The organism is Paenibacillus sp. MER 99-2 (assembly GCF_023714095.1).
Classification (GTDB): domain Bacteria; phylum Bacillota; class Bacilli; order Paenibacillales; family Paenibacillaceae; genus Paenibacillus.
This window is the reverse complement of sequence record NZ_JAMAUZ010000001.1, coordinates 2,076,174-2,191,516: the sequence shown is the minus strand read 5'-3', so window position 1 is coordinate 2,191,516 and position 115,343 is coordinate 2,076,174. Positions and strand designations below refer to the sequence as shown.

The window sequence follows — 115,343 nt, the reverse complement described above, 5'->3', positions numbered from 1 at the left end:
AGATGGTCAGCCGCAGCCAGCTGGACAAGTTGGAGATATCGCGGTGCATAAAGATATGCCAGCATTGTTCCGTGAGTATTATCAGGATGCTGGACGCAAGGAAGCTAGCCAACGGGGCGATTATTTTGTAACAGGAGATCGCGCACGTAAGGATGAGGAAGGCTACTTCTGGTTTGAAGGTCGGAGTGACGATATTATTATCAGTTCAGGGTATACGATCGGGCCATTTGAAGTCGAAGAAGCCCTTATGAAGCATGGCAGCGTGAAGGAATGTGCGGTGGTGGCAAGCCCAGATGAGATCCGAGGACATGTGGTGAAAGCCTTTGTCGTTCTTCGAGATGAAGCACTGGCTTCACCGGAACTGGTACGTGAATTGCAAAATCATGTCAAAGAGTGGACGGCACCTTACAAATATCCACGTAAAATTGAATTTGTTACCGATCTGCCAAAAACAAGCTCAGGTAAGATTCGCCGGATTGAACTGCGTGAACAGGAAAAACGAAACGTATAATGGTGATCTATAACTATAAAATTTTGAAACAGGAGTGAAAATATTCATGAGCGCATTTGAACAATCTTTTGAAAAGTCGTTAGAGCAATACGCCGAGTTGGTCGTTAAAGTCGGTGTGAATATTCAGAAGGGGCAAGATCTATTGGTGACTGCACCAATCGAGACATTAGAGTTCACCCGCTTGATCGTACAGAAGGCATATGCGGCCGGTGCGAAGTATGTACAAGTAGACTTTGATGACGACAATATTACACGCAGCCGTTTCGAGCACGGTTCGGATGATAGTTTTGACTACTACCCTGCTTGGAAGGGCGACATGATGGAACGCTTCGCCGAAGCAGGTGGAGCGACATTGACGATCAAGGTACCTGATCCAGAGCTGTATAAAGGGATTAATTCAGACAACGTTTCCCGTGCGACAAAGGCTGCTGCGGAGGCACGTAAAGGGTATTCCAAATACACGCGTAACCATGAAATTAGCTGGTGTCTGATCAAAGCGCCAACGAAGGCGTGGGCAAACAAAGTATTTGCGGACATACCAGAAGAAGATCGCATTAACGTGATGTGGGAAACGATCTTCAAAATGAACCGTGTTGACATCGGCGATGCTGTGCAGAACTGGAGAGAGCACCTGGATACACTCAATACCATGAGCGATTTGTTGAACAAGAAAAATTACAAAAGTCTGCACTACCGGGCACCAGGAACCGACTTGAAGATTGAGCTTGTTGACAATCATATCTGGGGCGGTGGCGGCAGCGAAAATAAACAAGGGGTCTACACCGTGGCAAATATGCCGACTGAAGAAGTGTTCACGATGCCTAAGCGCAGTGGTGTGAACGGTTATGTTAGCAGTACCATGCCGCTGAATCTGAACGGACAGCTTGTTGACCAAATGCGAATTACGTTTAAGGATGGACAGGTCGTTGCTTATACTGCAGCATCTGGCGAAGAGCATCTGAAGAACCTGTTTGCTACAGACGAAGGTGCACGTTATCTTGGTGAAGTAGCGCTGGTGCCGCATGATTCTCCAATCTCGAATCTGAATCGCATCTTCTACAACACGGGTATTGACGAAAATGCGTCCTGTCATTTGGCTGTCGGAAGTGCATACCCATTCAACATGAAGAATGGCACATCGATGTCCAATGAAGAATTACTTCAGCATGAGTGCAATGTGAGTCTGACACATGTTGACTTCATGATCGGCTCGGCAGAGCTCGATATTGATGGTGAATTGCAGGACGGAACGATTGAACCGGTATTCCGCAAAGGTAACTGGGCATTCTAATTGGTTCATGAACTAATTACATGATCGTACGAGAGTACTGATAAAAGATTATAATATAAGAGCTTTTGTATAAGAATATTGCTATAAGGTATTAATATAAGCGTATGATATGAAGGGAGAAGTGACTTCGGTAAGCGAAGTCACTTTTCTATTTCTATTCACTTGTGAGCTTAACGAAAAAGCAATTTAATAGAGTTACCGTCCTGCTGACATACAAACGTCTAGACCAACTTTACAGGCACACAAATTTCGCAGAAATGATTTTTCAGAAGTTGGTAGCGGTATCGTTCCATAACCGGTTTGGTATGATCGAGCGTGTGATGATTTTGTTGCAAATAAGGGATGATCTCATTCCATGCTTGCTGCATATCTTCTGCCGTGTGTCTGACCTTACAAATCAGGTATTCTCCGCCAGACAGTTCACTCATTTCGACAGCATCAGAATGCACAGGCTCAAGTTCAGTCATCACAATAGCTGCATCGTATCTACACTGTTGTGGGGGTGTGCTGGCTGGGTCATCCTGCGGAATGCCGAGTAAAATAGCTGATTCGGTAAGTAGCTCCTGATCATTCGCCCATTGCTTTAACCTATCCATAGCCTCTACATTGGCTGCCCCGTAAGGGCCGACCTGACGGACATAAGCGATGCGATACGATTGCAGCGTTTCGAAATACATTTCCATTGGATAGCATCCTCTCTATATTGATTTCTGTTACATGCTGGATGTTAACATGTTATAAAAAAAATTACATAACTATTTTTGGATAAATGAAGAGGATGCTCTGAAATGGAAAAATGGATTTTAAGACTTCTCACGCATTGCTTCCTTTCAAAGGACATCATAGAATAGGGAAGATATGTTATTCAGGATTGATAGGATTATAGTTGAGGGGAGAATCCAGTTATGGATATTACCAAGGCGTTCACGGATGAACCGTTTAGACAGTACATATTGGAGCATTTTTGTGATCAGCGTGATTTTATACAAGAAAGTGATGTTTCAGAAGTGAGAACGTTGAACGTGTCCCAAATTGGTGCAAGTAACCTTCACGGAATTGAATACTTTGTTGAACTTCAAGAGCTGGACTGTGCGTACAATCAACTGATTAGTCTGGATCTAAGTCGTAACCACAAGCTGAATAGGTTGGATTGCAGAGAGAATCAGCTTCTCGAACTGGATCTCCATGCCAACACAGAGCTGGAAATGCTCAATGTTAGTTTCAATCGACTTCGAAAACTGGATCTATCTCATAATCACAGACTTGTCGCTATAGAGTGTCATTGGAATATGTTATCGAATTTAGACTTAAAGGCTCTACAACAGTTGAAAGAGCTTGGCTGTGGCTATAACGCTCTCTTTTCTCTTGAACTTGCGCACAATAAACAACTAGAGCGGGTAGATTGTGCACATAATTATATGTTGGAGCTTGATCTAACCACATGTCCTAATCTGGTAGAGCTCCGCTGTAACCATAATCATATCAAGAAACTGAATCTTCGTTCGAATCTGTTATTAGAGAGCGTTCGGTGCTTTAATAACCACATTGATGAGCTGGATATCAGCCAGAATGAACGTTTGGTTGAACTGTATTGTTCTGATAATAAATTAAAGCAGTTGGATTATCGTCATAATCCGAAGCTAGAGAGACTCCAATATGCAGATAATCTAATCGTGGAAAAGAATCATGAAATCCATGGTATGGGTGTATTTCAATATGACGCTTCAATGACCAACTATCGCATGCCAGTGCTTATTCAGGAGAATGAGCTTGTGGTTACGGTACAAGTTTCAACCCAAGCTGAGATGGAAGACTTATCGACGTATATCGAAGAGGCCTGGAGACAGTGGGATCTGCTCTGTGCCCGTGCACTGGAGATGATTGCTGAGGCGCATCCTGATGAAGATGTGAATGAATTAGTTTTGGCTGATGCTGAATTCCAGCCTGATCGTTATTTCCGTTTAGGTTATGATGCGGGAGATACACCAGCTGGGCAATTATATATCTATGTCGAGTTTAATGGTGACCTGGAGGTTGCCAACGATCTAGTCTATGAAACGTATTGAGGACATCCATGATTAAAATGGATAGATTCATGGATGAAAATAGAACACGATATGATCTATCTGTATTCAAAAAGGCTATTCCCAGATACGCGTGGTCTGGTGAATAGCCTTTTATTCGAATATCTCAGATGAAATCGGATTAAAGTGCGGTGGTCAATCTGATGTTATTCGGCACTCATTTTGTTGAAGCTAACATATTCATGAATTGGTTTACGATACCCACGAGGGCGCTGCTTCGCTTCGGATTTTTTGCCCATGGTGATCAGCATCGCAGGTACATAATGTGCAGGAATATCCAAGCTACGTTGTAACTCTTCAGCATCAAAGCCGATCATAGGGCAGGTATCCCAGCCACGATCCTGTGCGATCAGCATCAATTGCATGGCAGACAGGCTGGCATTACGAATCGCATCCTCACGTTGGAAGAACTTGCCGCGTGTTTCATAAAATTCAATGACGCTCTGCGATTCCTGTTCATATTGGAACGGGGTGAGAGCCCCAAGATTCAACAGACCTTCGTTGATTGTCCGGATATGGTGGTGTGCGTTGACATCGCCTAAGACGACAATAACAGCTGAGGCTGTTTTTACTTTATATTGCTGTGAAGCTTCGTATACTTTCTCTTTCTGTGCTGCATCCGTAATCACCAGATAATGCGTATGTTGTAGATTGAAGGCAGAGGGTGCGAATTTATTCAGTGCGAACATTTCCTGCAACTCAGCTTCTGAAATCTCAATTCCTTCTTCAAAAATAACTGCCGATCTACGCTCTTTAACTAATCTCTCCAGCTCACTCATGGTAGCTTACCTCGCTTATGTATGATTTATAAACTGACTATAACACACTTAGTTACTTTATGTAAGTATTATTTTCTGAATAAGACAAGATGGGTTTGCCATAATGTAAAATAAAACAGTCTGAGGTGATTCATGAAAACCTTTATTACACGTCTAAAAACCATGAATGCTCATCCTGAATTTCGGGTGTATGTCATTGAATCCTCTGCCATAAAACGCTTTTTCGTCTTGGAAATTATTTTGGGAACCCTCGTATATAATCTCGCACTGTACTTATCTCACAATGCATTATTAGCCGGAGTCGGTTCCTGGGCTGGAACAGAAGGTGTGAAACGATTACCCGTAGTATTCAAAAGAATAGCTTTTGCATGACTTGCTGGAATGACAACGTAAGGGATAATGGAAGAGTACGTGATTAGGTGTATGTATGAATAATGAAATAGGGGGGGAGCAAGAAGAGCTATCAATACCTCTTCTTGCTCCAATCATAGCTGATCTATATGAGATAAGTGTCCTGCCACCATCATCCTTTGGTCCTTTAGATAATATGAATGAATGTGTCCGGTGTTGCTAATCTTATTTGGCACGCTCTAAATATTGTTCAAGCGTCAGTTTTTGGCTTGTAATTTCACCTGCAATATATACGCCGACATAGCGTACATGCCATGGCTCATACGAATAACCTGTTAATTTCTCCTGATCTTTGCCATAACGAATGATGAATCCGTATTTGTGCGCGTTAGCTTTTAGCCACTTACCTTCCTTGGTATTGCCAAAGCTTTGTTGTAGATCGTAACCAGCAGAGGCACTGGATATATCCATGGCAAGTCCGGTCTGATGCTCACTCTGACCTGGTCGAGCACTTGTTTTATTTGCCACCGCTTCACCTTTAATACTCGCATTGCGGTCAAAGATAGACTTTTGCGTTGCATAGGAACGATAACCAGACACAGCTTTGATATCAATGCCGTCTTTTTTTGCCGCAGCAAATAATTTCTCGATCGCCGTCGCGGCAACTTTACGCATTTGCTTCTTCGGGCTGGAACCGGAGAAGCTAAAAGGAATATTAGGCACAACTAGATCTTGAGGTGTATAAGTTGAGGGTAGATTTCTCTTCTTGTTAACAAGCACAACCGTGCTGGAGACATTCGTTACAGTTGCTACATTTTTAATAGTTTTGATCGTACGTCCTGGTGCATTATCATGCAAGAATTGTGTGAAGCTTGAGCTTGCAGCCGATGCTACTGGAGTAAGTGTATGATTTAATGGGAGCGTAGTGAATGCAGAGCCGGCTACCACAGAGCCAACTAGTATAGTAGAAATAATGGATTTACGAGACAATGATTTCATGATGTGTGTTCCTCCTCGGTTATATCAATCTATATACCGAGTATACTAGAGGATTATATCCATAGGTTCTCCAATTGTTTCCGAGTTGTAAACAAAGTTGATTCATCTTCTATTTGAATTGATGGTAGAGATGCAAAAAGAGATAGAGCTACAATAAAAGGATAAATAAATATAAAAAGACGTTGCAATAACTGCAACGTCTTAGATGTACCAATTCACATTATCGTTTGATGGAATATGTTTATTTCAATGAACAAGCGGCGTCGGATGCACTGGAACTGCCAGCGGCTACAGCACGAATATCTCTCACACGCACGTTGCTACTAAGTACACCAGCGTCACTGCTTAATGTGAATGAAGCATAATTCTGCTCTGTGTCCAGTTTCATCTGCTGTTCAAGGTTCAATTGCTGTTTCGGATCAACATAGAATGGAACCAGGTTGGTCTCAATCTGTTCATCTAGTGCAGCAGGTTCATCGATAAGCAAAATGACAATGATTCCATTACAGCCGCATCCTTCGGTATCATAGAATACTTTGAAATATCCGGGTTGATCATTCAAGCTCTCTGTTAGCCGAGCAGCAGCAAGATCTGTAATTTGAATATGCATATCGTTACACTCCTTTATAGGTTGACCGAAGTCATGAATGTAAATGGTTGAAACTTACTTCTTCTTTCATTATACCACTTTCACAACGAATCAACGCATTTTTTTGATCATTAGAGTGAAACTGAGGGTATTAAGTATGAGTACTCTTGCTTGTTAGAGGTGCCGCAAGCTTGCTTGCCGAAGTATGAAGCATGGGGATATTAAGCATAGAAAGGATGAGAATGATGACATCAGATTTTCTTAAGCGTCAAGCAGGGACATGGACAACTGAACCGGTAGCTACTCGGATGGATGGTGAACGACTTATTGTAGAAGCGAAGGAAGGCAGTGACTTTTGGGAGAAAACTTTTTATGGATTCGTTCATCAAAGTGGACATGCCTTACTTGAAGCTTGGGAGGGCAACGAGGCGATTGAGGTTTCATTTGATTTGAGCTCATTTACGGAGTTGTATGATCAAGCAGGGCTGATGCTCTGGCATGGTTCGAATCAATGGATCAAGGCAGGTGTCGAAGTAAATGACGGCGTGGCACATGTGGGAGCGGTCGTCACAGATGGCTACTCGGATTGGTCGCTATCACCCGTACCCGAATGGGGTGGACGGATCGTTACCATACGCGCATCGTATCATAACGAAGCTGTTGTAATTCGTGCCCGCACGGATGAACATGCATGGCGGACGATTCGTGTTGCAAGGTTTGCATACACTGAGAACAAGCAAGCAGGGCCATTTTTATGCTCGCCGAAGCGTGCGGGATTCGAGGTTGCGTTTACGAAGTGGAGATCAACAGCACCTGATGAAGATTTGCATACCGACCCGCCTATTCTAGATTGAATGTATGAAATTTGGATAAACGCAAAAAAAGACGGTGCTGAATAGCCCCGTCTTTGTGTTTATATTGTGTTTGCATCATGTGAATTTTGATCGTTGCTTATTTTAAAAAATAAGGCATCAGAATGGTGCACAGATCTGCACTACTTTTAATTCGAATCTTTAGCTTCAGAATTGGAGTCCGCGTTATCCTCACTGTTGTCCTCTGCTTCGTTCAACTCACGCATGCGCTCTTCATAATCATCAAGGAACCATAGTGGATCCATGTTGTCTTCCTCGCCGTTATAATTAATCAGCACCTCGTCGCCTGCTTGAATGTCCGTATACGCATAAAAATCAAATGTGTGATTTTCAAAGTTGATCTCGTAAGTTGCATTTGGCTCGTAGGAGTGGTTAATCAAGCTCCCATATCCAAGCAGGATCGCTGTATGATTAGCCCCGTATTCAAATACGTAATCTTCAAGAATTGTTTTCTCAATATGCTCATGATCTTCGTTAGGATAAGGGACAACTGGTGCTTGGTGGAACAACTGTCCTTTAGGAATATTAACGGTAGCAAAAACCCCGCGGTTGAATTCACCATCACCTAATTTGGATTGTTTTACTTCAATCATTATGTTCACCTAATGCTCTGCCTAGAGCTCCGTTCTTATTAATAGTTTGAGAGGTTGTTAAAAAAGTCCGCTTTTGATTACGAAGGATGCGCGAGTAGCATCTCAGCGTCGAATATGGGATTCAGCCGAAATGTCCGTTGCTCACGTAGTTTTGCCTACGCTCCGCTACTCCATTTCTATCTTCATCCCATCTGCTTGGTACTGAAAACCGCTCTTTTTGAACACGCACTTTAAGGTCAAATTTTACCCTATCTCATCTTTAATGGCAAATGTTAACCGGTGTACGTCATGTTTAGATAAATTCATAAGAGAAAACTTGGCCAATAGAAATATCTAACTTAAAATTTTAAAAGTTGACGTTGAGTTGTACAGGATAGAACGCTTATAATATACAAGAATAAGTCTATATAGAAAAGGTGTCATGAATGAGTATATTAAATGTGGAAAAATTAAGTCACGGTTTCGGTGACCGTGCTATCTTTACTGACGTATCTTTCCGCCTCCTGAAAGGCGAACACATTGGATTAATTGGAGCCAATGGTGAAGGTAAATCAACCTTCATGAACATTATTACAGGTAAACTCCAGCCAGACGAGGGCAAGGTGGAATGGTCCAAGCGGATGCGTGTAGGTTATTTGGATCAGCATGCCGTATTAAGCAAAGGACAATCCATTCGTGATGTACTTCGCGGTGCGTTCCAGTATCTGTTTGATATGGAGCAGGAAATGAACGACATGTATGGCAAAATGGGAGATGTGACTCCAGAAGAGCTTGAGCAACTGCTTGAGGATGTTGGCACGATCCAAGATACGTTGACGAACCAGGATTTTTACATGATCGATGCTAAAGTGGATGAGACAGCACGTGGTCTTGGTCTTACAGACATTGGCTTGGACAAAGACGTTAACGATCTAAGTGGTGGACAACGTACGAAGGTATTGCTTGCTAAGCTGCTGCTTGAGAAACCTGACATTTTGCTCCTGGACGAGCCGACGAACTATTTGGATGAGCAACATATCGAATGGTTGAAACGTTACTTGCAGGAATATGAGAATGCCTTCATTCTGATCTCGCATGATATTCCATTCCTGAATAGCGTAATTAACTTGATCTATCATATGGAAAATCAAGATCTGACTCGTTATGTCGGAGACTATGATCATTTCCAAGAAGTGTATGAGATGAAAAAGCAACAACTGGAGTCGGCTTATAAGCGCCAACAACAGGAAATTGCTGACCTCAAAGACTTCGTTGCTCGCAACAAGGCAAGTGTGGCAACGCGGAATATGGCGATGTCCAGACAGAAGAAGCTTGATAAAATGGATGTTATTGAGCTGGCGAAGGAGAAGCCGAAGCCACAGTTTAACTTCCGTGATGCAAGAACTTCTGGCAAGCTTATTTTCGAAACAAAAGGGCTTGTGATTGGTTATAATGAACCATTGTCCAGACCGCTTGATTTGCGTATGGAACGTGGTCAGAAGATTGCGCTTGTCGGCGCAAACGGAATTGGTAAAACGACGCTGATGCGTAGCATTTTGGGAGAGATTCAAGCTCTGGAAGGTACTGTGCAGCGCGGAGAACATCTGGAGATTGGATACTTCCAGCAAGAAATGAAGGATGCGAATTACAACACTTGTATCGAAGAGATCTGGCAGGAGTTCCCTTCTTATACCCAGTTTGAAGTACGTGCTGCTCTAGCGAAATGCGGACTAACAACGAAGCATATCGAGAGTAAAGTTGCCGTACTTAGTGGTGGGGAAAAGGCGAAAGTCCGTTTGTGCAAGCTGATCAACAATGAAACCAACCTGCTTGTACTCGATGAGCCGACGAACCATCTGGACGTTGATGCGAAGGATGAACTGAAACGTGCACTCAAAGCATACAAAGGCAGCATTTTGCTGATCTCTCACGAACCTGAATTTTACCGTGACGTTGTTACCGAAACGTGGAACTGCGAATCATGGACAACGAAGGTATTCTAGAAATTGAAGTAGAAAAGCTGTCTTAAGAAAATTTAAACGTTCAACTCACATTAGAGTTGATGAACTAGGTAAACCATCATTGGAAAAGGATCATTCCATGCCAATGATGGTTTATTTTTTATAAAAAAACAATATTTAATATGGTAGAGTTAGTTTCTCAAATCCTGCATTTCACTGCGTGAATCATGAAAAACTTCTACCTAGTTGATAGGCTTGTTCCAGCAAGCCGTCGATGTGTTGCCTGGATTCTGAGAGCGTTTCATAAAGGAAGACTACATCGGAATGTTGAATTCCTGCATAGCCAGCAATACCGTTGTTGAGATAATTCGTAATCATCTCGCTGTATCCATATTTTTCGAAAACGGCCTCTGTACCTCCAGCCAAACCAATCCACAGTGTCTTTTTGGAATTAACTTTGTGGAGCAGTCCCATGTTCCATATTTTATCCAAGTAAGCCTTGAGCATCGAAGGCACACTATACCACCAAATAGGGAAGATCAGTACAATGGCATCGGCATCAAGAATTCGATCCATTTCCTTACGAATAGCAGGAGCATAATGCTTGTTGGGATTCTGCCAATCCTTTTCATCTTCCGCGGTATACAGCGGGTCAAATCCATCATGATACAAGTCTAGAATATCGACTTCATGGTGATTCTCTTTTATACCAACGATAAATTGGTTCATAACAGCAAATGTTAGAGAATCCTGTCTAGGATGAGTAACAACTAATTTAATTTTCATGATTAATTCCTTCCTTTAACCTCATTTTGGTGATCCGTGATGACAGATGTTATTATAAGTTGCATGATGTGCTACTGAGAAGTACGCACCTTAAGGTACTGTAGAAACCTTCAAGTACTTCGGTTACTTTGGGTAACCTAGAAATAGAACTTTAAATAGAGGAGGATTAAGGTGGAAGAAGTAACCAAGAAATATGAGAGCGGTGTACAAGCTTTGTTAGAACTAGTAGGCGGAAAGTGGAGAATTCTCATTTTGCATCAATTGATATCCGGTCGGAAACGAACAAGTGAGCTGCGGAGAGCGATTCCCGCTATTACCCAGAAAGTGCTTACCCAACAACTCCGTGAGCTTGAAAAGCATGGAATTATAAACCGTATCGTCTATTACGAGATTCCTCCGAAAGTAGAGTATGAGATCAGTGAGTACGGATTAACCTTGCAGAACATTATTGATCAGATTTGTATGTGGGGAGAGAGCCATCTAGACAAAATGTATGGTGACAAAAACAAAGTGCTGGAAAATCGTTTTAGTGATTACACTCCAACGTCGATTACAACTTGATAAAATGATGCTTAAACCATCCTCCATTAGAGAGGGTGGTTTTGTTGTTTTTTGTCCTTTATTAGAGAAACTGATAAATGGTATAAAATCATTGAAATTGACCCTCACCATTGGGTGTGATAGGTTCAATGTAGTAGAAATTTATTAATATGATCATTTTAGTAGGAATTAAAATCGAAGCAATGCGTGAGGTGGACAATGGTGGAACTACAAGTGACTAACAGCCCATTTAATCAGGAACAGGTGGAATTGCTCAATCGCCTTCTTCCGACTCTGACCGATGGACAACGGGCTTGGCTGAGCGGATATATAGCTGCACAACAAGGAAGTGTGGCAGGGGCGTCAGGTTCGATTGCAACTCAGACTGCTCAGACGGCAACCCTTGCGACTGAAAATACACCTGTTGCATCAAAAGAAGTAACGGTGCTCTTTGGCTCTCAAACGGGGAATTCCAGTGGACTATCCAAGAAACTGGCTAAGAAACTCGAAGAACAGGGGCTACAAGTTACTTTATCCTCAATGGGAGATTTCAAACCGAACGGACTGAAGAAAATTGAGAATCTCCTGATCATAGTAAGTACTCATGGTGAAGGTGAACCACCTGATAATGCGATCCCATTGCATGAATTCCTGAACAGCAAACGAGCACCTAAGCTTGAAAGCTTGCGTTACTCGGTTCTGGCTTTGGGAGATACATCGTATGAGTTTTTCTGCCAAACAGGCAAAGATTTCGATAAACGTTTGCAAGAGCTAGGCGGTACACCACTCGTTCCACGTGTTGATTGTGATGTTGATTTTGACGAACAGGCTGCGGAGTGGATGAATGATGTATTAGCTTCATTAAGTGCTACAGCAACGTCAGCTGGATCAGTGACGAGCGAAGCGATCGTTGCCGCAGTTAGCGGCGGTGAATCGGAATTTAGCCGGACGAATCCTTTCCAAGCAGAAGTGCTGGAAAATCTGAATTTGAATGGTAGAGGATCAGATCGTGAAACGCGCCATATAGAGTTATCACTTGAAGGTTCTAACCTGAATTATGAGCCCGGCGACAGCCTAGGCGTATTTCCAGAGAACCACCCTCGCCTTGTTGACGAATTAATTGCTGCGATGGAATGGAATGCGGATGAACGTGTTACTGTGAACAAAGCAGGGGATCAGGTAGCGGTACGTGAAGCATTATTGCGTTATTTTGAGATTACTGCTGTAACTAAACCCGTAGCTGAGCAATTAGCTAAATTGAAACCTGAGAGCGGTCTGTCAGCACTGCTTGCAGATGATTCGGAATTCCGCAAAGTGATGAATAGCTGTGACCTGCTCGATATCGTTCAGGATTATAAGCTGCAAGGCATTTCGGCTGGGCAGTTTGTAGCGGTATTGCGGAAGATTCCAGCGCGACTGTATTCAATTGCTAGTAGTTCCAAGTCATTCCCAGATGAAGTACACCTTACAGTGCGTACCGTTCGTTATGAAGCACGGGGAAGAGAGCGCTATGGTGTATGTTCCGTACATTTGGCTGAGCGCATTGAAGCCAGCGACACGCTGCCAATATATATTCAGCACAACCCTAACTTTAAACTGCCTGAGAATCCTGACACCCCAATTATTATGGTGGGTCCTGGTACGGGGGTGGCTCCATTCCGATCATTCCTCGGGGAACGGGAAGAGACTGGAGCAGAGGGTAAATCATGGTTGTTCTACGGTGATCAGCATTTCTCTACAGACTTCCTCTACCAGACGGAGTGGCAACGCTGGCTTAAAGACGGTGTTCTCACAAAGATGGATGTAGCCTTCTCCCGTGATACGGAGCAGAAAGTATATGTACAACACCGCATGTTGGAACACAGCAAAGAGCTGTATCAATGGTTGCAAGAAGGTGCGAGTGTATATGTTTGTGGAGATGAGAAAAAGATGGCTCATGACGTTCACAGTGCACTTGCAACTATTCTGGAGCAAGAAGGCGGTCTGACTCCTGAGCAAGCAGCAGAATATCTGACAAGATTGCAACAGGATAAACGTTATCAGCGGGATGTGTATTAATTCATCTATTGCCACAAGGGCACCCGTAGAAACGAGAGGAGAAAGCAGCATGGTTTATAATAATTTACTTAACCCACAGCGCACGAATAGTGATGTGGAAGATATAAAGATCAAAAGTGATTACTTGCGCGGAAGTCTTACCGAAACGCTTGCAGATCGCATTACCGGTGCGATTCCTGAGGACGATAACCGTTTGATGAAACATCACGGTAGTTATATGCAGGATGATCGTGACCTACGTAATGAGCGTAATAAGTCTAAGCTTGAGCCAGCTTACCAGTTCATGCTGCGTGTCCGTGCTGCAGGCGGAATCGTAACACCTGAACAATGGCTTATGATGGATCGTGTCGCGCACAAATATGCAAATAACACGATTCGTTTGACCACACGTCAATCCTTCCAACTGCATGGTGTATTGAAATGGGATCTCAAAAATACGATTCGTGAAGTAAATGACTCCTTGCTGAGCACACTCGCTGCATGTGGAGACGTGAACCGGAACGTGATGTGCAATCCGAATCCGAATCAATCGGAAGTTCATGCAGAAGTATACGAATGGGCATGTCAGGTCAGTAATCATCTTGACCCTCGTACCCGTGCGTATCACGAGTTGTGGTTGGATGGAGAGAAAATCATTGATTCCCAGGAGAGCGATGAAGAAGTAGAGCCGATCTATGGCAAAGTATATTTGCCACGTAAATTCAAGATCGGTATCGCCGTTCCACCATCTAATGATGTAGATGTATTCTCACAGGATCTTGGTTTTATCGCGATTGTGGAAAATGGAAAACTTCAGGGTTTCAACGTCTCTGTCGGCGGTGGCATGGGCATGTCCCATGGTGACTCCAAAACGTATCCGCAGGTATCCAAAGTGATTGGCTTCTGTACACCAGAACAGATGATTGATGTCGCTGAGAAAACAGTGACAATTCAGCGAGATTATGGAGATCGTGCCGTGCGTAAACATGCGCGATTCAAATATACGCTGGATGACCGCGGAGTAGAGTGGTTCGTTGAGGAATTGAGCAGTCGCCTGGGCTGGAAGCTGGACGCAGCTCGTCCATTCCACTTTGATCATAATGGCGATCGTTATGGTTGGGTGAAAGGCAACAACGGCAGATGGCACTTTACGTTATTCATTCAGAATGGCCGGGTAAAAGATATCGATGGATATCCTCTCATGACGGGTCTTCGCGAGATTGCTAAGATTCATACAGGGGATTTCCGTCTGACCGCTAATCAGAACCTGATTATCGGTAATATCAGCAGCCAGAAGAAGAAAAAGATCGAAGCATTGATTCAAGAATACCATCTGACTGACGGGGCACACTATTCAGCGCTACGGAGAAGTTCGATGGCTTGTGTAGCCTTGCCAACGTGTGGTCTTGCCATGGCTGAATCCGAACGTTATCTTCCATCCTTGATTGATAAGCTGGAGCCGGTATTGGATGAAGCTGGTTTACGAGACGAAGAGATCGTTGTACGTATGACAGGTTGCCCGAATGGCTGTGCAAGACCAATGCTTGCAGAGATTTCATTTATCGGTAAAGCGCCTGGTAAATACAACATGTATCTCGGTGGCAGCTTCACTGGGCATCGCTTGAATAAATTGTACAAAGAAAACATCGGCGAAACCGAAATTCTGGAGACGTTGACTCCAATGATTAATCAATATGCGACACAGCGTAATGAAGGCGAGCATTTCGGTGACTTTGTCATTCGTGCAGGTTATGTTACTGAAGTGCTGGATGGCCGACAATTTCATGCTTAACTGTATCTGCAATATTGCATGATAGATCCGAGCATTTTCTTGTGATTTCAAACGAAAGAAGCATTCCTAAGCGGAGTGCTTCTTGCTGTATTTAACCAAATATATACAAATTGAACTGAACATTTACACGAGAACGGAGAGGACAGAAATAACAAGGAGAAGCGGAGCGTTCGCCTTTATCCCCGGATTTTTCCTTTGAAAAAGGGAATCAAAAAAATCTGGGGATAACAGCGATCGGAAGGTTATTCTGTCATCGGAGTGGCAGGTGTGAACATTCTTTAGTTCAACATATATAGATAAATTAGCAAGGTTATACTCACGCTATAAAGCGTTGCATCAGAGGGTAAACTGTGGCGAAACTTTAAACTCAGATCAATAACAGTCGCTATTTTTCCCATTATTTCGTGGGTATTAACTTGTTGAACCACGCTCAACAAGATATAATGACAAAGTAGAAAGCAGATTACATGTTGAAAGTGAGCGGAAACGATATGGGTCGTAAGTGGAATAATATTAAGGAAAAAAAAGCTTCAAAAGATGCAAACACGAGCCGGGTCTACGCCAAATTCGGTGTTGAGATCTATGTAGCTGCCAAAAAAGGCGAACCAGATCCGGAAGCAAACCGTGCACTGAAAGTCGTGCTGGAACGTGCGAAAACGTATAATGTACCCAAAGCCATCATTGACCGTGCGATGGAAAAAGCAAAAGGCAGCGGGGATGAAAACTATGAAGAACTGCGTTACGAAGGTTTCGGTCCGAACGGTGCGATGGTCATCGTAGATGCACTGACTAACAACGTGAATCGTACAGCGCCAGAAGTGCGCTCTGCGTTTAACAAAAACGGCGGAAACATGGGTGTCAGCGGTTCCGTGGCATACATGTTTGATCCAACGGCTGTAATCGGTGTTGAAGGTAAGAACTCCGAGGAAGTGCTGGAGATCTTGCTTGAAGCTGACGTAGATGTTCGTGACATCGTGGACGAAGAAGATGCGGTGATCGTCTATGCAGAGCCGGATCAATTCCATGCGGTACAAGAAGCATTCAAAGCTGCGGGTGTAACTGAATTCACTGTAGCTGAGCTGACGATGCTGGCGCAAAACCACATTGAACTTCCAGAGGATGCACAAGTGCAATTCGAGAAGTTGATCGATGCATTGGAAGACTTGGAAGATGTTCAGCAAGTGTACCATAACGTGGAGTTTGCAGAGTAAGCGGCAGATTTAAGTATAGTTGTATATTCAAAAGGACGAGTCATTGATATCAATGACCCGTCCTTTTTCTATCTACCTATGTCTCTATAGTAATGTTATAAGTGTAAGTCTATCAATTTTCAAGAAGCACCTACACTTGGCGCGACTTGATGAAGTGAAGATTGGCGACTTTAATCAATGACTTTGTCTGCTAGGCGCTGAAGCACGTGAGGACTTCGCTTGACCGCCAAACTTAAACAGAACAATTCCGCCTACAATAACGAGCACGCCGATTAACTGGTTCCAGGAGAATGGGATCTGCTCTAGCCCAAACCATCCCATGGCATCAAATAGAAGAGCGAAGCTTAACTGTGAAGTAAGCACAATTGAAATGGCATACGTTGGGCCTAGAAGCTTCATGCCTTGCACAAGGCAAAATACCACACCAACGCCAATCGCTCCGCTGAGCCAATACCAGGGCTGCATATGCTGGAGGCTAAATGTATTTTTGCCCTCCACTAGGATAGAGATTAGAAATGAAGCCAAAAAGCCGGTAAACAGTACCAGCGTCGTTGTAGACCACGAGCCAGTACGTTCATTGACTTTACTATTAAAGATCGTCTGTAAACTGACAAGTGCACCTGCTAGCAGAGCAAGCAAAATACCTGTAATGATCATGGGTTGTAATGCTCCTTATTCGTAAATGTTGTGACCCGCCACTTCCCGTAGACCTGCCCGATCCTTGACGAGGATAAAGCCTTGGTTTCGCTCAATGAGACCATCCACACACAGCTTTTGAATGACACGATTCAAATGCCTATAACTTGTGCCGATCAGATTCGCGATATCCGTCAAATTGAATGCATCCAACTCTTCATGAAATACGGTACCATCCTCCTCGGTGGAGATGGAGAGCAGGTAACTAGCTAACCGAACTTCGACTGGATACATCAGATTAAAGTTGGAGAAGTTGGAGTCAATATAAAACTTGTGCGAGATAATCTTTAGTAGAAATTTTAGCATGGGCGCGTATTCGCCAGCATACTCAGCCAGGTAGCGATAATGAATGCGTAGCATAACTACAGGTGAGACGGCTTGCACCGTGTTAACGATGTTGCTCTCCCGAACATATTCGATATCACCGACGACTTCCAAGGGTGTTTTGAAGCAGAGCACTAATGTTTTATCTTGTGCCGATGTCGTGAAGATTTTGATCTTGCCTTCCACCAGCACATATAAATATTCGGATGCCTCTCCCTCGCGACAGATCAGCTCACATTTCTCAAAATGGCATAACGTCATATGGTCACGTAGAGGCTCATAAAACACCGTCTCCAGTTGGTACTGTCTAAGATAATGAAGCAATTGTTCGTTATTATGGATTTCTTCCATTACGTATGCACCCCATCTGACGTTAATCTAGACAACTATAGCTTCATAATAATGACCCCAGTGATCATAAGTGCAATGCCCAGGAATTGGGGTAGTTTCATCTTTTGCTTCACCACACCAAACCATCCATTACTATCCACTAGAAACGTTAACGTCAATTGTGCAATCAACAAGGCAGATATGGTGAATGTCACACCCATTTGCTGAATCGCTGACACCTCACTGAATATAATGACAGCACCGAATGCTCCGCCTGCGAGATATAACGGCTTCACTTGCTTGAGTCCCTGTATGTTGGCATCACGTACAACGATCAAAATAAGCGCAGCCAGAATGAATCCGGTGAGCTGGGTAATGGTAGCGGCTTGCCATGTGCCAATGTCTGTACTAATGCGTGTATTTGCTACCCCTTGTAGCGTAATACATGCACCGCCTAATATTGCAAAAATAATTCCTCTCATGGTGGTACTCTCCTTATCCTGCGATGTTGCAACAGTTCCAGTTCAATGTAGACTGTCGATAAACTTCCGAATTCTATTAAATGACATAATAGCTTGGTAAGCCAAGGACAAATGTCCTGAGATTCAAAGTTACAGCATTTAGAGTACACGAAGAGCAAACAAAAAGCCACTCACGAGGAGGGCTTAAGTAATATTTTAGTTAATGGAAGATGAAATAAAATGCATATAACAACTTGTTATAACACCTTGAATATAGGTTGATCTCCTACAAAATGAATAGGTACAGTGGGGAACACTGTAGATAATCTGTCTGCGAGAAGTTTCATACCAGAGGCTTCGCTCTCCGCATGTCCCATCATAATAAGAGCCTTATCCTTCCCTTGCTGTACCGCATCTCGCACATATTCTGGGGTCTCCCATTCGAAGCCTTCGCCTGCAATGATAAGATCAAGCTGCTCATTCTGAAATAGCGGGATGGTCAGTGGAGCATTACCGCGAAAACCAACAAGGACTGCTGCGCGCCTACAATCCATCGTTGGACTGCCAACTACGCGGACGTATTCAAGACCTAAGGTTCTCTTCATATGGTGAGCAATATCCTGTACGGTTGTGTCGGGGGGAAAAGAAAGAATGTCAGCTTCTGGTCTGTGATGCTCCACATAGGCTGACCATCCCAAAGCTTGAATCAAGCCTTCCGTAATGCCGTCAGGTTGGTATCTATGAATGGCATCATGACAGCGATAAATCGCAATATTTGCTTCCTGAATCAAGCTTTTCTTAGCTTCGTACACTGGGTCATCTATCAACCAATCCGTGTGGCTGTGATGGTTATAGAAGGGAGGTTCATGGGCGATAATCAGATTAGCATTCAATCGAACGGCGTGTTCAATGACATGATGTGTTGGCATAAAGGTTACAAAAATGCCTTGAACAGCTTGATTCGGCGCACCAATCAGCAATTGATCTACTGTATTTTCCGGTAACGTTATGTCTGTCGTGAGATGTTGGATTACATTCTGAATGGTTAACTTCATATGTATAATTCCTCCAGTGACAGGTGATATGAATAGTGTACCATGCGGTGGTAGACTGGACTACTTTCAATTCAGGAGATAGGGAGATATTGTATTCTTTTCACAATAGATGAGCACCCATAGTTCAGACTAGGTAGGTTTGTTTCAATGTGGATACCCTTGATTAATGAATGAGTCTAAGGTATTTTTTGTATTTTGGTCACAAAGCTTACGTCTGAATTCAGATTACGCTTATGTTAACAACCGTAGATCGAATGTCAGCAAACATACCGTGGATTCTTGTAGTTTTCTCACTCAAGAAAAAGTATACTAGCATAGTATCTTTGTCGGATAAAATGGAATATCTAATCCTATCTAAACTGATATTACATGCAATAAGTCCTGTTTTTTGGATGAAGAGAACTTATAGAAAAGGATGATGATTTTCATGACAACAAGCAATCTTATGGAACGTCTCAAAACAGAGACCGCTCATTATCATAGACAAATTGAACTTAACGATTATGCTAAAGCAATTATGAATCAAACGATAAGCTTGGGAGAATATAAGCAATATCTGGAGAAATTCTATGGATTTATCAAACCCATCGAAGAACAGGCAGTTAATATGCCTTTTTGGAATAACACAGGTCTTGATATCGAAGTCAGAGGTAAAACGGTGCTTCTGGAGAACGATTTGCGGAATTTAGGTTCGAGCGAAGAGGAGATCCGCAATCTGCCCTTGTGTGAGCAATTGCCAGACATTTCTTCTCCGGCTCAATTATTCGGCTATTTCTATGTGATTGAAGGTTCTACGAACGGTGGTCAGATTATGACCAAGCGATTGTCGCAGTTTTTGCCGATTGAAGCGGATCGGGGTCTTGCATATTTTAACGCGTATGGTGATGATACCAGAACGAGATGGAAAGAGTTCATGGAGCTTCTGCTTCAATCTGCTTCCAAGACGGAAGAGCATGACGAGATGGTACACACAGCTTCTGAGACATTCCGTTTGTTGGATCAATGGATTAATACAGCTGACTAAGCGACAGTTATAAAGTTATCATGTCAGAACAAGCGCAGGGGAGAGGATCTGTGATTCATGACCGAATCGAATTCGAGCAAAGACAACAAACAGTTAAACCGTACGTTGCTGAACCAGGGTACGTATACGAATGATCCTATAGATTTGAATAATTGTGATAAAGAGCCGATTCATATTCCGGGTTTTATCCAGCCGCATGGCGTGCTCTTGGCCGTGAACACTAGTAATATGCCCACCATTGTCCAATGCAGTCAGAATACAGAAGAGTATCTTGGTCTGGCAACAGATGAGATTTTGGGTCTTCCACTTGAATCATTGGTGGGTAAGGACAGTCTACAAAATGTGATGAGCTGCACTTTCAATGCGGCGGTGACATCCGATCTACAGTATATGGATCTGACGGTTGATGTATCTGGCGAGCTACGAACTTTTTCGACTGTAATACATGAGAGTGAAGGTTTATTAATTCTGGAGATGGAACCCTCGAACCCTGACGAGAAGGCTGCTATAGAGACCAATGATTATTTGTGGATTTCACGTTTTTTTGGACGGATTAAGAGCACGAGCAATCGCACCCAGGCTAGTCAGATTGCAGCAGAGCAAGTGAAGGAAATGCTGGGATATGATCGGGTTATGATCTACGAATTCGATGAAAAATGGAACGGAAAAGTTATCGCTGAGGCGCGTGAAGAACATCTCGAACCTTTCCTGGGACATCACTATCCTGCGTCGGATATCCCTAAACAAGCCAGGGAGCTGTATCTGCGGAATTGGCTGCGTACCATTGTAGACGTGAATTATCAACCGGTAGAGATTGTACCGTTGCTTCAACCTTTGACAGGTAAACCTCTGAACTTAAGCTTATCCGTGCTTCGCAGTGTATCCCCCCTACACATTGAGTATTTGCAAAATATGGGTGTGGGCGCAACGGTGACGATCTCTCTCATCAATGACAATAAATTATGGGGCTTGATTACATGTCATCATTATTCACCAAGGTATGTGCCGCATCGCATTCGTAACTTGTGTAATTTCCTGGGGTCTTTTTTCTCCAGCGAATTGTTTCAACGTCATCAACTGGACGAGTATCAGGCTGAGATTCAGTCACGTGAGCAAGCCGCACGAATCTCGAATATCTTTATAGGCAATACAAGCCCAGCAAGAGTGGTGGAGGAATTACAGGGTGAGCAACAAACTTTGCTAAATCTTATGGGAGCTTCGGGTGCGGCCGTTTGTTATCAGGACAAGCTACTGCTCTATGGGGATACGCCAACTTGGGAGCAAGTGAGAGGACTCGCAGCATGGCTGGCAGGCGAATCTGAGGATTACAGTTATCATACGTCCCAGCTTAGTTTGGAATATGAACCAGCTAAGGCATATAAGGAAAAAGCATCCGGGATTGTATATGTTGCTATATCACCAGGACAGCATCATTACATCATCTGGTTCCGGCCAGAAGTCGTGCAGTTGGTGGATTGGGCAGGAGATCCGGCTAAAGCGGTAATCAAAACGGATGATGGCATTCGATTGTCTCCACGCAAATCGTTTGAGAAATGGAGGGAAGTTGTGAAATCCACCTCCTATCCTTGGACAGCCAAGGAACTTAACGTGCTGCCATTGCTCAAAACGATTGTGCGCCGTCAAACCGAGAACCAGTTGGTACAAGCTGAGGAGCAGGCGTTGCAGAATGCACGTATTTTACGTCAGAATGAACAGCGATATTTGCAGCTGATGGATTTCTCACCAGTTGCTTTTCTCACCTTAACAGATGGGAAAATAATTTACTCTAACAGTCGTGCAGCCGAACTGCTTGGGTTTGAAGCGACCAAAAATCTTATTGGCATGGACTTTAAGAAGCTGGTACCGGAGAAGGCGCAAGGAACGCTGCAGAAAAGTATTGATGAGCTAAAGCTCAACAGCACGCAGTTGTTTACGAACCAATCGTATTTCATCACAGCCTCAGGAACGTCGCTGCTGCTGGAGATCACCCTTGCTTCGGTTACGCATGGGGGTAAGCCATCATTAATGGTGCTCCTTAACAGCGGTGCTTCGCATCACGATCAGGATCATTATAATCAAACAACGCATCAGCTACAGAATGTCTTAAATACGGATCCATTAACGGACATGCCCGTTCAAGCAATCTTTAAATCACAGCTGCAAAACGACTGGGATGAATGCCTACGGGACAATTGTAGCCTCGGATTGCTGTTCATTGATATAGATGATTTTCGTTCATACAATGCGACGTATGGCTTACAAGGCGGGGATCTGTGTCTGCAATGGATCGGTGAAGTGCTCACCGTTGTATGTGAGCAATATGATGCCTTAATTTCTCGCTTACAAGGGGGAACCTTCATGCTGAAACTGAAGGGAACCACTTCTGAGCGTTCTGCAGAACTTGCAGAAGAGATTAGACAACATGTGCTCGCACTGCAAATCCAGCGTGATTTATCAGATCCGAATGAAGTCGTGACCGTTAGTGTTGGCGGAGCAGTATTCGTGCCTCAAGAGCAGTTAACGATATCGGATCTGATCGAGAAGGCTGGTCAAGCGCTTCTGCAAGCCAAGAGTGAAGGCAAGAACCGTGTTGTGGTCGTTTAAAATCGAATGAGATATGGCGTTTGAACTAGCAACAGTTCAAACGCCATTTTTTTGTTCACCACTGGAATAGGACAAGTGTTATAATGAGCGGTATGGATACACTTGTTCGTATTCTCTACTAGAGGATGGGGTGAAGTATGAAACAATGGAAGACAATTCCAGACAATTAGAATTTACCGAGATTGATCTAAGTGAGGATGCTAGCACAACTGAAGTTCCTATACCTGAACGATCAACTTTGACTCGCGCTCCCTTTGATAAACAAGTTACGAACGGAGGCGTTTTGTCATCGGAGCGAAGGTTCGCCCAGGAAGCACGACAATATATCGAATTGCAGGGAGAAGAGGCACCATTTGTGCCTTTTATGAGTTATTGGCCAACGTATGGTGTGATGAGCGAGTCACAACAAAAGTGGTATTTCTACTGGCGATCTGAAGTACGTGCCGAAAGATATATGGATACGGACTTGTCATATCTTTTTGTACACATCTACGAGTTAATTAATGGTATTGGATGGCATGAGCCTGAGTGGGGATATGAGCAACTAAAACGACTATGGGTTAATTATCGGGAACGATTCTCGCAACTTGATGTGTACATGCAGGATTGGCTTGTCGACTATGGGCTTGTGCATCAAGTGCAGATGTCCTTAACTGAGATCATGAATATCACTAAGGGTTATCTTCCAATGGAGATATCGGATATGGAACTGCATCGGTTGCTGACGAGTGACGTGTCGAAATTGTCGTTGAAATTGCTCAGCAGATACTATGAATATGACATCACTCTCAGTAAATTTTATAGAGATCAAGGTCAACTTGCATTGGAACGGTATATACCACAAGTGATGGTTCTAATGGAATCCTATCTGCAACGAACGCGTGGGGTAGGATTGATCGATCATTTGCAGTTGACGAAGGAGAAGAGCATCAAACGTGCGTTATTTCGAAAAGCTGTTTATGATGATACATTGCATGGAAAAGCGGCGATTGACCTTACCTTTGTCCCTATTGGCGAAAGTGCTTCTTTCTGTTCATTCGTTACAAGGATTTTCCGCTGTACTGAAAATAAACTACGGGAATTACTTGGTTTCAGAGGCAGACTGCGTGGCAAGACCCTCGATACTGAATTTGCTCAAGTCATAGAGCGATATCTAGATAAGGTATTTGCTGCTGAGCAGGAAGAGCTCAAAGAAAAGCCGATGGTAAGGATTGATCAGGAGAAGCTTGCCGTCTTGCAACAGGAGAGTGACTACGTTCGAGAAGCACTTATGATAGACGAACATGAATATTCGGAAGACAAGCTTGTACCAGACAATCAACTTCTGAACCAACACGAAGGGATGCAAGTGACAGAAGAACATACCTTACCGAAGATGGACGAAGTCAAGATGACTCTTCAGTTAGAGGATCTCAATATACAGCACACAACGGAAACCATGAAACCCTACAATAGTAGTACCGATATGGAGTCAAAAGAAGAAGACTTCACTTTAAAATGGAATGATTCCTCCATAGCTGAATTGGATGGTGAATGGATTCTTTTTGCAAATGAGTTGGCTCCGCGACATGTGCAGGCGATATATGCATTATTAGGTGATGAACCTGATCGAGAGCTGGTGCAGGTGGCTGAGCGGAACGGTACAATGCCAACCCTTTTGCTCGATGAGATCAACGATGCAGCTATGGAAACGATCGGTGATCTACTCATTGATAACGACCGGATTGTTCCGGAGTATATGACCGTGTTTGAACATGTGAAGAGGTGATATGTAATGACAGAACTTAAAATACCGAAACGAATCACAACTGCTCTTGTCAATTCCTTAACGGCGGGTGTTGTGCCGCGAATTGGACTGGAGCAGATTGCGGTTGGCCGGAAGCCTGAAGTAGAGGCAATTTTGCGAGATATGGACAATATCGCAGAAGGCGGCGCTGCATTTAAACTGATTACAGGTCGATATGGTAGTGGTAAAAGCTTTCTTTTGCAAATGATTCGCAATTATGCGATGGATCGAGAGTTTGTCGTGGCGGACGCTGACCTGTCCCCTGAGCGAAGACTTGTAGGAACCAAAGGTCAAGGACTGGCTACATATCGTGAGTTGATGACCCGCCTGTCTACACGTACACGGCCGGATGGCGGCGCATTGGAGCCTATTTTACAGAAATGGATTGCAGCACTGCAGCAGCAAACGATGCAAAATAACGGATTAAGACCAGACGATCCAGCACTTGCCCTGCAAGTAGAGCAACAGATCTATGCCGTAACGAATGAGATGCAGAATCTGGTTCATGGATTTGATTTTGCTAAAGTACTGGCCTCGTACTGGAACGGCTATAAGCTCGGTGACGATGATCAGAAGCAAGCAGCTCTCCGGTGGTTAAGAGGGGAATATGCAACCAAAACAGAAGCCAAGAAAGAACTGGCTGTTGGCATAATCATTGACGATGATAACTGGTATGATTATTTCAAATTATGGTCTGAGTTCATCGCCAAAATCGGATATAAAGGTTTGCTGTTGTTTATTGATGAGGCAGTTAATCTGTACAAAATTACAAATAGCGTATCGCGTCAGAGTAACTATGAGAAGCTGCTCACGATGTTTAATGATACGATGCAGGGTAAGGCAGAGCATCTGGGCATTTTTGTAGGAGGAACCCCGCAGTTTGTGGAGGATGAACGTAGAGGGTTGTTCAGTTATGAAGCGCTACGTTCCAGACTGATTGACGGCCGTTATGCAACAAGAGATTATGCCAATTATACGGGACCAATCTTGAAGCTATCCATGTTATCTCATGAGGAAATTCTAATTCTACTACAGAAGCTTCGCCAGATTCATGCATTGCATTTTGGTTATACTGCAAGTTTACACGATGACGAATTAGTTGATTTTATGCAAATGGCAGTTAACCGACTTGGTGCCGATGAAATGCTCACTACCCGTGAAGTGGTGAGAGATTTTATGGATGTGCTGCACACATTGCACCAGAATCCTGAAGTGACATATACACAATTGCTTGGAGAGCGAGCTGCTAAACCCGACGGATCGGGCAAAACAAGCGGTTCATCATCATCTGCAGATGAGCTGGATGACTTTCTCGCGGAATTTGAGTTATGAGCGAAGCGAACCCTTTTTATCGATTAGCGCCGTTTGTCCAGGAATTTATATATAAAAAAAGATGGGAGTCTCTTCGTCCAGCCCAGATCGAAGCGTGCAATATTTGCTTTCATACGCCACATCATATGTTGATTGCAGCGGGCACAGCCTCTGGCAAGACGGAAGCGGCTTTTTTCCCTGCGCTAACGGAATTGTACGAACGTCCATCTAAGTCGGTTGGAATTTTGTATATCGGACCGTTAAAAGCATTGATTAATGATCAATTTGAACGGCTGAAGGATTTGTTGTCTGAAGGTAACATCCCAGTGTGGCATTGGCATGGGGATGTGGCTCAAGCGGAGAAAACACGTTTGGTGCGAAATCCGTCGGGTGTACTTCAGATTACACCGGAATCCCTGGAAGGTCTGTTGATGAATCGACCGAATGCCATCCCAGCTCTGTTTCATGACCTGAGGTATATCATTATTGATGAAGTGCATGCTTTTATGGGAGCAGATCGGGGTATTCAAGTACTGAGTGAGCTGGCTCGCATTGAACGTATGGCAGGTTGTAAGCCTCGCCGTGTTGGGTTATCCGCAACTCTCAGCGATTACGATGCGGCAACTGCTTGGCTTGCAGCCGGAACAGATCAAGGCGTAGATGTCGTTTCTTCACCAGGTGGCCGAAAATTGCGCCTACGGGTTGAACATTTCTCGTTCCCGGATGCCCGTGATGAGGAACAGGCTGAGCATCTGCATAATGCCCGTAAAGCGTATTATGACTTTATCTATGAAAGTACCCATCGGAAGAAGGCCTTAGTCTTCACCAACAGTCGGACTGATGCTGAAGTTACCATCCTTGAGCTACGTCGAGTTGCAGCGAGAAGGCAGGAACGTGATGTATTCCACGTCCACCATGGCAGCATATCCGCGATGCTGAGAGAAGAGACGGAGGCTGCCTTGCGAACAGGGGCAGGGCCAGCGGTAGCCGCAGCAACCGTAACACTGGAACTCGGCATTGATCTTGGAGAACTTGAGCGGGTTGTGCAGCTTGGTGCGCCTTACAGTGCGTCGAGCTTTGTTCAACGACTAGGACGATCGGGTCGACGGGATGATATGGCTTCGGAGATGTTATTTGTATGCCCAGAGGAAGAGGCGGAGGATGCTGAGCTCCCTGCATGTATGCCGTGGACGTTACTTCGTGCGATTGCAGTCATTGAATTATATGTGAAGACGAAGTGGGTTGAACCACTTGAGGCTCGTAAAATGCCGATGGGGGTGCTCTATCACCAAACGATGAGTATGCTCAAGAGCATGGGGGAAGCCGAACCTAGAGAGCTGGCGGAGGCTGTCCTTTCGCTTGCTCCTTTTTCCCAGATCAACAGCAGTCAGTATCACGTCTTTCTAAATTATCTGATTGATACCGATCATTTGCAGTGGACAGAAGAGCAGACGTTAATTATTGGATTAACGGGGGAGAAAACGGTAAATAATTATCGTTTCTACGCCGTCTTCAAGGATGATGAAGAGCATAAAGTGTTGAATGGTTCGGAAGAAATAGGCTCCATTACGACTGTACCGCCACCAGGCTACTGCTTCTCTCTTGCAGGGAAACTGTGGAAGGTTGAAGAGGTAGATCGTAAGCATAAGTCTGTATACGTGAAGTCAGCGAAGGGCAAAGTGGATACATTATGGCTTGGAGCAGGCGGCGATATTCATACGATGGTGATTCAGAAAATGAGAGAAGTGTTGTCGAGTTCAGTCATCTATCCGTATCTATCACCACAGGCAGTGAATCGACTAGAGCGGGCGCGTAGATTGGCTCGTGAGACAGGATTACTGAAGCAAGTCGTCATACCAGCAGGCGGTGATTCACATTATGTATTGCCCTGGGTAGGTAGCAAAGCATTTCGTACATTAGAGCGTCTTATGAAGCATAATCTATCAACCAAGTTAGCCTTACGGTCTGTGGTGCCAATGGAGCCTTATTATTTTGTCGTCGCTGGCCAAGTTGATGCACGTACATTGTTAGCTGAAATCATGAGCGAATGCCGGGCAGCTGAGGATGCATCTGCGTTGCTTGCTGAGGATGAAGCACCATACCTTGGTAAATACGATGAGTTTGTAGCTCCGCCATTAATTCGCGATGCTTTTGCGGTGGATGGTTTGGATCTGCCTGGACTACAATCAGGCTTACAGCAAACGCTGGAATGGGATACAACGGACGTATAACATATGTAGGGCGTAAGAGATTGTACAACATAAGTTATCCATTTTAAATTTGTAAAAGAGGGTTGACACCATCTCACCTCCCATGTAATATATGAAAAGTCGTCACAGAAGAACACATCACAAAAGCATATTTATTTCGTATAACCTCGCAGGCCGAAAGTGTACACAGGGCGAGGGTCTCTACGGGAAGCCTATACTTCCTAACTACGATGCCAAGGGATTCATGTATTCCTTGCACGTAGTTAGGATTTTTTTGCATTTTGGATGTGTCTTTCTGAGCAGGGTTTATTTAAATTGATTGTTGGAACATCAGGAGGTTTGTTCATCAATGAAATATTATCTATCTGTTCTTGCGGGAGCAATGAGTTACGGTATATTATCCACGATTGTAGTTCTGGCTTATGGTGAAGGCTATAAGTTAGGTGAGGTTGTGGGCACACAACTGATTACAGGGTTCATTCTTTCGTGGATGCTGGCACTATACACAAGATTTAACATGAAACGTAAACATAATAACGCAGGTAAATCGTCATCTGCACCAACTCGTGTTTTTCAGAAATTAACGTGGAAACAGCGTTTAATACTTATGGCGGCTGGCACACCGACGGTAATTACCGGTTTGGTTTATTATCAATCACTGCGATACATTCCGGCATCACTTGCCATTATCCTATTATTTCAATTCACATGGATTAGCGTATTGATTCAGGCTGTGAGCAAGCGACAACGTCCGAATAAAGTCACTCTGTTCACACTAGTTATCCTCTTTGGGGGGACATTGCTGGCTGCAGGTTTCCTCGAACAGGGTCTTGGTGAATTTAGTGGTCTAGGGATTGCACTGGGACTTATGGCGGCTGTAAGTTATTCTTTGTTTGTTTTATTCAGTGGAAAAGCAGTTCCTTCAGCGCATCCTGCATTTCGCAGTGCATGGATGGTGACTGGCGGTTTAGTTCTACTATGCATTCTGTTTCCACCGACGTTTTTGTTTAATGGCTTGATCTGGAGCCAGTTGCTCGTCTTTGGCTTCTTGCTTGGATTCTTCGGAGCTTTTATTCCACCAGTACTGTTCGCCATTGGCGTTCCGCATATTGGAGGGGATATGGCAGGCATACTAGGTGCGGTAGAACTTCCGGTTGCGGTGCTACTCTCGGCGATTGTTCTTCATGAGCATGTTAGCGTATTGCAATGGTTCGGGGTTATTGTGGTGTTACTTGGCGTTGCCTTGCCTGAGTTGCACAAACTGAGGTTAAAACGAACCTCGCCATCATATTCATGAAATAGTCATTTTTAATAAAAAATGAACGAGTTTACCTGAAGAAGCCTGAATAATCAGGCTTTTTTCTATTTATAAACTAAGTTTTCGATTGAGAATGCATGACTGCTCCGGCATTGAAGCTGGCTATAGCCCACTGGAGTCATTTTAATTTTGAGATGAATCAGGTATGCTTAAAACGTGTGCTTGAGCAATGAATGATGGAAAGAGGAGCGTTGATATGAATAGTTGGATCCGTAAAGCTTGGCCAATGTTAACGTTGGGTCTTGCTGTAGTTGTTTTACTTGGTTCGTTTCTAGTGTTTTTTATGGGTAAAGATATGTCCCCGGGTTCGGAAAGCGCCAAAGCCGCGAATGCAGCTAAAGCCGAGACAGCAGAAGATCTGCAGGGATTTGAAGTTATTGATGTGAGTGTAAGTAACGATGGTTTTGGCCCAGATGTCATTGAAGTAAAGGCGGGGGTTCCTACCAAAATTAATTTTATTCTTACTCGGCAAGTTACGCATGTTAAGTCATTGTTGTCCAGTGATCTTGGCATGGATCTATACATGCAAAAGGGTGATAATTACTACACGGTCGATCCTGATTTAAAACCAGGTGAATACCAAATCCATTGCGGTATGTATATGATTTATGGAAAAATCAAAGTTGTCTAAAATGAAGGAGCAGGGTTCGGGTAACCGAATCTTTGCTCCTCTTTTGCATGCATGATATCATGGTAGAGTCATATATTCCATCTGGAGGTGCAAATATGAAAGCGCTATTTATTGGAGGCACAGGAACAATCAGTACAGCCATAACAACTCAACTTGCCGAGCAGGGCTGGGAGCTATATCTCATCAATCGAGGGAATCGAAATGCCAATCTTCCTGCGGAAGTGAAGGTATTGCAAGCGGATATCAATGACGAAGCACGAGTAGCAGAGCTGATTGCCGATCTGAATTTCGATGTGGTGGCAGACTTTATTGCATTTGTACCCGCACAGTTGGAGCGAAATTATCGGCTGTTCAAGGACAAAACCAAACAATTTATATTTATTAGCTCTGCATCAGCATATCAGACCCCGCTTGCAGATTATCGAATTACGGAAGGCACGCCATTATCCAATCCGTATTGGGAATATTCTCGCAACAAGATTGCTTGTGAGGAATATCTATTGAAGCAATATCGGGAGCAAGGATTTCCGATAACAATTGTACGCCCAAGTCATACGTATAACGAGCAATCCGTACCTTTAGGTGTTCATGGTGCGCAAGGTAGCTGGCAGGTGCTTAAGCGTATGCTTGATAATAAACCGGTGATTATTCATGGTGACGGCACGTCACTGTGGACCATAACGCACAATAGCGATTTTGCAAAAGGCTTCATCGGTCTGATGGGCAACATCCATGCGATCGGAGAATCCGTACATATTACGTCGGACGAATCCGTCACGTGGAATCAGATCTATGAGATCATTGCGAGTGCGCTTGGCGTTAAGCTTCATGCCGTACACGTATCCTCCGAGTTCCTGGCTGGCTGCAGTGATCAGGATCTTCGAGGAGGATTACTTGGCGACAAGGCAAATACCGTTGTATTTGATAATAGCAAGCTCAAAAGGCTGGTACCGGAGTTCGTAGCAACAACGCGCGCGGATCAAGGCATTAGAAACACTGTTGAGCATATTCTTGCCCATCCTGAGCTTCAAAAAGAAGATCCAGAGTTCGATGCATGGTGTGACAAGGTCGTTGGTGTGCTGGACGAAGCGTTACTTAAGATTAGAAATGAATTGTGGGGGGGTAGACATGACTCAGAATAGCCATCGATTGATCAAAGAAATTAAGAAGACTGTAACGATGGATTATTTACTTCATGTTCCCAAAACGGTTACAGAAACAAACGACCTTTGGCCCGTCATTCTATTTCTCCATGGTTCCGGTGAACGTGGAACGGATTTGAACCAGCTTCGGCAGCATGGTCTTCCTCAGATCGTAGAACAGGATGAAGAATTCCCATTTATCGTTATCTCACCTCAATGTCCAGAGGACGAATTCTGGGCCAATGAGAAAGAAGCCGTTATAGCCATTGTGGAATATGTACTGGCCAATTATGCGGCCGATCCCAAACGGGTATACCTAACTGGTTTAAGTATGGGAGGATATGGTGCATGGCATCTACCTGCTGACTATCCGGGCGTTTTTGCGGCTGCAGTACCAATCTGTGGAGGTTGTAATCCAGCCAAGGCAGTTGCATTACAACGATTACCTATCTGGGCTTTTCATGGTGCTAAGGATGATGTGGTACCGCTCTCGGAATCACAAGGAATTGTGGATGCACTCCTTGCTTTGAACGCGGATGTTAAACTTACCGTCTACCCTGAGGGTGGTCACGATGCTTGGACTGAAACATACAATAATCCTGATCTGTACAAGTGGTTTCTTCAACATTCTCTATAGTTCAATCTAGTTAGATTTGATATAGCTACACCGTGATTAAGTATTTACATTCGTTAAGTGAATCGTTATAATCAAGAAAAAATGACACTGGTTAGGGGAGGCACCCCAGCAGAGGACTTAGTCCTTTGTTGGGGTGCCTCCTTTTTTTGGTGTACCCAAAGGAGAGCAGACGCTTGGCTAAATCGAATAAACGTGTGAAGAAACAAGCTGAACAGCTTACCAAAGTTGTGCTTGCATTTGCTTTATTATCTCCTCATGCCTTGATGTATGAGATTGGTTCAACTGCTGTGATGGCTGAAGCTGTGGAGACGATCGGTGTAGTATCGGATACTGCAAGCATGAAGGCAGTTCAGTCCTCCAAAGTGAAGGTGGAGATGAATAGTGAGGGCAAATACAGAATAGTATTACTGCCTAATACCAATGTGTTTTATGGTGGTGATACAGGCAATGTATCCACTATTATTGACCATAATGGCACAGCCATTAATTTCAAATCCTTGCCGCTCAACTATTATCGAATCCACAACAATGTGATCGAGATGTCAAGGCAAAAGGATAACGTGGAGTATATTTTGCGAGTATCCATCGTAAATGCGACCTCTCAAGGAGGCTATATGAAGGTTGAACTGGAAGCTGTGAATCGCAGTGGTTCAGCGATGAATCTCGGAGGCACGTTCTATTGGGATACGATGGTGAATGGTAATGATGCCTCGCCGTTTGAGGTGATTGAGAACGGTTGGCGCAATTATAGTGGAGGCGTACAGGTCACGGCTTTTTATGCCAATACGTACAATGTGGTGGATGCAGATCGAATCTACATGGGTCAATACAGCAGTCCAGATAGTGCCCGGCTCACAGGAGGTCAGCACCCTTCGACGTTTGTTCCAGGACAGACTGTAACGGCGAGTGATACGGCTGCACAATTCTGGTGGGATGGTAAGGCAGTAGCTAATCAAACGTCTCGCAAATTTTCAACGATTGTAGGCATTGGTCCCAAGAATGCACCACCTTCGTTTGCCTTGACTGCACCTTCAACGGGTCAGACATATTATAAGGGGGAACAGCTTCAGATTGTTGGTACAACCCGAGATACCGATGTTGGAGATCTGTTGACGGTCAAATGGTCGATAGACGGAGGAGAAGAGAATACGTTGACACAGATCCGAGCTACGGGAGCTAATCAGAGTTTTAATACAACGTATACTTTACCTAATACACTGAGCGATGGGACACACACGTTGCAGGTATGGGTTATGGATGACAAAGGAGGAGTGTCTTCGGCAGGAACGGTACATTTTACGGTTCGGAGTTTCGTCGTTCCCGGGACACCGACGTTTACCTCTGTTAACAACAATAGTCTACTTGCAAGCTGGGACAAAAAAGCGAATGACTCATCAGTTACATACGAACTGAAGAATCTAACAACCAATCAGAGCTACGACACAGGTTCACTACATAGTCGGCAGATCACAGGACTGACACCGAATACGAATTATTCATTTGCAGTACGTGCCAAAAATTCAAGCGGTACCTACACAGGTTTTTCAAGCCCATCTACTGTATTCACTCATGCTAATATTCCAGCGGATGCTAGTGTAGCGCAATCTGGAAACTCCGTTATAGCTAGCTGGGGTTCGAATGGTAATCCTGCCGGGACGAAATACAAAACTGAAATTCGCACATCAAGTGGGCAAGTGCTTGTAACAGGTGAGACGACGAACACCCGAGCAGACCTTACATTGACAGGGCTAGCCGATGGTAGATATGAGGTTTTCGTTGCCGCCATTAACGGCGCAGGTATCCAGACAGCCTCTCAGTCTGCAGGACAGATCATGAAGGATACGACGGGGCCAACAGCTCCAACGGTTGTTGCTCATCCTTCTTCGTGGACTAAGGAAGATGTTCAGATTACGATTACACCAGGAAGCGACGAGTTAAGTGGTATTTTGAAGACGCAGGTGAAGGTTGGTATAGGGGAAGATTGGCGAGATTATAACGAGCCTTTTACGGTTTCTTTTGAAGGAAAGACGGTCATTACAGCAAGAAGCATCGACACTTTCGGTAATATCGGACAGGAGACATCGGTGTGGGCAAGAGTCGATCGTACTGCTCCAACAGCGCCAGTAATTTCTTTAAACCCTCCAGGGTGGACGAAGTCCGGAGTAACGGTAACTTTGACGGAAGGCAGAGATGAAGCAAGTGGTGTTGCTGTCACGGAGTATAGGTTAGGTGATGAAGGAGAATGGATTTCTTATAAGGAACCTTTTACGATAGATATAGAAGGCATTACCGAAATTCAAGCACGTAGTGTAGACTATGCTACCAATATTAGTTCCCTATCATCGTCCAAGGTGAGGATTGACAAGACAGGGCCGGAGGAACCCAAGATTGTTTTAAGTGAAGAGAACTGGACGAACCATGATGTTACGATAGTGATAACTAGTGGAGAGGATCACGGAAGTGGGCTAAGCAAAACCCAGTATCGATTAAACGAACAGGGGCCATGGATCGACTACATTGGTGAAATTACAGTTTCTCATGAAGGAGAGACAACGGTATATGCGCGTTCATTGGATCTCGTCGGTAATGTGAGCCGTATAGCGAATTCAATCATTCGAATAGATAAGACTGCTCCGACGGAACCAACAATCACATTAGCACAATCCGGATGGAGCAAGAATCCCGTAGAATTTACGCTTGGAGGTAGCATAGACAAACAAGACATTACGTATGAGTACAGCCTTGATGGGGAGTCATTTATTACTGGAGATCGCGGTGTCATAAGTACCAATGGAATCACAACCTTAAGAGCCCGAGCGATAGACGCTGTGGGTAACGTTGGTAAAGTCAGCACACGTGAGGTGTACATTGATCAGGCAGCTCCTAGCGTTACATTCTCACCTAATGGACAACAATGGACAGACACTGATATTTCGACGACGATCCGGTTTGAAGATGCTGATTCAGGCATAGATGAGTCAAAACGATTATATAAAATAACAGGCAGTGAAGCACCACCAGAGGACTGGTTCGAGGCTATTTCAGATGAACAGACTGTTGAATTGACTTCAGAAGGCATCTGGTATATCCATGTCAGAGCAACTGACCATGCAGGAAATACATATCAGACCGTATCAGCACCATATCAGATTCAGCGTAAACCATTGAGACCTGGAAAGGTAACTATGACACAAGTTGGCGAAACGTCAGCGGAACTTACCATCGATCTACCCACGGGAGATTCCTACACGGACGGATATCATTATAACATTCATAATAAAACGACAGGTCAGTCGTGGACATTGGATTATCCAAGACATACCTTCGTCGATACGGGTCTAAGTGGAGGTCATACGTATGAGTATGAGGTGGTAGCCCGAAATCATACAGGGACGAGCGAAGCGGTATTATTGCAGGTATTGACACTTCCAGCAGCGCCTCAATCGGTGCAAATTCGCAAGGTGGAGTCCCAGCCAGACATGGCTGAGCTCTCCTTCGAACCTGTGGAGGGCGCATCGGCTTACCGTGTTACTGCTGAAACTGCATATGGTCAACTTGTATATGATCAGTCCGTTTCCGATCCAAGCCATGTTCCTTACCTAACCAATCTCATCCCAGGTACAGTGCATACCATTTCGGTCACGGCTAGTAATGGAACGGGTGCTGGGCGAAGTAGCAGGATAGGATTCCTTACTTTACCTGGCGTACCTGGCGAATTAACTGCTGTGCAGATTCGAGAGCATGAGATATCTCTATCTTGGGACAACGTTCTTTCTGCTACATCTTATCTGCTCTCCCGTGAAGGAATAAACGTCTACGAAGGAACAGAGACGGAATATGAAGACAAGGGGTTGGAGAGCGGCACGGCGTACAGTTACGAGTTAGTAGCGGAGAATGAAACTGGACAGGGACCAGCATCAACAACTCGTACATTAATGACATTACCTGACGCAGTTACGGCGTTAAGAATTAGCGATTCGACAACCAGCAGTTTACGTTTGAGTTGGGATGGTGTTAGAGGCGCGGATCAGTATGCGATCTATGTAAATGGAGTTAAGCAGGATACAGCTCCTTCTGGAACAGAGGAATGGGTTGTGACAGGACTTGTTGCTGGAATGAATTATGAGCTGCAAGTGCAGGCAGTGAATATCAGTGGACAGGGAGTGTCGACTTCTATTACAGGCACAACACTTCCTGAAGTTCCTTCAGGACTAAGTGCGGATCAACTAACAGAGACAGGTGCGGTTGTAAGCTGGGATGCTGTATCTGGGGCGACCAAATATCGAGTAACAATTGATGGTCAGAGCTACGAGATGTCCGATACACATCTGACATTACGTCACCTCCAGGCAAGCAAGCACTATACCTATCAGGTAGGGGCGGGAAATGCTGCTGGATATGGTGCAGATGCCGTGGGAGAACTGCTAACTCTACCAAGTAGACCCGGGGGACTTACGGTTACACGTACAGATGAGACGAGTATAGCTATGAAATGGGAGCCGGTAGATACGGCTAACAACTATATTGTGAGTGTGAATGGAACTGAGGTGGGTAGAACCTCTGAACCTGAATACATTGCAGCGAATCTACTTCCTGGGATGGAATATGTGTTAGAAGTGCAGGCGGTCAACGAATCAGGCACGGGAGAGTCCGCACAGCTTATTCATCTATCCCAACCTACTCAGCCCGACAATCTTGTAATTACACCTGAAGCACATCAGGCAGAAGTAACATGGTCGGTAGTTGAGGGAGCATCTGAATATGTGATTGAACGTGGGGGACAAGAGATATATCGTGGACGAGAAACTCGGGTGATCTTACCAGGATTAATGGAAGGAACGCAGTATGCCTATACGCTGAGAGCCCTGAATAGACAAGGAACTAGCTCCGAAAAGGTAGACGTGCCCATTCTGACTTTACCTGCCCAGCCGCATGAAATGAAAACACTCGATGTGAACACAACCGGGTTGCATATAGATTGGACCACATCAGAGGTACGAGGAGCAGATGGATATATCCTTGAACGTGATGGACAGGTTATTGCACGAATCGAATCTGACAAAACTGCTTTCGAGGATAAGCACTTATCTCCGGGTACTAAATATGTCTATTCGCTTCGTGCATTTAACGGTAGTGGTGAAGGGAAAGCACTCAACTATTCGGTAACGACGCAAACAGAACCCATTCTTGGCACAGCTATTACGACGAATAATGGCACTCATGAGATGGGCTTGAAATGGGAGCCGGTGCAGGGGGCAACTGCTTATGAGATTCGAAACAAGGTTACAGGTGAGACGCAAACGGTGACTGAATCTCTGGCGCAGCTCGTCAATCTGGAGAGTGGAACAGCTTACACACTTGAGCTTGTCGCATTGAATGAGGATGGACAACGTTCAGAAGCTGTTCAGATTGAAGTGTTAACCAAGCCACTTTCTCCACAGACGGTAACGGTCTCAGATATTACCGATGAATCGGTAGTCCTTGATCTAACAGGTAGCTCTACTGAAGGGGCGAGCCAGTTAATCATTTTGCGTGATGGTATTGAGGTAGGGAGAGTACCGGCAGGTACAGTATCGTATGAGGATAGTGGTCTAACACCAGGAGAGAAGTACACCTATACGATTAGAACTTCCAATGCATCAGGGGATAGTGAATCCGGCTTTGACGTAGGAATACAAACGCTGCCTGCTACGACGCTCGATCCAGTGTTACCACAAGAGGTTAGCGAGACGGAGACTGTGCTTATGTGGGAGAAGGTGCAAGGTGCAGAGGGGTATATCATTCGTATTGGAGATCAAATGATCTCCACAATAGATGATCATGAGATAACCGAGTTCAAACTTAAACATCTTACGAGTGCTGCACCATATACTGACGTTCAGATCGTTCCATACAATGCGACTGGTGAGGGGAGTCCAATTGTCGTTTCACCGTTTTATACCAAGCCCCATGTGGAATTGATTGAAATGAAATTGAGTCCAGAGACAACACAGGCTAGTATGATGTGGGAATTTCCGTATTCGAACGAAATATTTGTGGTGTTGTTAGATGGAATTGAGGTTCATCGAGGCAAGCAGAAGGAGCTGGTGATGGATCAACTAGATGCTGGAACGAATTATATCGTTGAATTGTACACGGAAAATGAGCAAGGCGATGCTTCGGCGAAGCTATCATATGATCTACTGACGAAACCGGATGCACCACCGGAAGTTGCTTATCGTTCAACGAAGGATAGCATTCGTCTATTGTTTGATCACAGCTATGTACAAGGAGCCGATCAGTTCATTATTGAAAGGGATGGCGAAGAAATCAGCCGCGTAGCTATAGATGCATTATTTTATGAGGACCAGATTCTGGAGCCTGGAAGTCACTATAGTTACACGATCCGCACGTTGAACGAATCCGGGGTGAGTGAAGCTGCCTATCAACTGAATGCTGTCACTTTGCCGGGCGATCCAACAACTCAGCCGATCGTGCAGGATCGTACACAGCATGGTGCAGATATCCTATGGGAGATCGTTCCGGGTGCATCTGGATATCGAATCTATCAAGATGAGGAACTTCTTGCAACAACAACCGAAACGTCCGTGCATCTATCAGGGCTGAATACGGCTGAGCGTTATAACAATTTTGCAATCATTCCTTATAATGAGGCGGGAGATGGTTCGCAGATTACTGTGCCAGAATTCGAAACGTTGCCTTCAGACAAATTTACGGTTTCAGCTGTAGCCCGAGGGACGAGTGATATCGTACTTAGATGGAATTTGGATTCCCGTAATGAGATGATTGTTGTTGAGTATAACGGGCGGGAAATTTATCGCGGGAAAGAGCGAAGCTATACTTGGACGGGACTTACAGGTGGACAGCATTATGAAGTACAAGTCTGGACTGAAAATGAGGCTGGAGAACGAAGCGAACGACAGATCGCATCTGTCACGACATTAGCGTATCCATCTTCAAACGTAGGTGACGGAAGTGCTTCCGGGATTTCATCCGACAAGTCGGATAATTCAGCATTGGTTGTTATAGAAGCAGACAAGGATAACAATCAGGAACAGGACAAGCAAACGCCACTGCCTATCAAAAAGGAATTAAAGTTTGTAGACATAGACCACATATTCAATAAGGAACAGATTACATTGCTTGCTGAACAAAACATCATTCAAGGTGTGAGTGAAACACGGTTTGAACCTCGGCGTCCAATCACACGGGCAGAATTCACGGCACTTCTTGTTCGTTTATTGAAGCTGGATACGTCAGCCCAATATGATCACGCTTTTCAGGATGTAAACGTAGAAGATTGGTTTGCCCCTGAGATTGAAGCTGCAATCAGACATGATATGGTTCATGGGATGGGTAACGGGAAATTTGCGCCCCACGCACTTGTGACCCGTGAACAAGCATCGAAGATCATTGCCAATGTAGTTCGCGCACTGAACTCGGAACCGAATTCCCAGTCAAAATCAGGTCGGATTGCCTTCACAGATCAAGTGAATGTATCCCACTGGGCAACGGAGGAAGTGAAGGAGCTCGCTGAACTATATTTGCTAACAGGTTATGAAGATGGAAGCTTCCGTCCTTTGCAGCATCTGAACAGAGCTGAAGCTGCTGCATTAATTTATCGATTGCAGAAGCTAATAAGTACGCTGGAAATGAATCGAGATTTGTCTTAACCACTGTCACTGGAACAAAGAATATAAGGCAGCGCGTGAAGAGCTTCAGTGCATCCCCTTCATTACCTTTGCTATCGAAAACGCTCATGCTATAATGAGATGCTATATAAGTCAATAATAAGGGTAATGAACAGTGGTGATGACTAATGAATAATAAATTTATTCGGATCTATGAGGATATCGCAGCAGATATTCGGACGGGGGAAATCGAGGCAGGAACACTGCTTCCATCTGAGCTGGATCTGACTGAGCAATATCAAACATCCAGAGAGACCATCCGCAAAGCATTGAAAATGTTATATGAAGAAGGATACATCCAGAAGATTCAAGGCAAAGGTTCCATTGTATTGGACATTCGCAAAATTGACTTTCCTATTTCTGGTCTTGTAAGCTTCAAAGAACTAGCCCAAAAAATGGGTCATCGTGCGAAGACATATGTTAACGTGTTCGAAGAGCGAGAAGTGGATCAGAACTTATTCAAGCAGATTAACTTTGCGCTGAACGAGAAGGTTTGGGAGATTGTACGTGTGCGTAATGTAGACGGGGAGCATGTCATTTTGGATAAGGATTATATTAGCCAGAAGCTTGTTCCGGGACTTAACAAGGAAATCTGCAATAATTCGATCTACGAGTATATTGAAGGAGAGCTGGGTCTCGCCATTTCGTTTGCCAAGAAAGAGATATTGGTTGAAGAGCCTACGGAAGAGGATCGGAAATGGCTTGATCTGGAAGGATTTCATAACGTTGTTGTGGTGAGGAGCCAAGTGTACCTTGAGGATGCCAGTCCGTTCCAGTACACGGAATCTAGACATCGTCCCGATAAGTTTAAATTTGTTGATTTTGCCCGACGTCGATAAGTTGGGTTGAAATCTAAAACTAAAGAGTACCTGTTCACATCTTTGGATGTGGATGGGTGCTTTTTTGTCATCACTTCTAAGTGCTTTTGAATATTTCCGTTTATATTTAAAATCTTTTTGTTTTCAAAACAAAACAAAGATGTTAAACTCTGATTAGGAATAAAACAAACATTATCGGAGGGAAACGAATGGTACAGAGTTTATGGAATTCAGCGCAGGCTTCAGAGAAAACAACAGGACTAGATCAATTGGTTTACCGCTCCAATCTAATTGGTGCTGATCGCAGTGTGTGCAATATTTTCGGCGGGAACACATCGACCAAAACAACAGTACAAGATTTCCGTGGTCGTGAGATCGAAGTTATGTATGTTAAAGGCAGCGGCTCTGACTTGGGCTCCATGCAAGCGAAGCATTTTACAGGTCTTGCACTTGAGGACATTCGTCCATTAATTGAACGGGAATCCATGACAGATGAAGAGATGGTTGAGTATTTGGGACATTGCATGATTGATTCCAAACACCCACGTGCTTCCATTGAGACACTCTTACATGCGTTCCTTCCATATAAACATGTTGACCATACACACCCAGATGCCATAATTAGTTTGTGTTGTGCAGATAACGGAAAAGAATTAGCAAGAGAAATTTACGGAGACCGCTTCGTATGGGTACCGTATGTGCGTCCTGGTTTTACATTATCTAAAATGATTGCTGAAAGCGTATTCGCCAATCCCAATGCAGAGCTTGTACTCATGGAGAAGCATGGATTAGTTACTTGGGGAGAGACGTCAGAAGAGTGTTATGCACAGACGATCAAAATCATCAACGAAGCGGAAGCTTTCATTGAAGCAAGGGTAGACGAGGCAAGCCTGTTTGGCGGCGTGAAGCATCCGGCACTTGCAGCTGAGGTTCGTCGTGAGATCGTATCTCGTGTGATGCCAACGATTCGAGGAGCGGTATCAGATAGCAAAAAAATGATTTTGTCCTTTGACGATCAAGATGACGTTCTTGCTTTCGTAGGTGGAGCTGACTCACCGCAACTATCCCAAGTTGGAGCAGCGTGCCCGGATCATTTGGTACATACCAAAGTGGTACCATTGTTTATTGATTGGACACCTGATGCAGACGATATTGAAGGACTTCAAGCGAAGCTGGTCGATGGCGTAGCAGCGTATAAAGAGCAATATCAACAATATTTTGAAAGTAACAAAAATGAAGGCGATGTGATGTTCGAAGCTGCACCACGGGTTATTTTGATTCCAGGCGTAGGTATGATTAACACAGGTAAGAGCTGGGCGCTTTCCCAGGTCAGTGGAGCGTTGTACCATAGAGCCATTGCCGTGATGCGTGGGGCAACCAGTCTCGGACAATTCGTATCGCTTAGTGCCAATGAGTCTTACAATGTGGAATACTGGCCACTTGAGCTATACAAGCTTTCTCTTGCACCAGCGGAGACGGAGTTCTCTCGTAAAGTTGCTTTCATTACAGGAGGCGCTGGAGGCATCGGAAGTGAAACAGCGCGTAGATTGGTATCTGAAGGAGCACATGTTGTCCTCGCTGATCTGAATCTTGAAGGTGCACAGAAGGTCGCACAGGAGATTAATGATCAATATGGCGCCAATCGTGCTTATGCACTTAAAATGGATGTAACCGATGAAGCGGCTGTTCAAGCGGCATATGCCGAAGTTGCCATACAATATGGCGGCGTGGACATCATCGTGAACAATGCAGGGTTAGCGACTTCTAGCCCATTTGACGAGACATCCTTGAAGGAATGGAACTTGAACATGAACGTACTGGGTACAGGTTACTTCCTCGTTGCGCGTGAAGCCTTCAAGCTGATGAAACAACAAGGAATCGGGGGCAGCATGGTCTTCATCGGCTCCAAAAACTCGGTATATGCTGGAAAAAGTGCATCCGCATACAGTTCTGCTAAAGCACTTGAAGCTCATCTTGCTCGTTGCATTGCGGCTGAAGGCGGAGAGTATGGCATTCGTGTAAACACGATTCTACCAGATGCTATTCTGCAAGGTTCGGCGATCTGGAACGGTTCTTGGAGAAATGAGCGTGCGGCAGCATACGGCATCGAACCGGATCAATTAGAAGAGTATTACCGTAAACGTACCACGCTACTTGTTAATATCTATCCAAGAGATATCGCAGAAGGCATTGCTTTCTTCGCTTCTTCCAAGTCGGAAAAAACAACGGGATGCATGATGACCATTGATGGCGGTGTTCCAGCAGCGTTCACTCGTTAATAGAGTTTGTCTCAAAGCTTCATATTGAATTACAGGCATACCTTCAGAATTAGGAATAATAGTATATAGTAATAGGGAGGGTTCTTGATGGATAATCAAGTCAAACAAGCGTACGAAGCGGCCAAGTCTCTATATGCGCAGCACGGAATTGATACGGATGAAGTTCTGAAAAAGCTTGCTGAGATCAAGGTTTCTGTGCACTGCTGGCAAGGAGATGACGTTAAAGGTTTCTTGAATCAAGAAGGGGAGCTTACAGGTGGAATTTCCGTTACAGGTCAATACCCTGGAGCTGCAACGACACCAACTGAACTTCGGTCAGATCTGGAGCAAGCTTTTGCCCTCATTCCTGGTAAACATAAAGTGAATTTGCATGCAATCTATGCAGACACGGATGAACGTGTTGAATTGGATCAAATTGAGCCGAAACACTATGAGAATTGGGTTACGTGGGCGAAGGAACAAGGGCTCGGTTTAGACTTTAATCCAACATGCTTCTCGCATGAAAAATCCAGTGATGGATTCACGCTGAGTCACCCTGATCCGGAAATTCGCAAGTTCTGGATTGATCATTGCAAAGCTTCTCGTCGCATCGGAGCCTATTTCGGAGAACAGCTAGGTCAGACCTGTGTGACCAATGTATGGGTTCCTGATGGATTCAAGGATAACCCGGTAGATCGGTTGACTCCACGCAAACGGTTAAAAGACGCTCTGGATGAGGTTTTTGCTGAAGAGCTTGATCCGAAGCATAATCTGGATGCAGTCGAGAGCAAATTATTCGGTCTAGGCTCTGAGGCTTATGTGGTAGGTTCACATGAATTTTACATGGGGTATGGCTTGCAAAATGATACATTAATCTGTCTGGATGCAGGGCATTTTCATCCAACGGAAGTCATCTCTAATAAATTGTCTTCATTAGCTCTATTCACGAGTGGTATACTGCTTCATGTAAGCCGCCCTATGCGCTGGGACAGTGATCACGTCGTAATTATGGATGATGAGCTGCTTGAGATTGCACGTGAACTTGTGCGTCATGATCTGTTATCTACTACACATATAGGTCTCGATTTCTTCGATGCAAGTATCAATCGAGTGGCCGCATGGGTGGTTGGAACACGGAATACGATCAAAGCATTGCTACGTGCGATGTTAGAACCGATTGAAGCGTTGAAGGATGCCGAACTTAAAGGGGATTACACCCTGCGTCTGGCATTAACAGAAGAATTCAAGTCTTATCCATTTGGCGCTATCTGGGATTATTACTGTGCTCAGCAAGGTGTACCGGTGCGTGAACAATGGATTACTGAGATCAAAAACTATGAGCAAAACGTATTGCTTCAACGTCAAACCTTGCTTGTGTAGTTCGTTTGCGATGATTAGTATTAGTTAATTAGTTAGATTTGAAAGAGCCTTTGTTGAACTTGAGTGTTCATCAGGGGCTCTTTTCTATGTTTAATGAGTTAAGCAATTCAGTATTCCATGTATAAGAGAAGTGAGAACTTCCATAATAGGAAGAAGGCAGTGCGTTCGTTATTTCGTGTTCCACAACCCCAGTCTTTGTAAAGGAGGATCTGTTGATTTGAACCTTGCGCATAACAAGTTATATATTGCAGCCCTCGGCGGCGTGAATGAAATTGGCAAGAACATGTATATCATACAGTACGATCAGGATATCATCGTAATTGATTGTGGTTCTAAATTTCCGGATGAGACATTGTTAGGCATTGATCTGATCATTCCGGATGTATCGTATTTATTAGAGCATCTGGATAAGGTTAGAGGGCTGGTCGTTACACACGGACATGAAGACCATATTGGAGGCATACCCTATCTATTAAAACAATTGAATATACCCGTGTATGCATCCCGATTGACCCGAGGGTTAATCGAGTTAAAGCTTAAGGAACATGGGCTTTTTCGCAACACAGATATGCATACGATCGATGCACATTCAAGTATCAAGCTTGGGCAGATTGATGTTTCCTTTTTTGCAACAAGTCACAGTATCCCGGATTGCCTCGGTATTTTCTTTCAGACAGCAGGAGGTAACGTCGTCCATACAGGGGATTTCAAGTTTGATATGTCACCAGTAAACGGACCTTACCCGGATTTACATCGAATGAGCGAGATTGGTAAACAAGGCGTGAATATATTGTTATCTGAAAGTACCAATGCCGAACGTCCAGGGTTCACCCCCTCTGAACGTGTCGTTGGTGACCATATCTTGGATGCGTTTATCCGTGCGAAGCAAAAGATTTTTATTTCTACGTTTGCTTCCAATGTGAGCCGGGTTCAGCAAATTGTAAATGCAGCATTTGAAACGGGTCGCAAACTTGCGCTATTAGGCAGAAGTATGGTTAATGTTGTGTCTGTAGCGAGCGAGCTAGGATATCTACATGTTCCTGATGGATTGTTAATTGAAGCGATTGACTCGGATCAATTCCCTCCTGAGCAAGTTGTTGTGTTATGTACAGGTAGTCAAGGCGAACCGATGGCGGCACTATCTAGACTTGCAGCAGGTAAGCATCCTCATGTGAGAGTTGCGGCAGGAGACACCGTAATCATTGCGGCTGGAGCGATTCCTGGTAATGAAAGAGATCTTGCCCATGTGATTGATAATCTGTATGTTCTCGGAGCACGAGTGATCTATGGATCAAGCGGCGCTTCAGGCATGCATGTATCCGGACATGGTAGTCAGGAAGAGCTCAAGCTCATGCTAACACTGATGAAACCTGATTATTTAATTCCGATCCATGGGGAGTTCCGTATGTTATACCAGCATCGTTTACTCGCAGAATCCGTAGGGATTGAGAATGATCATGTATTTATCGTTAATAATGGGGAAATGATTCAGTACAAGGATGGTGTTGCTTCACGCGGTCCTAAGATTGCTTCGGGCAATAGCCTTGTGGATGGCCTTATTATGGGGGATGTTGGGAACATTGTGCTGCGAGACAGGAGACAACTATCTTCGGACGGAATGCTGGTCATTGTGACGACAGTAAGCAAAACCGACAAAAATATGATTACCTCACCTGAGATCATTTCCCGAGGATTTGTTTTTGTGAAGGATTCGGAGGAGTTTATGCATGAGATTCATGAGCTGGTTCTTCGGAAAATGGAGGAATTAACCGGAGCCGGTGTGAATCAGTGGAATGTGATCAAACGAAAGCTTAAAGACGAGATCGGTCATTACATCTATGCTCAGACGAAACGCAGACCAATGATCCTTCCCATCATTATCGAAGTATAGGAAGTAAACAACACTCACAAAACGATAAGAGGTTGTTCAAAAAGTCCGCTTTTGATTACGAAAGATGCGCGAGCGGCATCTCATCTGAATATTGTTCGTAAACAACCGCCCGATTGATGCGAGTCATACAAAAGTATGCATTCACATGGATTGGGTTTTTTGGTGTTTAATCTGATGACATGGATGTTCTAAAAAGCCAAATTTTAAAGGACATTCTGTCATAGGAGAGAGAAGTGTTATACGCTTAAGTTTATCAATGTAGAACAGATTCGCCATACGCGAAGCTTCGAAGTATAATATGAACAGATATTACTTTACATTTTAATGAAATCAAAGGGGTAAATATGAACAAAACCATTTCTGATATTGCTCAGATGGCGGGTGTTGCGAAGAGTACCGTCTCCCGGTTCCTAAACGGAGGGTCGGTAAGCGAGAACACCAGGCAGAAGATTGAGCAGATCATCAAACAATATAACTATGTCCCCAATACGTTTGCACAGAGCTTGAAGGCGAAGAAAACAAGCATCATTGGAACAGTTGTGCCAAGGCTTGATTCGTTTGCAACGTCACAGACCCTAATCGGGATCGATGAAGAACTGCGCAATAATCAGTACCAGATGTTAATTGCGAATACAAGCCAGGACATGAAACGAGAGATTGATGGCATATATGATTTTGCTAGACAGAAAGTATCAGGTATTATTCTTCTTGCCGCGGAAGTAACCGAAGCACATCTTAAAGCTATTGAAGAGATTGGCATCCCAGTTCTATTAGTTGGTCAACAACATCCGAATATCCATAGTTTAGTTCATAATGATGATCAAGCAGGGTATGAGATGGGGAAATACATCGTTCAGCAAGGACATCGTAACATTGTGTATTTGGGAGTTACGGAGAGAGATCAGGCAGTAGGTATTCATCGTAAGCAAGGTTTCAAACGGGCTATCGCAGAATGTGGTGAATGTCAGGTTACATATCATGAAACAAGCTTTAAAATGTCAGAAGCGGTTGTAACGGCAGAAGCTATTGTTCGGGATCGCAAAGCGACCATCATCGTTGGGGCAACGGATAACATTGCACTTGGAGTGATGAAAACCGCCTTCTCCAACAAAATACGCATTCCACAGGAATTGTCCATCACAGGATTCGGTGGGTATGATATTACGGAGATGATTCATCCAACACTGACGACTGTGAAATTTCACTATTTACAAGCGGGAAAATTGGCGGCAGATCACATCATTCGACTCGTACAAGGTGGTGTGGTGGAGAAGCAGACTGTACTTGATGTTGAAATTATTCCACGCGAAAGCGTTGACAAACTATAAAAGGTTCCTTTATGATAATTCCATCGAACCGGTTCCATTCGAATGTCTTTACAGGTGAATCGAATCGACACTGAATGAGAAACGCAGGTGGAATTATTTTTTTGTTAGATTTGGAACCGGTTCCTATGTGCAAAATAATTCGTGCACATTTTTTGTGGCGTGTAGCTACATTTTGATTTACAACGCAAGGGTGGAATGGTTATGAAAATGAATAGAGAACAGCGCTATCGACGGATAGAACAAGCAGAACCAGGTGAAATGGATAAGCTTACAGCATTGATATCTGCGTGTCCGTGGAGACAGCGGTATCATATCCAACCCATTACAGGACTACTGAATGACCCTAATGGATTTTCCTATTATGAAGGTCACTATCACTTGTTCTACCAGTGGTTCCCTCTCGGAACCGAGCATGGAATGAAATACTGGTATCACACCCGTTCAACAGATCTTGTTAACTGGGAAAATGTTGGCATCGGAATAAGCCCGGGGGAGAAATATGATTCACATGGTGCATACTCCGGCAGTGCAATCGAAAAAGATGGCAAGCTGCATTTACTCTACACCGGTAATTCAAGGGATGAAGAATGGATCAGGCATCCTTATCAATGCTTAGCCATAATGGATGAAAGCGGTTCAGTGGTGAAAGTTCCTCTGCCTGTAATTGATTCAGTACCTTCAGGATATACCGAACATTATAGAGATCCGAAGGTCTGGCAAGTTGGAAAGCAGTATTACTGCGTGATTGGAGCACAGCGAACCAATGAAACGGGATGTGCCGTAATGTATCGTTCAGCAGATCTCATGGATTGGGAATTTCTTGGTGAGATCGAAACGAAACTCCCGAATTTCGGTTATATGTGGGAATGTCCAGATTATATGACAATAGATGAGCAGGGCGTTCTAATCTTCTCACCCCAAGGAATTCAGCCTGAAGGTGACTTATACAACAACATTTATCAATCAGGGTATCTTGTTGGTGAAGCTCTAGATTTAGAGACAAGGGTGTTCAACCATGGTGCTTTCCAGGAGCTAGACCGTGGGTTTGATTTTTACGCACCGCAGACGATGAACACGCCAGATGGTAGACGTATTCTCGTGGGCTGGATGGGACTTCCTGATCTGTCGTATCCCACAGATGATAGTGGATGGGCACATTGCTTAACGATTCCTCGGCAATTGACGTTGAGGGATGGCAAGTTGATTCAGCAACCCATTGCGGAAATGGCTAAGCTACGAGCATCTGAACCGGGTGAACAGCTACATGTCACTCTGAATAATGAGAGCTCATCTTTTGCAGGTTTCGAAGGCATTGCATATGAACTAGAATGTGAAATTACAGATTTTGATGCAGAACGCTTCGGCATTGCGTTTCGAACCAATGAAGATGAGCAAACCGTGGTACAGTATGATCGACTGCAACAAAAATTGACGCTGGATCGCTCTTTATCTGGTGTTACATTAGATCCGAACAATGGAAATATCAGAAATTACGCTTTAACCGGGGATATCATTAAAATTCGTATGTTCGTTGATACATCTTCAGTTGAAATATTCGTGAATGATGGAGAAGAGGTCTTCACTAGCCGCATATTCCCAAGCCGAGATAGCATGGGCATTCGTTTTTTTGCAGATGGTGGCCAGGCCGAGTTCAAAGCGAGCAAATGGAATTATTAGAGAATATGGATTTATTGAGAGGAATGAATAAGGATGTCGGAGAACAAAAAAATTGCCGAAGAAGTCATTCAGGCTATCGGAGGCAAGGAAAACATAGCTTCCTTCGCTCACTGTGCGACACGATTACGTATTATGGTGAACGACAAAGAGAAGATCGATCAGAAGCAGATTGAGAATATTGATAAGGTCAAGGGTGCCTTTTTTAATTCAGGTCAGTATCAGATCATCTTTGGTACAGGTACAGTTAATCGTATATTTGAAGAGGTCGAGAAGCTCGGCATTGAAGGTTCTTCCAAAGAAGAAGTGAAGAGTCAGGGGAAAAAGGAAGGCAATGCGTTTCAACGTGGTATCCGTACATTTGGTGACGTCTTTGTTCCAATTATCCCTGTGCTTGTCGCGACAGGTCTATTCATGGGTCTACGAGGTTTGCTTACTCAAAATGAAATTTTGTCCTTGTTTGGTGCAACGCCAGAGGATATTTCACCGAATTTCCTGCTGTTCACTCAAATTCTGACAGACACTGCGTTTGCATTTCTACCTGCCCTGGTGGCATGGTCAGCATTCCGTGTATTCGGCGGAAGTCCCGTCCTTGGTATTGTTCTGGGTCTAATGTTGGTTAATCCAGCGTTGCCAAATGCCTACGCAGTAGCTGATGGATCAGCACAACCGCTGCATATGTTTGGATTTATCCCGGTGGTAGGGTATCAAGGCTCCGTGCTTCCTGCATTCTTCGTGGGATTGATTGGAGCGAAGTTCGAGAAGGTGCTGCGCAGGCGTGTGCCTGAGGCGCTAGACTTGATCTTAACACCGTTTATTACACTTACAGTTATGATTACGCTAGGGCTGTTTGCGATCGGACCAGTATTCCACTCCCTTGAAGAATGGGTACTACAGGGAACAACAGCTGTATTGGATCTGCCGTTTGGTATTGCGGGAATCATTATTGGTTTCTTTCATCAGATTATCGTTGTTACCGGCGTACATCATATCTTCAACTTTCTGGAGATTCAGTTGCTTGAGAAAACAGGCTTCAATGCGTTTAACGCAATTATTACCTGCGCCATGGCTGCTCAGGGGGCGGCTTGTCTAGCTGTAGGATTAAAAACGAAGAATATGAAGTTAAAAGCACTTGCACTACCTTCATCACTGTCTGCGTTTCTCGGTATTACAGAACCAGCTATTTTCGGTGTGAATCTGCGCTATATGAAACCTTTCATTATGGGTCTTGTTGGGGGCGCTGTTGGTGGATTTATCGCTTCATTGTTCCATTTACAGGGCACAGGTATGGCAGTCACTGTCATTCCAGGAACATTGCTGTACCTGAACAGCCAACTGCCGCTGTACATTCTGTCCAATCTGACTGCGATGGCTATAGCATTTGCACTGACATGGTTCTTTGGTTATAAGGATGCTCCTGTTGTGGAGGCAAATACGACTGCGCAATCAGGCAGTGCCAGTGAAGTTAGCACGAATCCTGCAGAAGATCAGTCAGAGGTAGAACGTGCTCATACGAACAAGATCACAACCAACCGTCAAAAGGTAGAGTCGCTAACCATTTTGTCACCAATAACAGGCACTGCGGTTGAGCTTGAGCAGGTTCCTGATCCGGCGTTCTCGGAGAAACATATGGGTGAGGGCATTGCTATTGAGCCGTCCGAAGGACGTGTAGTTGCTCCGTTTGATGGCACGGTTGCCCATGTTATGACCAAGAGCAAACATGCAATCATTCTAGAGCACGAAACTGGGGTGCAGATGCTTGTACACATCGGGATCAACACGGTTGGACTCAAAGGAGAAGGTTTTACGCTGCACGTCAACAGTGGGGAAACGGTAAAATCCGGACAATTACTAGTTGAATTCGATATGGAATTCATTCAGAATGCTGGCCTACCGATCATTACACCTGTATTGATTCCAAACGGAAATGAAACGATTGAAGGCGTGGAAACTTCCATGACGGGTAGCGTACAGGCAAATGGTGAAGCTATTATGGTTGTGAAATTCACTGAGCCACAATAATGGTATGTTTAGGAGGAACCTGGTGAGTGTACCAGGTTCCTTTTTGCATGTTTAGGGTGATATTTCAGCCTATAGACCCGCTTCTCGTTTTAGCCTTGAAGCAATCAGCAGAAGATCTTCTGCAGAGATGCCTGGAGCGAATTCTTCGGGTAGATCAGGCAGATCAGGAATGCTTCCACTATGACCAGGTAGGCCGGCATAGGCTTCCAATTTGCCTCCATCAATAGGATGCACACCTTTCCAGATCTGTGCGATGTTCTGATAATCCTTATCGCTAAATGTATAAAGCCTGCGATGTTCACCCATCGCTTCCCATTTACGAGTGGTATCAAACACTTTATTGTCGAGTTTTGGAATTGGAAATAATTTAGTCACGTCAACCCCGGTGGCGATTTGCAGTGCTTTCGCATAAGCCAAGATATGTACGCCTCCGCGGACAAGCAAATAACCGGTCATTTCTCTAGCTGCAGGATGATCCGTCATTTCGTAGACTCTCATTTTGTGCGTACGTGCACCACACTCCAGAAAAAAGTTATGTAGAAGATCGAAGATCAGATTGCCACTGCTTACAACATATGAACCATTCCAAGGTCTGCCCATGGAATCATACGGGAGTGCGGTTTGGGCAGATTCGATGAAATGGGAGGTCATTCGTGCATCTTTACCGATGCGTAAAGGTGTAGAATCTGGGTCACCCGGAGATGTAGAACCCACTAGCATAAGGTTGATCGTGTTCGCGACTAATTCAACATGTCCGAATTCTTCAGCGGTGATACTTGCGACAATATCATAGAAGGCACGAAGCTTTGTTTTTCCTCGAAAATTGAAAGATTGAAACATATAATTGTTGAGCGTTGACATTTCCCCGAATCGTCCACCCAGTAGTTCCTGTACAGCACTCGCTCCGTTGGGATCAGGACTTCCTGAGAGGGGAAGCTCAATCGCCAAACGATCGACACGTTTAAACATGGTGTTACCTCCTCAAACCAAATTACAGTATAGGTATGAGTCGCTACTTGTACGTTATTCGGATCTATCGGAAACATCCAAAAATAAAACCAGATAAGGTCATCTATGGAAGGAGTGACACAAGTGTAAACATAAACAAACGTCCTGCTAGAGCAAAGTGCTCAGACAGGACGCAGTCTTGAAAACTATTTAATTGAAATGATTCAGGTCATTATTGAAACTAGGAAGCTGTGCCAACAACACTGTTCCCATTTTTCGTGATTTTGTAGGTGATGATATCGCCGCTCCAGAAATGGAACTTAAGAATGACTTGTCCATCATTGGTTTCGTTGAAGAAGTTTTGTTTCAACTCAATGACATTACTATTGTAATTAGGGCTGAAGGTGTAGGAGAACTCCTTAAACGATGTCCAGTTCTGAGGTCCTGCATTACCACCATTGACATAGGTTGCTTCCATAGTGGCAAGTTGGTTGCCATTGAATGTTGTTGGAATGGAGAATGAGCTTGTAGTACCCGTTGTATTGCTCAATTTTGGTGTATCATATTTGATCAGATTGAAATGCCAGTTAGCCCCTTTGTTGAATTTTGCAGTGAGCTTCGCGTTAACACCAAGATTACCCGAAGTCGTAAGTCTAGTTAACAAGCTGGATTTCAAGGTGAGTACATCACCGCTAATGGTGTAATCGGTTCCTTTAACAAGGGTTGTATTCCCATGAACAAGAGAGTTGAATGTATTTCCATTCAAATTCAATTTTACGGTTTTATCTTGTATAGCAGCGCCTTTTTTCAGATAAACTTGATCTGATTCGGCTGTTGCAGAACGTCCAGTCCAGCCTGCTTTCATCGTATTATAGAGATCTTGGTCTGACCAAGTGAAGGACGTACGGCCGAAATGCTGACCATTATCCCATAACATGGTTGTCATTTGCTTTTGACGAAGGTACTGCCCAATGAATTCGAAAAATTTCAGCTTCTCACCTTGTTGAATAACACCTGTATGCTGGTCAAATCCTAGCAAGCCGTATTCACCAACAATGACAGGAATGCCTTTGGCTACAAATGCATTGTAGACGCGGTCAAAGGTGTCCGTAATATCTTTTTGAACCTCAGCGTTATATTTGGTTACACCTGCAATGTTTACACTGAACGGCCAGAATCCATAATAGTGCACAGTAGCAATAATGTTAGAATCATTTAATTTGGAAATGGTTTGTGTTAGGGCATCCAAATCAGCTTGATTAGAAGCTGTATGTAACGTTGGGAGAACGAGAGGGCGAGTAGTATTGTTACCACCAGATGTTCTCACAATGTTATGAAATGACGTATTAAGCTCGTCCAGTAGACGGTATGAGGTTGCGGGATCAGTTGTTCCACCTTCAGTGAAACGAGGCTCGTTGACACTTTCGAACATCAGTTTGTTCGAGCTGTTCTTGAACTTATTGGCAATCTGAGTCCAAGCTGCATTGTATCGAGCGAGAACATTGGTGCGATCATTCTCCATGTAACTGATCCACTGCCACGAATCATGATGAATATTAATCATCACATACAGATTGGCATCGAGAGCCCAGTTCACCACTTCCTGTACTCGATTCATGTAAGCGGCATCAATTGTGTAGTTAGGTGCTCCTCCAATATGAGCCTGCCAGGTCACAGGGATACGAATGCTTTTGTAGCCTTGGTTTGCGATATTCTGAATTAACTCTTTGGTGATGCGTGGATTGCCCCAAGCGGTCTCATCTGCTCCAATGGCATCCAGTGAATTACCGAGGTTCCATCCAGGTTCCATCGCTGAAACATACGATTGAATGCTTGAAGGTGCGGCAGTCGCAGTGGGCTGAACTTGCTGCTCTGTGGTAGCCGCGGAAGCGATGGCCGAAGAGAATAGAGACACGATCATCGCCGTGACGAGGGTAAGAGAGAGAACGGATTTACGTTTTGTCATTAATCATAATCTCCTTTTCTAGAAAATGAGTGCGTACTACTGAATGAACCAACGAAATACGGTGTATATGGGTTCAAGAAGTAACATATTACTTAATGTCCAAAAAAGGAACCACCTCCAAATTAAGGGTTGAAAGCGTTTTCTGAATTGAAATATACCATGTTTGTCAAAATCAAAGTACCCTTATAATTGGGTTGAAATTCATGTAGAAATTAGTGGTATAGTCGCCAAATTTGTACTTTTATTTGAACAAAAAAAGGTAACACCTAAATTAACAGGTGCTACCTATAGAACATTCTTGATGTTTAATTATAACAGTTCATTATTTTTAGTTATGGTTGAATTCCGTTTGCAATCTGGATTAATTGATCTAGATTATCTGCTCCATTTGAACATATAGTGTAAAAATTATCATCTGTAATCAAGTGAACTGTCTTTCTTGTCTCACCATCTTCAATGACAGCAGTAGCGCCATTCAATTCCTGAGTTGATACTTCATCTGGCTTATACCAGGATTTTGCTAATTCTAAAGTGGCTTGTTCATGCTCTAACACATCCTCAGATTGAGAAATAAAAATTTCCTGTCCTCCAGACAACCGATAAGTGACATAGACTTCTTTTCCATACATATTTTCGGAAGCATGAATTGCAGTACGTTCAATGATTGAGTTGTTCTCAGTTCCAGCTGTTGACATAGTGTGATCCCCAGAAGAAGTATGCAAATTTAAAGGTATATTGACTTTATCAATATCCTTCAGTTCAAGTTTCTTGCGCTTAGCAGCTTCGTACTCAGGAGTTTCTTTTGGTGTTGATTCTCTCTCAATAGAACTCGTGATATTCACTTTATATGTTGAAGTTGATTCATGACTTGTGGTGGGTTGCTCATCCAAGTTTGATGCAAATGCTTGATTATAAGCAAAGCCAGCACCACCCAGTAGCGTCGTTATAGCAAGTGCTGCAACAATAGTATTACTTATTTTCATAGTTTGATCCTTTCATGTTAATTAGAGTAGTTGGTTTCTTAGTTATGTAATAAAATAACGTCATGAGTTTTGTAAAAGTTGTTTTTATTGGCAAAATTTATTTAGCTGAAGGTTCTCGTTTCACATGAAAAACTTCAGTGGACAACAGCATCAGCTCCACAATCTGTGTGCTCATATACTGCGGTGATGTGGGGAATTCTTCTTCAATCCAGCGAATCAATAGACCTGCGACACCATGTGCACGATAGATGTACAGCCACTTAGGATCAATTAATGTTCCTTCCTCCAGTTCGTACTCATACTCCGATAGAAATAGATTCTCTATAGCTCGCGCGATTTGGTATCTAAAATCAACTTGTACATGGTCACTTAACAGTAATTTATAAAGAGCCGCATGCTCTTTTAAGTATGTAAATAACGTAATATCATCTGTACGCATTTCTTTCAGATTTACTTTGCTAATCGACTGGTATGGATACTGAATTTGTCTAATAAACTCATCCAATACATCCTGAATGACTTCATGTAACAGTTCATCTTTGGTGGCATAATGAGCGTAAAACGTTCCTCGGTTATAGTTAGCTTGTCGCACAATTTCCGATATCGATAATTGTTGAAACGGCTTTTGGAATAACAAATGCACAAACGTTTCTTTCAATGCAGTTTTGGATCGCAGAATACGCTTGTCTACAGAATCAGTCATCGTATGTTCACCTCAAGTCCAGTATGGTCGAATACCGATATTCCTGCAACTTACTGTACAAATCATTCTCATATGTACAGTAACGTACAAATGCCGGTGGATTACGGATTGATGACGATTGAAATAGTTTATATATTGGGAATTGAGATGGTTAAAATTTTATAAAAAGTTGGAGGTATTCCTTATGACATTTCCGGTACTAGAAGGTAAAGTAGCCATTGTAACAGGAGCAGCAATGGGCATGGGCGAGGCAACAGCGAAGCTATTCGCAGAGGCCAAAGCTAAAGTGATTGTAGCTGATTTCAACGAAGAAAAGGGACGTGCCGTAGCTGAAGCGATTCAAGCGTCTGGTGGCGAATCTGCTTTTTACAAAGTTGATATTTCTAAATCCGAAGAAGTGCAGGCGATGGTGAAGTTCGCTGTTGATACTTATGGTAAACTCGATGTAGCTGTCAACAATGCGGCACTTACACCAGATGATAAACCAGCCGCAGAGTTTGACGAAGCGTACTGGCATCGTTTGATGTCCGTCGATCTAACAGGAACCGCCCTTTGTATGAAGTATGAATTGCAGCAAATGTTGAAACAAGGACATGGTGGCTCAATTATTAATATCTCTTCCGTGAGCGGGTTCCGTCCTCAACCTAACAACATTGCTTATGTCGCTGCCAAACATGGAGTTGTAGGCATGACGAAGGTAGCCGCAATGGAAAATGGACCACACAACATTCGTGTAAATACCGTAGCGCCCGGTGCGATTGATACACCGATGCTTCGTGGGGCATTGGATCAATTCGGCTTTACTGCAGAGGAATACGCTCCTCAGCTTAGCTTGCTCAATCGTTTTGGACAACCTGATGAAATCGCTCAAGCGAGCCTCTGGTTGGCATCGGATGCATCGTCTTATGTTACAGGAACGACGATACATGCTGATGCTGGTTACACCTCACGATAAGCAGCAACTCATGGTGTGAATCCGCTCTCATTATTACTGTTTTTCAAAAAGAATCTACAATAAAATTGACATTTCCTCTATTCCTTGCTAAAGTTTTATCCAATCCGCATAATTGTGATCTGGGAATGTTACCGATACGGGCATAACCTGAGCTGGCTTGTTTACACGTCAACGTGTGACCAGGCTGGTTCGGGTTTTTTCTATTTATTTATCCTAGATTTCTGAATCGTAGTGGATGATGAATTACATAATTCGGAAGGAGCATGATGATGACTAATTTTAAATTTCCTGCAGATTTTCTATGGGGTGGAGCTATTGCAGCCAATCAAGCGGAAGGTGCTTATCTGGAAGATGGTAAAGGACTGAGTATTGTTGACCTTTTACCAACGGGTGAGAATCGTAGAAGCATTATGAAGGGGAATGTTCCAGGATTTGAACCGCAGGAGGGCGAGTTCTATCCTTCACATGGTGCGATTGATTTTTACCATCGTTATCGTGAAGATATTGCTTTATTTGCCGAAATGGGTTTCAAAGCACTGCGTGTATCCATTGCATGGGCAAGGATTTTCCCGACAGGTGAAGATGCACTGCCTAATGAAGCGGGTCTGAAATTTTACGATGATCTCTTCGATGAATTGTTGAAGCAGGGGATTCAGCCTGTTGTTACGCTTGCCCATTTCGATGTGCCTGTGAACCTCATTCAGAAGTATGGAAGCTGGAGAAGTCGCAAACTGGTAACCTTGTTCGAAACTTATGCAACAACTGTGTTTACGCGTTATAAAGAGAAAGTGAAATACTGGATGACTTTTAATGAAATTAATATGCTTCTGCATTTGCCGTTCTTGGGAGCGGGTTTGGCTTTCGAAGAAGGGGATAACGTTAAGGAAATCCAGTACCAGGCAGCTCATCATCAGCTTGTTGCAAGTGCACTAGCGGTGAAGGCGTGTCATGAGATTATTCCAGATGCGATGATTGGTTGTATGCTTGCTGCCGGCAGCTTCTATCCATATACATGTAATCCGGAAGATGTGTTCCAGGGCATGGAGAAGGACAGGGAGTCTTATTTCTTCATTGATGTTCAGTCTCGTGGTGAATATCCTGGTTATGCCAAGCGTTTCTTCAAGGATCACGATTTGAATATTGAAATGCAGCCAAGCGACGCCGAAATCCTGAAAAATCATACTGTGGATTACATCGGCTTCAGCTATTATTCAAGCCGTACAACGAGCACGGATCCAGAAGTGATCAAAAATATGACAAGTGGCAACGTATTTGGCTCTGTGGCTAACCCGTATCTGGCAAAATCTGAATGGGGCTGGACCATTGATCCAAAAGGATTCCGCATTACTGCCAACCAATTGCATGACCGTTATCAGAAGCCATTGTTTGTCGTAGAGAATGGATTTGGTGCTCATGATGAAGTCACAGCAACAGGTGAAGTAGATGATAGTTACCGGATTGATTATTTGAAGCGTCATGTTGCCGAAATGGGTGAGGCGATTCAGGACGGTGTGAACATTATTGGTTACACAAGCTGGGGGCCGATCGATATCGTTAGTGCCTCTTCAGGCGAAATGAGAAAACGCTACGGTTATATTTATGTTGATCGGGATAATGAAGGTAACGGCGATCTGCAACGTGTGAAGAAAAAGAGCTTTTACTGGTATCAAAATGTGATTCAATCTGACGGAACCAATCTTGGCGAAGAATAATACCTAAGCTAAGCAATCGGAAGAACCAGAAATGCTGGAACTTCCGATTGTTCCCTCATTGAAAGCGTTGACATATGGACATGTTTCGCGCTATACTTGACGCAAATATATCGTTTATGGGATTGTTACTACACGAAGTAGGCAAAACCTGAGCACCAAAAAAAAGAAGACATGATGTCTTGTTTATTTTGTGTTGCTTCAGGTTTTTTTGTGCCCAAAAATGATAAATTACAGATATGCGTGGAACGTGACGGGGGGATTGAAGTGAAAATAGCTAAGGTTATCAATAATAACGTGATCAGCATATATCAAGCCGATGGAGCAGAGCTTGTGGTGATGGGACGTGGGATTGCCTTCAAGAAGAAACCGGGAGATATAGTAGACGAGACCCGTATTCAGAAAGTATTTGCACTAAAAAACAAACAAACATCGGATAATTTTAAAATGCTGCTTCGTGAAGTGCCATTGGAGCTTATCGAGATTGTTGAAGAAATTATTACTTACGCTAGAGATCATTTAAACAGAAATTTGAATGAAAATATCTATGTATCTCTGACCGACCATATCAATTTTGCGATTGAACGTTATCGCGAAGGAGTAGAGATTAAAAATGCTCTGATGTGGGAAATCAAACAATTGTATAAAGCAGAGTTCAGCTTAGGTTTAAGGACGTTAGAAAATATCAAAACCAAGATGAATCTCGATCTTCCGCCAGATGAGGCAGCCTTCATTGCGCTTCATATTGTGAATGCGGAGATGAACGAAGAAGTGATCACCACAATGAACATTACAAAGTTTATTCAGCAGATTATTAATATTGCCAAATACCATTTCAAAATGGAATTCGATGAAGAGTCACTCAGCTATTTTAGATTCATTACACATCTGAAATTTTTCTCCCAAAGAGTTCTGAGCGGTACTCATTATGATAATAACTACGACCATATTTATGACATGATCAAGGTGAAACATCCCGAGGCTGCAGCTTGTACAGAGAAAATTGAGATGTTCGTGAACAAGGAATACAATCATCAGCTTACCAATGAGGAAAAATTATATCTAACCGTGCATATTGAGCGGGTGGTTAATCGCTGAAGAACGGGAAGCAACATTACCTAATCTAACTCAAATAAATGTGAATAATAATAGTTGACATATTTGGTTAAATTATTATATTATGATATTAACAGGAAATGAATACGATTTAACTGGGATTGTTACTGGTTATGCAGGCAAAACCTAAGTCATGAGAAGGCACGGATGTATGTGTCCCCTTCCTCAAGGCTTAGGTTTTTTGCGTGCAAAAAAATCGGTAGGAGGCCTGTGAGAGAACTTTGCACCAATGCAATAGGTAGTGTGGGTTCAGAAAATATGGGGGTGCAGTCATGAGTCAACAGAAACTGGCTAAAGAAATCGTAGAGCTGGTCGGCGGCGAGAAAAATGTAGTGTCATTGGTTCATTGTGCAACAAGACTACGGTTTGTATTGAAGGATGACAGCAAGGCTGACAAAGCGAAGCTGGAGAAAACCGATGGTGTTATTGCGGTGAAGGAAAATGGGGGACAGTTCCAGGTCGTTGTAGGTAACAAAGTGCCGGAGGTATATAGTGCCATCGGTGAAATTAGTAACATTTTGAATGAATCGTCCGACAATGAAAAACCGAAAAAATCAGCAAAAGGTCTTGGGGGCATCATTGATGTAATCTCAAGCATCTTTGCACCACTCCTAGGTGTTATGGCTGGTGCGGGTATACTTAAAGGGTTACTGCTTATCGCTAGTAATTTGGGTTGGTTAGAAACAACGGACACCACCTATATTATCTTATTTGCAGCAGCTGACAGTTTATTTTATTTCTTACCCCTGTTGTTAGCGGTTACAACGGCTCGTAAGTTCCAAGGTAATATTTTTGTAGCCATGACGATTGCGGGTGCCTTGATATACCCAACCATTATTGGGCTTAAAACAGAGGGAACTCCGACTGATTTCTTCGGAATCCCTGTCGTATTAATGACTTACTCATCGACTGTTATTCCTATTATCCTGTCTGTCATTGTCATGAGTAAGATAGAGAAATTCTTCAATAGAACGCTACACGATAGCGTGAAAAACTTTGTTACTCCGTTAATCTTGCTTGTTATTATGGTACCACTTACATTAATTGTGTTCGGTCCATTTGGAGTTTATGTAGGTAATGCAATTGCATCCGCGCTTGTTGCGGCCTTTGGTTTCAGTCCATTGCTTGCAGGTGCAATCATGGGAGCTAGCTGGCAGTTGCTCGTCATTTTCGGAGTACACTGGGGTCTGATTCCTGTATTTATCAATAACGTTGCTGTTTATGGACGTGATGGTGTTAAGCCGGCTGCAACTGCATCTGTCTTCGCTCAAACGGGAGCTGCCTTCGGCGTTATGTTGAAAACAAAAAATAAAAAGCTCAAAACGTTAGCAGGATCATCGACATTAACCGCACTGTTCGGAATTACAGAGCCGGCTATCTACGGGGTTACGTTGCCACTTAAACGTCCGTTTATTGCAGGCGTAATTGGGGGCGCAGTTGGTGGAGCCATTATAGGTCAAGCAGGAACACAGGCGTTTGCATCTGGAGCGCCAGGATTGTTAACTTTGCCTATTTTCTATGGACCAGGTGGTGAAGGTTTCCCAGGATTGATTCTTGGTATCACAGCTTCCTTTGTTGTCTCAGCAGTATTAACGTACATTATGGGCTTCAAAGACCCGGTTGAAGAAGAAACAACAGCAACGAACACTACGACTGCCGCTATTACTAAGGAAGCACCAGTTCGTACGTCGGCCGTATCTGATGAAAAAGTGCTCAGCCCGATTGAAGGTACAATCGTTAGTTTGACAGAAGTTCCTGACCCGGCATTTTCCTCTGGAGCAATGGGTGACGGAATTGCGATTGAGCCAACGGTTGGTAGAGTGGTCGCTCCGTTTGACGGAACTGTAACGGTTGCCTTTAAGAAGAAACATGCGCTTGCGGTTGTATCGGATACAGGAGCAGAAATTTTGGTGCACGTGGGTGTGGATACAGTTAAGCTGGATGGACAACATTTTATATCTCACATCCAAGAAGGTGACCGTGTCAAAGCTGGTGATCTGTTGCTAGAGTTCGACATCGCTCAGATCAAGGCTGCAGGGTATCACACGGTGACACCAATCATTGTTACGAATTCAGCCAATTATGAGAAAGTTGTACCACTGGCAACCGGTCAAGTCCGGACGCAGGAAGCGTTGTTGACTTTGCACAGTGCTACGCCTCAAACGTAACTTAGAGAAAGAAGAGTGTACTAGGGAACGTTAATAGATTGCTTAATCTACATTGTCTGATCTACATTATTACTCTTATAGCCGTGCCTACATTGAGCATATAAAACTTGCTTGATGGGGTGCGGCTTTTGACTTTCAAGGGTTGGGAAATTATAATTGAGCTAGTTAATTTGTAGTGCGAGTTCTGAGACACGCCCTAACACGGAAGGAGAATTGTTGAAGATGACACATGCGATGAGATTGCGTTTCCTGACTTTGAACCGTTAACTTCATACGTTCAAAGGCTCTGTAACGTTCAGAGTAAACAGGAGCAGTCTGTCCATTTTTGACAATTCTCAGGTAGGCTCTATGCGCAAATCATGTATTCCTGTTTATACTGAATCACAGGCCGTAGCCTGTGATTTTTTTGTTTTTAACTTTGAATTGATGGATTCTTGAGTCTGGTTGGATAAGGAGGTTCAACGTATGTCCATGTTACTTTTCTATTGATACGAGCGGGTATGACTTGCTCGTATCGATCAACGCTATCGATACGAAATCATTAAAAATTTCGGAGGTAGCGAATATGGAAAAATGTTGTTACGAACTTGAACAGGTTAAAATGACCTTTTTAGATAAAGAGATATTGAACATTGAGCGTTTGGCTGTGCATCAATTGGATCGCATCGGAATTGTGGGCGGAAATGGTCAGGGGAAAAGTACACTATTGAGGTTAATCGCGGGACGAATTCAGCCGAGCGCTGGTAGGATCAAACGATATGTGGATCATTCCTATTTTGAACAAATGGAGGCTCCGCATCCTGATGAGCATGTGGCAACGGACGGGGAATGGTTGGGCAGACTAGGCGTTCCCGTCCATCATGAACGGTTAAGTGGAGGGGAGCAGACGAGGCTGAAACTAGCTGGCATGTTTGCGAACTATCACGAAGTGCTCTTGTTCGATGAACCGACGACACATTTGGATCAGGATGGAATTACTTTTTTGCTCAATGAATTGCGGTATTACTATGGTGCGCTGTTAATTATCAGTCATGACCGATCTGTTCTAGATGAGCTTGTCACGACAATATGGGAAGTGAATGATGGTGCGGTTAAGGTGTATTCTGGCAACTATAGTGATTACAAGGCACAGCAGCAATTAGAACGAGATCAACAAAATCAAGCTCACGAGCAGTACGTAAAAGAGAAGAAACGGCTTATGCATGCTGCACAGGACAAGATGAAAAAGGCCGAGAAAATAACGCAAGCAGGCAGTGTCTCCAAACGAGAAACGAAGGCTAAAGCGAACCGCATGTTTGAAACGAAGTCAAAGGGAACGAGTCAGAAAGCTGCGCATCGGGCGGCTAAGGCCATAGAACAGCGAATCGAACAGCTTCATGAAGTAAAGGCGGTACAGGAGCATCGTCCTATTCATTTTCGACAATCCAAAGCGCTAGAGTTGCATAACAAATTTCCGATTATGGCTGATCGTTTAACTCTTCAGGTGCAAAATAATGTATTGCTGGATCAAGTCAGTTTTCAAATTCCTTTGAAACAGAAGGTAGCCATTACTGGATCTAATGGATGTGGGAAAAGTACGTTGCTTCGTCATATCCTAGATGCTAAATCAGGGATTATTTTATCTCCCAAGGCACAGATTGGCTATTTTGATCAAATGAGTTATCGGTTCAGAGGGGATGAAACTGTACTGGAGTTTTTGATGAAACGCTCTGAGTATAATGAAGCGGAGCTGCGGAGTTGTATGCATGCAATGCAATTTACAGGCACTGATCTGAATAAAGAGGTTAGATCGTTAAGTGGTGGGGAAGCCATTCGTCTTCAATTATGTCGATTGTTTCTAGGGCAATATAACATTTTGCTGTTAGATGAACCGACAAACTTTCTGGATACGCGAGCGTTGGAGGCTTTGGAGCAATTTGTAGCTGGCTATGAGGGAACGATCCTATATGTTAGTCATGATCAAACGTTTATCAGAAATACAGCAGATATGAAACTGCATATAGAACATCGAAAAATAACCATGTCATCGTGTGTTTTGTGATGAAGCACAGTTAAATGTGAAGTAAACCAAAGCTGTCCAGCATATTTGGGCAGCTTTGGCTTTGTTACATAGACGGGAGATAGACAATATCGTCGAACTTCCGAGTGAACCTGTTAAAGAGATGCGGAGCAATTATACGTCAACTTTCACAATGGATGAGTTCGTTTGCCCTGTCAGGCGCTGTGGAGGGAAGACCATTCGCACAGGTGCAATGATGATAACTGCAAACAAAGCCTTGATTAGATCGCCGATAATGTAGGGGTAAAATCCTTGAATCATGGCTTCGGTAAATGACATTTTATATTGATAAGCGAGCCATGGCACACCTGAGGCGTAGATCAATAATGACCCGAACAATTCAAGTACAAGGAATGCAAGAAAGTAACCTACGAATCCATTCAGCTTGATTCGTGCAAGGAATAGACCAATGAGCATTGCTGAGAAAGGCCACATCCATACATATCCGCCTGTTGGACCAAGAATAACTGCCATACCGCCCGTGCCGTGAAGCAGTGGGAAACCGATCGCGGTTAATACAACGACGAGGGCGATACTCAGAAATCCATAACGTGGGCCGAGCAATCCTCCAGCCAGCATGACTGCAAGAGTTTGCAGCGTAATGGGTACAGGTGAGAAACCGATGGGGATACTAATATAACCAAACAAAACGAGTATGGCTGCCATAAGGGCACTAAAAACAATTCCGCGCAAAGATAATTTCATGTTTGAACATTCCCTTCATTTTTGCTAATCTTATTGTTAACCAATGATGACGATGTGGTTAACAATTCGGATCGTATCATAAAACAATCAAAAGGGGAAGGACAAAATCTCAATGCAAGATGTAACATCTTTAATTACACTGGACAACGTCCGGGTCTATTATGCTTTATCGCCTGACAAAGTTCAAAAAGCTGTTGATGGCGTATCATTGCATATTCATAAAGGAGAATGGATCAGCATTGTAGGAGCCAATGGAAGTGGCAAAAGTACAATTGCTGGGCTGTTAATCGGTTTTACGCCTCTTTCCGGTGGATCAAGAATGGTTAAACCAGATGTTACGATTCGTGGTGTGTTACAGCACCCCGATGCACAGGTACTCGGAGATACGATTGAAGAAGAGTTTCATTTTGCGCTATCCTCACTCTCCGTATCTGCCGAAGAAAAGCAAAAACGCAGAGAAGAAGCTTTACATACCGTAGGACTTCGGAAGTCGCCCGATGCAGCCATATCTCGGCTATCTGGTGGACAGAAGCAGCTCTTGAATATTGCCGTGGCGCTTGCGGCTAAGCCGGATATCTTAGTGCTAGATGAGCCAACGGCCATGCTCGATCCTGGTGCACGGGAACGCATCGAAAGTATAGTAGAGAATATTATCCAGCAAGGGACTGCTGTGATCTGGATTACGCATCATCTGGAAGAAGCGACGTTATGTGATCGGATTATTGCCATGGACAAAGGAGGCTGTGTCTATGATGGTGACCCGGTTGCGTTCTTCTATACACCTAAGGTTGAAGGGGATGTATCGAGAAATGTAGAGTCGGAATCCATTTGCCGCCAGTTAGGGCTCGACCCACCGTTTACGGTAAAGACTGCATACATTCTTAAACAAAAGGGACTGCTTCTCCAAGCGACACCTCTCCGACCTGAGCAGCTTGTAAGGGAGGTAAACTCTTGAATATTGAGCTAGATCATGTGAGCGTCGCGGGCGCAGAGCTTCATCAACGGGATTTAATTCAAGATGTATCTATCACGCTACGCAGTGGAGAAATTACTCTACTGTTAGGTCGGACTGGATCAGGCAAAACGACAATACTGCAAATGTTAGCTGGTCTGAAGCCTCCTGATAAAGGGACTATCCTACTTGGGGATGAGCCGATCTGGCAGCAAGGTAAAGTTTCGCAGTCGATGTTGTTACGTATGGGGATGGTGTTTCAATTTCCTGAGCAACAGGTCTTTGCCCGAACAATTAAGCGAGAATTCGCTTATTCCATGCGTCCTTACCGGTATACCGAGACTCAGCAGAAGCAATTAATCACACAAGCACTTGGACAGTGGGACAGTGCAAAAGGGCAAACCGATTCACGGCAATTCGACCTGGACGGATCTCCATTCGCGCTGAGTGGAGGAGAGCGTAGACGGCTGGGGCTTGCCTTGGGGACTGTGGTTGATCCTGAATGGTTATTGTTAGACGAACCGTCTGCAGGGCTGGAAGCCAGTAGTGTTTTGTTGCTTTTGGACGCTCTTGCTCAACACCGACTGGATGGACGAGGAGCGGTGGTAGCAACGCATGATTTAGATACCTTTCTACCTATAGCAGACCGGGTCTTAGTACTGCAAGACGGCCAAATCGTAGCGGATTTGACGCCAAGGGAGCTTCACTCGCTGCCGGAGCTTTTGATACAGGTCGGCATGGGTCTGCCGCCTTCGATGCAATTAACGCAGCAATTTGCGGCAGTGGGGTTAACGATGCCGTTGACGGCATTAACACCAGAGGAAATGGCAGCAGGGATTATTCAATTGAAGTCATATGAAGAAGCTGAAACTGAAAATAATGATGGAGAAGGTAGTGCTACTACTGCTGCTGTTAGTCATCCTTTTCACGTACATCAGGGGTGTAGTCATTCAGATTTCAACAACAATGAACATGTCCAAGTGCAAGGTCATCCTATAGACACAAGAAGTTCAAACACGGTTGAACATTCAAGTCAACTGTATCGTACATTAGATCCACGTTTGAAATGGATACTGTATATTTTGCTAGTAACCGCAACGATGCTACAGCATCGTTGGTGGGGGCTAACCTTTACGTTAGTACCTGTAGTATTGGCGCTTGGAATCTTACCACGTCAGGCGCTTGTTAGCTGCATGAAGTTAATGAAGCCGCTGCTGTTCTTTTTCATCATTTCTACAGCTTTGTCAGGAACGACGCTTTCAACTGCGAGCGGAAGTTTGCAACTGGGTTTCTCTCTTATTCAGGCAGAAGCCACCTTACTTAATGTGTATCGTTTATTTATTGTGACCCTTGCAAGCCTATGGTTCTCACTAACAACACCATATGGTCGGATGGTGGAAGGGCTGAATTGGGTACTCGCAATCGGACAAAAGATCAAGTTGCCTGTTACTTCGTTTGCCTTGGCCGTGTCTTTAATCTTTCGTTTTATCCCGATGATCTGGAGTGAGTGGCAACGATTCTCGCTGATTGTGCGCGCACGCGGCAAAGCCGCATTAAGACCTAACACCGTACGTGTGCGTGACCTTGGACCAATGGTAATACCGCTAATTATGTCTTTGTTCCAGCGAGCAGAGGATATGACGATTGCAATGGAGATGCGAAAGGTTAGAGAGAATTATCGTGTTGGATCAACAACATCACTGCTAAAGTGGTCTAAACAGGATACGTGGATCGGTGTAATCGGACTTATGATTTTTATAGGGTATATATGGATTCGAGACCTCTAATGGTTCTGTGATTTCCTTAAGAATTATGCATAAATTTTGTACTGCTTGATCAATCTAATCATGCTTTGACTAGTTCGAAGCGGATAGGAGGTTGGACGATGAAGGACAAATTTTTGCAAGAGGATCGACAGGAATCAACAGATCTATCTACCGTAGAATCACAACGAAATGATCTGTTTCTTGAAGAATTTCCCGAGGGGCCATACGGATCATCACTAATGTCAGAATCTCTTGGGAAAAGTTCACCTTGGCGAGTAGATCAGAGAACGGCACACCGATTTGACTATGAGAATCATGAGCTTCACGAAGGTGATATTAGAGATTATCCAGGTCAGGATGTATTTGATGAATCCGTACCTGATAAGGTGAGCAGACCTCAATATCCAGAGTAAATACGTTTAAGTTAGTCTAATTCATCTATAAATGATAGCCTCCGGCATAAGGATTGCTGGGGGTTATTTATCCTATAGAGGTTGTTCAAAAAGTCCTGAACACGCACATATAGAGAAATTCCACAAATTAGGTTAAAATTGCTTTAGTTAGGAGGGGCATCATGAGAGAAATTGACTAGCGTTACCTGCGTAGACTACATAAATTTAATAAGAGAACGAGAGGATATAACCATGCAAGAAAATGAAATGTTGAGTGAGTTAACGATTGAGTGTAAGGATATTTATTTGCGCGAGTATCGACTTGAGGATTTGGATAAATTACAAGAAATCACGTGGCAGCCAGAGGTTTACGAATTCTTACCGGGATGGAATGCTTCGGCTGAGGATCGGGCGCATTGGTTGGCTGAATACGAGATTCCAGAGAATCAGAAGTTTAAACAAGCCGTCAGAGCTGGGGGAGACATCGGTTCGCTATATCTGCGATTGGCTATTGTTCATAAGGAAACGGATGAGTTTATAGGCTGGTGTTGCTCCGGGATTAAAGAAGAGCTACCCGAGCCTAATCGAGAGATTATGTACGGCATTTCCAAGAACTACAGAAACCGTGGCTATACAACACAGGCTGTTCATGGACTAACGCAATATTTGTTCACTCATACGAATGTGGAATTATTACATGCGATTGCATTGTTAGAGAATGCTGCGTCTAATAAAGTCATACAGAAATGTAATTACAATTTTGTAGATATCATCGAAATAGATCATGAACAGTACAAGCATTACCAGAAAATAAAGGGTTAGTGAACGTATATGTATTCCTTGTGATGTGCTTATGAAGTGATAGCCCCCAAGAGGCTCTAAGGAAATTAGGGCTTCTTGGGGGCTTGAGTTATTTCAGTGACGAAGAAACGAAGTAACCAAATGCTCTATACGTTATGACTTTGTAGCAGTATTAGACGTGCGCTCTTTCCACAGGGGCAGTGTAATTGTAAAGCTTGTACCAGCGCTAATCTGGCTATGCACATTAATGTTCCCACCATGTGATTCTACGATGGAACGGGTAATGGCTAAACCGAGCCCTGCACCGCCTTCTTTTCTGGAACGGGATGAACTGGTTCGGTAAAATCGCTCGAAAATATGATCAATGTGTTCTGGTTCAATGCCCGTGCCATTGTCCTTCACCGTTAGCTCCGCCATGTCCTGATTCGCTAAACATGTGATTGAGATGGAACCGTACTGCGGATCCGTATGCTGTACAGCATTTTGGAACAAATTCAGAATGACTTGCTTCAGCTTGTGGGGATCGCCAACGATATATAATTTAGCTGTCAGCTCCAGTTGTACCTCTCGATCGTGAGCCATCATGATGAGCTGCGGCTGCATTTCATATAAGAGACCATCCAGGGCAAAGACGTCTTGAATACGTTCAGGTGCCTGATCTAGCTTGGTCAACAGTAGCAGGTCTTCAACCAGTTTGTTAATTCGCACAGACTCGCCATACATACTGCTTAGAGCGCTATTTAACTGATCACGATTGGTAGCTGCCCCGCGCTGGAGTACCTCGATGAATCCGTGAATAGACGTTAGCGGAGTGCGCAGTTCATGAGAGGCGTCAGACAGAAAGCGCTGCATTTGTTTTTTGGATTCTCGTTCCGCTTTGAATGATTCTCCCAAACGTTCAAGCATGCCGTTAAAAGAAAATGCTAATTGATCGATCTCCTGTTGTCCTTGGATGACAGGTAATCGTTCACCTAAACTCCCGGCATCGACACGCTGCACGGTCTCCACAATGTTGGATAATGGATTTAACGTTCGCCGCAGAACCTTGGCATACAGTATGAGACCTGTAATCATGGCGAGCAGAGATAACCCAACAAAAATAAGTAATTGTCTCATTACTAAATCATGTATCGGCTGAGTAGCTACGCCCATCTGAACCATTGGTGCTGTTCGATTACGTGGGCCAGGTGAGGCAAATACGATGAGTTGTTCATTGCCTTCACGATCTTTCACCAGTTGATAAGGCACATGTTCATGAGCGTTTAACTGATCTGTTATGTCTTGATAAGCAGCATCAGTCAGGCGAGGGGAGATCAATCCATCTTCACCAAAAACATCTTCAAACGTTGTATCCTGATCAAAAAGAGCTAGTGAACGATCTGGGATATACAACAAACGGTTATTGGACCCACGCCCGTCGGATGAAGCTTGTCCGCCAAAGGGCAGATTTGAAGCTCCGTTACGAGCCTGCACACCAAGCCATACCGGCGGCATAGACATCAGTTGTTCTTCCATCGTCTTGGCCTGGTTTCGATAGAGGAAGCTTTCCATAATCCAAAACTGAAGAATACCAATGAACAGTAGTAGGGCGGCTAACACGAACAGAGAGCGTGTAAGCAACTGTGAACGCAGAGAAGAGTTCTGTGAAAATCGTTGACGGAGTTGATGCAAGTGATGGTATTTTTGCCGTGCTGGAGCCGCCATTATAGATCAACCCTATAACCGACACCGCGAAGTGTGCGAATGAGCTTATGCTCTTTATCCCCGAGTTTCTCACGTAAGGAACGAATATAGACTTCAACGATGTTCTCTTCACCGCCAAAATCATAACCCCATACTCTGCTCAATATCGTTGCTTTACTCAACACAATGCCATGATTCATCACAATGAATTTTAATAGTTCATATTCTGTCGGCGATAATTCCAGCACACGATGGTCATAGGTAATTTCTTTACGCAGATCATCAATGCGGAACGCACTGTATGTGACAGCACCGATTAATAATGGAAATTGATTACGAAGCCTAGCTTGAATCCGGGCAAGTAGCTCATCAAATGCAAATGGTTTGATCATATAATCATCAGCGCCAAGCCATAGACCTTTGACCCGACTTTCAACCTCATCCTTGGCAGTTAGCATAATGACCCCGACTTGAGTACCTGTCTTCCGAAGTCGCTCAACCACCTCGAATCCATCGATCTCTGGCATCATTACATCAAGAATAACCATATGTGGCTGGAATTCATGTGCAATCTCCAGCGCTTCTGCTCCGTGTTCCGCCGTACGTACATCAAATCCTTCATTTCTCAGCCCAAGCTCTAGAAACTGTAAAATATGTGGTTCATCATCAACGAGTAATATTCTAATGCCTGTACTAATCTTCATAGGTGGGCGTTCTCCCCTTATTCACTCCTGTTTATATGCACTATTATGACTCACGAAACTGAAAATTACCTGAAAGGTTGACCGTTTATCCTCAGGCAACATTCAGCGGGCACTCATCCCAAATTTATTTTGACATGTCACAATACTAGACATGAACAATCTAAAGGAGTGATTGAGTTTGAATAATGCTAAACGAAGGATTGATTTTGTCCTTCTACCGATTGTAGTTCTTGCAGCAATCTTGAACGCATACGGCATTTGGAACGACCAATATGCCAATTCCTATTACACGACTGCAGTGGGGAGCATGCTGAGAAGTTTCCATAATTTTTTCTATGCATCCCTTGACTCGACTGGTTCAGTAACGGTCGATAAACCGCCTGTTGTTTTTTGGATTCAGACTGCATTTGCATATGTATTCGGTCTGCATGGATGGAGTGTGATTTTACCTCAAGTCCTCGCAGGAATTGGTGCGGTACTCCTGATCTACTTCATGGTTAAGCCCTCTTATGGACTTGCGGCAGCACGAATTGCTGCACTGGTCATGGCGACTGTACCGGTTGTTGCAGCGGTCAGTCGGACGAACAATATTGATACTATGCTCGTGTTTACTTTACTGCTCGGATCATGGTTTCTATTTAAAGGTGCAAAACAAGGCAGTGCATGGCGAGTATTAATAGCCTTTGCGCTGATCGGACTTGCTTTTAATATGAAAATGCTTCAGGCCTATATGGTTCTTCCAGCATTTTATTTGTTTTACCTGCTCGCTTTTCAAGCAAAATGGCGAAAGAAACTGGTCTTGTTAGTAGGGAGTACGGCTGTAATGGCGGCTATTTCCTTATCGTGGGCGGTCACTGTAGATTCTATTCCAGCCGATGAACGACCTTATATCGGAAGTAGTGAAACGAATTCGGTGCTCGAACTCGCTTTTGGTTATAACGGACTATCCCGGCTAACTGGTAGGCAGAATACTGCAGCTAATGCTGGTATGCCTGACGCATCCAATGTCACCAATCCCCGAAGAAACGGGGGCGATTCGGTATCGACACAGACATCGAATCAGTCCGGAACGGACGGTAACAGCGGAATGAATTTCCCCCAAGGAAATGAGATGCCTAATGGCTTCACCATGCCGCAGGGAGGATTCGGTGGTGGAGGTGGAATGGGTGGCATGTTTGGCACAGGTCAAGCAGGACCATTACGTCTGTTCCAAACCGAACTATCCGGTCAGGCTAGCTGGTTATTACCGTTGGCTCTATTGGGTTGTATTGCAATTTTAACTAGATTAAGACGCAGAAACAGCTCGGATCAAATGAAAGAAGCGATATTCTGGCTTGCGTGGTTGTTGCCGGTAGCGGCATTTTTCAGTGTCGCAGGCTTCTTCCATCAATACTATCTGATTATGCTAGCACCTCCAATAGCTGCATTAAGCGGTGCTGGATTCGTAGCAATGTGGAAAGCGTACAAGGAACGAACCACTTGGCGAGCTTGGCTGTTGCCACTATCTGTGCTATTAACGACCATCTTTGGATGGTACATTATGAAGCCTTTTGATGAAACCATTGGTGCGGGGTGGTCAATCAGCGAGCTGATCGCCGGAATTGTAGTGACGGTTGCTTTGGTCATCATGATGAACCGTACACATCCTTGGAAAGAGGCACTCGTTATCGCGGGTTTCATGGTTACCCTGATCGGTCCTGTCTATTGGGCATTTACGCCAATTACATATGGTGGCAATAGCATGATCCCAGCCGCTGGTCCTAGCGGTTCCAATGGAATGTTTGGCGGTATGAGCATGGGTGGCAGACAGGGTGATCGCAACAATGCAATGACTCCACCGAGTGGGCAAGGAGATACAGAGCAACAGTCTCCATCGTCTGCTGGAGATTCGAGCCCAAATAATTCAAATGTAGGAACACCCCCGTCTATTGGAGGTGGCATGAATGGTACGGGCAATGCACAAGGTATGCCTACGGGTGGTGGACGTGGCGGTTTTGGTAATCGCAATGAAGAGATAGACAGCACGACTCTTCAGTATCTGCGAGAACATAATACAGGTGAGACCTATCTGTTTGCGACGTCTGACTATAATCAAGCAGCCCCATACATTATTGATGAGAATGAAGCGGTCATCACATTAGGGGGCTTCTCTGGTTCTGATCCAGTGTACACAACAGAGCGATTAGAACAGCTTGTGAAGAGTGGGCAATTGAAATACTTCATGATTGGCGGAGGAATGGGCGGCCGTGGAGGCAACTCCGAGATTACGAACTGGATCATGGAGCATGGGACGGAAGTACCTACATCTGAGTGGAGATCCAATTCCGATGAAGGTGGCGGCTTCGGTAATCAGTCTACGTTATATGAAGTGAAATTGTGAGTTACAAATGAAATGAACGTTAAGGAACAAACAGCGAGGGATCTGCCCTTGAAAATATAGGCGTGTAATGATCAAAAGGAGGGAACGATCATGAGTAGAGCCATTCACTACAGTGTCATCATCCCGATGTACAACGAAGAAGCGGTCATAGAGGAAACGTATCGCCGTCTGAAAAAGGTCATGAGTAGTACAGGGGAACCCTACGAGCTGTTATTTGTCAATGACGGTAGTGTGGATCAGAGCGCTCAGATGATTCGGGATTATGCGCGTTGGGACGAAAGTGTGAAATTGATTGATTTTGCCCGGAATTTCGGGCATCAGATCGCCATAACAGCAGGCATGGATTATGCAGCGGGAAGAGCAGTAGTCATTATTGATGCGGATCTTCAGGATCCCCCAGAACTTATTTTAGATATGATTGCTAAATGGAAAGAAGGCTATGAAGTCGTCTACGCCCGCCGTACGAGACGAAGCGGGGAGACTCCATTTAAGAGGTGGTCGGCAAGCCTATTTTATCGTGTGCTACGTGCCTCTACGGATACCGATATTCCCGTGGATACTGGAGATTTCAGGTTGATTGATCGCAAAGTATGTGATGAGATGAAGCGACTTCCAGAGAAAAATCGTTTTGTGCGTGGGCTAGTGAGTTGGGTAGGATTTCGTCAGACAGCGATTGAGTACGAGCGAGATGAACGTCTCGCTGGAGAGACCAAATATCCACTGAAACGAATGTTGAAGCTTAGTCTGGATGGCATTACGTCCTTCTCCTACAAACCACTCAAGATTGCAGGATATGTGGGAGTGATCCTATCCATAGCAGGATTTATCTATATGGTTAGCGTTATTGTGTCTGCTATTTTTACTGATTCTACAATGAAGGGTTGGGCTTCCATTGTCAGCATCATGCTGATGTTTAACGGGTTTATTCTTATAATGCTGGGCATTCTGGGTGAGTATGTCGGGCGAATCTATGATGAAACCAAAGCCCGTCCGTTATACATCGTGAGGGATGTGTATCAGGTAGAAGCTCCGTCCAGACAGGGACATCTGACAGGCAGAATTGCGCATCATGATTAAACGATTCACGACGATAATTAAATTCGGTATTGTTGGCATCTTGAACACTGGGGTCGATGCTGTAGTATTCGCGGTTCTCGCTTTTGTAGGTGTGCCAGCGATGGTTGCCCAGGCGATATCATACAGTTGTGGAATCGTGAACAGCTACTGGTGGAATAATCGATGGACCTTCCGTGATGTAAAGAGTCAAGCACAGCATAAACGAATCGTCCGATTCCTGATTGCCAATCTATTCGTTCTTATATTGTCATCCTTGATTATATATGTAGCCCATAGCTTGTGGAGCTGGAGTCTTGTGAGCAGTAAAGCGGCAGCGACGCTACTTGGCATGTTGATCAACTATCTTATTAGTCGGTATTGGGTGTTCAGATCATCATCTGAGGCAGCTAACGACGTGTCCATTGGGACAAATGAAAGGAGAGAGCATTCCTATGAGAATTAAAAAGGCGGTTATTCCCGCAGCCGGTCTGGGTACACGATTTCTACCAGCGACGAAGGCTCAGCCGAAAGAAATGCTGCCGATTGTAGATAAACCAGCTATTCAATATATTGTAGAAGAAGCCGTGCAATCTGGCATTGAAAATATCATTATTGTTACGGGGCGCAACAAAAAATCCATTGAGGATCATTTTGATAAATCGGTTGAGCTTGAGCAATCATTATACGCCAAAGGGAAACAGGCCTTGTTAGATGAGGTGAGAGCGATAAGCGAGCTAGCAAGTATTCATTTTATCAGGCAAAAGGAACCGTTAGGATTGGGTCATGCGATTGGATGTGCGCGTCAATTCGTTGGAGATGATCCATTTGCCGTGTTGCTTGGCGATGATATTATGGTGTCAGATCCACCTGCGCTGGCACAGATGATTCGTTTATTCGAGAAAACAGATAAGCAGATTGTTGGTGTTCGTTCCGTGCAGACAGCAGATGTGGGTAAGTATGGGATCATAGCTTCGCAGGGGGCAGAGCATGGCGTTCATTGGGTTACAGATCTGGTCGAAAAGCCCTCTATTGCTGATGCACCCTCTCGCACCGCAGTGATGGGACGATATATCCTTAAGCCATCCATTTTTCCCATCTTAGATCGAATCGAGACTGGAGCAGGCGGAGAGTATCAACTAACAGATGCTCTAAAAGAAGTTAGCCAGGAGGAAGATCTGCTGGCATTGGAGCTTGCAGGTCGTCGGTACGATATTGGAGATCAATTCGGATACATCCAAGCTATACTGGAAATCGGATTGATGCGCCAAGAATTACAGCCCATGTTGGCTCCCTATCTACGCAACCTGGCAACGCAGTGGGCTTGATCATTTGGCAGAAACTAGACGTTGATTCTGTCGTTTTTGGATAAAAAATAAAAAAGGGTTTACTTCATAACCGATCTTTTGATATTATAATCGCAATATCAAATGCATTGAAGAGACGAGTAGACTAAAGTATTCTTTTGGCAGAGAGCTCCGGTAGCTGAAAAGGGGTAAAGAATTTTTGGTTGAATAAAGACTCAGAGCAGCACATCGGAACTTTATGAACCTATAAAGGGATGGTGTGACAGGAGCTCCTGTTACAGAGCTAGAGTGTAAGTAGGCACAGCGTACATTGGCGTTGTCGTTCTTAACTCAAAGAGGCTAGTATGGTGACATATTGGCGAATCTGGGTGGTACCACGAGTGATCCAATCTCGTCCCTGAGACTTCGGTCTTGGGGGTGGGATTTTTTTGGTTTTTCCAAGGTGAAGTTTACACGCTTTGGTATTACCTGAATAGGTTTTAATAAGGGAAGAAACAAAGCGTCAGAGCAACCAATTAATGAATATCAGAGACCCAACATTCAACTTACACCGAAAGGAAATGATGATATTATGTCAGCAAAATTGAAAGTCGGCATTGTCGGAGGAACAGGAATGGTAGGTCAGCGTTTTGTGGATCTGCTTAATGGTCATCCATGGTTTGAAGTAACAGCGATCTCAGCAAGTGCAAACTCCGCAGGTAAAACCTACGAGGAATCGGTTCAAGGTAGATGGAAATTGACAGCTCCAATTCCCGAAGGTGTTAAACATATTGTTGTTCAAGATGCTTCCCAAGTTGAAGCATTCGCAAGTCAGGTTGATTTTATCTTCTGTGCGGTTGATATGAAGAAAAACGAGATTCAAGCGCTTGAAGAGGCTTATGCCAAAACAGGCACACCGGTTGTATCTAACAACTCTGCTCATCGCTGGACAGCAGATGTACCGATGGTTATTCCTGAAATTAACCCAGGTCATCTGGAAGTCATTGAAGCGCAAAGAAAACGTCTGGGCACTTCGACTGGATTCATTGCGGTGAAACCGAACTGCTCTATTCAAAGTTATGTACCCGCACTGCACGCTTTGCGTGAATTTGGTCCAACACAGGTTGTAGCTTCCACCTATCAGGCAATTTCAGGAGCAGGCAAGAACTTTACGGACTGGCCAGATATGCTGGACAATGTTATTCCATACATCGGTGGCGAGGAAGAGAAAAGTGAGCAGGAGCCGCTGCGCATCTGGGGCAGTGTTGAGAACAATCAGATCGTGAAAGCATCTTCACCACTGATCACAACGCAATGTATTCGTGTTCCGGTAACGGATGGACACTTGGCTACAGTCTTTGTTAACTTTGAGAACAAACCAAGCAAAGAACAGATCTTGGAGCGTTGGTTGCAATTCAAAGGTCGTCCGCAAGAGCTGGCTCTGCCAAGTGCACCAAAACAGTTCATCACATACTTTGAAGAAGAAAATAGACCACAAACGAAACTGGATCGTGACATCGAGCGTGGAATGGGTGTATCCACAGGTAGATTGCGTGAGGATTCCCTCTACGATTACAAATTCGTTGGACTGTCCCACAACACACTCCGCGGTGCGGCTGGCGGTGCAGTATTGATTGCTGAGTTGCTTAAAGCTGAAGGTTACATTCAGCCGAAATAATTCGGAAGCAACTTGTCATAAAGGATTGAAGAAAAACCATCACTAGGTGATGGTTTTTTGTCGTTTACAGGTCAACCTTTAGATTGCCCAGCATTTTGGCAACTTCAGGATCGTCGACGGACATGAACAGACTTTCGCCTCTATCCAGTGTGGAGATCATTGTCATATCTTCCGAGCTTAATTCGAAATCAAAAATGTTAAAATTCTCGACCAGACGCTCTTTGCGAACGGATTTGGGAATGACAACAATTCCATTCTGCACGAGTGAGCGCAGTACAATTTGAGCGACCGTTTTCTTGTGTTTATCCGCGATAGAGGTCAGTAATACATTGCTAAACAAATTATTGCGACCTTCGGCGAACGGTGCCCACGATTGATGCTGAACGCCATGCTCTTTCATAAAAGCAGCATTTACGATCTGCTGTTGGAATGGATGGGTTTCAATCTGATTGACTGCAGGCACGATTTCGTTATGAAGGATAAGATCCATCAAACGGTCAGGCAGGAAGTTACTGACGCCAATGGCCTTAATTTTGCCTTCTCGGTACAGCTTTTCCATTGCGCGCCATGCGCCGTAGTAATCACCGAAGGGCATGTGAATCAGATACAGATCAAGATAATCAAGCTGTAGCTTCTGCAGGGATTTGTAGAAGGCAAGCTTGGCACTTTCATAACCTGCATCCTGAATCCACAGTTTCGTTGTGATAAATAATTCTTCCCGCGGCACACCGCTACGCTTAATTGCGCGTCCAACAGCCTCTTCATTCATATAACCAGCTGCGGTATCAATTAGGCGATAACCAGCCATCAGTGCTTCATATACCGTGTTCTCACATTGTTCAGCATCAGGGACTTGATACACCCCGAAGCCGATGATTGGCATGTTCACGCCATTGTTCAATGTTACAGTTTGCATATAGATTCCTCCTAAGGATGTTGTAATTTAACTGCAAATGATCAGATTATTTCACCCGAATGTAGGGGTGATGCAGAGGGGCTTCCGCTGCTGATCGGCTTGCGTTACAATAAGCCTATTACCTTCGTGTAACACGAAGTCAAGCGGGTATCCTAATTTTTTTACGAGGAGGATTACATATGTATACCGTTCAAGATGCAGCTTTAATTACAGGGCTTACGGAGCATGCTGTTCGCTTCTATACAGACAAAGGTCTGGTGCCGAGCGTTCAACGGAATAAAAACAACATCCGGCTGTTTGACGAGGAATCCATCAATTGGCTGCACGGGGTTAGATGTCTGAAGCAGACGGGATTGCCAATCGAGAACATCAAAACCTATGTTGATCTCTGCCTGGAAGGTGATTCAACCGTCCCGCAGCGTCTCGCGCTTATGATGGAGTATAAGGAGGCAGCGCTAATTCAGCTGGAAGAGGCGAAGCAGCGCGTTGCGCATCTGGAAGAGAAAACACTCCACTATCAAGCCATCCTGGAACGCGGCATTCCGGACATGACCAACCCTCGTACTTGGGAAACGAATCGGGAGGAACCAACGGATTGCCCAGCCTCTCGCTCGGCGAATAACAGTCTTCCAGCTGTCCAAACTTCGGGTCAATGCCCGGCAGCAGCGATGCAGGAACAAATCAGCAGCGTATCTTAAATTCACTTCAAGCTAACAGCGTATCCTCATAATGCTTTACAGTCAGTCAGATGAATATGTTGTTTCAAACCAAGTAAAAAACGCCGACATGTATTGTCGGCGTTTGGCATTATGATACATCGTCGTACGATGTTATTACGCAGCGGATGTCTTATCTGACTTCTGTAGTAGTTGAGAACGACGACCCAATAGGTACCCTGACAAGGAAGCGAGCATCTGCTGGAACACCATACCGAGGACAACGGGAACGGCAACAGGTGGCGGGAAATAAGTAACAGCGAGTACCGCGCCAGCACTAATGTTACGCATGCCTCCGTTGAAGACCAGTGCGACCTGATCGGCCTCATCCCATCCTAGTACTCGGGCAATGAAATAACTTAGGGCATAGCCGAATGATGCGAGAAAAACAATAATCACTGCAAGACCAGCTAATTTCCAGTTGAAATTAGCCAAGTAAGGTGCAACTACAGAGCCATTAATCGCCACAACGGCTGCCATAAATAGTTTGGATAACGGATTCAATCTTGGTCCCCAGACGGGAACAATTTTGCCCTTGGTCCATTCATTCAATAGCATGCCGAGCAATGAAGGGACAACGATCATCCAGAACAGGCTGCTCATCATGGCAGCGGTATCCAATGATACGCTTGTGCCGATCAACAGTGACAGCACCCCTGGAACTACAAAGGGAGCAAGCATTGTATCAATGAGGATGATGGAAAGAGTCAGTGCAATGTTGCCTCGATAGATACTGACCCAGATGAAGCTGCTAATACCTGTTGGAATAACTGCGGCTAGAACAAGCCCAGTAATTGTATATGCATCGGTTGGGAAAACCAAATGACCCATACCTAGCGCGATTACAGGCATTGCTAAATGTAAAATAAACAAACAAACAAATAACGGAAAAGGCTTCTTCAGGACATTCAGAAAATCTCGTATCCCCAGACTGATACTTCCCGCAAAGGTCATGAAGGCAAATAACCATGGTGACAAAAAGGTATAAGAAGAAAGAAAACTACCGCATAGTACACCAATAACAATACTGACTGGAGTAATGAGTGGCATAATGCGGTTCAAGCGTTGATTCAAAGCTTGAAGCATATGCAAGACATCCCTTTATCGTATGATGATTATATTATACATCTTAATTGACATAAATGGAGGCTACATTTGCCATAAGGTGTGTTAAACAGCTATCATGGAGGTGAAAATGACTTTAAATTTTATTTTTAATTTTAGAAAAAAGGAGAGATTTCATGATCAAAATTAGAAAACCAAGCTGGATGCTGACAGGGCTTCTTGCTTCGAGTCTTTTCGTAATTTCCGCCTGCTCTGTCGTTGAACAAGCCAATGAAAGTTTGAATTACGTCAGTGGAGCTACAGAATATATAGAACAAGTATCTAGCGCGGGAGCCGAGCTTCAGCAGCTTGCTTCCCAAGCGGTTAATAATGCTGAGGTAACCACTCAGATTCAAGAGAAGATCGACCACATTCAGGCTGAAGCTAGTGAGTTCTCACAATTAAATGCACCTGCAATTGGCGAGAGTATTCATGAAAATTTGGTGGGCTATAATAATCAACTTACGGAAGTCATCAACCAATGGGAAACGACAATTGCGGAGCAAGGGTTCACAACTGAAAATTGGGAGAAGACAGGGATACCTGAATTAATCTCCAATATCAATAGTTTGAGTGACCCGCTAAGTGGTCTTCAGAATGAGTAAAAGGGGATACTCCGACTATTATATGCTGTGATGCAATACTCTAGCTCATGATCTAACCCGTTATTGGCTTTTATGGAAGGCATGAATATTAATTTTGGGTAAAAGTTACACTAAGGTGTAAATTGTATTCGAGATCATGTAACCAAAGGAGACCTATTTATGGCTGAACATCATGGAAAAGTTATTATTATCACAGGTGGAGCAAGTGGTATTGGTAGAGAAACAGCGCTTCAACTTTCAGACCAGGGAGCAACGATTGTTGTTGCTGATTTCAACGAAGAAGGTGCGAAGCAGGTTGCTGCTTCGATTGAAGCAGGCGGTGGAACAGCAGCGGCATACAAAGTAGATGTATCCAAAGGCGATGAGATCAAGGCTCTTATCGATTGGACAGTTGATAAATTCGGCACACTCAGTGGTATTTTCAATAATGCCGGAATTGGGCTTGTAAAACCTTTTCTGGAGATGGATCCAGAATCCTATCACAGAGTCATCGATGTAGACCAGCATAGTGTTTACTATGGGATGTACTATGGTGCGAAGAAGATGGTTGAATTAAACGTGCCAGGAACCATTGTTAATACAGCCTCCATCTATGGAAGTGTGGCAGCAGTAGGGAGTTTCAACTACAATGCGGCAAAAGCAGCTGTTGTGATGATGTCTAAATCCGGCGCACTTGAACTCGCAGAGCATGGCATCCGTGTAGTTGGAGTTGCCCCGGGTTTCATTAATACACCGATTCTTGGTGACAATCAAGAGGTAAAAGATGCTCTCGCTTCGCAACATATGAGTGGTAAACTCATTCAGCCTGAGAAGGTTGCGAGTGTCGTAACATTTTTGTTCAGTGATGCAGCAAGTGCGGTGAATGGATCGACAGTTGCAGTCGATGATGGATTCCTGAGCTTCAAAACGAAGTAAGGTGGAAGGCGAACCTTACTTAAAAAAGAACCAAAAAACGGTGCTGAACGATTACTCGTTCGCACCGTTTTCTATTTATCTTAATCCTATACATATGAAAGAAATGTTATGGAGTCAGCGTAGATCGTGATACAATAAACGGATATGTTTTATCATTTTGTGGTGTCATAAATAATGCGTACACCAAGCGAGCCATAGCTCTCTTCCTTGTATTGACATTTAGAACAAGCTTTTGTAGAGCACACGGCATCGTGCTGAACTTGTAATTTTTCGTTACAGTGCGGACAATTGTTATCAAAAAGAGTCTTCAACACGTTGAACATGCTTAATCACTCATTTCGGATTAATTTACTTGGGATTATTATAGCCGATTTTGGGGCAGACGTATACTGTTTTAATTATATTTTTTGCGGGATTTCGAAAGGGAGAAAAAAACCGATGGATGTCATGCTTTTTATCATCATGTTTATACTTGGTCTAACGGGTTCATTCTTCTCCGGGCTGTTAGGTATAGGCGGAGCAATCATAAATTACCCACTTCTGCTGTATGTTCCTTCACTCGTAGGTTTGCAGCCTTTCACGGCACATGAAGTATCTTCAATTAGTATGTTTCAGGTATTTTTCGCCTCCTTATCCGGGGTGGTTGCCTATCAGCGAAAACAAAGACGTACACCGCATCAGAGGTCGTTTATTCATCGAGGTCTAGTCGGTTATATGGGAAGCAGCATTCTTGTGGGCAGTCTAATCGGTGGAACGGTATCCGGTTATCTGAGCGAGCAAGTCATTAACCTGATCTATGGGATTTTGGCGGTGATTGCGATTGTACTTATGCTGATCCCTAGTAGAGGAACGATGGATGGCTCTGATAATCTTGAATTTAACAAAGGCATTGCAGCAGTCACTGCTGGGGCAGTCGGCATCGTCTCCGGTATCGTAGGAGCAGGTGGCGCCTTCATTCTGATCCCTATTATGCTTACCGTACTCCGTATTCCCATTCGAATAACAATCGCTTCCTCGCTTGCGATCGTATTCATATCTGCCATTGGGGGCGTTCTCGGCAAAATCTCGGGAGGGAATATACCGCTTGAGCCCATCATATATACTGTCATGGGTAGCTTGATTGGCGCTGCACTGGGTTCTAGAGTAAGTTCGATGATCAATGTAAAATGGCTAAGATATGGATTGATTGTGCTCATCGCTTTTACTGCGGTGAAGGTGTGGTCTACCATTTTATAAATGTTATCTGCAGTAGGTTGAACAATACGTATCAATTTCGTAACCAAAATGTGATTTCGCCGTATACCAATTAAGAACATGAGCTGACGAAATTAACACTAATAGAAGTTGAGGTATTTCATCCTATGAATAACGCATTGATTGAGCGAGTTGATGCAGAGTATGGGCAAGCCGAACAAAAGGCAGCTCAGTATTTTGCTTCTCTCCATAAACAGCTTATGAATCATACGTATACGACTGAACTTACACAAGACATTCATTTATGGCAAAAGAAACACATTCACCGCTACCCCTGGTTGTCCTTCCTATCACGAAGCAAACGAAAACCAGACACCCAGGACGTGCAACGTTATATTCACTGGTTGAATGTGTCGGGGAAATTAGACGATTATCTAGATCGCAGTATTTCTTATATTTATATGAGAGACTTAGGAAAAGCACTGGATTCTACGGATACACAAGCTCGTATTCAGCGAGTTGTTCAAGATACGAAACGGTACTTCTTACAATCTGCATCCCAATCGAACAGAGAGCCGGATTATATCAGTCTGGCTGCGTTATATCGCTGGTCTCAGAAGGAGAATGTAGAATCTGCGGTCATCTGGGTAATGAACAAACTGAAGAGTGTGGCAGCCAACATTCCTGAGGAATTGGATGCTGAGAATGCACAGCGTAAGCTGATCAAAATCATTCTTGGTGTTGTGCTGCACGTTACGGACGATATGAATGCAGAGACACCCTCAGACGAACGCGCTCAGCGATTAGATGCAGCTATCAGATTAGGCTATTCTTACGGATTAACCTATCCTTTTATCGATGATTTGCTGGACTCGCAGGCACTCACTGTAGAAGAGAAGGAACAGTATTCTCTTATGATCCGTGAAGCACTCCTGACAGGTGTTGTTCCAGACATCGAAGAGTGGAAGGGGGAGCATCATGAAGTCATTCGATATGTGCATGGGGAGTTACGCGAGGCATTTGAGTACATTCATAATTATCAGCGACCCGAGACGCAGCGTACCTTTTTGCAGCAATCTTATGTGTTCTTCCAATCCCAGGAGATAGATCGCGCCAAAACGTTATCAAACGCTCATTACTCAAATGAGGAATTATACATTCCGATTATTATCAAGTCTTCATCTTCACGATTGATTGTTCGTTCGGTGCTTAGTGCGCCAAAGGATGAAGGGTTTGATCTACGTACCTTCTATTATGGGATCTATAATCAACTCGCGGATGACTTTGCCGATATGTTTGACGATCTGGAGGAGGGGGCAGTTACCCCGTACACATATTATCTGACGTATCGCGATCAGCGACCGGATCTCATTAATCCTTATGAGCTGTACTGGACTGTAATCTCGCATCTGATTCATGAGGTATATCATTCAGATGATCAGACGCGTGAGGTCATACTCGACCGTGCCATCAATGGACTTAAGCGTTGTAGAGAACGTCTGGGTCAGCCTAAATATAATGAACTTATGGACATTCTGGCATCTGGCCAACCGGAGTTCAATCGACTTGTGCAGAAAATGGTACAGAAAGCCGATGATGTCGATTTCCTGGATAAATTACTTCGTGATCAAGTCGTCATTCATCTACGGCAGGATAAGATCGAAAAGCAAGAGTTTGTAGATACGATTCGCACGGTTCGTGAACAGATCAATCAGGAGCTACAGATTTCTAAGCCAAATGGACTTCGTGAAATGAAAGAAACTCTTATTGATGCGGCGAACTACAGCCTACAGGGTGATGGGAAGCGAATAAGACCAATTCTGACCTGGGTCATGGGGGTGCGTGAATACGGATTGCAGGAAGCAGCGATTGTACCGCTCTTGCGATCTCTCGAATATATGCACACTGCTTCGCTTATTTTTGATGATCTGCCTACGCAGGATAATGCACCCACACGTCGGGGGCGCTCCACATTGCATCACTTGCATAATAGTGCAACAGCGGAGCTAACGGGTCTGTACTTGATCCAAAGAGCCATTGGAGAGCAATCCTCGTTGGATCGTTTCGATCCGCAAACGGTACTTTCACTCATTCGCTACTCTGCACAAAAAGCGGAGGATATGTGTATGGGACAGGCGATGGACTTGAATTCCAAAGGCAAAGTGCTGAACCTGGAGCAACTGAACGAGATCTGTTTTTATAAAACAGGCATTGCGTTTGAAGCGGCACTCGTTATGCCAGCTATTTTGGCTCAGGTACCTGAATCTGAGATCAACATATTGAAAAAATTCGCTTATCATGCGGGTATCGCTTTTCAAATTAAGGATGATCTGCTCGATCTGGTTGGAGACCATCTGGTGCTCGGCAAACCAGCAGGTCAGGATGTTCGGAATAATAACTCTACCTTTGTATCGATTCTTGGTGAAGAAGATGCCAATAAGGAGATGTGGGAACATTACTGCCAGGCAACGGATGCACTGCATGAGATGCGTAAGACCATTCCTTTTCTCCGACATTTGTTAGACTATATCATTGGACGTGAACGGTGAGCCACAGCAGCAACAACAGTAGAGTGAAGAACCGCCTTTAATTTAAAGGGCGGTCTTTTTTTGTTGGATACACTTCAAGATGTGAACGTAAATGACTCTTATTGTATAAATGTAATCATCGCAATACCTATTGATTCTTAATCCACAGCTTGGAAATGTCCATATAGCCAAAATCAGCTGTTTGCATGCCAAATAAACTTTGGTTCAGCTGAGCACTTTTGTTCATATGACATCCATGTAAAATCCAGTCGTTATCCCTCAGTAAATCCTCAGCTTCATCTAACAGCTGTGCGCGTGCATGGGTATCAAGCTGTCCAAACGAATCCAGTTTCTGTTCTAACTCGTTCAGCGAATGAGGTGACATGCAGATATGAAGGTGATTCGACCGATTCGTAAAAAAATGAATCAACCCATATTGCCAATCCTCCTCCAAAATTTCTTCTGCCAAAATAAGATCGGCTTTCATCGCATTAGTAGGATACAGACATTCATTTGTCGGAGACAGTTCGATATTTAAGCCAATTTGCTGTGCTCGTTGTTGAATCCAATTGGCAGTTAAGACATCCTTATTCTCCGAGTACGATAATATGAGTGTCTCACTAAGATATCCGCTGCTGTGTAGCAGATTACGTGCTTGCTCAAGTGAGGATGGAGTCCAATGATGCTCGGCGCTTTTCCAGGGCAAAAGGCTGTTTGCTGGCGTAATTCGATTGCCTCCCAGTTCCGTTACCAGTGAAACAGAATCATAGACCATTTTCATTGCTTGCCGAAACTTGGGGTTATGAAAGATACCAGGTTTATTAAAATTAAATAACATATATTGACAGCCTAGAGCAGGATAATTGAAACTGTTGGTTTGTGCAAAATGAGTAGATTGCTCCAATCGATCTGTTCCGGGTAGTTCATAGTGACGCTCATTGGACTCAAGATCTGGTACAAACCAAAAATGGACTTGATCAAGGTAAGGACGAATACCGTAATAGTTATCAAATGCGCTTAGTTTCAGTAAATCCTCATTGATCTCACTAATCTGAAAAGGCCCAGTGCCAATGAGTTGTTTGGATACATCAACATCGTATGGGAGGATCGTCATAGGAATACAACTAAACAAATGCAAGAAGAATTGATTGGGACGGTTCAAGTAAAAGCGAATGCAGTAATCCCCAGCAACCTCAATTCGTTCAATGTCACGATACAACCAAACGACTGGACTATTCACACTTCGCAGACGCTGTAATGTAAATTCAACATCCTTAGATGTCAACATTCTATTGTGGTGGAAGCGCACACTCTTACGTAAATAGAAGGTCCATACTAGATAATCCTTGCTACCCTCCCACATGTGAGCCAGATCAGGTAGGAACGTATCCGTTTTGGCATCGTAGGTCACCAATGTGCTGCACACCTGCCCAAGCAAGTATGTTTCAAAAGCATTGTATACAAATGCGGGATCCAGATCTGCTAATCTACGTGATCGCATCATACGTAGAACATCCTGACCCGAAGAGCTTTCCGAATGGCTGTGAAATCCCATTTGTTTATATAACGAATCTAACAATTGTTCCCGAAGAGTCTCGTTGTTCTCCATAGCGCCAATGAATTCAATGGCTTCTTTCATTTTTCCTTTACCCATTAGCTCCATGAAGCTGGATTCTATCGTTTCATTCTCACTGCGAAGTAACGTCAAGGTGGAATGATGACCTCTGCCAATCCCCGGTTGCCAGTGGATAAAGCCTTTCTCTTCCAACTTTCGCAAGGTAAATTTAACATTTCGAGGCGTGCAACATAAGACAGTGGATAGGGTATCGATCGTTACGGGAACCGGTGTATGTAGTTTAAATGTAACCTCAGTCGCAGTTGTAAGTCGTATGTAATGAGCGGTTGTTGTATCCAAAAGGTTAAGCTCCTCTTCATATAAAAGATGGTTCAAAGGCACTCGTGTTAAAAGGTGAAATCAATATTTATTTCCTTACACTTTTATTTCCCCCTTTGTTCTATACAATTATACATAATTCAACAGACGAAGGGCAGACCTTCTAGAAGTTAACAACGAGAACAGGAGAACATACGAATGAAGCAACATTTAAGACAGATTCACCCTTTAGCTTGGACAATTATTGTTGGGACGATGTTTGGTCGTCTCGTAACCTCGATGAGCATTCCGTTTCTATCTATTTATCTGACGAGTGTCCTCGGAGCCACACCAACGGAGACTGGCTTCACTGTCGCTGTGAGTTCACTGGCGGGTGTGATGGTAAGCTTTTATGGGGGGTATATTTCAGATCGGATCGGTCGTAAAGTGGTTATGCTGGTCTCCATTTTCTGCTGGGCAGGGGTCTTCTTCATCTTCTCCGCGGCAGAGTATTTATGGGTTTTCTTCGTGGCTAATACGCTCAACGGTCTATGTCGTGCGGTCTTTGAGCCAACGTCACGCGCACTGTTATCTGACATCACCCCACCAGAGAATAAATTGCTCGTGTTCAATCTGAGGTATGCCGCTATTAATCTAGGGGTTGTATTTGGTCCAATCATTGGTTTTCAATTGGGGTCAGCGCAATCGACTTTTCCATTTCTGATCTCTGGACTTGTATACATCGCTTATGGTTTGGTGTTAATTGTACAATTCCAGCTTCAACATGCTAATCTACCACAGCCCTCGCAGGCGAAGGCACCACGTTTACGAGATGCTTTGACTACGGCTGGCCGGGATCGTGTATTTTTACCAGTACTGATTGGAACGACATTTTGTGTACTTGGCTACGGACATTTTGGTTCAACACTTGCCCAGTACATGGAGCGTAGTACGTTGTTTGAGAATGGAAGCCAGTTGTTTTCCTATATGTTATCGCTCAATGCTGTGACGGTGCTAATCGTGCAATATCCTATCGTACGTGCATTTCGAAATGCACCGCCGCTTGTACCGCTCATCTGGGGTAACCTCTTGGTTGCCGCAAGTTTATTCCTGTTCGGTATGGCGAGTGGCGCAGCTCTGCTGATGATTAGTGTAGTGTTGTTCACGGTTGGGGAAGTGTTGTTATTTACGATGATGGATATGCTGATTGATCGAATTGCGAAGCCGGAATGGAAAGGGACGTACTTTGGCACGATTGGCTTTAACAACTTTGGCAATGTTATGGCACCGATTATGGGTGGTTTATTACTGAGCCAATTCGGAGGACATGGAGTAGCTGTATTTCTTCCGCTTGCGTTGATTACGGCACTTGGATTGCCTTTTCTATGGATTGCTCATAAGCGGCTGATCATAAGGGAGCGGGAGGCTAACGCCATGCAGCAGAGTGCCTAACGAATGTAGCCGAGATCTGTTTTCAGTGATCCGAACTTTTTAGATGTGTTCGCAGTAACTTCTATGGAGCATGAAGCGTTACTTAGGATAGAGAAAAGTGAATAACGATCATCTATTTCTGGGAGGTTGAATATGTTTAAGAAGATGGTATCCGTATGGGTCGCATCCGTACTATTCGGCATAATGGCATTACCTGTATTAGCAGAAACGAGCCCTACGGAGATTCATACTGGAGTTATCGTGAACAATCGGGTGCTCATTCCGTTACGGGCTGTATCACAGCATTTGGGCGCAAAGGTACAATGGGACAAATATTCGAAGAGCATTCTTTTGACCAAAAATGATAAGAAAATTACATTGGCGGTTAACTTCAAAAATGCAAATGTGAATGATTACGTTGAACCCATGGATTCTCCCGTTGAGTTGATCAATGCAACAGCGTATGTTCCGCTCCGATTTGTCAGCCAAACGTTAGGAGCCGAGCTAGAATGGAACAAGGAAGCCAAGCAGGCCAATGTTAGTCTTGATGATCGTCATATCATGGTTAGCATGCAACCAGATTCCGTTCAAATTCCTGATGCACAGAAACTAACTGAAGCCCGATTGAACGAATTATTAACCAAGTTAAATGAAACGTCTGATATGCCTGAGAATAAACAAATAAGGGCTTATTTTAAGCCCTATTTTACGGAGAAATTGATTCAATCCATTCTGGATGGACAGCAGTTGCAGGGTGAAGAAGTGCAATTCGGTGCTCCAGAAACGGGCATTCATTATACGAGCAGCACTACTGCAACATTGTCTCAATCTTATGTTCTTGGGAATACATTAACCGGTGACTCCCATTATGTATATGATCGAAATATCGAGCTTTTATACAGCAGAGGAATCTGGAAGGTGCATAAGTTAAATATTTATTTCAGAGATATTCCATACTTAGGTTATTAAGCTTGCATTCTATACGTTCAGATTATTAATCACATGAATTAAATAACAAATCAGTAAATATGTTCTTGACGTACTGACCTATTAGCGAATACAATAAACAACAAATATGTGAGACGGGTGGGTGTAGGGATGATGTTCATGCCAAAATTGATATCTAACCGATAACTGAATACGCATGAGCATGTCGACACAACCAATTGCGTTAGAGTATATGTTCAAAGAGAAGGGGTTTCGATGCCGGGAAGATGGGATGAAACTTGAAATCAACTTTTTGAACAACCTCTTAAAGATAGCGTCTGGGCAGTCCTGTTTATGCATCCTGTCATGGACGCTCATCCGTAGTGCGAATGTCAAGGAGAAGACCAGTAACGCTACATAATCTAATGGTACTCTTCTTGTTATAGAAGCCATAGATGAACTTAGTTCATCTATGGCTTTTTGTCGTGCGCTGCAAGCAAACGTTTCACATGAAAGGGGAGATTGGGGATGTGAAATAATGTATGTCTGTTCGTGCTTGTTGTAATCATTCAGAATCATCTGGAAACAAAAATAAATGATAGGTAGGAGAATGTGAAATGGTACATCATCAATACAATCATAGAATTCATGTATGGTTCAGCGAAATTATTTATGATTCGGCCTAGTTAAGCAGAGTTTGAGTTGATGAATTTGATGCTTTCTAACAAAGTAATTCGTACGTTGGAGGTGGGGCAAGATGCCCAAACAAGAGAAAAAGTCGATGTCATGGCTATTGCGGTATCTAAAGCCAGTCCGATTGAGACTGGTGCTGCTATTAATTATTTTGCTGACGTCGACGGGATTACAGCTTCTGAATCCGCAGATCATCAAGCGGTTTATTGATACAGCAGCGAGTGGCGGCGTGGTTTCTAGTCTCATTCAGCTTGCAGGTATATTTCTAATTATTGCGATCTTCAATCAACTGTTAACTGTAGCTGTAAGTTATCTAGGTAATGATGTCGCATGGCGGGCAACGAATCAATTAAGGGGCGATCTGCTGAAGCATTGCCTTGGACTTGATATGCGGTTCCATAATGTAAAAACGCCTGGAGAGATGATCGAACGGGTGGATGGCGATGTAACGAGCATTTCCAATTTCTTTGCAATGTTTATTGTGCAGGTTATTGGCAGCTTTGTGCTTCTTGCTGGAATCCTTGGCTTCATGTTTACGATTAATATACCGATTGCACTGGTAATGACGGTGTTCACACTGTTATCGGTTCTGTTTATGGTTTTCATTCGAAATATGGGTGTTCAGTCCTCGAAGAACGAGCGTGAAGCAAGTGCGTCCTTGTTCGGCATGATTGAGGAACGTATTGCTGGAATTGAGGATGTGCAAGCGAACGGACACGTGCCTTATGTGATGAATCGCTTCTATCGATTGATGCGAGTTGTGTTTCTAAAAGGGCGCAGAGCTTGGATGCTTCGCGTTATTCCGTGGAATACAACGGTGATTTTGTTTGCCATAGCTGTAACTGCGGTACTGATGCTTGGTGTTCACAATTACATGCAAGGGGCGATTAGTCTAGGTACGTTGTTCCTTATTTATCAATACACACAGATGTTGAATGATCCCATTGAGATGCTGGGAGATCAGGTGCAAGAATTTCAGAAAGCCAAGTCCGGTATGCTCCGCTCACGAGAACTTCTCTCCCTGAGCAGTGAGATTAAAGACGGGAATCGAGATACACTTCCTGCAGGTGCACTGGGTCTAGAGTTTGAACATGTGCATTTTAGCTATAACGATGATAAGCCTGTATTGCGGGATATTCATTTTAAAATTAAGCCTGGGGAGCGTCTTGGTATTATTGGACGTACCGGTAGTGGTAAATCCAGTCTAAGTCGTGTTCTTCTTCGGTTATATAATCTGAATCAGGGTGTAATCCGGGTCGGTGGTCAGGATATCACAGAGTTAACACTACCTGCGCTATACCGCCGGGTTGGAATGGTGACGCAGGATGTGCAGTTGTTTGACGGTACGCTACGCGACAACTTGACGTTATTTAACTCGGAAGTTTCAGACAACATGATTATCGAAACGACAGAGCGACTGGGACTGCGTCAATGGATTGATACCCAACCGGAAGGATTAGACACTCACTTGAAAGCAGGAGGTTCTTCCCTGTCGGCTGGAGAAGCGCAGCTATTTGCACTAACACGTGTATTTTTGACAGAGCCAAGTTTAGTTATTCTAGATGAACCCTCTTCACGTTTGGATGCTGCGACTGAGATGTTGCTGCAACAAGCGGTGGATGAATTAATGAAACAATGCACAGGGATTATTATTGCTCACCGACTAGCTACGCTGGATCAAGTCGATCAGATTATGGTGCTCAGTGATGGTGAGATTATCGAATTTGGAGCCAGAGAAGAGCTGGCGAACAATCCTGATTCACATTATGCGAGATTGCGTATGACGGGTAGAGAGGAGGAGTTGGCTTGAATGTCGCAGGATTTATAGGTCGTTTATTCCGCTTCAAATCAGTATTATTTCTAATTAATGGTCTGTTGTGGTGTATATTTCATTCCCTACCGCTTGCGATCGGGATCGGAATGCAATGGTTTTTTGACCGTGTGACCATCGGATCTACCGATTACATGTGGCTTGCTGTTCCCTTAATCTTTCTTGCACTGATTAGAATGGCTAGAGTAGGGACATTCTTTACAGCCTTTTACGCTTGGATCACCTATGTGTATCACATTCAAGCGATATTACGAACGAATATGCTTGCGGGTATCATGCGCTGGCCTGGTCGGAATCTTCCGGCTTCACCAGGTGAGGCGATGAGTCGGTTCCGCGATGATGTCGATGAAGTGGTTGAGTACGTAGAATCCTGGGTCGACTTCTGGGGCAGACTCGTATTTGCCATCGTTTCAATCATCATCATGGCTAATATTAATTGGAAGATTACGTTGGTTGCTGTACTTCCGCTGGTTGTCGTTACAATGCTTAATAATCTGTCGGGCAATCGGGCTCGTAAATATGCTCAAGTCAATCGTGAATCGACAGGTCGAATCACCAGTTTCATTGCTGAGACATTTGGAGCAGTGCAGGCGCTGAAGCTTGGGCAAGCAGAAGAGCATGTCTCATCCCGTTTTAATACTTTGAATGAACAACGTCGTCAGGCAGCATTACGGGATAATCTGTTCAAACAGTGGATGAGATCGCTGAATCAACACGTTCTCAGCATCTGTACCGGTTTAATTCTGCTGATGTGTGCGGCAGAGATGAGGGCAGGCCAATTTTCGGTGGGTGATTTTGCACTCTTCACATCCTATCTAGCCAACATTGGCTTTAGTATTTCCTTGTTTGGGTACATGGTATTCCAGCATAAACGGTTAAAGGTGTCCTTTGATCGGATGCGGAAGTTATTTCGTCCTGGTGAGGAAAACCGAATCATGGATTATCGGGAAATCTATCTGAATCAAGATCCTCCTGAGCTGACAGACATCGAACGAAGTGAGGAAGATGAACTCCGAGAGTTAGAAGTGAGCAATCTGAGTTATCAGTATCCGAATTCCACGAATGGGATAGAGCATGTTCATTTCCGCTTGCAGAGAGGGCAGTTCCTGGTCATTACAGGGCGTATTGGATCAGGAAAATCAACTCTGGTGCGCACGCTTCTGGGTCTGCTGCCGAAACAGGAGGGGATGATTCGCTGGAATGGAAAAGAAGTAGATCCGGCTACATTCCTTATGCCGCCAAGAGCAGCATATACACCGCAGGTTCCTCGTTTATTTAGCGATACGTTACGAGAGAATATTGTTCAAGGTAAACGAGAATCGGTTGAGGAAGGACTGGAAAAAGCAATTCGGCTAGCCGTTATGAAGAAGGATATCGAAAATCTCGATGATGGACTTGAGACATCTGTCGGTCCTCGGGGCGTTATGCTGTCTGGTGGACAGATTCAACGTGCGTCTACTGCGCGGATGCTAATGACCGAAGCCGATCTGTTTATCTTCGATGACTTGTCCAGTGCGCTAGATGTAGAAACAGAGCAATTGGTCTGGGAGGGTTTGGCCAGTGAGCGCGAGGTAACTTGTATTGCGGTATCCCATCGTAGAGCCGCATTATCCAGAGCCGATCATATCATTGTTATGAAGGATGGACGTATTGAAGCCGAAGGCAGCTTGAGTCACTTACTTGAAACGAGTGAAGAGATGCAACTGCTCTGGCAAGGTGAACAAACACCTGCTAAGGTTGGTTAAGGTAGAAAAGAAAGCAGCAATTGAACAGCTAAGAAAAAGCCATATCAATCACTCGTCTTGAGTTGATCGATATGGCTTTTGGTTTGTCTATTATTTATTTAATTAATTGAGCAATTAGAGAGTAAGCAATGATCACAAGGAAAACAATTGTAATGTGATTAATGGAGAAGATGAACATTTTGTGTGACCATTTCTTCATTTCGTTTCGATCAAAGGTAGCTACGCTCAAAATGAACCATGCCAAGCTTACAAGGAAGGCAACAATCGCAACAAACGGGCTTAGTGGCCAGAATAGGAAGCTGGAAGCCATCAACAATACCAGATAAACATTGGTTTGGATATAAGTGCGTCTAATTCCTTTTACAACAGGAAGCATTGGAACATTAGCTGCTTTATATTCATCAAATCTACGAATCGCAATACCATAGAAGTGAGGCATCTGCCACAACAGCATCGTCACCACTAACGCCCAGATTTCAAAGTGTCCAAGTTCTGGTGAGATGGCTGCCCAACCGATAAGCGGAGGAACAGCTCCGGACAAGCTTCCTACTTCAGTGTTATAAATGGTTGTACGTTTTGTCCACATTGTGTACGGGAACACGTAGAGCAACAGACCTAGAATACCAAAGAAAGCTGCCGAAGGGGAGGCGATGTAGAGAAGTATTCCCCCGATAATGGTGATGGTAATACCTAGAATCAATCCCGACTTGGTGTTAACTTGTCCAGTTACAGTTGGACGGGTTCTCGTACGCTCCATGATGGCGTCAATGTCACGATCGTACAGATTGTTGAACACGCCGGCAGCTCCTATAATGAGAGAGGAGCCAATGACCGAAAGAATAATCGGTACAATGTTAGCCAGGAATGAAGCATCGAATACATACAGAGCCAAGCATAAACCTGCCAACATGGCGATTAGATTGGACTTGATAATTCCAACTTTGATCGTGTCAAAGAAGACTTTGGGAATAGAGTTGAACTCTAGTTCAATTTTGGGTTGAGACCCTTTATTCAATGTTTTCAAGTACTCACGTCCTATATCTATACTTATATATCTTGTGAACTTATTATAGCATTCCGTTTACTATGTGAAATAAGCAACTTTTTAGTATTAAAAATACTGTCAATTGATTGTGAACAATTTAAAAACAAGAGCTTTTTTAATTGTGAAAAATGATTTTATGTGTTACTGGGGGAAGAATCTTAAGGGGTACCACAAAATTTAACTTGCCAAAGATCAATTGAGTATATATTATGGACATAAAGGGTCTTTAATGGTTTTGTTAAATCGAGTGCTCACTATTGATCCTTTACCGTTGAATGAGCTTAACTATGTGGCGATCGTATCTATCGCTGTACATACGATTACCCAGCAGCATGTCAAGGTTCGGTCTATGTCGATGAAGGCAATATTTTTTGGTTAAATTAGAGATATAATATATCTGGAAAGGGTGTTTTAGTGTGAAAGAAATTATGGATGCGATAATTATTGGTGGAGGGCCTGCGGGTCTGAACGCAGCTCTCGTATTAGGTCGAGCAAGAAGAAACGTTGCTGTAATTGATGCTGGGCAGGCGAGAAATCGGGTAACGCATAAAGCTCACAATTTTCTGACGAGAGAGGGAATTAGCCCTGGCGAATTTCGGCGGATAGCAAAAGAACAGATTAGTGCTTTTCCTTCTGTACAATTTGTAGAAGATGCAGCTACATCTATAGAAGGAAGTGATGGTTCGTTTCAAGTTACGACTTCAGAGGGTTTAGTTCTTCAAGCTAAAAAGATTTTGTTTGCAGTGGGTAAGAAGGATCTTCCGCTAGACCTGAATGGATTGTCTGAAGTATATGGCAAGACGGCGTTTGTATGTCCTTATTGTGATGGATGGGAGTTAAGGGATCAACCTCTCGTCTTAATCGTAAATGGAGCGAGAGCTCTACACTTAGCTCAGATTATCACAGGCTGGACGAGTAAATATACGATCTGTACGAATGGTCCAGATGAAATGACGGATGAACAACGTGAGGAGTTGCAGCGGCATGGCGTTCCTGTCTATGAATCACCAGTTGGGCGCATTGAATCCCAGGATGGGATCGTGCAGCGTGTAGTTCTGCAAGATGGCAATCAGATTGAGTGCAAAGGTATTTTCTTCGCACCGAAGCTGTCTATTGGGTCAGACCTGCCCCAATCTTTGGGATGTGAGGTGAATGAGCTGGGTACAGTCATTGTTGATGAGCGCGCGAAAACTACTGTTCCAGGTGTGTTCAGCGCGGGGGATGCTGCATCCGAATATCATCAAGCGATTGCGGCCGCATCCTTAGGGGCACTTTCGGCAGTGAGTATTAACAGTGAACTAGCTATGGAGGCGTGGAATAAACAAGGCAATGAATGAAAAGCTACACAAGAGGGTGCTACCGTTAATAAAGTAATTAGGATTGTTGGAATGATGCGAATGGTGTAGATCAAACATTACTATAATACAAGCGTTCAACTCCGGTGTGGGGGATGAACGCTTGCTTATGTTCTGTGTCCTACTTAGAAACTAAGATGGATATGGCGCTGTAGATAAGCATGATTCCCATCAACACATTGAACAGACGTTCATGTCTCAATAATAAGTTCTGGAATAACGAACCACAGAGTGCCCATGTCATATTGGCACTAATCCCGATGAACGTTAGTAGTAACGAGAACCAGATTAGATGATGGTGTGATTCGCCCAGTGGAATGACAAACATGGAGATCGCAGTCAGACCATATATGATGACTTTGGGATTGATGAATTGCAGGACACATCCAAAACCAAAGCTATATGGAGAAGTACGTAAAGCGTTATTCTTAGTAGAATGACTGATCATGACTTTGAAAGCTAAATACAGCATGTACATACATCCCAATAGATTAAGTATAGGACGAAAGGTTGGAATGAATAGATGAAGTATCAGGCTGAAATAGCTGGAAAGTAACATAATGATCATACAACTGAACGCGACTCCTCCTATAAAAGGAAGAGTTTTGCTGAACCCATGATCTCGTCCACTTGTCATTGCGATGATGTTATTGGGCCCTGGGCTGAAGGAAGATACGATAGCATAAATCAGTAGTGGGATAATGAACATATAGCCTCCATATTTTATTTTTTTGTGCCTTATAAAGTATTTTTGTGCGTTATAAAGCACATATTTATTTTAGTGTACAACATGTGCTCTATAACGCACAATAGGTTTATAATAGAGTACAGAAGAAAAGGAATGGAGAGTGAGGTACGATGAACCAGGTTAATACGATCTTGGCACAGAATTTGAAGTCAATCAGGGAAGAACGGAAGCTAAGTCTGGATAAGGTGGCTGAATTAACGGGGATTAGCAAGACGATGTTAGGGCAGATTGAGCGTGGTGTGTCTAATCCAACCATTGCAACCGTATGGAAGATTGCTAACGGATTGAAGACTTCTTTTACAACATTAATTCATGAACCGGCTGCAGATACGCATCTAGTAACACGAGCGGATGTTCAGCCATGGATTGAGGACGATGGAAGAATACGAATCTATCCCCATTTTCCATTTGAGGATGAACGTCACTTTGAGATGTATATGATGGAAATGGATATGGAAGCGTATCTGCAAGCAGAGCCTCATATTGAAGGAAGTGAGGAATTTATTACGGTCTTCGAAGGAGAGGTCATCATTCGCATAGAGGAAGAAGAGTACACGGTTCGAACGGGAGAATCCATTCGTTTCCGAGCCAACAGACCGCATACATACCAACATTCAGGAGCGGATACAACGAAAATGAGCATGGTAATTCATTACTCAAAATAAGGAAGTTAAAAATTAAAACAAATGATTGACAATGCATTCAAATGCGGTTTTAATTATATAGACCGATTGTTATAATTTTTTGAAGGAAGTGGCTCCATGAGTGAAAAGTCCAATGCTAGAGAGCTCATTGTCAGCACAGCAGCGAGACTGTTTTTTTCACAAGGATATCATGCGACAGGTCTGAATCAGATCATCAAGGAGAGCGGTACGCCGAAGGGTTCATTGTATCACTATTTCCCGAGCGGCAAGGAAGAGCTTGCACACGTCTGTATTGAAAAAGCCAATCAGCATATCCTACAGGTGTTTGAAGAAACGTTTGCTGCACATGACAATACTGGAGACGCCATTCAGCAATTCATACACGACTTGGCTGATGAGACGGAAGCCGCGGGATTTACGGGTTTCTTGCCATTTAGTTTTTGGGCAGCCGTAGAGACTTCCTGTATCAGCCAACAACTGCGAATTGCGTGTCAGGGTGTTTTTGCCGATTGGCAGCAGATCATCAAAAAACATCTGTTATTGGATGGCATGGGTGAAGATAAAGCACGTGATACAGCACTTCTGATCATCTCCATGATGGAGGGAGCACTGATTATCAGCCTGACGAATCAGGACAAACAGCCTCTGCTGACGGCTGCTGATTACTTATCGGTAGCGGCGAAAAACGCCATATAAGTAAAGCTATATAAACTGAACTTAGTCATTACACGGGAACGGAGGGGACAGAAATAACATGAAGAAGCAAAGCGTTCGCCTTTATCACCGGATTTTCCCTTTGGAGAAGGGAATCAAAAAAATCTGGGGATAACAGCGATCGGAAAGTTATTCTGTCATCGAAGTGGAAAGTGTAATATGCATTAGTTCATTTATATAGACAAAGAGAGAAATAGTTTGAAACGTTTGAGGAGGATGGGATCGTGGAGGCTTCCATGAAAGGCGGTTCTGTACAGAACCAGGAAGAAACAAAGCAATATAAGGTGTTTCCAATCTTATTTGCTATGTTATTAAGTGGATTTATCGGATTGTTCGGTGAGACAGCTCTGAATGTGGCATTAACGCCACTGATGGGATTGCTGGAAGTTGGTCCAACGACGATCCAATGGTTGACTACAGGGTACTTGCTCGTTCTAGGTATTCTGGTGCCGGTATCCGGTATGTTATTACAATGGTTTACAACGAGACAGTTGTTCACAACTTCTCTGATTTTCTCCATAGCAGGAACATTTGTAGCTGCTCTTGCACCTAGCTTTGAAATTTTATTAGTGGCTAGGGTATTACAGGCGGTAGGTACAGCATTGCTGCTTCCGCTCATGTTTAACACTATTTTGGTTATTTTCCCGATTGAAAAGCGCGGTGCAGCTATGGGTCTGATCGGTCTCGTTATTATGTTTGCACCTGCGAGTGGTCCGAGTATCTCGGGTCTGATCTTGGCTAATCTGAGCTGGCACTGGATCTTCTGGATTTCGTTGCCGTTCTTCTTGATCTCCTTAATCTGCGGTTTGCTGTTCTTGCCGAATATATCGACATTGACGAAGCCCAAAATTGATGTTCTTTCCATCGTACTATCTACGCTCGGATTCGGCGGTATTGTATATGGATTCAGTAGCGCAGGTGGTCATGGAGATACTGGCGGTGGATGGACAAGCCCAGTCGTAGTAATCACGATTGTGATTGGTGTGCTGTCCTTGTTAATCTTCAGTATCCGTCAATTGAAAATGAAGCAGCCTATGATGGATCTGCGGGCTTTCAAATATCCGATGTTCACAATTGGCTTAATCTTGATCTTCATCTGTATGATGATGATGTTGTCCTCCATGTTGATTCTTCCGATGTATCTGCAGCAAGGTATGGCGGTTACAGCATTGACAGCGGGACTTGTATTATTGCCAGGTAGCTTACTCAATGGTTTCTTGTCTCCGGTCATGGGTCGTCTATTCGACAAGTTTGGACCAAGATGGCTGGTTATTATTGGACTTGCGGTTGTAGCGGTAGTTCTGTTTATGTACACTAACATTACTCCAAGTACTTCACTTGGCACGATCATTACATTGCATGTATTTATGATGGTCGGAATCTCAATGATCATGATGCCTGCGCAAACAAACGGTTTGAACCAATTGCCACCAGCATATTATCCGCATGGTACAGCAATCATGAATACACTCCAACAAGTATCAGGTGCGATTGGTACGGCTGTAGCTGTAAGTATTTTGAGTGCTGGTCAGACTCGATTCTTAAGCGGAGTGACGAATCCTGAAAGTCCTGAGAATCAGTTGGCAGGTTTCACATCAGGTGTACAAAATGCATTTGTTTTTGCACTAGTACTTGCGCTAATCGGACTGGTCACCTCCTTCTTCATTAAACGTGTTAAAGTAGGTAACCAACAGGGTCAGCAAGGTCCTATGCATTAATAAATATTAGATTTTAGTTGTTAAATAACGGTACACTTCCTGTTTATACAGGGAGGTACCGTTTTTTTTTGTGACTTGACGTGAAACGGGTTCCAACCTTTAAAGTGAATATATAAACGACGCAAGAGGAGTGGCTCCGAAATTTTCAGAGCAAATACTTCATGTTTTGACCATATTGTATATGTTCATACCAATTATTAAAGATAAAATAGTATTTACAAAGGTAATCTTGTTAAAATGAAAACGTTTTAGTCTGAATAGAACAACAAGGAGATCTGATTATGAACATTGTGAATCCTATACCCTCGAATATGAAAGAGTTACTTGCTCACTATGAAGCAAATGGCCATTTAACTATGCAAGCTTCCCTAGTCGGTCAACGTTCTGTCGTTTATAGAATTAAAGACTATAGCCTCAGAGTGTATAGTACGCGTGGAAAAATAGATGGAGAGATCGAGTGCGAGGCCATATCAACAATGCAAAACTGTGCATTCGTTCCTAAGCTATACGCATATTCTTCAGGAAAGTACGTGCTTACTCATTGGGTTGACGCGCTTAATCTGAGACAGTATCGAGATACGTATGGACACATTCCGCCTCAATTAATGAATGATATACTCACAACAGAAATCGGGCAGATCAGAGCAGGCTTTCAGGATTGGGATGTCATCCAGTATGAGAATTTGCTGTGGACGAAGTGTGGTGATGTGAAAAGAAATGATTTCTGGCTATGTGAACCACTAGGTTCTAAGCAAGATGATGCAGAAGAGAAGTTCAATCGCAAAATACAGCAGATTTACAATCAGGATTGGAGTGGGTTCGAGCATATTCACAACTACTTCAACCGACATGGACTTACATCCAAGGATATGAGAGAGGCCCTAGACCAGTTTCTGTCCCATAGAAATGGTTTATCCCAGATTGGGTAATGGCCAAAAGATATAAAAACCCCCAACGGACTATTACCGTTGAGGGTGGAAGGCACTTACTTTTCCACTAATTCTAATATTTCATCGGCTACTTGCTCTGGATGATACTGATGAATATAATGCTCGGAATCTTTTATTGTCACGTGTTTGGGTTGTGTTGACCAGGAAATGAACTCCGCTTGAGACTGATCCCAGATCGGTTCACTAGCTCCAAAATAATCTGAGGTTAGAATGGTTAGTGGCACAGATAGAGGCTTGGTATTATTCATCACGACCGTTGCATTGGCGTTCATCTCACGTAATTCATCCACGGTGTTGGAATTCCCATAGTTAAGCAGCAGAGCTGTCGTATCAACTTGTTTCAACTCATCAGGTACAAATTTCAGGTTGTTACGATTAGCACGACTTGCTTCCAAGACAGGTTCGGATTGTAGAGACAATCGGAACAGTCCCGTTTGAATACGGAATTGATTCATAAAGCCACCAATGACATCGGCCAAATTATCTTCGTCTTTTGCATAATGCTCCGGGCTACCCCCATCAATCATCACAATGCCTTTTACTTCATTCGGGTACTTCTGAGCATATCGCAGCGTTTCAAGCGACCCAAGGGAGTGCCCGACGAGTATATAAGGTGGTTTCTGCCCAGAAGTCTCTAACAGCTCATGTAACTCCTCTGCAATCGTATCCACGTCTCTTTTCTTGTCTGTTACATCGCTATAACCATAACCGAAGCGGTCATAAACCGCGAATTTGGTATAGGGAGCTAATTGTTCATATAGAGGATAATAATCTACATAGGGATTAGCCGTACCCCAACCGGATGCCATGACCACTGTTACATCCCCTTGACCACCTGTATAGAGGTGCATATTTTCTCCATGTACTTTGTAGAGCTTGCCTGGGGGTGTGAAATTGTTCAAATCATTTCTTTTACCTACCTGCTGATAAACCACGCCTGATCCCAGTAGCACCAGAATCAACGCAAGTCCCGCAATGGCTGTAATTCGTAGTCGTTTTCCCCATTTTTTCATGGTTTCACATACTCTCTTGTTGTATTTTCCTCATTATAACTGCCCAAGCTTATGTATATTAAAACACAGTCTTAATTCTATCTTAACGGGATAGTTTGTTTATGTAATTAATGCATAGTAAAAAAAATGCTTAGCTATAGCCTGAAGCTATAGCTAGATATAATTTTATGGAATTACATGGCGCAAGCCTTTCTGTGATAACTTTTGATATAACAAATCGAAGTGCAGAGGGGAAATATCATATGGTGAAAAGTAGTGTTCTTGGATATCCGCGTATTGGAGCAGATCGTGAATGGAAGAAAGCATTGGAAGCATATTGGGCAGGCAAAATTGACACCGAAGCTTTTGAAAGCCAGCTGCAAGCAATCCGTTTGAATCATTTGCGTAAACAGCAAGCAAAAGGTATTGATTACATTCCTGTCAACGACTTCAGTTATTATGATCATATATTGGATACGGCTACGATGTTTGGTCTGATTCCTGAGCGTTTTGCTTATGAGGGTGGTAAAGTACCCTTGTCTGTATATTATGGGATTGCACGTGGAACCAAGGATGCCGCTGCCAGCGAGATGACGAAATGGTTCAACACCAATTATCATTACATCGTACCGGAATTGTCGGGTCTCACACCCGTACTTACGGAGAATAAACCTTTGGAGGCGTACCGGGAGGCGAAGGAGAAATTAGGCATTGAAGGGAAACCCGTGTTAGTCGGTCCACTTACATTTGTGAAGTTATCGAAAGGGTATAGTGCCTCTGAAACAGGGTCATGGCTTAATCGCCTGCTACCTCTATATGTTCAAATTCTCCAAGAATTGCAGCAGGAAGGTGTGCAGTGGGTACAGATCGATGAACCAATCCTTGTTACGCAAGTGAGCGATGAAGATCTGCAACATCTGAGAACTATCTATGAAACATTACATGCATCCGCACCTGCAATCAACATCATGTTACAAACGTATTTTGAAGCTGTAGAGCGTTATCAAGATATTGTGGCATTGCCTGTTCAAGGTATCGGACTTGATTTTGTACACGGACGGTCTGGAAACCAACAATTGCTCCAATCGTTTGCTTTTCCACAGGACAAGTTGCTGGGAGCCGGTATTATTGATGGACGTGGAATCTGGAGATCTTCTCTGCAAGAGAAGCTGGATCTTCTGAATGAATTGTCTGCCATTGTATCGCCAGATCGCCTGATTATCCAATCCTCGTGCAGTCTACTTCATGTTCCGGTAACAACGGATCGTGAAACCAAGCTTACGAATGAACTGAAAAGTGCATTGGCATTTGCGGATGAGAAGCTGGACGAATTGGTTCTCTTAACCCAGGCGCTAACCTCAGGCATTGGAGCTATCGCTACACAGCTGGATTCGAGTGCACGTGCAATTCTGGCTCTGCATCAGTCCAATGAGCGCAATCGTAGTGATGTTCAGCAAGCGGTGGAGAAACTTCGGGTGCAAGAGCCGGTACGTTCTGTGCCATTTGCCAAGAGACATCTAGCACAGCAGGATAAGTGGCAACTACCGCTGCTACCAACGACAACGATTGGAAGTTTCCCTCAATCTGCTGAAGTTCGGAAAGCACGTCAGAGCTGGCGTAAAGGGGAGTGGAATCAGCAGCGATACACGGATTTCATTCACCAGCATATCGATACATGGATTGGACTTCAGGAAGAGATTGGCTTAGATGTACTTGTACATGGGGAGTTCGAACGCACGGATATGGTTGAATTCTTTGGTGAGAAGCTAGCCGGCTTCGCCTTCACGCAGAATGGGTGGGTGCAATCCTATGGATCACGCTGTGTGAAGCCACCTGTCATCTTCGGAGATGTGGCATTTGACGGAAACATGACGGTGGAAGAGACGGTGTATGCTCAATCTCAGACGAAGAAGCCTGTGAAAGGCATGTTAACTGGCCCGATCACGATTATGAACTGGTCATTTGTCCGTGACGATATCCCGCGGGAACACATTGCATACCAGTTGGCTTATGCCCTCAGACAAGAAGTTGAGGCACTGGAGCAAGCAGGCATCGGCATGATTCAGGTGGATGAACCGGCTGTTCGTGAAGGGCTGCCACTAAAGGTAAATGAGCAGGAGGATTATCTTGCTTGGGCCGTGAAGGCTTTCAAAATTACGACTTGTACGGTACAGGAAACGACACAAATTCACACGCATATGTGTTATTGCGAATTCCATGACATGATTGGCTCGATTGAAGCCATGGACGCGGATGTCATTTCGATTGAAACTTCACGGAGTCACGGTGAATTGATTCATAGCTTTGAGCTGAACACATACAAGCTTGGCATTGGACTCGGCGTGTATGATATTCATAGTCCACGTGTACCTAGTGTGAAGGAAATGACGGATATGATTCAGCGGGCTTTGCGTGTGTTACCGGCACAATTGTTCTGGATTAATCCAGATTGCGGGCTCAAAACACGTGGTTATGACGAAACGGTTGCATCGCTGCAAAACATGGTTGAGGCAACACGACTTGCTCGTGATACGTATGCTACACATGTGTAAGCTTTAACCTTACGCTTAGAAAAGAATGAATGACGCATGATTGCTCTACCATCATGCGATAATAACAAAAGCAGCAATAAGAACAACTGTAGCTCTTACAATTGCGTAGGCTACAGTTGTTCTCTATTCAGGACAATAGAAGAGACCACATTCATGCACCAAACCAATGAATGTGGTCTCTTCCTATTTATTTAATTTTGTGCACTAATTACTCCAGGCGCTCTCCAGCCAAGCGTTGGATCTCTTTAGCTGTCAGTGCTTTATTATAAATGCTAACCTGATCCATCTTGCCCTTGAAATACGGATCGGCAGTATATCGGCTCTTGCCTAAGTATGCCTCAGTACTTTGTAAATCTTTGGGGTTATAGGTGATGTCGGTACTGCTCGCCGCAGATTGGCCATTCACATACAACGTTCCTGTGTCACCCTGGAGTGTAACAGCAACATGAACCCATTGGTTCGTGGGCAATGCTTGGGATGCGATCAGACTTTGATCCTTACCCTCATTATGAATGGTGAATTGTAGTGCTCCGTTATGTTGAGAAGGCGTAAGGAACATATGACGCGTCAAGCTATTACCGAAGTCGAAAATCCGTTGCCATGGATTACCACCGTCCCAATAGACCCAGCTGCTAAATGTGAAGTCCGTCGTATCTGTGATAAGTCCAGGCAGTTCGATATAGCTGTCTTGTCCGTTAAAAGCAGCAGCGAGGTTTTTCTTGTTACCTACGACCGAACTCTCCACGTGAAAGGCTTGTCCATGATATCCGTTTTTACTGGAATCCTGTGCAATTTTGGCGAGCTTGCTGCCGTCAAATCTGTATTCCCCAAGTAAAGGTCCTTTTGCTTGCTCAGGTACGGTAATATTAAACCTTTGAGAGGTAGATGCAGTTCCTTTTGTAATGTTAGCCGTTAATGTTACTTTGGCATCGCCTTTGCCTGCACGGGGACGATTTACAACCCCTGTATTTGAAAGTACAGCGACATTAGACGAACTCCATGTAATCTTGCTATCCCGTGCACCTGATGTGGGGAGGGACACATTGAAAAATATATTTTTGGTGTCACCGATACTTAGATCCTTTTTAACCGCATCAACAACGGCTTGATCCGCAAGGTCAACCTCTTGACTTCCCCAGATCGCAACGCCTGTAGAGGAGAGGGCACTGAAGGTTAGAATCTCGCGCTGAAGATTCGGTTCCCACTCATAGGTAAGTACCCCTTTGTAAGTCACACCGTCTGTCGTGATGGTAATCTGATTGCGATGATCATCTGTAACACTCCATGTGCCTGTCACTGCGCCGCTAATCTGACCATTAGGAGAAAGAACAACATTTTGAGATGTTTTGATTGCAGATGAGATATCTTTTCCGTGATTAATCCACTTATACTGACCTGCCACCGAATGACTCGGAATGACATTAGAAGCTTCGTCCAATCCTGCATAACGATATGGAGACACTGTAGGCCATCCATCGGCATTCATATGCATTTCATGTACACGGACTTCATGTTGTTCCCCGCGTCCTGGAAAGCGAGAATGGAAGATTAAGAAGTGCTTGCCACTCTCAGGATCGACATAGGCGGAGTTATGACCTGGTGATACGTAACCGATACCCTGACCTGTACCCGGATCACCGATCTGTCTTTGGAACAGGTAATTGCCCATCAGCTTAACGCCGAATGGCTCAATGGATGCGTCGTCGAACAGCGGTTTGTCCTTATCCGCCATGACTTGAATCATATCATTACCCGCAGCATCGTAAAATGGACCGTCTGGTGTCTTCGAACGTGCTACCCGGATGTTATATCCGCCAACAGCGTCGAGTCCACCATAGGAGAGGAATAGATAATAATAGTCCGTCTCAGGGCTATATTGCATATAAGGCGCTTCAATACGGCTGTGATTACCGCCCGTCAGTTTTTTGCCATAACCTTGATTCGGCAGAGGTTTACCCGTCGTTTCGTCCATCTCCAGAATGAAAATTCCTCCCGAATAAGAGCCATATACCATCCATAACTTGCCGTCTTTATCAAAAAACACATCGGGGTCAACAACGTTAGGGTGTTTCGTTGCATCATATATGGTACCGTCCTCGCTAATCTGATCCCACATACCCGATTTCAGCAATATCCCCTGATCCTTATAAGGCCCTTCAATGTTATCAGCGACAGCAACGCCAAGTGCAGAGCGAGGAGAGTCGCCTTTGCACGCATTGTAGTACATATAAAATTTGCCGTCAGTCAATTGAATAACATCGGCCGCCCATAATGTATCCGTCTGCGCCCAGGCTAAGGCTTCTCCAAACTCCTTCGTCACATTAGGAACCACTGGATTATTATCCGTAACGCCTGATGCCACAGCTTCCCAGTTCATTAGATCTTTGGATTTAGCGACTTGTAAATGTGAACCAAATACATAAAAGGTATCGCCAACCTTAATGACGGAAGGATCATGAACAGAAACATCCGTAAATCCAGGTATCGTGTTAAGCGTAGATTGAGTAGTCGATTGTGGTTGTATCACGTCTGAGGTAGAACTGTTCGCCATAGCTGAGCCTGGCAACAGAGTTGGTGAAGTGAGCAGAGCGGCACTAAGTGCGATAGCCATATAACGCTTCATAAAATTCCCCTTTCATCAAACGCCAATGATAGTTTATTTGTTCATTACCTTATTGCCGAATACTTCAGTACACACCTCCTTGTTAAAATTTACAATTAACCGCTTTCATTTGTTATACTATCAATCAATTCATATATTTGTAAACTATAATGTTTATGACATATCGAATGAACGTCTGCCGAGAATTAAATTTAGAATTTCGCTTTTTCCTAAGCGGAATAGGACTTATTATAATTTTATTATTGAAAAATGGGATATAAGTAGGTAGTATAACGAGTATGTGAATTGTTTAGATATTTATCAACTATTTTATATTTATATGAATTAAATTTTGGTTACATAGGAGGATTACCAATGAGTACATTCAAGAATCAGTTGATTGCACATTACACGTTTGATGAACCGACGAACATAGGTCAGGATTCCTCAGGAAATGGGCATGTTGGAGTAGCTTTAGGAGATCAGAAACCCACCATTTCTACCGTTCAAGGCAGAACTGCTGCTACGTTTGCAGGGGGAGACAATGGTTCATCTTATCTTGCGCTACCTTCCAATCTACTTCAAGATGTAAGCGATAACACAGGGTTGACGGTTTCGACATGGGTCAACTTTGGCAAGGGTGCCAACGTGTGGGAACGAATTTTTGATTTTGGTAAAGGTGAGCAAGGCCCATATGTATTTCTAACACGTCAGTTACGGAGCTCTCTGTTTGCGGCTGATGATCTCGTGGCCAATCCAGGTCGTGGCTTCGCGAGTGGGGAATGGATGCATATTGCATTATCCATCTCAGGAACAGAGAATGGCACTCAGAGTAGTGCAGGACCTATCGTTTATGTGAATGGGGAGAAGGCTGCGGATGGTTCCATTAGCCAAACCTCTAGTGGGAACTATGCGAAGCTGCGCAAATGGTTTGATACCTTCAGCGATATTTCCAACTACAGTCAGAACTATATCGGACGTTCTCAATATGCGGCAGATGTTGACTTTGCTGGCTCGCTCTCCGATCTGCGCATATATCGCGCAGGCTTAACCATGGATGAAGTGATTGAGGTGATGTGTGAGTCACTGACAGATGAGGAGATTATCAAGCTCGCAGGGGATAAATATCTTTCGTTCCCGACCAAAATCATTACAAAGGATATTTCATTGCCCTTGAATCTGTTGGGCGGTAAGGTCGGTGTACAATGGCGGTCTAGCAAGCCAGAGATTCTATCGCATGATGGGAAGATCCAGATGATTACTTCGCCGCAAGAAGTCCGTTTAAGGGCTTTGTTAACGAAGGGAAGCAGCACACTCAGCAAGCATTATGATGTTTCCGTGTTGCCTGAACATTTACCGCCATATACGATTACCATTCATGGGGATCAGAAGGTCGCTGATATCAGTGAAGTGATGTATGGTTTGTTCTATGAGGACATCAACAATGCGGCAGATGGGGGCATTTACGCAGAACTGGTGCAGAATCGTTCGTTTGAATCGTTTGCCTTCGATACGTACTCACATGCATCTGGAGAGTGTGGTTGTTCGACGGGGCGGAATCGTGAGCCTTTGTTTGCTTGGTCCGGGGACACAGATCGCATGATTGTACAGCAGACGGGTGGATTGAATGAGCACTTTGGTGTAGATGATCCGGAGACGAATGCTTACTATGTGACGGTGCAAGATGGCGGAACCATTCGTAACCGTGGCTTCTCAGACTCGAATCAGCATTGCGCAATGTCAATCCAACAAGGGGAGCGCTATAACTTCACAATCTGGGCCAAGGCGGATGCTCGAGGTACGATAACCGTGCAGTTGCAGGATGCGAATCAATATTCCATTAGTGAACCCGTCGTTTTGCATGTAGATGGGGGAGGCACTTGGAAGAAGTATGGTGTAAGTACGCAACAGGCTTCAGCCAACCTCGTCTTAACCGGAACGGCAACTGCGATGGGACAATTGGTTCTGAGCTTTGAGGGTGAAATCTCCATCGACATGGTGTCTTTAATGCCACAGGATGTATGGGGAGCAGTTCCGAACGAACAAGGTGATTCCAGCTCTGCACATGCGAACTACAAGGGGAATGCAAATTACCGACTTCGGAAAGACCTCATTCAGGCGCTTGTCGATCTACATCCGACATTTCTACGTTTTCCGGGAGGCTGTATCTCAGAGGGTTCATTTATATGGGAGAATGTCTATGATTGGAAGGACTCCGTAGGTGAAGTTGAGCTACGCAAAGAGAACTACAACGTCTGGGGATATATGATGACCATGGGTCTCGGTTATATGGAGTATTTCCAACTAGCGGAGGACTTAAATGCTTTGCCAGTGCCGGTGATGGCTTGTGGTGTCCTTTGTCAGGCGCGTTCGGACTATGCTCATCCTGCTGGTGGTGTACTGCGGGAATATTATATCAAGAACTTTACGGACCTTATCGATTTTGCATTAAGCGTTGATGTGGAAAATAATGAATGGGCAGCACTGCGTGCGCAGATGGGACATCCTGAGCCCTTCGATCTTCGTTATCTGGGGGTAGGCAATGAGAACTGGGGAACCGAGTTTTTTGCTAACTTTGAAGTGTTCAAAACATCCATTGATGCGTACATGAAGCTTCACTATCCAGATCATGAGCTGCATATTATTTCAACGGTTGGTGCGCAGGCGGATGATGATGCGTATCAGGAGGGCTGGAAATTCCTGAGTGGCAATCTCACTGGATCGGCACAGGTTGCTTTTGCAGATGGTGCTGAAGTCATTACAGAGACGGTGAATTGGTACGAACATCAGCAGGATTATATGGATACGATTGCGGATGAGCACTACTACCGTTCGAATGAATATTTACTGAATAATGCGGATCGCTATAATTACTATGATCGAGCCTACCATGCAGATGGAAGTATCGACTGGAAACAGACCTCCAAGGTGTTTGTAGGAGAATATGCTTCGACAGATAAAAATACACTTGCTGGCGCTGTCGCTGAAGCTGCAGTAATGACCGGATTTGAAAATAATGCGGATGTCGTACGCTTGGCAGCCTATGCACCGTTATTTAATAAAGTGCTTACCGATGGAACCTATCGCTGGACACCGGACTGCATTTGGTTTGATGATGAGACGGTATGGTTCACACCTAATTATTATGTGCAACAGCTCTTTGCGAAGCATGTAGGAAAAGAAGTGCTGGGTACTTCATTCTCCACGTACAACAAAGGCAAACAGCTTGAACTAATTCCACGCGGAGGAATTGAAATTGCGACGGGTAATGCAGATATCGTAGTTAAGAGCATTAAGGTCACTTCCAACCAGAATGGTAGCGTTCTGCTCGAAGAGGACTTTAGAGAGCAGAACCAGCCTAGTGAAGTGTGGTCACTTATTCCTGGATCGGCAGGATATACGATGGAACCAGGCAACGGATTACGATTAGAGACACAGGACAGTGGTCTAAACGGAATTTATTTGCTCAATGAAGATTGGACCAATTACCAAGTGCAGGTGCAGGCTCAGCGGGTATCGGGTGAGGATGGATTCTATGTTGGTGTAGGTCTAACCGATATCACACCTGAATCCAAAGATGTCACAGAGTATGCTATTGCGTATGATGGGCAAGCGACCGGAGTAAAAGTGTACAAACAGGGGATTGAAGGCTACACGCTGGGCGATTATTCTTCCAGCTCGGCAGCAGGTAATCTCAGAGCTGCAAACTATGAACCACTAACGGATGATACGCTGTATACGATCACAGTCAATTATGGTGGTGATACTGGAGATCGGCTCCTCTGCTCCTATACGGATGGACATACATCCAGCAAGACGCTCGATTACAAGTTAGAAGCATACAATCGCGAAGTGTTCCACTCAGTTACGAGAGATGATCAGCATGTGTATGTGAAATTGGTTAATGCTGATTCTGTAGAGAAGGCAACGCAGCTTCAGCTCGAACACCTGCAAGTAGCAGCTGAAGCAACATGGATTACAATCAGCGGGGACGAGAGTTTAGTTCACCTCCCGAATGTGAACCAAAAGAATGATGAAAAGGTCATTCCAGTAGAACAAAAGGTGAACCTGCTGGGAGAGACCGTTGTACTTCATTTACCGGCAAATTCGGTGAACGTATTAGTTATGAGTGTGTTATAAACCTATCCTAAATGACAGAAATTTATTGAAATTATGAATGCAAATTAATAATACATGTGTTAGAAAAGGATCTCTAGACAGAGATCCTTTTTTGTTTTTTTGATATGGAACACCGGATTGAATCTTCATGTGCAGTAATTCTAATCTCTTTATTTATTCGTGCTGTGCTGTTTATTAGGCAGTTTGTCACCTGGTGTACCTTTGCCATTGTTTTTGTTATGACGCGCTTTCTCGGCATTGTCGTTCACTTTTTTGACGAATTCCTTCGTGCTTTCCATGAATCAGATCAGCTCCTTAAGTATAAGGGAATTGTACAACCTGGTGTTTAATATAACCCATGAGCCTGCATAATATGAGGATTCTACTTGTACAAAGCCCATGGCAGGAACTGGACAGAGGAATGCTCGGCGACTAAACTGAAAGTACGACTAAACTTGAGAAAGTGCTATCATACAAGCTGTACTTTGTCTAATAAGAAAGGATGCGAGAGATCGGTCCATGTTACAAAAATTCGGATTTACCCAATACGAAAGCCAAGTGTACGAAGCGATATTTGCTCAAAATGAACCCCTTGATGCGACATCCATTGTGAATCACTCAAATGTGCCTAAAGCGAAAATATATGAGGTATTGAATCGATTGATTGATAAAGGGGCAGTCCTTACAACCATGAACGGCAAGAAAAAGTTGTATTTGGCTGTAGACCTCCAGTCGATCATTCTCAAGATCAGAGCAGATTTTGAGAATGACATTGAAGAGCTGAAGAGTTATAAAATCAAGCGAACGTATTCGGATGAACACATCTGGACGTTAAAGGACGCAACCTCCATAACCTCTAATATTGAGCAATTAATTGGAGAAGCAGACTCTTCCATTCTATTGCTCGGCTGGAGTGAACAGATGGAGAAGTACCGTCCATTGCTGGAGCAAAAAGAACAGCAGGGAGTGTATGTAGAGGTGCTCGCTGTTGGTGGCTTGGAGACGTCACTTACCAGAAGATATTCTTTAATTCCAGTAGGAAACCATCTTAAGCCTTCTCAGTTGCTGATTGTGGATCATGAATACTTGTTATTTGCAGGCATCGAGAATGAGGCATGGAAAGCGATTAAGACGACGTCCAAACCCATCGTTAAAGCGCTAACAGATTATTTCTATCACGATATTGCGCTCACGCAAATTACGAAAAAGTATGGCGATCAGCTCTTACAGGATGAAGAGATTTCCAAGTTGCTTGCCCGACTGATCTATTAAAGATTAACGTCGTTTCAAAACTATTCTATTGCAGAATAGTTTTTTTTATTGAAATCTTTTACCTCATGGGTTACTATCGTAGTTGTAACTTTTGAGGAGGATTCGGAATATATGAATAAAAAAGTATATGTTTTGGCGATTGCGGCCTTTGTTGTCGGAACCGTTGAACTTATTTTGGGTGGGATTCTGGACTTGATTGCAACAGATCTACACCTGAGCTACGCAAAAGCAGGATATTTGATCTCTATATTTTCATTAGTTTATGCGATATCTGCACCTATTCTGTTGAATGTAACAGCCCGATTTGAACGTAAAAAGGTGTATCTCTGCACATTAGCTGTGTTTCTAATGAGTAATCTAATCTCCGCGTTCAGTGTGAACTTTTACATGCTGATGGCAGGCAGGGCACTTGGTGCTGCAACGGGTTCATTAATCTTTGTACTCTCACTAACTCTTGCTGCTCGTATTGTGGAACCACAGTATAAAGGGCGGGCTGTTGGGATCATTACGATGGGAGGAAGTGCATCACTCATTCTTGGTGTGCCGCTCGGTATATTCGTAGGGAATATGGCTGGATGGCGGGAAGTGTTTATCTTTATTGCTATTTTGACAGCCCTAGTGATTGTTGCAATTAGTATTGCGATGGAACGTGTGCAGCCGATTCCAGTCGTACCGCTCAAGAAGCAATTGTCTGCACTATGGAATCCGCGTATGTTGGCAATTCATGCCACGACATTATTAGTGCTTGCTGGTCACTTAACGTTGTATGCATATTTCACTCCTTTCCTTCAGGCGACGATTGGAGCTAGTTCTACGATGGTGACATTCATCTATGTCATGTTTGGCATTGCTGCTGTTGCTGGAGGAGGCATTGGAGGCCTGTTATCCGATCGGCTACATCCAGCCAAAGCAATCCTTATTGTATTAGTTCCGTTTATGATTACGATGGCACTGATTCCAGTCAGTGTGGGGCTACCTCTAATAGCTTTTTTACTATTGTTAAGTGTGTGGAGTGCCTTGAGCTGGACAGTTACACCTGTGCAAAATAGTCTAATCATCAAAACTTCGCCAGAGACAGCAGATACGTTGATCAGTACCAATTCTGGTATTGCCCATGCAGGTATTGCACTGGGGACTTATATCGGTGGCATGGTTATTGATCATTCAGCCATTCAACATACAGGCTGGGTTGGATCAATTCTGATTCTTCTTGGACTTGTTACAGCTATATATGCGATTAGTCGCAAGGAGCATAGCGTTCAGGCTGTAGCATAAAAAAAGAAATATAGTCATACAGCTTGTGTGATACAAAGCAAACTGAATGTCAAAAGGGACAACACATCTCGTACAGATGGTTGTCCCTTGTTCTATAATGATGTTCCGTTTAGCCAAACATTCTTAAAGGCAGAAGGGTCGTTGTACAATAGTTCGGAATGCTCCAGCTTTAACATCCAGAAGTTTGGCTTCCAACGTGTGCAATCGGATTCCAGATCGCTAAGAATTTGCAAACCAGTCTCTGCATCGAAAGGCATGAGATCAATTAATTCTTTCTGATGAAAAAGTGCGTTAAATCCATGCTCAATCGAAAGCTTATTTTGATTAAAAAAGCAGATGGAATAGTATGAAAATTGGTCTTTGATATAACTAGGATGAATCTGAAGGAGCGGAGAACCTAAGTAGTTATGAATTTCTTCTTTATGACTGAAATGGATAGGATCAAAGTTATGTGCTTCCTCATCATAAACTTCATAAGCCATTTTATTGCTATTTTGCCATGCGAGCATACTTTCCAAAAAGATATGATATATTTCCGCAAAATGTTCTTTTACATAATAGATACTGTTTAAATCGGTTATACATAAAGGTTGTTCTGCTTCATCAATAAACGTATTCAGGGTATAAAGATCTGTTTGAAATAAATCTTTTGAAGCTTGAACCTCTATCGTACCTTCCCAACAATAGTGTTTTTCATCATACTGAAGCTGATCAATTGTCTCGTCCATAACTCACCTCTCATTGTTTTACATAGTTCTAGTTTACATCAGCGCCTGTAATATAGCACCCACTCCAATTTGTGATGGATTCGCTTAGAATAGATCCTGCTTGCTTGAGTTTAAATCACAAATGTTCGTAAACTACGAAATTTAGATCATTCACCATAGCTGCAGCCTTGCTTGCATAATCTTATTCATCTGTTCAACCATCTCTTCTGGTGTATACGGCATGGATTCGACGACCCACCACTCGATCAATCCTGTAACGGAAACGGATAAAAATTGTGCCAATACATCTCTATGAATATCGTTATCTAGCTTCATATGGTTTACGACCATCGTTATATTTCCCTTAATCATCTGTGTCATGCGATGTCTGAACGTTGGAATGCCTTTGTTAGTAATCAAAACGCTATAGATCGCTGCATGCTCCTTCAGATATGTGAATGCACGAATCAGCAGATCCCGGGACAGTTCGGTAGTAGCCCCGTCCTCCGGTATACAACTGTCAGCTAACATCATTAAGTATGTCTCTACGCTCTGATCCAGCAGGTCGTATTTATCCGTAAAATGCAAATAGACCGTTCCGCGGTTGACATTGGCTCGATCCGCAATTCCCTGTATCGTAACTTTCTCAAAATCCTGCTCTCCTAATAGCTCAATGAATGCTTGCATAATCATTTGTCTTGATCGCATGATGCGTCGATCCATCGTTTTCCCCTCTTTCTTGAACAGATCCTGTGCCCGTTGTTCAATTCTCAACAAAAGCGAATGTGATTAGCCATTGCCCTTGCATCGTTCCCAATGATACCTTGATTGTAGTACACAGGTGTTAGATATACAACATCTGTTAATTGCAAGAGGAGGGGATTTTATTGAACATACTTGTGTATGGTGCGGGTGTGCAGGGAAGCTATTTAGCACATGTTCTAGTACAGGGTGGTCATGACGTGACTGTATTAGCTAGAGGCAAACGAGCGGAGGAATTGGAAAAGGAGGGTGTGGTCATCCGCCATTACTTTCAACGCAAAACCACTGTCGATTCGGTTCGTGTAATTCGTACGTTGGAACCGGAGGATGTGTATGACTTGATCTTCGTCATGATGAAATTCTCGGACTTCGGGGCTGTATTACCGATCCTCGCGGATAACGATAGCCGCCATATCGTGCTAGTCGGTAACAATATG

86 protein-coding genes, 1 riboswitch and 1 other annotated feature (2 of these 88 cut by a window edge) are annotated in these 115,343 nt (G+C 43.9%); of the genes, 59 read left to right on the top strand and 27 right to left on the bottom strand.

All coding sequences use genetic code 11. The features are described from left to right. Both M3636_RS09745 and M3636_RS09740 read left to right on the top strand, forming a co-directional pair. Positions 1 to 511 carry the final stretch of an acetate--CoA ligase gene (locus M3636_RS09745; protein WP_251382297.1) on the top strand. The gene continues 1,100 nt to the left of window position 1, outside the view, so the window shows 511 of its 1,611 coding nt (coding positions 1,101-1,611); the start codon falls outside the window, past its left edge; its stop codon occupies positions 509 to 511. 46 nt (positions 512 to 557) lie between these two features. Then, the gene (locus M3636_RS09740; RefSeq protein WP_251382295.1) at positions 558 to 1,802 is read left to right on the top strand and encodes an aminopeptidase; all 1,245 of its coding nucleotides are present in this window, start codon (positions 558 to 560) and stop codon (positions 1,800 to 1,802) included. A gap of 221 nt (positions 1,803 to 2,023) precedes the next feature. On the opposite strand, the gene M3636_RS09735 is transcribed toward M3636_RS09740, so the two are convergent. Beyond that, the gene (locus M3636_RS09735; RefSeq protein WP_251382294.1) at positions 2,024 to 2,485 is read right to left on the bottom strand and encodes an AraC family transcriptional regulator; all 462 of its coding nucleotides are present in this window, start codon (positions 2,483 to 2,485) and stop codon (positions 2,024 to 2,026) included. Positions 2,486 to 2,707: 222 nt separating this feature from the next. Here M3636_RS09735 and M3636_RS09730 point away from each other — a divergent pair, with 222 nt between their 5' ends. Continuing rightward, on the top strand, positions 2,708 to 3,868 hold the full coding sequence (locus M3636_RS09730) for a leucine-rich repeat domain-containing protein (protein ID WP_251382293.1): 1,161 nt from the start codon (positions 2,708 to 2,710) through the stop codon (positions 3,866 to 3,868). A gap of 164 nt (positions 3,869 to 4,032) precedes the next feature. Here the strand turns inward: M3636_RS09730 and M3636_RS09725 are convergent, their stop codons facing one another. From M3636_RS09725 to M3636_RS09715, 3 genes are all read right to left on the bottom strand, one after another. After that, positions 4,033 to 4,665, bottom strand: coding sequence for a nitroreductase family protein (locus tag M3636_RS09725; RefSeq protein ID WP_145410944.1), 633 nt, complete (start codon positions 4,663 to 4,665; stop codon positions 4,033 to 4,035). A gap of 576 nt (positions 4,666 to 5,241) precedes the next feature. Next, complete coding sequence (locus tag M3636_RS09720; RefSeq protein WP_128102429.1) at positions 5,242 to 6,015, bottom strand: M15 family metallopeptidase; 774 nt, start codon at positions 6,013 to 6,015, stop codon at positions 5,242 to 5,244. A gap of 241 nt (positions 6,016 to 6,256) precedes the next feature. Further along, the gene (locus tag M3636_RS09715) at positions 6,257 to 6,625 is read right to left on the bottom strand and encodes an iron-sulfur cluster biosynthesis family protein (RefSeq protein WP_128102428.1); all 369 of its coding nucleotides are present in this window, start codon (positions 6,623 to 6,625) and stop codon (positions 6,257 to 6,259) included. Between the two features lie 224 nt (positions 6,626 to 6,849). On the opposite strand from M3636_RS09715, the gene M3636_RS09710 reads away from it, so the two are divergent. After that, positions 6,850 to 7,458: a DUF1349 domain-containing protein gene (locus M3636_RS09710; RefSeq protein ID WP_128104491.1), complete on the top strand. Its 609-nt coding sequence runs from the start codon at positions 6,850 to 6,852 to the stop codon at positions 7,456 to 7,458. Positions 7,459 to 7,604: 146 nt separating this feature from the next. Here M3636_RS09710 and M3636_RS09705 read toward each other — a convergent pair whose 3' ends face one another. Further along, entirely contained in the window at positions 7,605 to 8,069 is a 465-nt protein-coding gene (locus M3636_RS09705; RefSeq protein WP_128102427.1) for an SET domain-containing protein, read from the bottom strand. Between the two features lie 425 nt (positions 8,070 to 8,494). Between M3636_RS09705 and M3636_RS09700 the strand changes: the two genes are divergently transcribed. Next, positions 8,495 to 10,051 carry an ABC-F family ATP-binding cassette domain-containing protein gene (locus M3636_RS09700; protein WP_128102426.1) on the top strand — a complete coding sequence of 519 codons (1,557 nt, stop codon included), beginning with the start codon at positions 8,495 to 8,497 and terminating at the stop codon, positions 10,049 to 10,051. A 183-nt stretch (positions 10,052 to 10,234) separates the two neighbouring features. On the opposite strand, the gene M3636_RS09695 is transcribed toward M3636_RS09700, so the two are convergent. Further along, complete coding sequence (locus M3636_RS09695; RefSeq protein WP_128102425.1) at positions 10,235 to 10,795, bottom strand: NAD(P)H oxidoreductase; 561 nt, start codon at positions 10,793 to 10,795, stop codon at positions 10,235 to 10,237. A gap of 171 nt (positions 10,796 to 10,966) precedes the next feature. Here M3636_RS09695 and M3636_RS09690 point away from each other — a divergent pair, with 171 nt between their 5' ends. From M3636_RS09690 to M3636_RS09675, 4 genes are all read left to right on the top strand, one after another. Then, a complete protein-coding gene (locus tag M3636_RS09690; RefSeq protein ID WP_128102424.1) occupies positions 10,967 to 11,356 on the top strand; it encodes a winged helix-turn-helix transcriptional regulator in 390 nt (129 codons plus the stop codon). A 201-nt stretch (positions 11,357 to 11,557) separates the two neighbouring features. Next, positions 11,558 to 13,393 carry an assimilatory sulfite reductase (NADPH) flavoprotein subunit gene (locus M3636_RS09685; protein ID WP_251382515.1) on the top strand — a complete coding sequence of 612 codons (1,836 nt, stop codon included), beginning with the start codon at positions 11,558 to 11,560 and terminating at the stop codon, positions 13,391 to 13,393. A gap of 49 nt (positions 13,394 to 13,442) precedes the next feature. Further along, complete coding sequence (cysI, locus tag M3636_RS09680) at positions 13,443 to 15,164, top strand: assimilatory sulfite reductase (NADPH) hemoprotein subunit (RefSeq protein WP_128102423.1); 1,722 nt, start codon at positions 13,443 to 13,445, stop codon at positions 15,162 to 15,164. A gap of 491 nt (positions 15,165 to 15,655) precedes the next feature. After that, complete coding sequence (locus M3636_RS09675) at positions 15,656 to 16,375, top strand: YebC/PmpR family DNA-binding transcriptional regulator (RefSeq protein ID WP_145048685.1); 720 nt, start codon at positions 15,656 to 15,658, stop codon at positions 16,373 to 16,375. A 174-nt stretch (positions 16,376 to 16,549) separates the two neighbouring features. On the opposite strand, the gene M3636_RS09670 is transcribed toward M3636_RS09675, so the two are convergent. The 4 genes from M3636_RS09670 to M3636_RS09655 all read right to left on the bottom strand — a co-directional run bounded on the left by M3636_RS09670 (position 16,550) and on the right by M3636_RS09655 (position 19,241). Further along, entirely contained in the window at positions 16,550 to 17,032 is a 483-nt protein-coding gene (locus tag M3636_RS09670) for a DMT family transporter (RefSeq protein WP_285858633.1), read from the bottom strand. Positions 17,033 to 17,047: 15 nt separating this feature from the next. Continuing rightward, the gene (locus M3636_RS09665; protein ID WP_251382292.1) at positions 17,048 to 17,746 is read right to left on the bottom strand and encodes a Crp/Fnr family transcriptional regulator; all 699 of its coding nucleotides are present in this window, start codon (positions 17,744 to 17,746) and stop codon (positions 17,048 to 17,050) included. Between the two features lie 35 nt (positions 17,747 to 17,781). Further along, entirely contained in the window at positions 17,782 to 18,207 is a 426-nt protein-coding gene (locus M3636_RS09660; RefSeq protein WP_128102421.1) for a DMT family transporter, read from the bottom strand. Between the two features lie 236 nt (positions 18,208 to 18,443). Continuing rightward, entirely contained in the window at positions 18,444 to 19,241 is a 798-nt protein-coding gene (locus M3636_RS09655) for a Nif3-like dinuclear metal center hexameric protein (RefSeq protein WP_251382290.1), read from the bottom strand. A 427-nt stretch (positions 19,242 to 19,668) separates the two neighbouring features. Between M3636_RS09655 and M3636_RS09650 the strand changes: the two genes are divergently transcribed. The 17 genes from M3636_RS09650 to M3636_RS09570 all read left to right on the top strand — a co-directional run bounded on the left by M3636_RS09650 (position 19,669) and on the right by M3636_RS09570 (position 50,966). Beyond that, entirely contained in the window at positions 19,669 to 20,265 is a 597-nt protein-coding gene (locus tag M3636_RS09650) for a biliverdin-producing heme oxygenase (RefSeq protein ID WP_251382289.1), read from the top strand. Positions 20,266 to 20,322: 57 nt separating this feature from the next. Then, positions 20,323 to 22,869, top strand: a complete 2,547-nt coding sequence (locus tag M3636_RS09645; protein ID WP_251382288.1) for a diguanylate cyclase domain-containing protein — start codon at positions 20,323 to 20,325, stop codon at positions 22,867 to 22,869. A gap of 130 nt (positions 22,870 to 22,999) precedes the next feature. Next, on the top strand, positions 23,000 to 24,637 hold the full coding sequence (locus tag M3636_RS09640) for a TerB N-terminal domain-containing protein (protein ID WP_251382287.1): 1,638 nt from the start codon (positions 23,000 to 23,002) through the stop codon (positions 24,635 to 24,637). A 6-nt stretch (positions 24,638 to 24,643) separates the two neighbouring features. Next, the gene (locus tag M3636_RS09635) at positions 24,644 to 25,987 is read left to right on the top strand and encodes an ATP-binding protein (RefSeq protein WP_251382286.1); all 1,344 of its coding nucleotides are present in this window, start codon (positions 24,644 to 24,646) and stop codon (positions 25,985 to 25,987) included. Further along, entirely contained in the window at positions 25,984 to 28,197 is a 2,214-nt protein-coding gene (locus M3636_RS09630) for a DEAD/DEAH box helicase (protein ID WP_251382285.1), read from the top strand. Before M3636_RS09635 ends, M3636_RS09630 begins: the two co-directional genes overlap by 4 nt. A gap of 116 nt (positions 28,198 to 28,313) precedes the next feature. Next, a riboswitch (purine riboswitch) is annotated at positions 28,314 to 28,424 on the top strand. Positions 28,425 to 28,525: 101 nt separating this feature from the next. Then, positions 28,526 to 29,473, top strand: a complete 948-nt coding sequence (locus M3636_RS09625) for an EamA family transporter (RefSeq protein WP_145409377.1) — start codon at positions 28,526 to 28,528, stop codon at positions 29,471 to 29,473. A 217-nt stretch (positions 29,474 to 29,690) separates the two neighbouring features. Continuing rightward, positions 29,691 to 30,125, top strand: coding sequence for a cupredoxin domain-containing protein (locus M3636_RS09620; RefSeq protein WP_164848725.1), 435 nt, complete (start codon positions 29,691 to 29,693; stop codon positions 30,123 to 30,125). Between the two features lie 95 nt (positions 30,126 to 30,220). Continuing rightward, entirely contained in the window at positions 30,221 to 31,267 is a 1,047-nt protein-coding gene (locus M3636_RS09615) for an SDR family oxidoreductase (RefSeq protein WP_251382284.1), read from the top strand. Further along, positions 31,254 to 31,904 carry a carboxylesterase family protein gene (locus M3636_RS09610; protein ID WP_251382283.1) on the top strand — a complete coding sequence of 217 codons (651 nt, stop codon included), beginning with the start codon at positions 31,254 to 31,256 and terminating at the stop codon, positions 31,902 to 31,904. Before M3636_RS09615 ends, M3636_RS09610 begins: the two co-directional genes overlap by 14 nt. 173 nt (positions 31,905 to 32,077) lie before the next feature. Further along, complete coding sequence (locus M3636_RS09605) at positions 32,078 to 39,577, top strand: fibronectin type III domain-containing protein (protein WP_251382282.1); 7,500 nt, start codon at positions 32,078 to 32,080, stop codon at positions 39,575 to 39,577. Positions 39,578 to 39,723: 146 nt separating this feature from the next. Next, a complete protein-coding gene (gene treR / locus M3636_RS09600) occupies positions 39,724 to 40,434 on the top strand; it encodes a trehalose operon repressor (protein ID WP_251382281.1) in 711 nt (236 codons plus the stop codon). Between the two features lie 188 nt (positions 40,435 to 40,622). After that, positions 40,623 to 42,692: a bifunctional aldolase/short-chain dehydrogenase gene (locus M3636_RS09595; protein ID WP_251382280.1), complete on the top strand. Its 2,070-nt coding sequence runs from the start codon at positions 40,623 to 40,625 to the stop codon at positions 42,690 to 42,692. Positions 42,693 to 42,779: 87 nt separating this feature from the next. Beyond that, complete coding sequence (gene rhaA, locus M3636_RS09590) at positions 42,780 to 44,051, top strand: L-rhamnose isomerase (RefSeq protein ID WP_128102408.1); 1,272 nt, start codon at positions 42,780 to 42,782, stop codon at positions 44,049 to 44,051. A gap of 217 nt (positions 44,052 to 44,268) precedes the next feature. Beyond that, entirely contained in the window at positions 44,269 to 45,942 is a 1,674-nt protein-coding gene (locus M3636_RS09585) for a ribonuclease J (RefSeq protein WP_251382279.1), read from the top strand. A gap of 344 nt (positions 45,943 to 46,286) precedes the next feature. Further along, positions 46,287 to 47,270, top strand: coding sequence for a LacI family DNA-binding transcriptional regulator (locus M3636_RS09580; protein WP_251382278.1), 984 nt, complete (start codon positions 46,287 to 46,289; stop codon positions 47,268 to 47,270). Between the two features lie 201 nt (positions 47,271 to 47,471). Next, entirely contained in the window at positions 47,472 to 48,947 is a 1,476-nt protein-coding gene (locus M3636_RS09575; RefSeq protein ID WP_251382277.1) for a glycoside hydrolase family 32 protein, read from the top strand. Positions 48,948 to 48,980: 33 nt separating this feature from the next. Continuing rightward, on the top strand, positions 48,981 to 50,966 hold the full coding sequence (locus M3636_RS09570; RefSeq protein WP_251382276.1) for a sucrose-specific PTS transporter subunit IIBC: 1,986 nt from the start codon (positions 48,981 to 48,983) through the stop codon (positions 50,964 to 50,966). 69 nt (positions 50,967 to 51,035) lie between these two features. On the opposite strand, the gene M3636_RS09565 is transcribed toward M3636_RS09570, so the two are convergent. The 4 genes from M3636_RS09565 to M3636_RS09550 all read right to left on the bottom strand — a co-directional run bounded on the left by M3636_RS09565 (position 51,036) and on the right by M3636_RS09550 (position 55,566). Beyond that, on the bottom strand, positions 51,036 to 51,935 hold the full coding sequence (locus tag M3636_RS09565) for a manganese catalase family protein (protein WP_056692131.1): 900 nt from the start codon (positions 51,933 to 51,935) through the stop codon (positions 51,036 to 51,038). Between the two features lie 220 nt (positions 51,936 to 52,155). Continuing rightward, on the bottom strand, positions 52,156 to 53,880 hold the full coding sequence (locus M3636_RS09560; RefSeq protein ID WP_251382275.1) for a cellulase family glycosylhydrolase: 1,725 nt from the start codon (positions 53,878 to 53,880) through the stop codon (positions 52,156 to 52,158). Positions 53,881 to 54,212: 332 nt separating this feature from the next. After that, complete coding sequence (locus tag M3636_RS09555; RefSeq protein ID WP_251382274.1) at positions 54,213 to 54,863, bottom strand: hypothetical protein; 651 nt, start codon at positions 54,861 to 54,863, stop codon at positions 54,213 to 54,215. A gap of 97 nt (positions 54,864 to 54,960) precedes the next feature. Continuing rightward, positions 54,961 to 55,566, bottom strand: a complete 606-nt coding sequence (locus M3636_RS09550; protein ID WP_251382273.1) for a TetR/AcrR family transcriptional regulator — start codon at positions 55,564 to 55,566, stop codon at positions 54,961 to 54,963. 184 nt (positions 55,567 to 55,750) lie between these two features. Between M3636_RS09550 and M3636_RS09545 the strand changes: the two genes are divergently transcribed. From M3636_RS09545 to M3636_RS09525, 5 genes are all read left to right on the top strand, one after another. After that, complete coding sequence (locus tag M3636_RS09545; protein WP_128102402.1) at positions 55,751 to 56,521, top strand: SDR family NAD(P)-dependent oxidoreductase; 771 nt, start codon at positions 55,751 to 55,753, stop codon at positions 56,519 to 56,521. A gap of 269 nt (positions 56,522 to 56,790) precedes the next feature. Beyond that, positions 56,791 to 58,233: a 6-phospho-beta-glucosidase gene (locus M3636_RS09540; protein WP_251382272.1), complete on the top strand. Its 1,443-nt coding sequence runs from the start codon at positions 56,791 to 56,793 to the stop codon at positions 58,231 to 58,233. A 264-nt stretch (positions 58,234 to 58,497) separates the two neighbouring features. Further along, positions 58,498 to 59,328, top strand: a complete 831-nt coding sequence (licT, locus tag M3636_RS09535) for a BglG family transcription antiterminator LicT (RefSeq protein WP_251382271.1) — start codon at positions 58,498 to 58,500, stop codon at positions 59,326 to 59,328. Between the two features lie 290 nt (positions 59,329 to 59,618). Beyond that, the gene (locus M3636_RS09530) at positions 59,619 to 61,514 is read left to right on the top strand and encodes a beta-glucoside-specific PTS transporter subunit IIABC (protein ID WP_251382270.1); all 1,896 of its coding nucleotides are present in this window, start codon (positions 59,619 to 59,621) and stop codon (positions 61,512 to 61,514) included. Positions 61,515 to 62,079: 565 nt separating this feature from the next. Then, on the top strand, positions 62,080 to 63,555 hold the full coding sequence (locus M3636_RS09525; RefSeq protein ID WP_251382269.1) for an Msr family ABC-F type ribosomal protection protein: 1,476 nt from the start codon (positions 62,080 to 62,082) through the stop codon (positions 63,553 to 63,555). Positions 63,556 to 63,687: 132 nt separating this feature from the next. Here M3636_RS09525 and M3636_RS09520 read toward each other — a convergent pair whose 3' ends face one another. Continuing rightward, positions 63,688 to 64,278 carry a biotin transporter BioY gene (locus M3636_RS09520; RefSeq protein ID WP_128102401.1) on the bottom strand — a complete coding sequence of 197 codons (591 nt, stop codon included), beginning with the start codon at positions 64,276 to 64,278 and terminating at the stop codon, positions 63,688 to 63,690. Positions 64,279 to 64,390: 112 nt separating this feature from the next. Here M3636_RS09520 and M3636_RS09515 point away from each other — a divergent pair, with 112 nt between their 5' ends. The 4 genes from M3636_RS09515 to M3636_RS09500 all read left to right on the top strand — a co-directional run bounded on the left by M3636_RS09515 (position 64,391) and on the right by M3636_RS09500 (position 68,210). After that, a complete protein-coding gene (locus M3636_RS09515; RefSeq protein WP_251382268.1) occupies positions 64,391 to 65,233 on the top strand; it encodes an ATP-binding cassette domain-containing protein in 843 nt (280 codons plus the stop codon). Beyond that, positions 65,230 to 67,017, top strand: coding sequence for an ATP-binding cassette domain-containing protein (locus tag M3636_RS09510; RefSeq protein ID WP_251382267.1), 1,788 nt, complete (start codon positions 65,230 to 65,232; stop codon positions 67,015 to 67,017). The genes M3636_RS09515 and M3636_RS09510 overlap by 4 nt, the downstream gene beginning before the upstream one ends. A 98-nt stretch (positions 67,018 to 67,115) precedes the next feature. Beyond that, positions 67,116 to 67,409, top strand: coding sequence for a hypothetical protein (locus M3636_RS09505; RefSeq protein WP_145409359.1), 294 nt, complete (start codon positions 67,116 to 67,118; stop codon positions 67,407 to 67,409). Positions 67,410 to 67,640: 231 nt separating this feature from the next. Further along, positions 67,641 to 68,210, top strand: coding sequence for a GNAT family N-acetyltransferase (locus M3636_RS09500; RefSeq protein ID WP_251382266.1), 570 nt, complete (start codon positions 67,641 to 67,643; stop codon positions 68,208 to 68,210). Positions 68,211 to 68,342: 132 nt separating this feature from the next. Here the strand turns inward: M3636_RS09500 and M3636_RS09495 are convergent, their stop codons facing one another. Further along, positions 68,343 to 69,893: a sensor histidine kinase gene (locus tag M3636_RS09495; protein WP_251382265.1), complete on the bottom strand. Its 1,551-nt coding sequence runs from the start codon at positions 69,891 to 69,893 to the stop codon at positions 68,343 to 68,345. Continuing rightward, entirely contained in the window at positions 69,893 to 70,576 is a 684-nt protein-coding gene (locus M3636_RS09490; protein WP_251382264.1) for a response regulator transcription factor, read from the bottom strand. Before M3636_RS09490 ends, M3636_RS09495 begins: the two co-directional genes overlap by 1 nt. Positions 70,577 to 70,754: 178 nt before the next feature. Here M3636_RS09490 and M3636_RS09485 point away from each other — a divergent pair, with 178 nt between their 5' ends. The 5 genes from M3636_RS09485 (at position 70,755) to asd (ending at position 76,973) form a co-directional block, all read left to right on the top strand. Further along, positions 70,755 to 72,956 carry an ArnT family glycosyltransferase gene (locus tag M3636_RS09485; protein WP_251382263.1) on the top strand — a complete coding sequence of 734 codons (2,202 nt, stop codon included), beginning with the start codon at positions 70,755 to 70,757 and terminating at the stop codon, positions 72,954 to 72,956. Positions 72,957 to 73,046: 90 nt separating this feature from the next. After that, positions 73,047 to 74,033, top strand: coding sequence for a glycosyltransferase family 2 protein (locus M3636_RS09480; RefSeq protein ID WP_251382262.1), 987 nt, complete (start codon positions 73,047 to 73,049; stop codon positions 74,031 to 74,033). Next, positions 74,026 to 74,475 (top strand): GtrA family protein, encoded by a 450-nt coding sequence (locus tag M3636_RS09475; protein WP_251382261.1) that lies wholly within the window; start codon positions 74,026 to 74,028, stop codon positions 74,473 to 74,475. Before M3636_RS09480 ends, M3636_RS09475 begins: the two co-directional genes overlap by 8 nt. Further along, positions 74,465 to 75,337: a UTP--glucose-1-phosphate uridylyltransferase GalU gene (gene galU / locus M3636_RS09470; RefSeq protein WP_251382260.1), complete on the top strand. Its 873-nt coding sequence runs from the start codon at positions 74,465 to 74,467 to the stop codon at positions 75,335 to 75,337. Before M3636_RS09475 ends, galU begins: the two co-directional genes overlap by 11 nt. A gap of 98 nt (positions 75,338 to 75,435) precedes the next feature. Further along, positions 75,436 to 75,718 (top strand) — a binding site (T-box leader). Positions 75,719 to 75,887: 169 nt separating this feature from the next. Continuing rightward, complete coding sequence (gene asd, locus M3636_RS09465; RefSeq protein WP_251382259.1) at positions 75,888 to 76,973, top strand: aspartate-semialdehyde dehydrogenase; 1,086 nt, start codon at positions 75,888 to 75,890, stop codon at positions 76,971 to 76,973. Positions 76,974 to 77,037: 64 nt separating this feature from the next. Here asd and M3636_RS09460 read toward each other — a convergent pair whose 3' ends face one another. Next, on the bottom strand, positions 77,038 to 77,889 hold the full coding sequence (locus M3636_RS09460; RefSeq protein WP_251382258.1) for an aldo/keto reductase: 852 nt from the start codon (positions 77,887 to 77,889) through the stop codon (positions 77,038 to 77,040). Positions 77,890 to 78,068: 179 nt separating this feature from the next. On the opposite strand from M3636_RS09460, the gene M3636_RS09455 reads away from it, so the two are divergent. Continuing rightward, positions 78,069 to 78,587 (top strand): MerR family transcriptional regulator, encoded by a 519-nt coding sequence (locus M3636_RS09455; RefSeq protein ID WP_251382257.1) that lies wholly within the window; start codon positions 78,069 to 78,071, stop codon positions 78,585 to 78,587. 135 nt (positions 78,588 to 78,722) lie between these two features. On the opposite strand, the gene M3636_RS09450 is transcribed toward M3636_RS09455, so the two are convergent. After that, on the bottom strand, positions 78,723 to 79,691 hold the full coding sequence (locus M3636_RS09450) for a bile acid:sodium symporter family protein (RefSeq protein WP_251382256.1): 969 nt from the start codon (positions 79,689 to 79,691) through the stop codon (positions 78,723 to 78,725). Positions 79,692 to 79,846: 155 nt separating this feature from the next. Here M3636_RS09450 and M3636_RS09445 point away from each other — a divergent pair, with 155 nt between their 5' ends. The 4 genes from M3636_RS09445 to M3636_RS09430 all read left to right on the top strand — a co-directional run bounded on the left by M3636_RS09445 (position 79,847) and on the right by M3636_RS09430 (position 84,972). Continuing rightward, the gene (locus tag M3636_RS09445) at positions 79,847 to 80,314 is read left to right on the top strand and encodes a DUF6376 family protein (protein WP_128102385.1); all 468 of its coding nucleotides are present in this window, start codon (positions 79,847 to 79,849) and stop codon (positions 80,312 to 80,314) included. A gap of 159 nt (positions 80,315 to 80,473) precedes the next feature. Next, positions 80,474 to 81,229, top strand: a complete 756-nt coding sequence (locus tag M3636_RS09440; protein WP_128102384.1) for an SDR family NAD(P)-dependent oxidoreductase — start codon at positions 80,474 to 80,476, stop codon at positions 81,227 to 81,229. 438 nt (positions 81,230 to 81,667) lie between these two features. Further along, a complete protein-coding gene (locus tag M3636_RS09435; protein WP_251382255.1) occupies positions 81,668 to 82,465 on the top strand; it encodes a sulfite exporter TauE/SafE family protein in 798 nt (265 codons plus the stop codon). A 125-nt stretch (positions 82,466 to 82,590) separates the two neighbouring features. Next, positions 82,591 to 84,972, top strand: a complete 2,382-nt coding sequence (locus tag M3636_RS09430) for a polyprenyl synthetase family protein (protein WP_251382254.1) — start codon at positions 82,591 to 82,593, stop codon at positions 84,970 to 84,972. Between the two features lie 127 nt (positions 84,973 to 85,099). Here the strand turns inward: M3636_RS09430 and M3636_RS09425 are convergent, their stop codons facing one another. Then, positions 85,100 to 86,866: an ABC transporter substrate-binding protein gene (locus M3636_RS09425; RefSeq protein ID WP_251382253.1), complete on the bottom strand. Its 1,767-nt coding sequence runs from the start codon at positions 86,864 to 86,866 to the stop codon at positions 85,100 to 85,102. A gap of 177 nt (positions 86,867 to 87,043) precedes the next feature. On the opposite strand from M3636_RS09425, the gene M3636_RS09420 reads away from it, so the two are divergent. The 4 genes from M3636_RS09420 to M3636_RS09405 all read left to right on the top strand — a co-directional run bounded on the left by M3636_RS09420 (position 87,044) and on the right by M3636_RS09405 (position 93,451). Further along, positions 87,044 to 88,276: an MDR family MFS transporter gene (locus M3636_RS09420; RefSeq protein WP_251382252.1), complete on the top strand. Its 1,233-nt coding sequence runs from the start codon at positions 87,044 to 87,046 to the stop codon at positions 88,274 to 88,276. Positions 88,277 to 88,408: 132 nt separating this feature from the next. Beyond that, positions 88,409 to 89,224 carry a copper amine oxidase N-terminal domain-containing protein gene (locus tag M3636_RS09415; RefSeq protein WP_251382251.1) on the top strand — a complete coding sequence of 272 codons (816 nt, stop codon included), beginning with the start codon at positions 88,409 to 88,411 and terminating at the stop codon, positions 89,222 to 89,224. Between the two features lie 715 nt (positions 89,225 to 89,939). Continuing rightward, complete coding sequence (locus tag M3636_RS09410; RefSeq protein ID WP_251382250.1) at positions 89,940 to 91,685, top strand: ABC transporter ATP-binding protein; 1,746 nt, start codon at positions 89,940 to 89,942, stop codon at positions 91,683 to 91,685. Then, a complete protein-coding gene (locus M3636_RS09405; RefSeq protein WP_251382249.1) occupies positions 91,682 to 93,451 on the top strand; it encodes an ABC transporter ATP-binding protein in 1,770 nt (589 codons plus the stop codon). The genes M3636_RS09410 and M3636_RS09405 overlap by 4 nt, the downstream gene beginning before the upstream one ends. A 94-nt stretch (positions 93,452 to 93,545) precedes the next feature. Here the strand turns inward: M3636_RS09405 and cyoE are convergent, their stop codons facing one another. Then, positions 93,546 to 94,475 (bottom strand): heme o synthase, encoded by a 930-nt coding sequence (cyoE, locus tag M3636_RS09400; RefSeq protein ID WP_128102376.1) that lies wholly within the window; start codon positions 94,473 to 94,475, stop codon positions 93,546 to 93,548. 449 nt (positions 94,476 to 94,924) lie between these two features. Here cyoE and M3636_RS09395 point away from each other — a divergent pair, with 449 nt between their 5' ends. Next, the gene (locus tag M3636_RS09395; RefSeq protein WP_128104487.1) at positions 94,925 to 95,833 is read left to right on the top strand and encodes an NAD(P)/FAD-dependent oxidoreductase; all 909 of its coding nucleotides are present in this window, start codon (positions 94,925 to 94,927) and stop codon (positions 95,831 to 95,833) included. Positions 95,834 to 95,972: 139 nt separating this feature from the next. On the opposite strand, the gene M3636_RS09390 is transcribed toward M3636_RS09395, so the two are convergent. Next, a complete protein-coding gene (locus M3636_RS09390; protein ID WP_285858624.1) occupies positions 95,973 to 96,560 on the bottom strand; it encodes a LysE family transporter in 588 nt (195 codons plus the stop codon). Positions 96,561 to 96,709: 149 nt separating this feature from the next. Here M3636_RS09390 and M3636_RS09385 point away from each other — a divergent pair, with 149 nt between their 5' ends. The 4 genes from M3636_RS09385 to M3636_RS09370 all read left to right on the top strand — a co-directional run bounded on the left by M3636_RS09385 (position 96,710) and on the right by M3636_RS09370 (position 100,604). Then, on the top strand, positions 96,710 to 97,264 hold the full coding sequence (locus M3636_RS09385) for an XRE family transcriptional regulator (RefSeq protein WP_128102374.1): 555 nt from the start codon (positions 96,710 to 96,712) through the stop codon (positions 97,262 to 97,264). Positions 97,265 to 97,360: 96 nt separating this feature from the next. After that, complete coding sequence (locus tag M3636_RS09380) at positions 97,361 to 97,939, top strand: TetR/AcrR family transcriptional regulator (RefSeq protein ID WP_128102373.1); 579 nt, start codon at positions 97,361 to 97,363, stop codon at positions 97,937 to 97,939. Between the two features lie 254 nt (positions 97,940 to 98,193). Then, positions 98,194 to 99,675, top strand: a complete 1,482-nt coding sequence (locus tag M3636_RS09375) for a DHA2 family efflux MFS transporter permease subunit (protein ID WP_128104486.1) — start codon at positions 98,194 to 98,196, stop codon at positions 99,673 to 99,675. 281 nt (positions 99,676 to 99,956) lie between these two features. Beyond that, positions 99,957 to 100,604: a hypothetical protein gene (locus M3636_RS09370; RefSeq protein WP_251382248.1), complete on the top strand. Its 648-nt coding sequence runs from the start codon at positions 99,957 to 99,959 to the stop codon at positions 100,602 to 100,604. A 56-nt stretch (positions 100,605 to 100,660) separates the two neighbouring features. Here M3636_RS09370 and M3636_RS09365 read toward each other — a convergent pair whose 3' ends face one another. Beyond that, the gene (locus tag M3636_RS09365; protein ID WP_251382247.1) at positions 100,661 to 101,638 is read right to left on the bottom strand and encodes an alpha/beta fold hydrolase; all 978 of its coding nucleotides are present in this window, start codon (positions 101,636 to 101,638) and stop codon (positions 100,661 to 100,663) included. A gap of 242 nt (positions 101,639 to 101,880) precedes the next feature. Here M3636_RS09365 and metE point away from each other — a divergent pair, with 242 nt between their 5' ends. Beyond that, on the top strand, positions 101,881 to 104,169 hold the full coding sequence (metE, locus tag M3636_RS09360; RefSeq protein ID WP_251382246.1) for a 5-methyltetrahydropteroyltriglutamate--homocysteine S-methyltransferase: 2,289 nt from the start codon (positions 101,881 to 101,883) through the stop codon (positions 104,167 to 104,169). A gap of 208 nt (positions 104,170 to 104,377) precedes the next feature. Here metE and abnB read toward each other — a convergent pair whose 3' ends face one another. Next, positions 104,378 to 106,792, bottom strand: coding sequence for an arabinan endo-1,5-alpha-L-arabinosidase AbnB (gene abnB, locus M3636_RS09355; protein ID WP_251382245.1), 2,415 nt, complete (start codon positions 106,790 to 106,792; stop codon positions 104,378 to 104,380). A gap of 354 nt (positions 106,793 to 107,146) precedes the next feature. Between abnB and M3636_RS09350 the strand changes: the two genes are divergently transcribed. After that, on the top strand, positions 107,147 to 110,911 hold the full coding sequence (locus M3636_RS09350; protein ID WP_251382244.1) for an alpha-L-arabinofuranosidase C-terminal domain-containing protein: 3,765 nt from the start codon (positions 107,147 to 107,149) through the stop codon (positions 110,909 to 110,911). 149 nt (positions 110,912 to 111,060) lie between these two features. Here M3636_RS09350 and M3636_RS09345 read toward each other — a convergent pair whose 3' ends face one another. Then, a complete protein-coding gene (locus tag M3636_RS09345) occupies positions 111,061 to 111,189 on the bottom strand; it encodes a DUF4023 family protein (protein ID WP_128102369.1) in 129 nt (42 codons plus the stop codon). Positions 111,190 to 111,409: 220 nt separating this feature from the next. Here M3636_RS09345 and M3636_RS09340 point away from each other — a divergent pair, with 220 nt between their 5' ends. Then, positions 111,410 to 112,162: a TrmB family transcriptional regulator gene (locus M3636_RS09340; RefSeq protein ID WP_251382243.1), complete on the top strand. Its 753-nt coding sequence runs from the start codon at positions 111,410 to 111,412 to the stop codon at positions 112,160 to 112,162. 111 nt (positions 112,163 to 112,273) lie between these two features. After that, positions 112,274 to 113,437: an MFS transporter gene (locus M3636_RS09335; RefSeq protein ID WP_251382242.1), complete on the top strand. Its 1,164-nt coding sequence runs from the start codon at positions 112,274 to 112,276 to the stop codon at positions 113,435 to 113,437. Positions 113,438 to 113,529: 92 nt separating this feature from the next. Here M3636_RS09335 and M3636_RS09330 read toward each other — a convergent pair whose 3' ends face one another. Then, positions 113,530 to 114,165, bottom strand: coding sequence for a hypothetical protein (locus tag M3636_RS09330; RefSeq protein WP_251382241.1), 636 nt, complete (start codon positions 114,163 to 114,165; stop codon positions 113,530 to 113,532). Positions 114,166 to 114,315: 150 nt separating this feature from the next. Further along, positions 114,316 to 114,867, bottom strand: a complete 552-nt coding sequence (locus M3636_RS09325; protein ID WP_128102366.1) for a TetR/AcrR family transcriptional regulator — start codon at positions 114,865 to 114,867, stop codon at positions 114,316 to 114,318. A 164-nt stretch (positions 114,868 to 115,031) separates the two neighbouring features. On the opposite strand from M3636_RS09325, the gene M3636_RS09320 reads away from it, so the two are divergent. Next, positions 115,032 to 115,343: the 5' end (the start) of a ketopantoate reductase family protein gene (locus M3636_RS09320; RefSeq protein WP_251382240.1), read on the top strand. It continues 609 nt past the right edge of the window; only the first 312 of its 921 coding nucleotides appear in the window; its start codon is at positions 115,032 to 115,034; the stop codon falls past the right edge of the window.

Bases quoted from the DNA above. Each gene is read 5' to 3' on its own strand.
- M3636_RS09740 (WP_251382295.1), top strand. From the start codon at position 558: ATGAGCGCATTTGAACAATCTTTTGAAAAGTCGTTAGAGCAATACGCC.
- M3636_RS09735 (WP_251382294.1), bottom strand. From the start codon at position 2,485: ATGGAAATGTATTTCGAAACGCTGCAATCGTATCGCATCGCTTATGTC.
- M3636_RS09730 (WP_251382293.1), top strand. From the start codon at position 2,708: ATGGATATTACCAAGGCGTTCACGGATGAACCGTTTAGACAGTACATA.
- M3636_RS09725 (WP_145410944.1), bottom strand. From the start codon at position 4,665: ATGAGTGAGCTGGAGAGATTAGTTAAAGAGCGTAGATCGGCAGTTATT.
- M3636_RS09720 (WP_128102429.1), bottom strand. From the start codon at position 6,015: ATGAAATCATTGTCTCGTAAATCCATTATTTCTACTATACTAGTTGGC.
- M3636_RS09715 (WP_128102428.1), bottom strand. From the start codon at position 6,625: ATGCATATTCAAATTACAGATCTTGCTGCTGCTCGGCTAACAGAGAGC.
- M3636_RS09710 (WP_128104491.1), top strand. From the start codon at position 6,850: ATGACATCAGATTTTCTTAAGCGTCAAGCAGGGACATGGACAACTGAA.
- M3636_RS09705 (WP_128102427.1), bottom strand. From the start codon at position 8,069: ATGATTGAAGTAAAACAATCCAAATTAGGTGATGGTGAATTCAACCGC.
- M3636_RS09700 (WP_128102426.1), top strand. From the start codon at position 8,495: ATGAGTATATTAAATGTGGAAAAATTAAGTCACGGTTTCGGTGACCGT.
- M3636_RS09695 (WP_128102425.1), bottom strand. From the start codon at position 10,795: ATGAAAATTAAATTAGTTGTTACTCATCCTAGACAGGATTCTCTAACA.
- cysI (WP_128102423.1), top strand. From the start codon at position 13,443: ATGGTTTATAATAATTTACTTAACCCACAGCGCACGAATAGTGATGTG.
- M3636_RS09675 (WP_145048685.1), top strand. From the start codon at position 15,656: ATGGGTCGTAAGTGGAATAATATTAAGGAAAAAAAAGCTTCAAAAGAT.
- M3636_RS09670 (WP_285858633.1), bottom strand. From the start codon at position 17,032: ATGATCATTACAGGTATTTTGCTTGCTCTGCTAGCAGGTGCACTTGTC.
- M3636_RS09665 (WP_251382292.1), bottom strand. From the start codon at position 17,746: ATGGAAGAAATCCATAATAACGAACAATTGCTTCATTATCTTAGACAG.
- M3636_RS09660 (WP_128102421.1), bottom strand. From the start codon at position 18,207: ATGAGAGGAATTATTTTTGCAATATTAGGCGGTGCATGTATTACGCTA.
- M3636_RS09655 (WP_251382290.1), bottom strand. From the start codon at position 19,241: ATGAAGTTAACCATTCAGAATGTAATCCAACATCTCACGACAGACATA.
- M3636_RS09650 (WP_251382289.1), top strand. From the start codon at position 19,669: ATGACAACAAGCAATCTTATGGAACGTCTCAAAACAGAGACCGCTCAT.
- M3636_RS09645 (WP_251382288.1), top strand. From the start codon at position 20,323: ATGACCGAATCGAATTCGAGCAAAGACAACAAACAGTTAAACCGTACG.
- M3636_RS09635 (WP_251382286.1), top strand. From the start codon at position 24,644: ATGACAGAACTTAAAATACCGAAACGAATCACAACTGCTCTTGTCAAT.
- M3636_RS09630 (WP_251382285.1), top strand. From the start codon at position 25,984: ATGAGCGAAGCGAACCCTTTTTATCGATTAGCGCCGTTTGTCCAGGAA.
- M3636_RS09625 (WP_145409377.1), top strand. From the start codon at position 28,526: ATGAAATATTATCTATCTGTTCTTGCGGGAGCAATGAGTTACGGTATA.
- M3636_RS09620 (WP_164848725.1), top strand. From the start codon at position 29,691: ATGAATAGTTGGATCCGTAAAGCTTGGCCAATGTTAACGTTGGGTCTT.
- M3636_RS09615 (WP_251382284.1), top strand. From the start codon at position 30,221: ATGAAAGCGCTATTTATTGGAGGCACAGGAACAATCAGTACAGCCATA.
- M3636_RS09610 (WP_251382283.1), top strand. From the start codon at position 31,254: ATGACTCAGAATAGCCATCGATTGATCAAAGAAATTAAGAAGACTGTA.
- treR (WP_251382281.1), top strand. From the start codon at position 39,724: ATGAATAATAAATTTATTCGGATCTATGAGGATATCGCAGCAGATATT.
- M3636_RS09595 (WP_251382280.1), top strand. From the start codon at position 40,623: ATGGTACAGAGTTTATGGAATTCAGCGCAGGCTTCAGAGAAAACAACA.
- rhaA (WP_128102408.1), top strand. From the start codon at position 42,780: ATGGATAATCAAGTCAAACAAGCGTACGAAGCGGCCAAGTCTCTATAT.
- M3636_RS09580 (WP_251382278.1), top strand. From the start codon at position 46,287: ATGAACAAAACCATTTCTGATATTGCTCAGATGGCGGGTGTTGCGAAG.
- M3636_RS09575 (WP_251382277.1), top strand. From the start codon at position 47,472: ATGAAAATGAATAGAGAACAGCGCTATCGACGGATAGAACAAGCAGAA.
- M3636_RS09570 (WP_251382276.1), top strand. From the start codon at position 48,981: ATGTCGGAGAACAAAAAAATTGCCGAAGAAGTCATTCAGGCTATCGGA.
- M3636_RS09565 (WP_056692131.1), bottom strand. From the start codon at position 51,935: ATGTTTAAACGTGTCGATCGTTTGGCGATTGAGCTTCCCCTCTCAGGA.
- M3636_RS09560 (WP_251382275.1), bottom strand. From the start codon at position 53,880: ATGACAAAACGTAAATCCGTTCTCTCTCTTACCCTCGTCACGGCGATG.
- M3636_RS09555 (WP_251382274.1), bottom strand. From the start codon at position 54,863: ATGAAAATAAGTAATACTATTGTTGCAGCACTTGCTATAACGACGCTA.
- M3636_RS09550 (WP_251382273.1), bottom strand. From the start codon at position 55,566: ATGACTGATTCTGTAGACAAGCGTATTCTGCGATCCAAAACTGCATTG.
- M3636_RS09545 (WP_128102402.1), top strand. From the start codon at position 55,751: ATGACATTTCCGGTACTAGAAGGTAAAGTAGCCATTGTAACAGGAGCA.
- M3636_RS09540 (WP_251382272.1), top strand. From the start codon at position 56,791: ATGACTAATTTTAAATTTCCTGCAGATTTTCTATGGGGTGGAGCTATT.
- M3636_RS09530 (WP_251382270.1), top strand. From the start codon at position 59,619: ATGAGTCAACAGAAACTGGCTAAAGAAATCGTAGAGCTGGTCGGCGGC.
- M3636_RS09525 (WP_251382269.1), top strand. From the start codon at position 62,080: ATGGAAAAATGTTGTTACGAACTTGAACAGGTTAAAATGACCTTTTTA.
- M3636_RS09520 (WP_128102401.1), bottom strand. From the start codon at position 64,278: ATGAAATTATCTTTGCGCGGAATTGTTTTTAGTGCCCTTATGGCAGCC.
- M3636_RS09515 (WP_251382268.1), top strand. From the start codon at position 64,391: ATGCAAGATGTAACATCTTTAATTACACTGGACAACGTCCGGGTCTAT.
- M3636_RS09505 (WP_145409359.1), top strand. From the start codon at position 67,116: ATGAAGGACAAATTTTTGCAAGAGGATCGACAGGAATCAACAGATCTA.
- M3636_RS09500 (WP_251382266.1), top strand. From the start codon at position 67,641: ATGCAAGAAAATGAAATGTTGAGTGAGTTAACGATTGAGTGTAAGGAT.
- M3636_RS09495 (WP_251382265.1), bottom strand. From the start codon at position 69,893: ATGGCGGCTCCAGCACGGCAAAAATACCATCACTTGCATCAACTCCGT.
- M3636_RS09490 (WP_251382264.1), bottom strand. From the start codon at position 70,576: ATGAAGATTAGTACAGGCATTAGAATATTACTCGTTGATGATGAACCA.
- M3636_RS09480 (WP_251382262.1), top strand. From the start codon at position 73,047: ATGAGTAGAGCCATTCACTACAGTGTCATCATCCCGATGTACAACGAA.
- M3636_RS09475 (WP_251382261.1), top strand. From the start codon at position 74,026: ATGATTAAACGATTCACGACGATAATTAAATTCGGTATTGTTGGCATC.
- galU (WP_251382260.1), top strand. From the start codon at position 74,465: ATGAGAATTAAAAAGGCGGTTATTCCCGCAGCCGGTCTGGGTACACGA.
- asd (WP_251382259.1), top strand. From the start codon at position 75,888: ATGTCAGCAAAATTGAAAGTCGGCATTGTCGGAGGAACAGGAATGGTA.
- M3636_RS09460 (WP_251382258.1), bottom strand. From the start codon at position 77,889: ATGCAAACTGTAACATTGAACAATGGCGTGAACATGCCAATCATCGGC.
- M3636_RS09455 (WP_251382257.1), top strand. From the start codon at position 78,069: ATGTATACCGTTCAAGATGCAGCTTTAATTACAGGGCTTACGGAGCAT.
- M3636_RS09450 (WP_251382256.1), bottom strand. From the start codon at position 79,691: ATGCTTCAAGCTTTGAATCAACGCTTGAACCGCATTATGCCACTCATT.
- M3636_RS09445 (WP_128102385.1), top strand. From the start codon at position 79,847: ATGATCAAAATTAGAAAACCAAGCTGGATGCTGACAGGGCTTCTTGCT.
- M3636_RS09440 (WP_128102384.1), top strand. From the start codon at position 80,474: ATGGCTGAACATCATGGAAAAGTTATTATTATCACAGGTGGAGCAAGT.
- M3636_RS09435 (WP_251382255.1), top strand. From the start codon at position 81,668: ATGGATGTCATGCTTTTTATCATCATGTTTATACTTGGTCTAACGGGT.
- M3636_RS09430 (WP_251382254.1), top strand. From the start codon at position 82,591: ATGAATAACGCATTGATTGAGCGAGTTGATGCAGAGTATGGGCAAGCC.
- M3636_RS09420 (WP_251382252.1), top strand. From the start codon at position 87,044: ATGAAGCAACATTTAAGACAGATTCACCCTTTAGCTTGGACAATTATT.
- M3636_RS09415 (WP_251382251.1), top strand. From the start codon at position 88,409: ATGTTTAAGAAGATGGTATCCGTATGGGTCGCATCCGTACTATTCGGC.
- M3636_RS09410 (WP_251382250.1), top strand. From the start codon at position 89,940: ATGCCCAAACAAGAGAAAAAGTCGATGTCATGGCTATTGCGGTATCTA.
- M3636_RS09395 (WP_128104487.1), top strand. From the start codon at position 94,925: ATGGATGCGATAATTATTGGTGGAGGGCCTGCGGGTCTGAACGCAGCT.
- M3636_RS09390 (WP_285858624.1), bottom strand. From the start codon at position 96,560: ATGTTCATTATCCCACTACTGATTTATGCTATCGTATCTTCCTTCAGC.
- M3636_RS09385 (WP_128102374.1), top strand. From the start codon at position 96,710: ATGAACCAGGTTAATACGATCTTGGCACAGAATTTGAAGTCAATCAGG.
- M3636_RS09380 (WP_128102373.1), top strand. From the start codon at position 97,361: ATGAGTGAAAAGTCCAATGCTAGAGAGCTCATTGTCAGCACAGCAGCG.
- M3636_RS09375 (WP_128104486.1), top strand. From the start codon at position 98,194: ATGAAAGGCGGTTCTGTACAGAACCAGGAAGAAACAAAGCAATATAAG.
- M3636_RS09370 (WP_251382248.1), top strand. From the start codon at position 99,957: ATGAACATTGTGAATCCTATACCCTCGAATATGAAAGAGTTACTTGCT.
- M3636_RS09365 (WP_251382247.1), bottom strand. From the start codon at position 101,638: ATGAAAAAATGGGGAAAACGACTACGAATTACAGCCATTGCGGGACTT.
- metE (WP_251382246.1), top strand. From the start codon at position 101,881: ATGGTGAAAAGTAGTGTTCTTGGATATCCGCGTATTGGAGCAGATCGT.
- abnB (WP_251382245.1), bottom strand. From the start codon at position 106,792: ATGAAGCGTTATATGGCTATCGCACTTAGTGCCGCTCTGCTCACTTCA.
- M3636_RS09350 (WP_251382244.1), top strand. From the start codon at position 107,147: ATGAGTACATTCAAGAATCAGTTGATTGCACATTACACGTTTGATGAA.
- M3636_RS09345 (WP_128102369.1), bottom strand. From the start codon at position 111,189: ATGGAAAGCACGAAGGAATTCGTCAAAAAAGTGAACGACAATGCCGAG.
- M3636_RS09340 (WP_251382243.1), top strand. From the start codon at position 111,410: ATGTTACAAAAATTCGGATTTACCCAATACGAAAGCCAAGTGTACGAA.
- M3636_RS09335 (WP_251382242.1), top strand. From the start codon at position 112,274: ATGAATAAAAAAGTATATGTTTTGGCGATTGCGGCCTTTGTTGTCGGA.
- M3636_RS09330 (WP_251382241.1), bottom strand. From the start codon at position 114,165: ATGGACGAGACAATTGATCAGCTTCAGTATGATGAAAAACACTATTGT.
- M3636_RS09325 (WP_128102366.1), bottom strand. From the start codon at position 114,867: ATGGATCGACGCATCATGCGATCAAGACAAATGATTATGCAAGCATTC.